This is a genomic window from Marivirga sericea (assembly GCF_900177665.1).
GTDB classification, from domain to species: Bacteria; Bacteroidota; Bacteroidia; order Cytophagales; family Cyclobacteriaceae; genus Marivirga; species Marivirga sericea.
Genome location: NZ_FXAW01000004.1, coordinates 230,687 through 346,029, shown reverse-complemented (window position 1 = coordinate 346,029; position 115,343 = coordinate 230,687). Strand labels below are relative to the sequence as shown.

The window sequence follows — 115,343 nt, the reverse complement described above, 5'->3', positions numbered from 1 at the left end:
TCTTTTGTTAAGTCAAACTGTTTTTATAAGTTATTCGTTATGCAATTATCACCTTAAAATTTAAATAAAATGAGTGCCACAAGTAAATCAATTTTTTCATTTTTAGCTGGAGCAGCTACTATTGTTGCTGCTGGAGCTTTATTGAAGAGCAATAATGGTAAAAAAATTACAAGAACTGTAGCGGATCGATTAAGAAATATCAAAAGACACACTGAAGACAGTTTCGATTCAGAGTGGCTAAATGATTTTAGTGATTCAGCAATACATGGTGCAAAGTCTTTTCGTAAAAAAATGAAGTTATAATAGTTCATTTAAAGCGTGTTCTATAAGTTCTTCTTCAACTTGAATATCATAGACAGCTTCACCAATGCCATTGAGTAAGCTCATGCTTATTTGTCCATTACTATTCTTTTTATCTTGTTTACAAAGCCTTATTATCTCAGGATAAGAGGCTTTTTCTATTTTTGAACTTTGGTAAATCTTTTGTAATTCTTGCGTTATAGTACTGTACTGTTCCGAATTTAGTAAGCCTTTGGATTTACTGATGAATGCTTCTGCTATCATTCCCAATCCGATGGCCTCGCCATGTAGTAATGCTTTTTCAGTATTTAACAGATGAGTCTCAATCGCATGCCCTATAGTATGTCCAAAATTTAAAATCTTACGAATTCCCTTTTCCGTAGGATCTGCATCTACAACTTTCTCTTTTATCTTTACTGAATGTTGAATCAGTTCGTTACTAAAATTTTCGAATCCGTTATTTAAACAATCTTGCCAGTGCTTCCTATCTGCAATTAAGCCATGTTTCAACATTTCAGCATAACCCGAAACCAGTTGGTTTCGTGGAAGCGTTTCATGAAACTTCGGATTTACCAAAACTGCTTCAGCTTCACAAAACAATCCGATGTGATTCTTGTAGCCATTAAAATCAATACCAGTTTTAGCTCCAACACTAGCATCCACTTGAGATAATAAAGTAGTGGGGATATTGATAAATCGAATCCCCCTTTTGTAGGTACCTGCACAGAAACCACCCATATCAGTAATTACCCCTCCGCCTAAATTAAGCAGTAATGCTTGCCGATCTGCTGTAGCGTTGGTCAAAGCGTTCCAAATCATGCTACAGCTGTCAAGAGTTTTATGTCTTTCACCCGAAACGATTTCAATTATTTGATGATCTGACAAATACTCTCCAATGAGTGGATAGCAATTTTCTTTACTGTTTTCGTCTACCAGAACAAATAACTGTGAGTACTTTAGTGAAGCTAGAAGTGCTTTTAAAAAACTTAATTCTTGAAAATATACTTTGCTCATATAATTGTTAAAGGTTCAACATCCTTATTGGCAATTTGCTTTTCTTGTCTTTTTATGGATTCATCATGGATAGCTATCAACATGCTTTTCATAAATTTCTCACTCATGTCTTTTTCAGTTCCCAGCTTTATTCTGCTATCCAATACATCCTTCCATCTTCCGCCTTGATAAACTGATAATTCGTGAGCTTTTTTATAAGCACCAACTTTGTCAATCAAATGAAAGCGATCAGAGAGTAAATCTATTAGTTTTTGATCAATATGATCGATTGAATCTCGCATTTCTTTCAAATTTTCAGGAATTTGATTTTCAAAGTCTATGCGCTCTCGGAAAGAAATTTCTTTCAATAAAGTTAATAATTGTTCGGGGTTAAGCTGTTGGCGGGCATCAGACCAGGCTTCTTTCGGATTAGGATGTGTTTCTATCATTAATCCGTCCATACCGAAATTCAAGGCTCTTTGAGCAACGGCTTGTACCATTTCTGATTTTCCCGAAATATGGCTCGGATCATTAATAATTTCAATTTCAGGTAATTCCAGCTTTAATTGCATAGCTAAATTCCAGTTCGGCTTATTTCTGTAAATTTTATCGTAAGGATCTGCAAAACCTCTATGAATAGCGGCTAGTTTATTAATACCTACATCGTACATTCTTTCTAATGCTCCAACCCAAAGAGCCAAATCAGGATTAATAGGATTTTTAACCATAACAGGTATATCAACACCTCTTAAAGAATCTGCAATTTCTTGAACTGAGAAAGGATTTACTGTGGTTCTCGCACCGATCCAAAGAACATCAATATCGTGCTTTAGTGCAGACTCTACATGGTTGGCATTGGCTACTTCTACGCAAACAGGAATATGTAAGCGGCTTTTCACTTTTTGAAGCCAAGGTAATGCTTCTTCGCCCAGTCCTTCGAAGTTGCCCGGGCGTGTTCTAGGTTTCCATACGCCACCTCTGAACATGCCTATTTGTGGCTCACGTTCAAAGCTGTTGCACAGATCATCGATTTGCTTTTCTGTTTCTACTGAGCAAGGTCCTGCGATTACTACATGCTTACCGAGCCCTAGCCCCCAATCTTTCATTTTCAAAGTATTCATAATATTATTGTTTATATTCTAATTCAATTGATATTTATTCTCCTTCAACTATGTCTTTTCTACCATCCGAAGCTCAATAGGGCGAATGAGGGTAAAAAAAAAGCCCGACTCTTTCGAATCGGGCTTGTAGTATGATTTAGTTTAGTAATTACATAGCATAACAAGGACCGACTCGCCTAAGCGGGCTAAAATAAAAGTAAAAATAAAATCGTCCTTGTGCGTGTATCATATTCCAAATGTAGACGGAGGATTTTGTAAAACAAAATAAAATTCTAAAATATTTTTAAAAAATTGTAAAAATTGGTTTATCTAACGTTCGTTAGCTTTTATTATTTGGTTTTACTACGTTCGGCAGAATATAATGCATAAATGTACTTTAGGTGAGTAGAAAACTGCTTTTTAAGCTTTTAAGGTCTTTGCTTCACTCATTTTTCGACAATAATACTCTTCGATTTATTCAACTGTTCAAGTAAAATGCTTATTTTAGATGATACTTTTTAAGCTATTGAACTATGAAACTTTTAAAAATCATTGGATTCGCTCTTTTAGGAATCATTGCCTTGGCCTTAATAGTGGCCGCATTTACCGAAAGAAAGTATTCCGCAGAACGAACGATAGTAATAGAAAAGTCCAGAACTGAGGTCTTTGAATATGTTAAGTATTTAAAGAATCAAGATAATTTCAGTAAATGGAGTTCAATGGATCCTTACATGAAGAAAGAATACATAGGGGTAGATGCCACTGTTGGATTTATTTCTACTTGGGCCAGTGATAGTAGTGAAGTGGGAGTGGGAGAACAAGAAATATTAAATATTGAAGAAGGCAAAAGGATTGATTATGCTTTGAGGTTTTTCGAACCCTTCGAATCTTCTGAAAAAGCTTATATAGAACTTGAATCTGTTGGCGAGAGTAAGACAAAAGTGATATGGGGCTTTAAAGGCGAAATGGATTACCCGATGAATCTAATGTTACTAGCGATGGATTTCGATGCCATGTTAGGAGCCGATTTTGAATATGGGTTGCTGAAATTGAAGAAGATTTTGGAGTCTTGATTATGAATTTACACTCACTTTTATACTAAAACAAACGCTAAACGAGACTTAAATTTTAAAGCATGGCAACAAATACAAGGAACCCCTTCACCTGGGTAGAGATTTACGTGGAAGATATGAGCAGAGCTCAAAAATTCTACGAAGAAGTATTACAAATTGAAATGATACCGATGCAAACACCGGGAGGTTTTGGTGATTTAGAAATGCTTAGCTTTCCCTGGGCGGAAGATGGTGGTAATATTAGCGGAGCACTATGTAAAACTAAGGAGATGAAAGCGGGAGCCGGCGGTACATTAGTCTATTTTACTAGTGAAGATTGTGGAATAGAAGTATCAAGAACGGAAAGTGCTGGTGGTAAAGTGATTCAACAAAAAGAGCCAATTGGTGAACACGGTTTTTGTAGTATATGTATGGACACAGAGGGAAATAGGATTGCTTTTCATTCGAATAAGTAGGTAATGTCATATTATTTAGGAAGTCATTATTATTACTTTGATTTAGGTTGTAATTTTATTTTATAACAATTAAACTTTACATTTCATTGTTATACTCAAAATTCGTCTAATATTGATCTTAAATAATATGGAACAAGATATCAGATGGGAGCAGCGATTTTCAAATTATGTGAAAGCGTTAAAAAAGCTTACGAAAGCCATCCAATATATCAAACAAAATGTTTTGGATAAAGAAGAATCGCTTGATGAAAATGATTTGAATGATGTTTTGGATGAAATGATAAAAGAAGGCTTAATTCAACGTTTTGAATATACCCATGAATTAGCTTGGAATGTAATGAAGGATTATGCCAAATATCAAGGGAACTTTGAAGTTGGTGGGAGTAGAGATGCTACTAGAGAGGCATTTCAGTTGAATCTTGTTTCAGATGGTAAAATTTGGATGGATATGATTGGTAGCCGAAATAAAACTTCACATACCTATGATGAAGATATTGCCGATGAAATTTATCAAAGGATATTAAATGATTATTATCCAGCATTTTTGGAATTCCAAAAAAATATGGAATCTAAAAGAAGTGGGGAACAAGGAAAAATGTTTTAAATGGAAAATTCAGGTTTAACAAAAGATGATATTTTTAACATAAGGTCTGTTTTTTCAAATTACCCTCAAATTGAAGAAGCACTGATTTATGGCTCAAGAGCTATGGGTAATTATAGACCAGCCTCAGACATCGATATTTCTTTAATTGGTGATGATATTGACTTAAGTCTATTAAATCAAATTGAGTTCGATTTAGATGATATAATGCTTCCATACAAATTTGATGTATCAATATATCATAAAATTCATAATCCAGAACTTCTTGACCATATAAATAGAGTAGGTAAAAATTTATATCAAAGAAGGATGAATACAGATTTTATTTCAAATTAGTCTCTAATGTATTCATAATCAATTTTTTAACCCGCAAACAACCCAAAACTAGTCTCATTTTTGCGCTTATTTGGGATGTTAGCAATGATTTCCAGTCCATAAAATTTAGCAGTTTCTGCATGGCAAATAGCCCCTGAATTTTTATTGTTTTCATTCGCTACTTGCTGTGCGGCATGTGAGGTACTTGGGCATTTGATTAATTCGGCTTTTGCTAATTTTTCAGTTATAAATCGCTTGCTTTCCCCTAATGCTTTTTCGTGCGAATAGAGCTTTGTTATAGCTTTCAAGTTTGTCTGAGGAGCAGCACAAATACATAATTTCACCTCATAATCCATTTCATCCAACAAAGTAAAGTTCTTATTGATCTCATTTTCATGATTTTCAACTATCCCTGCTAAACTATTATATAAGGCTATCCAACCCAAATGACCAGCTCTTACGGCTTCAAAGATTCCGCCAAAGCTTTCGCAGAATTCTATTTCGTTTTGTCCACCTAAGTATTCAACGCATGACAAGTGGTGGAAAGATCCCCTGGGGCCAAGTGTATAAATTTTCTTTTTATTGTTCATTATAAATATCTGTTTGAATCCGAATAGATTCATCATGAATACTCTGATAAATGGTTTTTACAAAATCAGTGTTTAAATTAAGCTTATTTCCCCATAAAGGACGGTTTTCTATTATTTTATTCCAACGCTCCAGCTGAAATATCGCAACATTTTTATCTCTTTTATAGTGACCTACTTTTTTCACTAATTCTAATCTTCTTGATAATACTTCCAATAGTTCTTTATCAGTTTCATCAATCTGATCCCTTATTCCTTCTAATTCATTCTTAAAATCTCTATTTGGGAAGCTTTTTTCCCTGATCTTAATTCGGCTCAGCATTTCCTGCAAGGCATCGGGAGTCAACTGCTGTGCCGCATCACTCCAGGCTTCGTCAGGATTACGATGAGATTCAATAATTAATCCGTCATATTGTAAATCCATTGCTTTTTGAGCGATCTCAAAAAGGAGATTTCTTTTACCAGCGATATGGCTTGGGTCGTTAATCAAAAGTAACTCAGGATAACGCGATTTTAATTCAATTGGAATCTGCCATAATGGAATATTTCTATAAATACTTTCTTGATAAGTAGAAAATCCTCTATGGATGGCCCCGATTTTATCGATTCCTACTGCATCAAATCTCTCCAATGCTCCAATCCACAGTGCCAAATCAGGATTGATAGGGTTTTTCACTAAAACTGGTGTATTCTTTAACCCTCTAACAGCTTCAGCTATTTCTTGAACATTAAAGGGGTTTACTGTGGTTCTAGCACCCACCCATAAAATATCGATATCATTTTTCAATGCTAATTCCACATGCTCCGCTGAAGCGACTTCAATTGCAAATTGAATAGTTGGATGAAGGGCTTTAGCTTTTTTAATCCATGGAAATGCAATTTTCCCTACTCCTTCAAAGCTGTTAGGACGGGTTCTTGGCTTCCAAACTCCTGCTCTAATCGTGGTTATACCTGTTTTAACCAATCCATCAACGGTTGCTAGCAACTGTTCTTCCGTTTCTGCACTGCAAGGACCGGCTATGATCCAAGGTTTACCGTCTGAATACCAATTTTTAATCTTCATGAAAATTTTTGTAAAAAGATGCAATTTAATGAATTTAACAAAATGCACGTGACATCGTTTTCCTTATATTTACGGACTTAAAATAATTTTATGGAAGTAACAACAAACCCAATATTTGATGATGTATCCATTGCATTTACCAGTAAGTCGGATCGACAATTAAGAAAAGCGTATTGGCTCTTCACTTTAATGGGAAAGGGATGGTTAGTAGCGATTGGTAAATTTTTTGTGAAGTTAGGATTTGCTTTACATCTACCAATAAGCAAGATAATTTACTGGACGGTTTACGACCAGTTTTGCGGTGGCGTAACTATCAAAGACAGCCAAGGAACAATTGATGAATTAGCTTCGCATGGGATTGGAAGTATTTTAGATTATTCTGTTGAAGGAGCAAAAACTGAGAAAGGGTTTGATAAAACGATGAATGAAATCTTAAGAACCATTGATCGTGCGGCAGATGATGATAATATACCTTTTTGTGTATTTAAGCCCTCAGGAATTGCTCTTGGGAAAATCTTTACAAAAATCCAAGCAGGACAGAAATTGACTGAAAAAGAAGAGGCTATTCATAAAAGGAATACTGAAAGATTTGAGAAAATATGTAAAGCAGCTTATGATAAAAATGTTCGGATTTTAATCGATGCCGAAGAGAGCTGGTTACAAGATCCGATTGATGAAGTCGTTTACCAAATGATGGAAAAATACAACAAAAAAACCGCTATCATTTACAATACTTACCAGATGTATCGTGCAGATATGTTTGAAAACCTTAAAAAGGCGCATAAAAGAGCCAAGGAAAAGGGATATTTTATTGGGGCAAAACTAGTGAGGGGTGCATATATGGAGAAAGAGGCAGATAGAGCAGAGGAAATGGGTTATCCTAACCCAATACAAAGTTCTAAGGAGAGAACGGATATAGATTATAATTCTGCTTTGGAGTACTGTGTGGAAAACCTAGAGGATTTTTATGTTTTCAACGGTACGCATAATCAGTATAGCAACTATTTTTTATCGTATATGATGGATAAACATGGTATAAAGCCAGAAGACGAAAGAGTTTCCTTTGCGCAATTGTACGGAATGAGCGATAATATATCTTTTAACTTAGCGCACAAAGGCTATAATGTTGCTAAATATGTGCCTTACGGTCCTGTGAAAGCAGTAATGCCGTATCTATTCAGAAGAGCTGAAGAAAATACTGCAGTAGCTGGACAAAGTAGTAGAGAGTTTTCTCTAATAAAAGAGGAACTGCAAAGGAGAAAAGAGGAGAGGAGAAAAAGTTAAAGTAGGAAGATGTATTTAGGGTAATAACAACTAAGCCAGTACCGAAGCTAAGAGCATAATTGATTAGAATGCCCTTAATGGGCAGTTTTTGGTATAAATAGACTACTTGTTCTAATATATTGTTAGATTAGAATTTTTGTCTAGCATCTAGGCTCTAGAATCTAGCATCTCTACATAAAAATTATCATACTTTCCCTTATCTTTGCAGATTAAAATAGTAGATACGCGATTCCAAAATATATTGAGTTAATACCATGATGCATTTAAGCGAACAAGAAATAGAAAGAAGAAAAGGTAGGGAAGAATTAACGAAACTGGGGATTAATCCTTATCCCGCAGAAACCTTTGATGTGAATGCAAATGCAGCTGATATCAAAAAGAATTATGAGCTAGATAAGCTTAATTATAAGAATATCAGCATAGCTGGTCGCTTGATGAGCAAAAGGATAATGGGAAAAGCTTCTTTTGCTGAAATTCAAGATAGTACAGGTAGGATTCAACTTTATCTCAACAGGGATGAAATATGCCCTGAGGAAGATAAAACGCTTTACAATACTGTTTTTAAGAAGTTACTAGATATCGGTGATATTGTAGGGATTAAAGGATATGTTTTTACCACACAAGTAGGAGAGATTTCTATTCATGTAAAAGAACTAATTGTATTGACGAAATCTCTGAGGCCACTACCTATCACAAAAGAAACTACCGATGAACAAGGGAATGTGAAAAAGCATGATGCTTTTACTGATTCTGAGCAACGTTACAGGCAGCGCTATGTGGATATGATTGTAAATCCTGAAGTGCGTGAGACTTTCAGGAAAAGATCGCAATTGGTAAATTCTATGCGTTTATTCTTAGGTGACAAGGGTTATTTGGAGGTAGAGACACCAATTTTACAACCACTCTATGGAGGAGCGGCAGCTCGTCCGTTCAAAACGCATCATAATACTTTAGATATGACCTTATATCTAAGAATTGCGAATGAGTTATACTTGAAGAGGTTAATTGTAGGTGGTTACGATGGTGTTTTTGAGTTTGCTAAAGATTTTAGAAATGAAGGAATGTCAAGATTCCACAATCCTGAATTTACCCAGGTAGAGCTCTATGTAGCTTATAAAGACTATGAATGGATGATGAATTTGGTGGAGGAGATGGTGGAAAAAGTTGCCATGGACATTCACGGTACCACGGAAGTAAAAGTGGGGGAAAATATTATTAATTTCCAAAGACCTTGGAAACGCTATACCATGTATGAAGCTATTGAGCATTTTACAAGTATTGATATTTCTGAAATGAATGAGGAGGAGCTCAGGAAGACTGCTGAGAAATTGCATGTGCCTGTAGATGAATCCATGGGTAAAGGAAAGTTGATCGATGAGATATTTGGTGAGAAATGTGAGGCACAATTGATTCAGCCAACTTTTATAACTGATTATCCGATTGAAATGTCCCCACTTGCTAAAAAGCACGCTACCAAAGAAGGTTTAGTAGAGCGTTTTGAGGCAATTTGTAACGGAAAAGAAATTTGTAATGCTTTCTCTGAGCTGAATGACCCTATTGACCAACGTCAACGATTTGAAGAGCAATTGGAGTTGGGTAAAAGAGGGGATGATGAGGCGATGATGTTGGATGAAGATTTCTTACGGGCCTTGGAATATGGAATGCCACCCACAGCAGGTCTTGGAATCGGAATTGACCGCTTGAGTATGATCATGACGAATAGCAATTCCATTCAAGATGTTTTATTCTTTCCACAAATGAAACCTGAGAAAAAAGCTAAAGTAGCAACAGAGGCTGATTTTGTTAAAGCAGGAGTTCCTAAAGAATGGGCTCCAGTTGTAATGGAAGCAGGAATCATGACAGTAGAAGAATTGAAAGAAACTAAGCATACTAAATTGCATCACCAGATTTCAGGTTTGAAAAAGAAAATGAAACTGGATATTCCTAGCGTAACTCCTGATGATGTGAAGGAGTGGGTTAGGTAAAGTGTTAGATGAGGGGTGATGGATGTATGATATATATGGTCAGTACCGAAGGTCAGACCGTAATTAGCTACTGGAAGAAAAGTAGGAAATAGAGAGTTGACAAAAGAGCCGGTTTAGCCGGCTTTTTTTATTGATTAAAAAACACTTATCAAGCCCTAATCAGTTCTCATCCTTTCTCAATCTCTTATGTTCTAATGCCAGTTTTATAAGTATTATAAATATAATTATTTGCTTTTTAGTTTACACATACGGTTTAAAGATGATTAAAAGTATTATTATTCTGTTTTTATATGTTTTAACATTGAACTAAATACTAAATATTTGATGTAATTTATTTTGTCTTTACATTTTTTCCTTTTTTTCTTTGCAGCATCAATTCAAAAATACTATTGAAAAATGGTATGGATGAAAAGTTGTTAGTGCTAGCGAAAGCAGCTTTTAACCAAACCTACAAAGTGAAATTATTGACTTGAACTCACCTAAGTGTTTTCATCTCGAATCAATTTTCATTTCAAGTTTTTAGTGGTGTTGGAAAGTTGATTTAAATTAAATTTTCAACTTTAAATATGTAAAAATGAAAAAAATTACGTTACATAACTATGTTTTATTATTGTTAGTGATAGTTTTTGCTTCATGTAACAATGAAGAAAATGTTATGCCGAAAACTGAAGCCGAAAACTCAAATTTTGAAAAGATTGTAATAGAAGAAGGTATTGTTGCTTTTGAATCTATGGACGATTTTAGTGAATTTTTGAAAAATGCGAACACTAAAGACGAATTCTTAGTAGAATTCGAAAAACAGTTTTCTGAATTTAAATCAAATTTTGATGCTTATGAGGCTATTAATGAATCACAAGTGGAAGAGATGCTTTCTAATCCAGAAAAGTATTCAGCCTTTGCCAAAATAGTGGAGGATAATGGTGAAAAATATTTAGAGCCAATTGTTGATGATGTAAATATTCGATCTGTTGTGAATGAATCAGGGATTGTTAAAATTGGTAAGAAGTATTACAAATTTACCTATGAGCGAGTTTTTATATCTGAAAAACTGTCAGATTTAGAAAATAATACAACAGGTCGATTGAGTAATGTTGAAACTATAGAGGTTATTAGAGGTAGTGGCGAATCTTTAAGAATGCCTAATGAAGATTGTAGACAGGACTACACAAAAAGAGTTAAGATTTCAAATTGGCCTCGTATTTATCGTAACATTAATTGCAGGTTTAGAGGTCGACTTTGGACAGTAAATATTGGATCAATATATAGTGGGATTGGAGCAAATTCAACACATTATGTCAAAACAGCAGGGGTTTGGTTTAGAGATAAGGCACCAATGCTAAGATTAGAATATGATGTTGATTATATTCAATATTTTCCAACTGCTGGAAATATTTATTTAACTGATTCCTTTGATTCTGGTGAGAAGAGTAATGTTAGAAGAATTGATGAAACATTTCAATTTTGTGTCAATGCAAGTTGTAATTTCAGTTTTGATAGTGCTGATTCTTACCATTCTGGAAGAGGGGATGCGGGTAATAGTTGGGGTTGTAATTTGAATATATAATGCTTAAGAAGTTATATATGTTTAGTTGGAGCAAGCATATCATCTTGCTCCTTCTTTTTACAGTTAGTTTTAGTTTACTAAAAGCCCAAGAAATACAAATTTCGGGTTATATATCAGAAGAAGAATCAAGTCAGCCAGTTCAGGCTGCGCTATATACAAACCATCAAGATGAAGGACTAAAAAGCAATAGTGCTGGTTTTTTCACTTTTAGTTGGAAAGCCAATCAGAATTTACGTTTGGAAGTATCTTCTTCGAGCCATGAAAAGAAAGTAATTACATTTAATCCAAAATCAGACACCTTACTTTACGTTGATTTAAAAGCGATCACTTTGCAAGAAGTATTAGCCAAAGCCTCTAAAACTCAAGTAGGAAGAAGTTCCGTCAGTATGGATATTGAAAAGCTTAAATCTATCCCCCCTGTGATGGGAGAAGCTGATATTCTGAAAACATTCACGCTTTTTCCCGGTATTGCAGTCGGAAATGAGGGAACTACCGGCTTGTTTGTTAGGGGAGGAACACCTGATCAAAATTTGTTATTGCTCGATGAAGCAGTGATTTTTAATCCTTCTCACTTATTAGGTTTTATATCTGTTTTCAATCAGAATGCTATTGAGAGTGCAACTGTTTATAAAGGAAATTTCCCTTCCAAATATGGCGGAAGATTATCGTCCATAGTAGATGTTGAAATGAAAGACGGAAGCGAAAGTGAGGAGCGAAAGGGGAGCTTAAGCATAGGTTTGTTAAGTTCCAATATTATTCTTTCAGGGAATGGAGAAAAATTCAGTTATATGTTAAGTGGGCGAAGCACTTACCTTACCCTCGCCTTAATTCCTAATAATATAAGATACACCTATAGACAGACCGATAATACATTTAATTACTGGATGGAAGATGTAAATGCAAAAGTTAATTTTCAACCGAGCGAAGATCATAAACTGACTTTTTCAGTCTATCAGACAGGAGATTATTTTACTTCGAAGGAACGAGATACACCCTTAACCAATGAGCTTCATATCGATTGGGGCAATCAATTAGCGAGCTTACAGCATACTGGCTTGCTTAAAAATGACTTCATTATCGAAAATTCTTTAACGTATTCCCGATATAAATATCAGTTAGAAGCGCTGCAATCCAATGAGCAGAATACAGCAGTTGATACTGCTTTTGCTAATAGTTCTGCCACGCATAATGTTTCATTAAAGTCTCAATTGAATAAAGAAATTAATAAGAAACTATCATTGGATATCGGGCTTCAGCAACAATACTATTTCTTCAATCCTCGCTTTTATAATCAAACATCAGATAATACTGATTTCGGTGCTCAGAGTTTGTGGGAAACGGGTTTGTTTCTGGATTTAAAATATGATGTTTCCGATTATTTGAAGATTAATGGGGGATATCGGCACTCTTTTTATCTCTCCCGCTCAGAGTTTTATGCCATTCCTGAGCCTCGAATTTCTTTAGATTACCAATGGAGCAGTAATTTGAGTTTTAATTTAGGTTTCACCAAAATGGCACAGCCCATCCATTTATTAAACAGCAGTTCCGGTTTGCCCAATGACAATTGGGTTCCGGCAGGTGAAAATATTCGTCCTGCAATTGCTTATCAAATCAATGGCGGGTTTTCAAGAGCTTTACCTTCCGTAAATGGTGAATTATCCATAGAAGGATATGCTAAAATAATGAACGATTTAATTGATTATCCTTATGGCTATAGTTTTTATAGTATTGCAGCAGGTCCTTTAGACGAAATTGTAGAAAAGGAAGGGGTCGGAAGAACATATGGAATTGAGACCTACTATGAAATGCAATGGGAGCAATTTTCCTCTTGGCTATCTTATACGTATTCTGTGAATACCCGACAGTTTGATGGTATAAATCAAGGCGAAGTATTTTTAGCCAATTTTGACAGAAGACATGATATGAGTTTATCCTTAAATTATCAGGCGAGTAAAAAATGGAACTTCAACGCCGTTTTTAATTTGCAGTCCGGAAGGCCTTTTACGGCTCCTCGTGCAATTATTCAAAATCCCGGAGGTCTGGAACAAGTGGTGTACGGACCAAGGAACAATAGTCGCCTACCAATATATCACCGCTTGGATTTGGGGGCCGAATATAGTTTTACCAAGAAAGGTCGAGATAGGAAATGGTCTTTTGGGGTAATTAATGCTTATAATAGAGTGAATCCTTTTTATTATCATCTTACCCCAAAAATGACAGGGAGTAATACTAGTGGGACAGTTGATTTCTTTGAAAATCAGTACTCGGGTAAGGGCTTTCTTCCTTTTTTGCCTTATGTTTCTTATCAGATTAATTTGTTTAAAAACAGAAAATGAGAATAAGTAGATTCAGTTTTTTATTAACGCTTGTGATAATGGCATGTGATACCAATGTAGATTTTGATGGTGTTGAATACCCTATAGAACCTGTAGTTTATGCTCATTTGAATGCAGATTCTACAGTAGAGGCAAGAATAAGCCACTCTGCCCCGGTACGGGGAGAGTTTTCATCTGACAGAACCATTGATGATGCAAGAGTGGTTTTGATTGAAAATGGAGAAGATAGCACGCTTCTGGAATTGACCTCAGAAGGTCAATATAAAGCAAATTATATCCCCAATATGGCCTCTCAATATAGCTTATGGGTGGAAACTTCTTATGGAAATATGCTTTCTACTTCTGTTAAAATACCCTCGAAACCTAAGGTAGGTTCATCTTATTTAGAACCCTATCAGAAGGGATACTTTAACTATACAGATTTATTAAGGTCAGCATGGAAAGTTGAGGGAGCATTGCCGCAATTTTTGAGTTTGCAAGTAGGATACAATGAAGCGAATCGATTTCAACCCATAATGATAACCTCTGTTGAGGAAGCTGTTATTTCCGCTTGTGGAGGAGGATCAGCCTCAAATAGAGCCAATTTATATAATGTTGTCGATTTTAAAGATGAATGTCTTGAATCCGATTCTTTAAAAATTGCAGTGGCCTTCAATAGAGAGGTTTTACCTGAAGCAAACAGAAGGTTAATAGTGAAATTTGCTGCTACTTCTCAAGAATATCATGACTTTGAAGCTAACTTGATTGACTATAGGGCTTTGGACTTATTTTTTGAGGAGCCACTACCCCCTTATAGCAATTTTGATTTTGGTTATGGGTATTTTGCTGGTTTTAATGAATTGGAAGTTATTTTGAATTTGTAGGTTTCTCAAAATGTATACTATAAAGCGATGTGAATTCTATTTTTGTTTTTAACATCACGACTATCTCTCATGGCTTTTGTTAAGTGTTTTTATAAGGCTAGCCAAAATCGCTTGGTCCCTTTTAAAAGTTTCCATCCAAAGGAAATGGGAATAAGGTTGTTCGAGGCAGTATACAGGTTGATTGCCAAAAGAATTTATTTCATTATTTTCAGCAAATGAATGCCTTCAGAAATCATCTTTACAAACAGACCTAATCTTAAGAATAAAAGCAGACCAAGGAATAATTATGAACCCAAATGTTCAACGCAAACATTTTTCAAATGTAGTATCATCGAGCGAAACGATTTTACATTAATCATTACAAGTGGAATTCGAGTGCCAGACGACTTGGAAAAAGGATATGGTTGAGCCAACAGGAATTAAGTTCGCAGGATTTTTATAATCAAAAGCATTTTTACCATTTCCGATGAGAAATCGTATATTTAAAGTAGAGAAGTGTTGTAAAATTGTAATCCTGAATGTTATGAAAAACATATTGGTTTCCCTAGATTTTAACGAGCAGGAAAAATTGCTGCTTGACAAAGCATATGAACTTGGTGCTGCCTTCAAAGCAAAAATTTGGATTGTCCATATCGCTGCCCCTGAACCTGACTTTTTAGGTTATGGAGTAGGACCTCAATATATAAGAGCTATGCGAGCTTCTGAATTGCGAGATGAACATAAGCTTTTGCAAAAATATACAGAAAAGCTACTTAGCAAAGGAGTAGAGGCAGAGGCTTTATTAGTGCAGGGGGCAACAGTAGAAATGGTGATCAAAGAAGCTCAAAAGCTGAAAGCAGATCTGATTATTGCAGGGCATCACGACCATAATTTTTTGTACAAAGCATTTATGGAGAGCGTATCGGCTGGAATAATTAAAAATTCTAAAATCCCGCTCTTGTTAGTCCCACTAGACTAAATATATGAACCAAATATTAAGGTTTTAGGTATCAAATATTTAAAATCTAACCTTAGAATTTATTTTGCTCTAAGAAGTATTACCTATTAGAGTATATTTTTTATTACATTTAAAGTTTTTCGACACTAAATTTTAAAGATGATATCTAAGGGCTTAGGATTCAGTTTATTATTAATACTTCTATTTTCTCTATCTTTTTCTACGCAAGGTCAATCACGATACACCGTATTTTTAAAATCAGGAACCCAAGTTGAGGCTTCTCGATTAAGTTTCAGGAGTTCAAGCATTCTGGGTGATGCTAATTTGAAAATTAAAGAGCCCAACAAACAAAGATATGAAGCAAGTGAGGTAGATTCAGTTCGGGTTTATGAAGATAACGGATTTACCCTAAAAGTACCTGTTCAGCATTTGTCCCGGTCTTACTGGGGAGATGAAATTTTAAATAGAAATGGGGTGAAAGTATATGAGATTAGTATAATGTACACTAATAATACGGGAGGTTTTGGACCTAATAGTACCCCTATGTATACCACCAACCAGAAAGATATTCAATATTATGGTATTGACCAGAGCACACTTAAACCAGTAAATAGATCAAATTTGAAAGAGGATTTACAGGACTATCCAAGTGCACTGAAGCTCATAAATAAAAGCAAGGGTGTAACAGTAGCCAAAGTATTAATGTATAGTCTCGGAGGTGTTCTGGTCTTGACGGGTATTTTGAGCAATGTCAATGATGATAGTCTATCTCAACCAGAAGAGAGCGGGCCACCACCAAGTGTTTTCATTGGAGCAGGTTTAATTGCTGGTGCGAGTTTGTTGAATTTGGTTAAGTCTAATGATTTTTACGAAGCTTTGGAAGAGTATGCAAGGGTGAGATAAACAGGAGGGAGTATTCCTTTTAGGCAGCTTAGCAAAGTCAAAAGTTATAGTTCAATATTATTACATAGTTAGTTGTACGTGGAGCTGTATGCTGTGTAGATGTGTTTTTTCCTTTATTTTTTCAGCCCCACTAGAAGTGATAAGGTATGTACTATCAAGTGTTGAATTACAACAGTCTAAACGAATTCACGTTTTTAGAGTCTTACATAATATATTATCTCTAAATCATATAAAATGAAAATCTTACTGATTATACTAGGCGTACTCTTGCTGGTTTTTATAGCAATTCAAGTGTTCGGTATTATGAGTCAAAGAAATATAGAAACCTATTCATACGAGCTAATTAAGAAGTACGAAGGCTTTGAAGTTCGTATGTATGAAGAAAGCCTATTTACGTCTGTAAAATTGCCTAAAAGCGAGTATAAAGAAATGTCGAGTAAAGGGTTTTCTATTTTGGCAGGCTATATTTTTGGAGGGAATGAAAGTAATGAAAAAATAGCAATGACCTCACCTGTTAGCATGTCTCTAGAAGATTCAATGACGATGATGTTTTTGGTGCCTAAGAAATACGATAAGGAAGATTTACCAAAGCCGGATCAAGCAAAAATTGAATTTTATAAAGAACCTGCCAAAAAAGTTGCCGCTATTTCTTTTGGAGGGTGGGCAAATGATGAAAAAATAGAGAAGTATAAAAATAAGTTGATTTCTGCTTTAGATAAAGAAGGTTTGCCGTACGCTAATAAATTCTATTTCTTTGGATATAATGCACCTTATGAAGTTTTTAATCGCAAGAATGAAATAATTGTTGATTTGGAAGAAAGATGAGAGGGTAAGATTGGTTCTCGATTTCCAAAAACTAGAAAACTAATTAATTTTGTTTTGAACCCGTTATATGAAGCTATTCAATGAACCTTTTGATCCTAATAAAAATCTACTGCCCTACGATGGAAAGGTAAACTACTATGGCCAAATATTCAGTGATAATGAGTCTTCCCAATTGTACAATGAACTTATGGATGAAATATTGTGGGAACATGATAAAGCCATTATTTTCGGCAAAGAAATCATTACAAAGCGCAAAGTAGCATGGTATGCAGAAAAGCCATTTTCCTACACCTATTCTAAGGTTACTAAATACGCCAAACCTTGGACCGAAGCGCTAAAACAAATAAAGCAAAAAGTAGAAAGACAGTCTGGGGAATCTTATAATTCATGTTTATTGAATTTATATCATTCAGGTGAGGAGGGGATGGCCTGGCACAGTGATGGAGAAAAAGACTTGAAGAAAAATGGAGCTATTGCCTCAGTAAGCTTTGGAGCAGAGCGCAAATTTGCGTTTAAACATAAAGATTTAAAGGAGAAAGTAGAAGTTTGGCTTGAAAATGGAAGCTTGTTGGTGATGAAGGATGAAACGCAATCTCACTGGCTCCATCGATTGCCTCCTACAAAGAAGATTTTTTCACCTAGAGTAAATCTTACTTTTCGAACGATTGTGAATGAATAATTTCATTGAAGTACATTAGAATTTTTTATCTTGAATGAAATTTATTACACCTAATACGAAAATGCATAAGAAATACCCTTCAAAAGTATCCTACGGATTGTTAGTATTTATATTCGTGATCTTTTTTGCTCCTTTTATATTTGACCTTCTTAATAATGGATTGGGTCAATTGGTTTCACTTGTATTGGTCGTCTTACTCTTTTTGTATGGTTTCATTTTACATATGTTTTTTCAGACGGGGTACAGCGTTGAAAATGGGCAGTTGAAAATCAAGATGGGCTTCTTTTCGTTTAGGTCTATTAATATAAATGAAATAAAGAAGATTTCTAAAACTAGCAGTATCCTTTCTGCCCCTGCACCTTCTTTTGATAGGATTGAAATCAGGCATGGTGACTTTGGAAGTATAATCATTTCGCCAAAAGACAAAATTTCTTTTGCAAAGGATTTAAGTGAACTAAACCCAGAAATCAATAATAACTTAATTTAGAGATTATTATAAATTAAAATGATTGATGATGGGGTTTAATCACCCATTACTGTAATCGTAATTTTTCTGCCACCACCATTATTTCGATGTTCACATAGATACACTCCCTGCCAAGTTCCCGTTAGTAGCTTTCCATTTTGAATAGGAACACTCACCGAACTGCCTAGCAGAGAAGCTTTAATATGTGCAGGCATATCATCTGAACCTTCCGTAGTATGTTGGTAGTAATCCATGTTTTCGGGCACCATTTTGTTGAAATGACGTTCAAAATCTCCCCTAACAGTAGGGTCCGCATTTTCATTTAAGGTAAGCCCAGCCGAAGTGTGATGAATAAAGATATGAGCGATACCTGCTTTAATATCTTTCAACTGCGGCATATTTTCCTCGATCTCTTGTTCTATTAAATGGAAACCTCTAGGATAGGGGCGAAGCTGGAAGGATTGTTGTAATGTTGGCATTTTTGCAATTTTCTCAAATTTATAAAAATGTAAAGGCATAAAAAAAGCCAGTAGAAAAATCTACTGGCTTGTCGGGGTGGCAGGATTGCAACTCCAACTATTTAAGCCCTTATTGCCAGTTAGTTATATTTAAACAAATTTTGGTGTTCACCGAATTGTTCACCACTAATATGATTCTATTTGTTTTGCTTTGTGTCAGTATTTCAGGTATTATAGTATCAAAGACCTTTTCTTTGATATACTAAATATACACAAAAAAGGGCAAATTTTATGAATAAAAGGTGGGAAATTTCTGGATTAGAACCTAAATATTTGGCTTAATCTGTGAGGTATTCATGGACTGTTTCAGCATCTATTCCAGTGTAATCTGCGAACTCGGAAACTGTTATGAGCTGGTGTTTTTCTTTCCCTCTTCTTTCTCGAATCTTCTCTAATAACCTTCTTCCAGTGCGCTCGCTTTTACCTGTAATGCGCTGTATGTCCTTTGGATAGATAACGGTTCTTTTCAATATCATAATCTTATACTTTATCTATACTTTATCCATAAGGATGCTGTACACTAATATAGCCAATTTCTTGAAAGCTATAACGACAATAATTACCAATTAAGACAACACGACCTTTAACGGAAGTCAGTTTTTGACAAACGCTCATTTGAGAAATACTTTGGTGGCTCATCAAATATATTTTTCAATTATGGCAAGACAAAAAGGAATTATCAAACTGAAAGGCAAAATCGGAGATTTGTCTTTCTACAAAACGAAAGATGGCTACTTGGCCAGGGAAAAAGGAGGCATCGACAAAGAGCGTATGAAGAATGATCCTGCCTTTCAAAGGACTAGGGAAAATGGCGCTGAGTTTGGGAGAGCTGGAAAAGCTGGAAGGCTCTTGAGAACTTCTGTCCGTCCTTTGCTTTTGAAGGCAGCTGATGGCCGAGTGGCAAGCCGAATGACCCGAGAAATGGTGAAGGTCGTGAAAAGCGATACATCCAACGATAGAGGCGAACGAAAGGCTAGTGAAGGTGATATTGAATTGCTGAAGGGCTTCGAGTTCAATCAAAGCGGGAAACTGAATGCGACCATGTATGCGCCTTTTTCGGCTGCTATTGATCGAGCAACTGGCGAAGCCACGGTGGAGATTCCTAGCTTTATTCCTCAGAATACTTTTGCTGCTCCTGGAGGGGCTACCCATATGCGATTGATATCTGCAGCAAGTAAGGTTGATTTCGATGCGGAGTCTTTTGATTTGGATACTGCAGAAAGTAATGACATTGCTATTGGACCACAGTCTGAGGCAGCTATTAGTTTGACTGCCACTGTACCTACAGCTGGTGATCAGCCCATCTTTTTGCTCTTTGGAGTAGAGTTCTTGCAGGAAGTAAATGGAACGATGTATCCGCTTAAAAATGGTGCTTTCAATGCTTTGGCATTGGTGGAGGTTGATAACGTCTAATTTTTTTAGCAATGAGTTTTGAACTTATTCGAAATTACAGGACGAGCGGAACGAATGGGATTCTAAGGTATGGCAGTGAAAAAATCTGCCATACCATTGAACTTCCGTGGAAGGAAAATCAGCCTTTTATCAGTTGCATTCCTGAAGGGAGATACCTGATGGAAAAGAGGATTACCCATGAAAGGGGATTTCATCTGATATTGAAAAGCGTTCCTGGAAGGAGTTGGATTTTAATCCATCCTGCGAATGATGCGAGAACAGAACTGGAAGGCTGCATTGCACCTGTAGCGGAGCTAACAGGGATAGGAAAAGGAGTCCGATCGAGGGAAGCCATGGACAAGCTTTTGGAAGTCTTTGAAGAGGCTCAAAAGCATCATAATCATATTTACATCACTATTAAAGAGAAATCAGCTATGAATATTTTAGAAAGGGTAAAAAGGCCCACTCCAAAATTGTTTAAAAAATTGCGGACAGTCGGGTTGGTATTGGCTGCTGCAGGAGGGGCTATTTTAGGAGCGCCTATTACGCTTCCAGCTGGCTTGGTCACCGTTGCAGGATATCTGACCGTTGGCGCCAGTGTCCTTACTGCAGTCAGTCAGGTGACGGTGGATGATGAGGTAAAAATTCCTCCACTACCTGAGGTAAAAAACAAGGGAGATGCAAGTCCACGGTAAGGCGGGCACAGCTGGTGGAACAATCCTGACAGTGCTAGTCAATTTGCAAAGTGCTGATATTATAAAGACTTGCATTTTGGCAGCTGTGGGAGCATTAGTTAGTTTTTGTATGTCCTTGGCCATGAAATGGGTGGTCAAGAAAATCAGGAAGAAAGGCCGTAGTTCATAGCTACGGTTTTTTTATGTCCAGTTCACAGAGAAATGATCAAAAAAATAAAAACCTGGCAGGCAAAACCCACCAGGCAATAAAACTAAAACGGCAATGGCGAGAAATTAATCTCAAACCACAAAAACCGAAGGAAATAATAACCTTCAGACTGAACACGAAACCGCGTTAAACTAAACGCTGGACGAAGACGAACGTACGCCACCAGCCACTTGCTGGCGATGCGCACTCTAAAAATTAATTTAAACATAGTGCGCATCCACACAGGAACGGTGAGATAGATGCAAGAGCGGCACATAAAAAATACGAGCATGAAGGGTTTGGAAGTCGGGAAGGATGCTGGAGATTTTTTTTGTAGCCGGCAACGCGAACTCTTGTCATCTTTCTCATCCGCATGCCTGTAAATTTCACTATGTTTGGATTGATTTTTCTACTGTCCTGACGCAGGAAAGCTGGTAAAGAGTTTTTGGGATAGCTAGCAATCTTGTAGGAAATCAGCTATGAAAATCTTCCGATTGACACCAACTTATCCTTTAAGCTTAGTACTAAGTTTTTCAGTCGAACTCAATATAAATCTCCTCATTGACTAAAATATGGGAAGCTTTAGCGGGAAATCACAGGTGAGTACTTAACTCTAAGAAAAAGTTATTGTCAGATCAGAATCAATGTTAGATTTAAAAGTTCCTTTTTATTTAATTAAAATACACATTAAGCAGGATTTGGGCCGTGCTTTGTCCACACTTAGACTTATATTAGTTTTGTCAGTTTTCAAAAAATCTACTGACCAGAATTTTATTCAGAGATATTGTTAAAATATTCCTGCAAGTTAGAGTGTTATTCTAAACATTAAATTGGGAGTAAGTCCCAATCCTTTTTCTTTTACTTTTTGAATTTCCTCCGATTTATTGATAATGTAGTACTGGTTAACAACATTTGTTTGATCAGTGAAATTCCATAGGGCAAAACCGACTTGCGTCCGAATCTTATCACCCATCATGAAATGATATTTAGCTGATAAGTCAGGACGTAGATAATGTCCTAATCTACTGCTATTTGGTGTTTGATAGTTAATACTTCCATCGCTGATAGGAGATAAATTTTCTGGTTCAGTTATAGGTCTGCCACTTTGATAATTTAGTCCAAATGAAAAGTCTAATTTGTTCATGCTATAACTGACACCTAAAGTTGAAGCATGTCTAATATCAAGATTGTTCGGAAATTGGCTAGGTCGTAATGATTTAAAGTCATATATATTTTTTGAATAGGAATAACTGATCCAATAATTAAGACCTTCTATCCTATGGTTAAGTAATATATCAATACCTCTAGAAATGTAACTCCCTGAACTTCTTACAAATTCCAACTGATTTTGAAAACCCTGGCTAGAGGTAATTATTCCGTCCACTTGCTTTAAATAGCCTTCAACACTAAGCAATATGTTATTTTTCTTGTAATGAGCCCCCAGTGAAACTTGTCCACTGGTTACTATAGGTATGTCATCCTCATTGACCAAAACCCAACGTCTTTTCTCCACACCTAAGAAATCTGTTTGAAAATCTATAATTTGGGTGGTTACCTGACTCTTAGCTTCTCCTAATAATTCGATTGTAATATGATCCGTAATGAGTTGATTAAGAGCGAAACGAGGCTCAAAGCGAAACTTATTAAATTTTTCAAAATAGTTAACTCTCAATCCAAATCGACTCAATGTCTGACCACTACTTGAGTTATAGGCGATTTCTGTAAATTGTCCATGAATGTTAAGCACTTCCTTTGTGAACTTTCGGAAATTTGGATTATTCAAATCATCTAGATTACTGACCCCTATTTCATTAAATTGATAACCAGTTTGCAATTTGAAATGATCAGATAATCTCATATCTAATGAGGATTTTACACTGACATCCAATACTTGGTTTTCTTGAAGAAAACGCTGGTTATTTGGGATATCGAAGTTTGTGGAAACTAAATTATAGGAAGAAACAGCCAGAGAAGAGGAGCTTGTCACAAAGTCACTCCATACACGTTCATATTTGACAGTTGCGCCTCGATTTGACTGTTGGAGTTCACTGTTTTTTGATTCTTGCCTGACAGATGATGATTCACTTTCCTCGTATCCAATCTGATTGAAAATATTGATGTAACTTATTCTTAACTTATCTCGCCTAGAGATATCGTACAGTAATTTGCCACTGTAGTCGTAGAAATAGAAATTTTTGTTTGTGGCAAGTGTATCCGTTCCACTCACGAATTTCGATACCTCACTATCTCTGAAGGCACGCTCAAAATAATTACTAAAAGTCGGAGAGTTAACCACTTCGGCAAATGATCTCCTAGCAGAAAAATGTAATCCTATCTTGTCACTTATAGGTATTTTTAGGTATGCATCTGCATTTAACATATTGATTCCTGCCCCGGCCTCAAACTCTTTATCTACCTTATCAAAGGTCTTCAGATCTATTATGCTGGAGATGCCTTCACTATATTTTGCAGAACTTCCGTTTTTTATTAGGCGAACTTTTTGGATTAAATAGGGATTAAAAGCCGAAATCAAACCGAAAAAGTGACCTGTCTTATACATTTTAATACTCTCCCATAATATCAAATTCTGATCGTTTGTACCACCTCTTACGTTAATATCCGACACTTTTTCATTTATACTATGGATACCTGGCAACTTTTGCACAGTATGTAGAATATCGGGCTCAGTTAGGCCAGGGAGGATCTCCGTTTCTTGGAGATCAATACTTAGCGAACCGTCTGCTTTTTTGTCAATTCCTTTTATTAAGAAGTTCTGAACAGTAACTTCTTTAAGCATAGTAATGAGAGGTGTAAGACCTATTTTGGCACAGTCTCCCGTCTGAAGTTGCTGTACTGCTATCTTTTTCGATTGGTATCCCAGGTATTGAACTACTATACTGTCACCAAATCCAGCATCTTTAATTAAAAACTTTCCGTACTCGTCAGATATGGCAATTCCACCTTTAATCATCACTGTAGCTCCTTCCAACATCTGTTTAGTCTCCGCATCAAATAGGATACCACAGAACGTTTGCAGATTTGAATCAATTTTAAGGATGGTTATGAATCTTTCATTCAGAATTTCAAATTTGAGATCAAAATTTTGTTCGATCTCTGTTATACAAATTTCTAATTTTTCACAAGAAGGATATTTCTCGAGGTATAAGTCTCCTATATGGTCATCAACATAACTAAATTTCACATCAAATGCCTGTTCAAGAGAATCCAGCACTCTATTCAAGGGTATGGGTTTATGAATTTGATCAGCAACCTGTCCTAAGCATTCATTAAAACTGAAGATGATGCTTAAACTAGATAGTATTACATATATTTTTAAGCTAATTTTCACTAGTTAAGATTATCTCTTTACCGTTAATCTTGTATGTGAGATTCAAAGGAGCTGTAAGTGCTTTTAATGCCAGTTCAAGGTCATTATGCTGAAAACTGCCCGTAAATAAGACCGTGGTATCAATTCCTCTTGTGGTCACTTCTACATCATACTGCCTTTCTAATTCAGCTATAATGTAAGAGTAAGGCAAGCTGTTAAAACTGCTTTCATTTAAGAGCCATGAAGGACGATTTTCTAGCCTAACATTTGACACTACAGCTGCCCCATTGAGAGCACTAAACATCTTACCAGCAGTGAGAATTTCTTTTTTACTTTCATATTCTACTTGAACTTTTCCTTCAAAGCAAACTATTTCAAAATATTTATCCCTTATTTTTACATTAAATTTTGTTCCTAAAACGCTTACTGTACCCAGTGAAGTTTCGACATCAAATTTTGAACCTTTCGTCACCTCAAAAAAGGCTTCCCCCCGCAATTCAAGACTTCGATTATTTTGCCAACTAAAAGAGTTGTAGTTTAGATCGCTTTGAGCATTCATTAAAACTCTTGATGAGTCAGGAAGGTAAAATTCCGATTGATTTGCCAGCTCCGTTTGTAAATGAACTGTTGACACAGAGTAGAAAACTCCATACCCAATCACTGCTATTAATAGTACCGCAGCAACTTTAAGCAAGGGTTTAACCCAATCAAAGGAGACAATTTTAGCCCCTTTCGACAATTTAGACTTTACTTCCGCATATTCCTCTTCTGAGTTATAGTCAGGTGCCTTAAAATATTTAAGGTGGTTATCAATTTTCTGAAGGTCAGTATAATCTTGCGTTTTTTCAAACGCTTGGCGCTCTTCTTCAGAGAGTGTTCCTTCTAACCATTTTTGTATGTAATCTTGCTGTGTCATAGTTTCTCATATATATAACAGATGAGTTTTAGAATCTCCTACCCAAATTCTTCACTTTATATACCGTCCACTTTTTCTCTTATCAAACTGAGTGCTTTATAGATCCTTTTTTCTACTGCTTTACGTGAAATCCCCAACATATCAGCAATTTCCTGATGCTTTTTACCATCGATACGGTTGAGTAAGAAAGTTGCCCTTAAGTCTTCACTTAGGGAATTGATAGCATTTTGTAAAGCTTGCATATACTCATCTTCTTCCAATAAAAATTCCGGAGATTCTACTGTGTAGCTTTTAGGCTTAATGTTTCTGAATTTCGTAGCTGTTTTATTCTTTGCAATATCATTGAGCATATGATTATTAGCCACTGTAAAAAGAAAAGACTTTGCTTTCTTGTAAGTTACATTTGCACAATTATTCCATAATTTAACAAATGCTTCCTGAGCTACGTCTTTAGGATTGAGTGCTTCACCAAATTTGTAATAGAGAAAATTATGTAAGTCTTTTGAGTATTTAGCAAATAGCTCACTGAAAACGGATTCCTTGCATACATCAAGATTTTCTTCTGGCAGTTGGTTTGTTAGCATTCTTATCCAAAGAAGTTAAATTATTTTAAAAGTGTAAATATAAGTGAAGATTCATTTTTTTGTAGGGAAATCCTAATTTGGAAGCATTTGTAGTGTAATAATGATGTAGCTTTAGAGACTAAAAAAGAATAGGGATAATTTTATTTTTTGGTAGGAATTTATCATGTTCATCTGTTCTATTAGTATAGGCCAAAAAACTATGCCATCATGAAATATTTAGGTCGATTATTTTCTATATTAATTTTGAGTCTCATTTCCGGCCTTTATGGTTGTCAAGAAGAAGCGCAGGAAATAGTTACTCCTGTTCCTACGGAAATAATTTCACTAGAATCAAAAAGCGGAGAGTTTCTTTTCCGAATTAGTCAGCAGCAGGGATCTGGTGATAATATAATTGATGGTAGCAGTTGCACTTCAATTGTATTTCCATTTACAGTTATTATCAATGGAGCTTCAGTTGAAATTACCTCAGAAGAAGATTTTGACCTTATTGAAGATATCATTGATGAGCTAGAAGATGATTCGGATAATATTGAAATTCAATTCCCCATCGAGGTTTCTCTACCTGATAATACCGTGGTGACTATTGCAACTATGGATGAGCTAGAAGACCTACTTGATGAATGCGATGATGACGATGATATTGAGTGTTTGGATATTGTTTATCCAATTACATTTTCCATTTATAATCAAATACGAGAACAAGCTACTACAACCACCATAGAAAACGACAGAGAACTTTATCAATTTCTTGATCAGATAGAAGATAGTGAAATTGTAAGCCTTATTTATCCAATTGATTTGGTCTTATTTGATAATGACATGATCAGCATTAACAGCAATCAAGAACTAGAAGCAGCCGTTGAATTATATGAAGATAGTTGTGAGGAGGAGGAGGATGATAATTATATAGATGTTACTGAACTAAACAATATTTTAAAAGAAAGCATTTGGATGGTGGCGAAGTATGATTCTGCTGCTGTCGATAAATCCGATTTTTTTATGGGTATCGATATCAGTTTTCTAGAAGACAATATATTACTTGCAAAAACAGACTCAGAAGAAATTGATGGCGAATGGGAAACTAGCGGTGATGACGGATTTTTGCAACTTTCCACTGAATTTGATTCGGACGGTAACTTAAATTTACTTAACAGAGACTGGAGAATTGAAAATTTTAATAATGACTCTATAAAGATTACGGCATTGGATACTGATGAAGTAATTAATGTTATAATGACTGTTAAGTGAAAGATCATTGAAGCTAAGAATGAAGCTATGGGTAAGGTTGAATATTCCTGAAAATGATCTGCAGATATTGAATTGTGGTACTAAAAAGCAATATTTTTAAACTGAAGTAAATGGAGACCAGAAGCCACTTTAATAAACGGGGCTAGGCCGAAAAGTCTAATAAGTAGAAAACCAAAAAAATAACACAATGAAAGCAATTAAATTTTTATCGCTAGCAGTATTAATTTCAGGATTAACGGCATTGTCTTCTTGTAAAGAGTACTCAGAATTTGACAACAAGGAAGTAATTGAAAACACTTATTCAGGAAATATTGAGTTAACAGGAAATGTAGAAGCTCTCGGAGATTTTACGGGAGATGGAGACTCCGGAACCTTTTCTTTTGTGTGGGAAAATAAAGAAAAAAAGGCTTCAGTTAATTTTGATGTGACGACTGCGCCTGGTGGTTCTTGCCAGATAATTTTGAATGATGCCAAGGGTAATGAGGTTTTCAACAAAACAAGACCTGAAGGAGAAAATGATACCTTTAGTGGTGAAACTAAAGAAGGAAAAGAGGGGAAATGGTTGGTCACTATTAAATTGACAAATTTAGATGGAGACGGCACTTATGATATAAGACCAGCAAACTAACTGGGCAGAAATCACTGATTAAACGGAAAATATGTAAGGTAAAGCCGATCAATTGAATGAAGTTATATTGTATATAAAGTAAAAGATCCAGTATCACTCAATTTGGAATTACATAGATTTTCTAGGGGTAGCCGAACTTCACAAGCCTTCACTTCAAAAATAGATCAAGCCTAAGCTACTGGCGCACATGAGGGAGAAGATACTAAGGGCTACTAACAGCACATAGAGTAAATCAACGGATAGGGAGATCAGAACTGATCTCCCTATTTTTTTTAGGTGTAAGACTAATTGACACAAAAAAAATAAAATAATTTTAGGTAGGAGTTTGATAAGCTTATCTGTTTTATAATTAGTGAATGCAGTATAAATAGTTCAAAATCATTACAAGAGCATTTTAGCAATTCACCATTTAATAAAAAACAATTTTTAACTAAACAAATAATAAGATGAAGACTAGTTTTATGAATTTAATAATGAGGAGTTCTATGTTTGCATTAGCATTGGCTATTGGCTTATTTCTCCAAAGCTGCAGCCAGGAAAATGTGGACGTTGCGGATGCACAGGTGGAGCTACAAATGAAAGCACAAACTAATCAATCGGTGGTTAATGCTAGAAGCATTAATACAGGATATGTATTCACTGAAATACTGCTTGGTGTTACAGAGTTAGAGTTTGAAACTCTGGAAGAAGCTGAAACGGAAGATGAAGAAGGTGAAGATGAGCAGGAAGAAGTAGAATTTGAGGGAGAGTTTATTGTAGACCTCATTAGAGGAACAAGTACCCCTGATTTTGGTATGGCTGAGATTGCACCGGGCATCTACGAAGAAATTGAAATCGAAATGGAACCAATCCTTGAGGGAGGGTATTCAATTTTTGTTGGGTTTGAATTTACTAACTCGAATAATGAAGTTGTTTCTGTGGAATACGGTAATAGCGATGAGCTTGAGTTTGAAGTGGAAAACGAGACCGGATTTGTCTTGGATGCCGGTGCTGCAAACCAAATGCTAATTTTACTAAATTTAGATGTTCTATTTACAGGAGTTGATTTAAATACAGCAACAGCTGATAACGATGGTGTTATTAGAATCAATGAATCTTCGAATGTGGATATATTAGAAACAATTGCCTCAAACTTAGACCATATCTTAGATGCTGGTGAGGATGATGACGAGGATGGAGATATTGACGAGGATGAGGAGGATGAAGATACAGAGGACTAAGAAAAGCAATTAAAGTAGATCAACAAATAGGGAGATCAGTTTTGGTCTCCCTATTTTTTATTCAGGCACAAGGCTCCTCTCTAATTTTTTAAAAAAAGCAAAATAATTTCAAAATTGAGGTAGGAGTTTTTAGAGCTCAGCTGTTTTATAGATAGTGAAGGGAGTAGGTATTCTAAAAACTAATTAACGAAGCCTTTCAGAACTTCTAAACCAATTTTAAACAAACAAAATTTAATCCTTATGAAAAATTATTTTAAGTCAATCCCAGCATATTTCGTAGCTTCAATGCTCATTTTTAGTGCATGTAGTGAAGATGCAGAAACAACTCAGCCAACGGTGCAAATGCAATTTAATACAGTTAATACTGCCACATCTGTCCCTTCTAATTCACGTGTAGCAGCAAACTCGCTTGAATTTACTTCTGGTTCTATTACCTTAACAGAAATTGAATTTGAAGCAGAAACGGACGAAGGTGATTCTGTTGAAGTAAATATTCAACAAAACGTAGTGATAGATTTTGCTACGGGAGCAACAAGCCCGGATCTTAGTAGTCTCGTTTTCCCAGCCGGAACCTATGCTGAGGCACGAGTAGAATTAGAATTGTTAGATGAGAATGAAATACCTTCAGTTTTATTAGAAGGGACATTTATAGATAGCAATAATGAGTCACATCCAGTTAGATTTGAATTTAACTCAGGTGAAACATTTGAGGTTGAGAAGGAAGGTAGTATTACTTTTTCTGCGGGAGCAAATGTGGTTGCAGAGGTGACCTTCGACCCTACTGTTTGGTTTGCCGGAGTAACAAGCGGCATGCTAGAAAGAGCTACAAAAATAGAAGGCGTGATCGTTATCAGTGAAACTAGCAATGAAGAGATTTTTGATATTGCTGCAGATGGCCTAGACCTAGCTGCCGAAGTGGAAATTAAATTTTGAAAAATTTGAATGTGACGTCCTAATATAGCGTTACAGTTTTACAATAAAAGAACCTTGGTTAACTGAGGTTCTTTTATTTTTTTATTTATCACCATCTCTATTTCATAAATGGCTAATCAGCCAAAACCATGTAAATTTGAATTGAGAAATTGACTTTGCCTTCGTATTCCTAGACAAACTTTATTCAAACTCCACAATTGACTGTGCATGCAACAAGTGTCCAGTGAGATTTTTCATTTAAAGCAGGTGCTAATATTTTCAAGTGGTTTATGAATCCGCGAGCAGGTCAGTTTGATCGCAGTAAATACAATAAAATAGTTTCAAATCTGTCTACGAGAATTCTACTTCCTATTAGCCTGCACCTCCACATAATATATTTTTAAAAGAGAAAAGAAAAAACGAAAAAAAAGAAAAGAGAAAGCCTTTTTTTTTCGGGCTGAATCGCTTAGGGGGCAAGCCTTTTTTGGGAAATACAAGCCGCCACAGGCGGTATGGAGATTTCTCAAAAAAACCAAAGGGCTTGGGCTTGCGGCCTAAAAGCGAAAGCAGCCCGATATTGCTTTCCTCTTTTATTTATTTTTTTATTGATGATGAATCTGCATAAATGGTAAAAAGAACTTCCAAATCAAATTCCTGGGGTAAACTCAATGCGGCCTAAAGCCGCACCTTAAACGGGTGGTGGGGAATTTGGGAATGGATGTGGAATGCCGTCCTATCGTATTGGCACTACAGTTTGATCAAGGCACCATGCGGGAAGATGTGGGAAGGTGAACGCAGGAAGAGCGGTTGCAAAAAATGGAGTTTACGGAATGGTTTGCAATCCGCTGTGTGTCGAGCCGTCTGCGAGTGCGACCCCGGGTGGTAGACCGAGAGTGACCGCAGGAAACGGGGGCTAGCCACGAGCGGAGAGTAACGGAGCGAACAAGGCTTGGCGTGGTTTTTAGTTAAAAAAAGCTGTAGCCGTTTTAATCATAAACACTAACAGCTTTTTTTAAAAACCATGACAAGCCGCAGCCCGGGGGCGCCCGCAGGCGAGCCTAACTCGGGCAACCGGGGGCTGTTGCTTTTAACAGTAGCGAAGCGGAGGTTTAAAGGAACAGACCAGGTAGGTTGCCGTGATGCACTTGGGCTAAGCTGCAAGGGGCATGACAGCACTTGCCCCGAAGGGGTTGGCTTTTGGCTTTAAATACCTTATAAATCAATACTTATTTAAAGCCTGAAGCCAATGCTGGCGAGACCCTTTGCCGCAGCCCAAGTGCAGCACACCATAGTGCCTGGCCGTGCGGCTGGTATATCAAATAACAACTTTTTGGCTTGGGAGCCAAAAAGACCGTTTCCTTTTGCTTTTTTACTTCTTTATCTGCTTAACAGAAAAAAAAGCAAAAGCTATGAGGGAAGGATTGGGCGGGTAAGTGCGGCAGGTTAGCCGAGGGTCTTTGATTTACCCTTTAGGGAAATTAAAGGCTTTCGGCTGGGGGAGCCATGGGCTTTGGCTAAATTTTTGGATTGTGAAAGGGATGTAGGGAAATTGGGCAAGGCGCATGGTCTTTGCCTAATAATTCATTTAGAGAGAGCTTTAAATGGGAATAAGGAAAAGCGAACGTATTATGTTTATTGATACGTTCGTTTTTTGGAGCTTTTTTAACAGCAGCTTTTGTTTTGTTGGATCGGTGGACATGCTACTGTTCCGTAACTACAATAGACACAGCAATCACCAGTTTGTGGTTTTAAAACTGTGTTACAATTTTCACACTCATAGAAGAATTGACAAGCATCTGTTGGCATTTCTTCTGTTTTTTCGTGCCCGCAGTTGGGACATTTTATTGTCGATTTTAGTATTACTTCCATTCGAATTCTATTTTTATGATTTTAATATTTAGACCATGTACACTATATCCGAACTTGCTGAGGGATAGGTAAGGATCATGGTTTTTATGTCTTTTGAAGTCAGGCCTCCTTTAATGGCCATGGCAAAAAGATTAATCACTTCTTCTGCATGGGATCCTGTAAGGTGTGCACCCAAAATTTTACCACTATCTTTTTCGATAAGCGTTTTAAAGGCATATGTTTTTTCATTGAGCCTTTTGGCTGTAAACCAATTAGGAACACTATTCTTTTTAACAATGAAATCCAATCCCATTTGGTTGGCTTCCTCTTCAGATAGTCCTACTGATGCCATTGCTGGTGAGGTAAAGACCACAGTTGGTATAGCACTGTAATCAGGCTTTTTGCTATTTTCTTTTAAAATGTTGGACGCCACAATATGACCCTCCATCACGGCCACAGGAGTAAGAGGCTTGCCATCAGTAGCAGCGGCATCTCCGGCAACATATACATTTGGGTTTGATGTACTTTGCAGATATTCGTTTGCGACTATTCCTTTTTGAGTGAACTTCACATTGCCTTTATCTAAATCAAGGTCAAAAATAGCAGGCAGCCTTCCTGCTGAATTAATTACCACTTCAGCTTCCCAGTTCTTTTCATTACCATCAGGATTTGCAGCAATCTTATATCCAGCTTTTGATTTTTCGATTTTGCTGACCTCTGTGTTAAGTATTAACTCTATATCTAATTCTTCCGTGGTTTTAGTAATTTGGTCCACAATAAAAGGATCAAAATTTTCCAGAGGTTTTTCTCCTCTGTGAATAATAGTCACCTTACTGCCATAGCGAGCAGCCATGTGGGCGAATTCAAAAGCTATATAGCCGCCACCTATAAATATTAGAGATTTAGGAAGGTTTTCGAAGTTTAAAAAGTCGGTACTAGTGAGTGCCAGGTCTCCACCGGGAAAATTAAGCTGACGGGCTTTCGCTCCTGTGGCAATCACAATTTTATCTGCTTCAATGATTTCTTTCCCTATCTGAAGGTGGTTTTCTTTGATGAAGCGAGCAGAAGAGTGAAAGGTGTCAACCCCGTTCTTCTCATAGCCTTCTTCCAATTTAGCAGGCATGATTTCCACAAATTCCTGTTTGCTTTTCATGGCGTCTTTCCAAGAAATTTCAGGAATACCAGATATATCTTTATCCGCCAGATTAGTGGCAAGATGCTTTAATTCCGTAGCTGCCAGCATAATTTTCTTCGGATCGCAACCGCGCAAAGCGCAAGTACCACCATAAGGTAATTCATCCGTTATGCCTACTTTCAATCCTTTAGAGGCACAGCGATTGGCGATATTCATCCCTGCCATGCCAGAGCCAATTACAAATAAATCGTATTTCTTCATAATTATTTCTGACTGATTACTTTATAGCCTGTGCCGTTTATGGCTGCCTTAATTTCTTCACTAGTTACTTTTGATTGATCATATTTTACCATAGCATCAGCATCTTCGTAACTCGCATCTACTTCCACTATACCGTTTAGTTTATTAACATCATTCTCTACATGCGAAGCACAGCCATTACAGGTCATCCCCTTGATTTCGAAAGTGGTAGTTTGCAGATTATCAGTTTCTACCACAATAGTCTGTTTTTGATCTTGTGAAGGATAAAACATATCAGCATACAGAGGAAAAGCCATCATCACCACCGCAAAAACCGTTACAATTCCCAGAAACTTCTTGCTTTGCCAAAAATTGGGTTTTTCGTCCTCTTCACAAGCACAAGCTATTTCCTCTTCCGTTCTGGGTTTCAATTTTTGATACCAGGCAAAAGCTAAAACCAGTATGGTCAGTGCTATTAGATATGGTCTCAAAGGATCTAACCACGAAAATGTGGAAGCAATCCCAGATGCACCTGAAACCAGGGCTAAAACCGGGGTGATACAGCATATTGATGCTGCAATTGCAGATACTAATCCTGCCCCTAAAAGTTTTTTGTTATTATTGGATTCAATACTTGAGTTTTCCTGCGTAGTCATATCATTTCTTTTTTGTCACCAACTGTGATTTCCTGAAACAAGGGTTTTAGAAGCTCTAAATGTTCTTCATTAATTGCATAAAAAATGGTTTGACCGCTTCGTTTTCCTGTGATGATATTCCGGTCTTTCATTTTTCGGATGTGCTGAGATATTGCAGGAATACTCATTCCCAAAATATCGGAAAGATCACAGGGGCATAATTGGCCTTCTTGTTCTAAAAGGTAAAGTATTTTCAGTCTGACCTCATTACCGGCTAAATTCAGGATGCTACTCAGCTTACCGAATGATTCTTTGTTTTCTTCGAGATTTTCTTTGCATTGCTGAATTTGTACTTCATCAGCCAATACCCTTATACATGATTGATTTTTATCCATAGTAACATTAATTGTTCTTCCATAACGCATGCAAGTTAATGAAGTTCATTATTTAAGCAAATACTTAAATACAGTATTTTGATATAAGGCATATTGTAGCTATTCAATATTATTGACCGAATTAAGGTAGTTTGGGCACAATCACCACGCTTGCCAAGGGAGGGAATTGAGTTGATTTCTGCATCAATTTAATGATAGAACGCTTTAGTGATTTTATGCAAAAAGTATTGAAAAGCGATAATGAATGCATAAAAATACTATTTAAAATTGATGGTGTTCCATTGTTAGTTCTATCTCAAAAAGCCCCTTCCTTAATCCTTCCCCAAAAGGTAAGGAGATTGAAAGGCTGGTGCGTTTGATTTAATTTTTTACCACCCTGGGTAATTTACAGGTTTTTGAAATGATGGGCACAAGCGGACAAGGTTGCCTTCTTGACTAAACTGTGCTTAACGGTAAACGTGGAATTTAGATTATACTATTTTGAATAGGTAACCGGTACTAGTTGGGAGCTTCAGTTTGTTTTTTACTTTGAACTTGATAAATCATAAGTTCTCACTGCCTTTTGATAATAAGTATTTAAAATCTTCATTTGGTAAGATTTTAGAAACTATGAAAGAAGCTGTTTCCTTATTGATGATTTCTGATAAGGTGAGATCAAATATTTTTCCTTTCACCAATTGCTTCCAATTTTTCTGGTTTAAGGTCTTACTTAGTGCATTGAGTTCTTCTAATTCATTAAATAGTATTTCTTGACCAAGGCCCAGTATTTTGAGTTCTTTTATTACTTCATCAATGGAATTTTTACTTTGCTTAACTTTTTTTCTTTCTCTGGATCGTTGCCATCTACCTAGTTGCAATTCTCCTTTAATGGTAATTTGGTATGATTTATAATCGTTTGTTATGAAAGAAGACTTTAAAAGCTCTTGAATAATTTCTTTTAATTCATCATCACCTCTAGGGAGAGTAATTCCATTTCCTGCTAAAATCCACTGGACAGAATTTAGATTATTTCCTTTTAGATTATTTAATTTGAAAAGTATCAGATAAAGAATATCTTCAATATTAGGGTTTTCAATGTCAATTAAAGGCTCTCTTTTCAGAATGACATCTAAGTGAGGAAGTATCGATGAGAATTGATCTAAAAATTCTATCCTGTTATTTAAGGTTCTATTGATGTTATTACATTTATCTTGAAAAGTATCTTCTTTGCCTATATAGTGCCACCCTATAAATTTGTCAATGCCATAAGATTCATAATTATTCCATAACCAACTATCCTGATCAGAAAATGATTTGGTAAAAATAGTCTGCAATTGTTCATCTAAAGTATTTCTTTTCTCGATAGCATTTCTTAATCCCCGGTCACTTCTAATTTCCTTTTTGTATAACTCCTTTAAATGGTCAATCACAGGTGCTATTGATTCATTGAAATCTTGAAGGGATGATTTGATTCGAATATTTTGCATTTCCTCAGGTGTTTTACATGCTATTTATTCCGTTTTTTGGTGATGCGTTTTACCTCTTTATCGAAGTCAGATTCGAAATTTTTATCTTGGTCTACTCTGAATTTCTGGTATTCTTTTTCTGCTAGTTGTTTGGCTATCTGTGCTGAGATTTTACCGGCATCCTTTAAAACTTTGTAATCATTAAATTGTAAAAAGCCATCCAGTTTGCTTATCCAATCGCTCATTTTCATAGGGTTTTGTCTTTCTGCCTGAAGCTCAGCAAAATCTAAATACATGGTGACTATACGGTTGAGGTCTTTGAGTTCTTTTTCTTCTAAGTAATTCTTGGCTACTACTATATCGGTTTTAAGTACTTTTCCTTTTGGTGCGCTTTTCCAGGTGGTTAAGCCCATATGCGGTTTTTTAGCATCCGCTCTTTCTTTAATAATTTCAGCTGCGGTATGACCCGTAATAGCCCAATGGAGTTTGTTTTGCACTGTTTTGAAGAATGTCTGCGAGATTTCTGCTTTAGGATCGTAATCAATGCTACATTGAGCATAGATATCGGTGATTTTTTGGTAGAATCTTCTTTCACTTGCTCGAATCTCCCGAATTCGTTCTAGCAGCTCATCGAAGTAATCTTTACCAAATTGGGCAGAACCTTGTTTTAAACGTTCGTCATCCATAGCAAAGCCTTTGATAATGAATTCACGTAAAACTTTGGTTGCCCAAATACGGAATTGTGTACCACGCTGTGACTTTACTCGGTAACCCACAGAAATGATGACATCCAAGTTATAATACCTTACGGTGTTTTCTTGTGTTTTCCCTTTGATAGCGCCATGCGGACTGGTAGTTCGGAAATCCCGAACTACCACTTTCTCATCCAGTTCACCTTCTTCAAATACATTACTAATATGCTCCGATATTGTAGATTTGGCTTTTTCGAATAGCTCTTGCATACCTTTTTGGGTAAGCCAAACGGTTTCATCTTGTAATAAGACATCTACCTTTACTTCTCCCGCCTGAGAAACGTAGAGGAGGAATTCACTTTGGTTTGGGTTAAGGTTGTTGCTCATTTTTAATTTAATTCAAGGTCTTTCGTTTGGTCGTTAATCCAAGCTGAGGCTGCATTTTCATCTTGTTCTATTGCCATTTCTACTGCTTTTTTAGCTACTTCTAAAAGGTGTTCGAATTGCTTTTTGAGTTTGAAGCTTTCATTGATTTTATCTCTTATTTTCAATTGAGTGTTGGCATTTAAAATTAATTGATATGACTAAATCCTGAAATTACTCATTTCAAATATATGAATTTTATATGAAGGCTAAACCTTTAGGTTTAGTCTTAATGTTGATAATTGTATAAGTTTGTATAATTCAATAAAGTATTAAAACTAACTCGATTCATTTTCGAAAATCAAGAGAGCAAATCAGCACAATATGACTTTGGTTCAGCACTGAATGATAAACTCTATGAGAATTTAAAGAGAGGTCCAGGCTTTATGGAAAGGATAAAACCTTTGATTGCCCAAGGAGCTGATATTAATGCCCGGAATGCAGATAAGGAAACTATTTTTCAGGCTACTGCGAGCTACTATAGTAAATTGGATCATGATGTAATACGCTATTTAGTGAATGAAGCGGGAGCGGATATTAATACCCATGATGATGAGTATGTTATCAGTTTGTATTCCCTGGCATTAAGTGAAGATCCTGAGCGGTTAAAACTATTCCTGGAATTTGGTGCCAATCCTAATACCATAACACCTAACACTTTCCAGACTGTTGTAGATGATATTGAATCACTTCATTATTCAGCCTATGAAGTTTTTGAGAATAAGGAAGAATCTTTACTGGAGGCAATTGAAATCTTAAAATCTTATGGAGCAAAAAGCGCTCATGAATTATTTACCACTGAGCCAAAGGAATATCTTGCTGTGAATATGTTTTATCCTACATTTTTGGTCTCTAAATATGGGCAAATGCATGTGGAGGATTTGACTAGTGATCCTACTGTTTTAAAAGCGTTTGAGGAGTTAGAAAGGCTCAAAAAACAGTATGAAAATATTGGTGATAATAAAGAGCAATTAGCGTTTTATAAAGGGATTGTAGGGAATCATGTTCGGAAGATTAACGGGTTATTGGAGGGGTTGGATGTTTTGAAGGAGGTGGAGGTTGTAAAATGAGGGATTATGAATTTGATTTAGGTACTTAAATATCCTATTAAAGCAAATCAAATGGAGTCTGCTTAATTATTATTTTTACTCAGTTGGTCAATATATTTCAAAATCATTTTTACTTGCTTGTCTTCTGATTTCAAAGGAATTATTTTCCCGATAATTTCATTTCTTTCTTCTTCTGGCATTTTTTTAAATGCTGTCAATACACCTGAATCTTTGAAAGTTTCTAAAACTTCCTTTTCGGTAATTTGCTCGCTGGAAGTTTGTAAATAGAGGGTTACTTTTACTGTGTCGCCACCGCTTTTATTGATTGCTTTTCTAATGGTGCTATTTATAGAAATGAGTTTATCCTGATCTCCTATTTTTGCTAAGTTATGACTCTCTATTTTATAGTCGTCAATTGTCCCTGAAACCTTCATAGAGCCCCACTTCCCCACTATGTGTTTTGTGTTCGGAATTTGAATATGGTAAGTCCAAGCGCCTTTTCCTGGTTGATATTTTAATTCAAGTTTTTCGTCTTTAACTAATTGCTCCATTTTGTTGCGATTTATTTTGTAGGCTACTAAGCAAAAGCTAGGTAATTTAAGGTGTTATCAGAAAATCACAGGTAATCAACCTTAAATCAGACATCATTGTTTTTGCACGCCATTTATTCGTTAGAATTGAAGAATGTTCAAGTTAATGGTACCGATTGAGATGGATTTCGGCTATTGGACTAGCTCGCATCTAATGGCTGGAAATCTATACTTAATCTTTCTCCCGAGGAGGAGACTGAGTAAGGGGTGTGAGTTTATCCCCACTTTAAGGGATATTTTGAGAATTGATTATATAGAAGTTAGACAGCTTGTTCCAGAGGAGATTAAAAGTTCAGTTTAAAATTTACCAATGCGTTTTGTTTCGCAGGAAGCTCGATTAGGAGAAGTTAAATTTTTAATATGTTAAGAGTGATTTATCATAAACGGCTTTGATTTCGGTTTACAAATATTTTTGATTTGCCTAGTTGCATAAATGCAATAGCCTTGCATGGATTTAATCTCTACCTTTGCTTTCGTGAAAGTTTTATGCTACATATTGAGTATTTATTTGATTGCGCTTTGCGGGATACCCTGCTCTGATGCTAAATCAATAAATAATGATCAAGAAATCACTTCTTATCGTGATTTGGCAAATGAAAATCAAAGCCACGAGCATAATCAAGAAGAGGATGCTTGTTCACCGCTCTGTGTATGTCATTGCTGCCATCTCCATTTCTTTCCTATAACAGAAATTCCATTTTCACATCCTGATCTATTATCAGGTTCTTATTCTCTCTATTATCAGGATTTCAGGACTATTGAAATTTTTGACTTCCTAAAACCTCCTCGTCTATAAAGCTTTATTCAACAGGACAGGTGCGCCCTTTTGGCAATGATTGGTATTTAGAAATTGCTAAGGAGTACTACTATACTGATTGAATGAGCAATTCCAAGAAGCCTTAACAGCTGGAAGATTCTTTTATTCTTTCAGCCTGAGGAAAATCTAAATGATTCATTAAAAATTGAAGGAAATAAACACCTCATCAAGCTTTAAGTAGGTATTGATGATGTCTATTGAGTTGGTCTCTAAGATGACCATTCAAATTAGATTGTGTCCATTTTCCTCTTTTTAAATAACTAATTAAAAGTCTTATGATTAATAAAATCATTTCTTTTTCTATAAAGAATAAATTTATTGTGGGTCTGCTCACTATGGCACTCATAGGAGTTGGAACATACTCCATGTACACGGTCAATTTGGGTTCTGTACCCGATATTACCAATAATCAGGTGCAAGTGATGACCGTTTCGCCTAATCTAGCCACGGAGGATATAGAACAGTTTGTGACTTACCCTGTGGAATTGGCTATGGGTAACTTGCCGGGAGTCAATGAAATTAGGTCAGTTTCACGGTTTGGCCTCTCGGTTGTAACCATCGTATTTGAGGATGATATGGGTACTTATTTGCCCAGGCAATTAGTACAAGAAAAGCTCAACGACTTACAGGAAACCATCCCTGATAAATTTGGAAGCCCAAGTATGGGGCCGATAACAACAGGCTTGGGTCAAATTTACGAATATACTATTCAGCCTGAGGAGGGCTATGACTCGGTATATTCCCCAATGGAGCTTCGAAGTATACAAGATTGGATCGTAAAAAGGCAATTGACCTTACTGAAGGGAGTAGTTGATATTAATTCTTTTGGCGGGTATATCAAGCAATATGAAGTAGCCATTAATCCTGAAAAGCTTAATGCCATGAACGTAAGTATTTCTCAAGTTTATGAGGCACTGGCTAGAAATAATGTTAATACGGGAGGCGCCTACATAGAGAAAAACCACATGTCTAACTTCATACGAGGAGAAGGTTTAATTAGATCATTAGATGATATCCGTAAGATATCGGTGAAGACAGAAAACGGTATTCCTATCACTATTGCGGATATAGCGGAAAAAGTGCATTTCGGAAATCAAGTGCGCTATGGAGCTTTTACCCAGGATGGAAAAGAAGCAGTTGGTGGCATTATCATGATGCTCAAAGGAGCTAACCCAAATAAGGTCATACAGGATGTGAAAGACCGTATGGAAGAAGTGGAAAAATCGCTTCCTGAAGGTTTAAGCATTAATACGATTATCGACAGAAGTGATTTGATTTCAAGAACCACTGATACGGTTAAAACCAATTTGATTGAGGGAGCTTTAATTGTGATTTTTGCCTTGGTATTGCTTTTAGGTAGTTTACGAGGTGGTATTATCACCGCTACTACTATTCCGCTTTCGCTTCTATTTGCTTTTATACTAATGAAGCAATTTGGTGTTTGGGCTAATCTTATGAGTTTAGGAGCCATTGATTTTGGGATTATCATTGATGGAGCTGTCATCATTATTGAAGGAACTGTTTATCAAGTACAAAAGCGGATTAGGTCTGGTAAAGCAAAATTTAATCAGGGCATGATGGATGATTTGGCTTATGATGCAGGTAGCACTATGATGGGTTCCGCATTTTTTGGTCAAATCATTATATTGATTGTTTTTGCTCCTATTTTATTTCTCACAGGAGTAGAAGGTAAAATGTTTCAGCCCATGGCTTACACCTTTGGCTTCGCCATGATAGGGGCTATTCTACTATGCTTGACTTATGTTCCGATGATGTCGGCCTTACTGATGAAGCCCATTCAGAATAAAAAGAATTGGTTTGGCAGATTTGAGCGAGGCTTAGAAAAGGTGAGCGATAAAATCATAAGCGCCATTCATAATGCTTACCTCCCTTTATTGAATGGAGCTTTACGCTTCAAAATGCTGGTTATCATCTTTGCCATTGCTTTACTGGGGGTGGCAGGTTATACATTTTCCAAAATGGGAGGCGAATTTGTACCTCAGTTGGATGAAGGGGATATTGCCATGCAGGCATTAGTTCGCCCTGGGAGTTCGCTTAGTGAATCGAAGAAGGTTTCGGTTAAAATAGAGGAACTCTTGCTCGAAAATTTCCCTGAGATTAAAACCGTTACTGCTCGAATTGGAGTGGCAGATATACCAACAGACCCCATGCCAATGGACATAGCCGATATGTATTTAATATTGGAAAAAGATAAAGATCAATGGGTTTCCGCTAAGACAAAAAATGAATTGATAGCGAAAATCAAGGAAAAGCTCGAAACGCATCTTACAGGTGTGAATTTTGTTTTTACACAGCCGGTAGAGCTGCGATTCAACGAATTACTAGAGGGGGTACGGGAAGATATTGCCGTTAAATTATATGGTGATGATTTAGATATTCTTGCTAAGAAGGTACAGGAAATGGCTGAAATTATTGAGACTGTGCCGGGTGCCGGAGATGTTAATCCTGAGCGGACATCAGGCTTACCTCAAATGACAGTGCGCTATAATCGCGATAAGATTGCGCAATATGGATTGGACATTCAAAAGCTGAATGAATATGTAAGCTCAGCCTTTGCTGGAGGAGTAGCGGGGGTGATTTTTGAAGGAGAAAAGCGTTTCGATTTAGTCATTCGATTTGATGAAGCCTACAGGCAAGGTATAGAGGATTTACAGACCCTGTATATAGATTTGCCAGACGGTACGCAAGTACCCATTAAAGAGGTAGCAGACATTAGTTATGTGCCAGGACCCATGCAGATTTCACGCGATGACACTTATAGGAGAACTTATGTGGGCGTCAATACAAGAGGCAGAGATGTTGAATCTGTAGTGAAAGACATTCAAGCTAAGCTGGATGCCGAGCTTGACTTACCTCCCGGGTATTATATAAGCTATGGCGGTGAATTTGAAAATCTGGAGCGGGCAAAAAGTCGTTTGATGATTGTTGTACCCATAGCACTCTTCTTAATATTTGTACTGTTATACTTTGCTTTAAAATCTTTCTCGCAATCCATTATGATTTATATCGCTATTCCACTAGCTGCAATTGGGGGTGTTTTTGCTCTTTGGCTGCGAGATATGCCCTTCAGTATTTCAGCAGGGGTAGGCTTTATCGTACTATTTGGGGTAGCCGTTTTGAATGGGTTGGTATTAATCAATCGGTTCAATTCATTGAAAGAAGAAGGTGTTACAAGTATTAGAGAACGAATTTTAACAGGAACCAAAGAACGAATCAGACCAATTATGCTTACTGCAACAACCGATATTTTTGGATTTTTACCGATGGCATTTTCTGCCTCCGCAGGAGCTGAAGTACAGCGGCCTTTGGCCACAGTAGTCATTGGAGGGATGCTTACTGCCACGATGCTTACGCTGGTAGTATTGCCAGTGCTTTACACTTTTGTTGAAGGAAGAATTGACAGGAGAAAAGGACTAAGATCACCAAGTGTCAATGTTATTATTATACTGATCATTTGTGGAGGATTATTTGGTTTGTCAAGCTCAGGCCATGCACAAGGTGTTCAGCAAGATTCGTTTGCTGAAATCACTTTAGATGAGGCTAAGAAAAAGGCGGTCGAGAATTATCCTAGAATCAAATCGGCAAAACTGGAAATTGAAAAGCAACAAGTACTAAAGAAAACAGCTTGGGATTTGGGGAATACTCAGATTTTCACAGGAAGAGAAGAAGCGGGCAATGGTTCTAATGGAGTGTACACAAGCATTGGCTTTCAACAGCAAAATATTGATGTTTTTGGTGTCGCCTCTAAGCGAAACCTTCAAAAGGAACAGGTGGTATTAGCAGAAAAAGCACTTGGGCTATCCATTATTGAGCTGGAGCGCGAAGTAAGTACTGCCTGGGGAATGCTTTATGTAGCAAAAAATAAGTTTGAAGTTTACGATAAACTTGATTCTGTTTTTAGGGATATAGAGAGAGCAGCTAAAATCAGATTGGAAACAGAAGCTACTTCTAAGTTAGAATTTTTAGCAACAGCCAATCAGGCCAACAAAGTACATATTGAAAGAGAGCAAGCCTACAGAGACTACCTAAGTGCCCTGCAACGACTGAATCTGTGGTTTGCTAATGACAGCTTATTCACCGTAGCAGATATTCCATCAGAACAATTAGAAGATCCCCTAAATTTTGTGGCAGATTCTCTAAGAAGTCATCCATTATTGGATATTTCGGCACAAGAAGTTGAAGTGGCAGATGCCATCATAAGGGAGAGGCGGTCACAGTTTCTGCCGAAGTTGCAAGGGCAATATGGCAGACAGGAAATTGCAGGCCAGTCTGGGTTTTATACCTATCAGGTAGGTATTAAAATTCCTTTATTTTTTGCACCTGAACTAGGTAGGTCGCAGTCTGCTAAAATTCAAAAGGATATTGCTAAGCAAAATTATAAAGAGACTCAATTGAAATTGAACAATGAATACAATCGTGTTAGAGCGCAGTATCTGAAATGGTACGATTCCTGGAAATATTACCGTGAAGAGGCCTTGCCACTTGCTATCGAACAGCGGAAAGGTGCTATTGCAGCCTACAGAGAAGGAGCTATTGACTATGTTTCTTTTCTACAAAATGTAAAAGATGCTATCAGTGTAGAAGTGGATTCTTGGAATGCCTTTGGCCAGTACTTAGAAAGTCGCTATCAATTAGAATATTATTTAAAAACATCAAAATAAGTCATAAAATCATCAGATTTATAAAACATAAAGCAATGAAAAATCAAATTATATATATTCTGGTATTCTTCTTTTTTGGAACAGTAATTACAGCTTGTGGCAGTAAATCAACTGGAATAGAAAATAATACGAAGGATAAATCAGCAGAAGAGGCTGGACATAAAGAAGCAGGAATGTCTGTTTTACATCTTTCCAATCTTAAGTTTGAAAGCCTAGGGATAAAGGTGGATTCCCTGCCTAGCCGCAACCTATCTGGAATTGTGGAGGCAAATGGACATTTAGAAGTTCCTCCACAGCATGAAGCTACCGTTACTGGCATATTAGGAGCCAATGTAACAAGTATAAAAGTGATTGAAGGAGATAAGGTTAAAAAAGGTGAAGTATTGGCTTTTTTGTCACACCCTAATCTCAGCAATCTTCAAAGTAACTATATACAAGCTTATAGTCAATTCCAGTATCTTGAGAAAGAGATGCAAAGACAAAAGCGCCTTTATGAGGAGGAAGTAGGCTCAGGAAAGGATTACCAGGAGACCTTAGCAAATTACCAAGCAAAACAAGGAGAAATGAAGGGTTATGAAGCTCAATTGAAACAATTAAGTTTAAACATAAGAAGAATTCAGGCTGGTGAAATTTATCAGTATGTACCTGTTGTCAGTCCTATAAATGGGTACATAGAAAAAGTCAAAGTTCAGATCGGCCAATATGTTGAGCCTCAAACTGAAATGTTCATGATTGTGAATACAGAACATGTTCATGCGGATTTGATGGTGTTTGAAAAGGATGTTCATAAAGTGGAGGTAGGCCAACAAATGAAATTCTCGGTTGCTTCAGTGCCAGGTGCAAATTTGACTGCTAAAATTTATTCTGTGGGAAAGAAATTTGAGCAGAACCCAAAAGCGGTACATGTTCATGCAGAAATTGAGCAGAAGGAAAATTTTTTAATCCCCGGTATGTATATTAATGCTAGAATTGAAACTAGTATTAAGCAAGCCATAGCATTACCAGAGGAAGCCATTATTGAAGAAGATGGAAAGCCTTATATTTTCCTTGCAGAAGAGCTTCAAAAAGACGGTGAAACGGAATGGACTTTTCAAGCTGTGGAAATACGAACTGGGTTGAAGGCAGATGGATGGGTTGAGATAAAACTTCTGGAGCCACTTCCAGCAGGGGCGCTAGTCGCATGGAGTGATGCTTACTATTTGATTTCAGAGATGAATAAAAGTAAGGCTTCTCATGGACATTAGATTGAATTTCAAAATTTTCAGAACATGCGGTTTTGTATCAGTTAATATTTAACAAAATATGAATAAGAGCACTTTTAAAATACATAAAATGGATTGCGCCTCTGAGGAACAGATGATTCGAATGAAACTAGAAAGTTTAGAAGAGGTTAAGCAGCTTGAATTTGATATTCCCCATCGACAATTGCAGGTATATCATAGTGCTGAAATTGATGGCATTCAAAACGCCCTAGCCGAACTTCAACTGAATGAAAAATTAGTAAACACCCAAGAAGCAGACTTGCCAGGAATTGTTGATCATCGGCAGCAGAGAAAAGTACTTTGGTGGGTGTTAGGAATAAATTTAGTCTTTTTTGTAATTGAGATGACTACAGGCTGGATTTCAAGCTCTATGGGCTTAGTTGCTGATTCCTTGGACATGCTAGCAGACTCTATTGTTTATGGGCTTAGTTTATTGGCAGTTGGTGCTGCTGTTGCTAGGAAAAAGAAAGTGGCAAAAATAAGTGGCTATTTTCAAATGGGCTTGGCTCTTTTAGGTTTTTTGGAGGTATTGAGAAGATTTTTTACTGAAAGTGGAACACCTTTGTTTCACTGGATGATTATAATTTCAATCCTAGCCCTAGCAGGAAATTTAGTGACACTCTGGCTAATCAATAAAGCAAAAAGTAATGAGGCTCACATGCAAGCGAGTAGCATTTTCACCTCTAATGATATAATTGTGAATGGCGGTGTGATTTTGGCGGGTGTACTGGTGTATTTATTAGAGAGTAAATGGCCAGATTTAGTAATTGGTGGAATAGTTTTCGCCTTTGTGATTCGAGGCGCAATAAGAATCTTAAATCTTTCAAAATAATTATGGGAAATAATCACGAACATTCACACGATCATTCTGAAGGCAATGTAAAATTAGCCTTCTTCCTCAACCTCGCATTTACGATAATTGAAATTATTGGTGGGCTGTACACCAATAGTTTGGCTATTTTATCTGATGCCTTACATGATTTGGGAGATAGCTTGAGCTTGGGCCTATCCTGGTATTTTCAAAAATTGTCCAAAAAAGGCAGAACAAAGACCTTTTCGTTTGGATATAAACGATTTTCCCTATTAGGTGCTATCATAAATTCCATAGTATTAGTGGCAGGCTCTATATTTATCTTAACTAAGGCAATTCCCGGTCTTTTCAATCCTGAAGAAACCAATGTAGAAGGAATGCTGTACCTTTCTATACTGGGCATTATCGTGAATGGAGCAGCTGTCTTTAAACTGAGAAAGGGTGAATCTCTGAATGAAAAAGTAGTCTCATTGCACCTACTGGAGGATGTATTAGGATGGGTTGCCGTGTTTATAGGAAGTATTATCATGATGTATTTTGATGCTCCATTTATTGACCCATTACTTTCTGTATTAATATCCTTATTCGTGCTATACAATGTCTATAAGAATCTAAAAAAGAGTTTGCTCGTTGTAATGCAAGGAATTCCTTCTGATGTATCAATTGATAAAATACGGAAGAAATTGGAAGTGATTGATGAGATTAAAGATGTGCACGATTGCCATGTGTGGTCTTTGGACGGAAATTATCATATTATGAGTATTCACATAAGATTGAAAGAAGATTTTAGATTATCGGAGCTTTCAGAGATCAAGAAAAAAGCTCGTAATGAATTAAAGGATGAATCTGTTAATCATATTACGATTGAAACTGAAAGCATGGAGGAAAATTGTGAGTTAGATGATTGTTAAAGATCAAGAAATGAAAATAAGGGAACTGGAAAAGAATTTACAGGAAAAGAATATTAGACCAACGGCTATGCGTCTGTTGGTCTTAGAAGCCTTGCTAGATCAAGAAATTGCCATTAGTTTGACTGATTTGGAAAAGGAGGTGGAAAAATCTGATAGAGTGACCTTATTTCGCACGCTTAAAACATTTCAGGAAAATGGGCTAGTCCATAGCATTGATGACGGTACAGGTGCACCCAAATATGCATTATGTGAAGATGGTTGCAAATGTGAATTAGAGCGAGACTTGCATGTCCATTTTCATTGCAAGGAATGTAATGAGACCATTTGCCTACCTAAATATAAAATCCCAGAGATTAGTTTACCACAAAAATTCATATCAGAAGAGGCGAATTTGGTAGTAAAGGGTATTTGCGGGAAATGCGCTAGTTGAGTTGTAAATGGATTGTTAATAGTGGGTAAGCTTGAAAAATTTCAAACTTTAATTATACTTTTGGCCGTATGCCTAGACTTGTTCATAGAGCAATTTGAAGAAATAATATAAAGCATTTTTACTTTCTAATAATTGCAATTCTACTGCATTGAATTATCCTGTATTTTCGTTCAAAAAATATTTTGATATGAATTTCAATACATTAATGCCTGAAAGACTCAAAATTTATTACTGCAAAGAATTGGAATTATATAGGGAATACTTAAATAAAAAAGAATTGCCAAAAGCCTGGCAACAGTTAGAACGGGCTCATGTCTTAGGCCAGCCCTATCCTTTTCAACATTCCGAAGTTCATTGGTTGATGTTAAAATTTGGCATAAGAATAAAAAGCACTAAAGAAATTATTGGGCAGATACCTAGATTACTTGTAGGGGGTGTGAAATCTTTTGTGGGAAGGATTCCTGTGGGGAATACGGGTGGTGCAAATGTGCCGCCATTGAAATCAATGCCAATCGAAAAAGAGCTTCTTGATATTATTGAAAAATCAAAAATAGAAAGTAAGGCTTCCTAATAATGTCATTGGATTAAATTGATGCTTTAAGGGAGTAGAGATATGTACATTGTTCAATGCTATATTCTTTTGTCTTTTGAATTAAACGAGATGAGATTAAACATTTCTCTCATTCGTGACCTTACTCTGTTTCCATAGAGATTCTCCAATTCATCAGGATTTAAGTTGGTTGTAGCATGTGTAATCATTCCTCTGGAGGTGAAAAGGCTATAGCGATTAAGAAGTATTTCAGCTATAGTGTTGGTCTCGTTGCCGAAATGCTTGATTGTGGATTCCAAGCCGAGGTCATCGAGGCACAGGGTTCGTGGCACCATTTGGTCTTGGTAGCGTTGGAAGTGGGCTTTTGAGTATTTGTTGATGATGGAAAAACCATGGTCGAGAAATTCGTAAGAAATTTCTCTTGTTGATTTAACTGGGTATTTATGGACTGAGTGGAGGAAGTGGCGGAATAGCATCATTAGCGTTGTTTTGCCGCAGCCTACTGGTCCGGTAAGTAAGAGTCCTTTTCTTGTTGAGATTTTGTAGTTTTTGCAGATCTCTTCGTCTTCATAGAAATAGGCTAGTATTTTGAAGATGGTTTCATGGTCTTTTTCAAGAATTTTGAAGTGGTTTCCGAATTCTGATTGACCTGCTTTGTGGAGGAATACCAGGCATTTTTCGAATTGGAATTTTGAGGAGGAGTAGTTCTGAGGTTGTTTAATATCATTCATTGCAATTAACTTCTGGATTTGCTATTAGTTGAATTTCGTTGTTTCATACTTTTTCTAGCCAAAAAGTATTCAAAAGGCATGGTGAAAAGATGCTACTACGCACTAGGCCTGCTCCGGCCCGCCTTTTCACCAGACCAACCCGCTCTGGGACCGTGCGTATTTGCTAAGCGAGTGCCTTTGTTTTTAGTCCTATTAATTAATTTTCACAACGGCACATCATAGCTTTTATCTTCATTGTTGTGGAGTTTGCCGGCTTCGTTTTTTCCTTCTTGGATGTTGTTGAATTTTTTGAAATTCAAGAGCCAGTTTCGGACGGCTGCTTTCCAATCTTGCATGGGGGATTTTGAACCCACTTTCCAGCCTTTGGCGGAATAGTAATTGAAAAATTTTTCAGCCTCCACGGGAGCGAAGCGAACCGGTATTGAATATTCTTCGGTTTGCTGCTTAAAGAAATCTTTCAGCTCTTTTTTTGATGGTGGTGAGAAATGCGAATCTTTTGGTGATGCGTTTTCGCCAGAATCCGAGACTGGAGCTGAAGTTCTTGAATTTGTGCTGCTTTTAGCTTGTCCTTTTTTTTCCTTTTCTGAATTTTTATTTTTTTCATATATATATTGTTTATTGTTTATATAGTTTGTATTGTTTATGTAAGGGTGCAGTACTTGTTCACTGCTTGTACCACTTTTGCCCCTAAGCTGGTGCACTACTTGTTCACTACTTGTACCACTATTGCCCCCAGCTAGTGCAGTACTTGTCCCGATATTGCCCCTAAGGTTGTTCAGTACTTGTTCAGTACTTGTACCGAAAATGAACATCTCTATTAGGCTACCTTTCATGGGATTGTGAGATGGAAAATATTTCAGAAAGCCCATTTTGTGGAGGTCTTTTAAGCACTTGTGATAAGTGTGCTTTGAGCCTATTCTTGAAACCGTCATGACCTCTTTTCTACTGATGGAAATAGGGTTTTTAAAATGGCTATAATTCCAAATAGTAAACAAGCCAATGTAGAGACTAACATGAGACGGATTCATTTCAGGAGTTTCAGAAATTTTATCCATTGCTGATAGGAACTGGTGAATGAAATTCACCGGTTCCTTTACTGAGTTTTCTTGAGTATTCATCAGCTTATTTTGTTTTGTTCCAAAATGCTGTGAATGTCCTGAGAATCGTAGTATAAAACCCCGCCCATTTTAGTGAAAGGCAAAGTGCCGTTTACCCTGAGATTTTGAAGTGTTCCTGGACTAATGCCCAGGAGTTTTCTAACCTCATCTGATTTCAGCCATTTTTTGGTTGAAACTCCTTTTTGCTCCGAAAGGAGCTTTTTGAATTCGTCCACGAGTTCGAGTTTGAATTCGCGTAAGTCGTCTGTTGTGATAACTTCTGCTGCCATAAATTTTAGTTGTTTTTGTTGTCATGGCAAAGCTGCAAAAAGGAGGAATGCGAAAACAGTTGCAAAGGGGTTGTGCAACCCCCTGCAACCCCCTTCAATTTGCTTGAAATAGCGATTTTGGTCGAAAAAAATTTAAATTAATTTAAAGATTTATCTTTTTCGGCTTTTTCTACCAGGGTTTCCATTATTTCCTGAACATTTTCAATGGTGGTATTTTCAGGAGAATAGATTTTGTTTCTTAAGCTTTTGAGTGAGATATCTTTTTGACTACTAGTAGAGAAATTATTAGAAATGAACTCTACTAACTTCGAGGTATTTTCAGGAGCAATAATGTTTGAGTTTGCTAATAATTTCATTAAATAAGCTAATTGACCTACGGATAATTTGCTATAAATCTTGGTGTTTGATACTGGCCTGTTGATCAATGTGTGGTGATGGTTAAATTTAATTGCCAATTGCTTCCTTTCTTTGAAAAAGAATATCTCTTCATTGACCCAATTTATTAGGCTTGCTTTTAGACTTTCTACACCCTGGTTGAATTCGAAATCAGGTTTCACTTGTGATTGATTGATGAGCTTTTTGAACAGCTGCAGAAGCAATAATTGCTCTCTATAAGTAGATTTAGATTGATAGTTTTTCTTTATCCTGAGGCTGATATAGTTGTAAATTGCAAATACATTAAAATTCAAGTAGAGTAAGTTTGAAATAAATTGCTTCTCAAGCCGAATGCCTTTTAAATCTCTTGAAAGAATCGTTTCAATTTCCTCGAGGAAGGTTTTGCAATAAATGAGTTTTCTGTAGGAAGCATTTTTTGGATTGTCAATAAATGTATTGATATGATGATTGATAATCTTAAGGAGCGAGGAATCAATTTTCTTTAGCTTACCTAATTCTTTAACTCTTACTAGTTGATTCCTCAATTGATTCTGCGAATTGATAAAATAGGATGTAGGAATTTGACTATCCTGGCTAAAGTATTTGGTAAAGTGTTTTTCAATGAAAGTCAATAATGCTGTGATACAATCAATAAGTATTAAACCCAGTTGAGAAAGGTAATCTCCATCTTTTAACTGAAGCTCATATTCGATCGATAGGTAACCGACTTGCTGTGAGATATGATTGGAAATTAGGATTAGCTTTTGTTGATAAAGCTGTATTTGACGCTCGATGATCTTATCTTCAATTTCACTGAAGGCTAACATCATAAAGGATTGTTTAATCCTCTCTTCTTCTCTCTCAAGGTCTTCGGCCCATATTCTAAATTCTTCTTCTTTTAGAGGCGGTCTATTGTTTTTTGAATTAAAATATTCATTTACGATATAGTCAAATAACTGTAATTCATACTTCACTTTTCACTAAGGTTTGAGTTTGTAATAATTTTGGTTCAAAAGTGGGGAGCATTGGTTCTATTTTGACTGAAATATTGGTTCGTTTATAATTGTTTATTACTATATCAATATTCATAAATATACTACAGTAGTTAAACAACAATAAAACAAACTAATTAATATTATATTTATTGTGCCCTTAAAGCAAAAAAAGGCAGATCAATCTGCCTTTTTTACTAATTCATTGTTGCTAAGCTTTTGCTTAAGTGCTGCCATGTCAGTGCCGATTTTATTCTCAACTACTTTTGCATAGATTTGAGTGGTGGCCAGTTTGGTATGACCAAGCATCTTGCTTACTGTTTCAATTGGAACTCCATTGGTAAGTGTGACCGTGGTTGCGAACGTATGACGAGCTATATGGAATGTTAGCTTTTTCTTGATTTCGCAGAGGTCGGCAATTTCCTTTAAATAGGCGTTTGTTTTTTGGTTAGAAGCTGCTGGAAGTAGAACACCTCTATGTTGAGCTTGAGGATTGTCTTTATACTTCTCCAATATTACTTCCGCTTGAGGGAGTAATGGAAGAAATACTTTGTTAAAAGTTTTCTGTCTGTGGGTTGAGATCCATTTTTCACCATCCATTCCAATTATGATATTTTCCTCGGATAAGTTGGCCACATCTATAAAGGATAATCCTGTATAACAGCTGAACACAAAAATATCTCTGACTTGCTCTAACCTTCTGCCAAAATCCTTTTCTTTAATTTTGGTTAATTCTGCTTCGGTTAAGAATTCTCTTTCAACTCTGTCGAATTTTGGAGTGAAATTTCTAAATGGATTCTTTTCAATCCACTCAATTTTCATTGCGAGATTGATTAGTTTCTTAAAGCGCTCCATATGCTTCATTACTCCATTATTAGAAAGTGGATTGTGATGATCAATGGGCTTGGATGTTCTCAAGTAATATTCGAAATCAAAGACGAATTTACTAGTTATTTCTTTTAATTTGATATCATCCGTTTTATGCTTGGCTGCTAAAAATCGTTTCAGATAATTTTCTGTTGCACCATAGTTTTTCATTGTACCAGAAGCCAAAGTATTTTTCATTTTTTCTTTGTGGTAAGTGAGAATATCTGAAAGATAGTTATCCTCCGAGGGTCCATTTCCTAAAAACAGGTTTTTAATATCCTTTGAAGACATTGAAGGATTTTGAATAATATGCTCACGATAGATTTCAGACAGATTAAATTTTATTCTGTCGAGGTGATTACATATTCTTTTGAGTTCGATTGTGTTGCTTTTTGGAAAGCATTTTTTTGAATCCCAATGTTTCTCATGGATGGACTGCTGAGAGGAAAACTCAGCTCTTTTTCCATTTACATTAATACGAACATAGATGGTTCTGTTTTCTTTAGAACCTCTTGCTTTTCTGATTAGAAACGAGATGTTAAATGTACTTTGCATGTCAGTAATTTTAGGTTAAACATTACCTATTGCTCAAAATGGGCACTGACACAAAAGCAACTAAATAATATATTCAGCAGACAACAACAGTAAACTTAAAATAAAAGTGTTCACCAGCCAAATTTTGGTGTTCACCGATTTGTTCACCAGTGAAATGCTTTTATTTGGTATTATTTGAAAACAAATAAAATAAAAAACCCCTTAAAACTGAATTTAAGGGGTTTTTGTGAGTGTTTAAACTCTAATAGTCGGGGTGGCAGGATTCGAACCTACGACCTCCTCGTCCCAAACGAGGCGCGATACCGGGCTACGCTACACCCCGAGATTTTTTTGTTAATCTCCTAATTCTTAATAAGAACACTTGCGGAGAGAGGGGGATTCGAACCCCCGGTACGCTTTAACACGTACGCATGTTTAGCAAACATGTGGTTTCAGCCACTCACCCACCTCTCCGGGTTTTTAACTCAAATCCCCTTCTCGTTTCCGAAAAGTGATGCAAATATAAAGGAAGTTTTTCGTCTCTACCAAATAGGAATCAAAATAAATCTAACTTTTTTTAGAGATAGTTTTCATCCTGCTGTATGCCAGCAAATTAATGCCATAATATTTTTTAATATAATTATCTGTATAAGTTCAATTTTTAGTAAGAAAACCTTATTCAGTTGTTGTGATCTAAAGATTAATAAAGGGTTGAATCTTAGCTATTTTAAAAAATGATATGAGTTTAACGGCAAGACTTGATTCTTACAAGTTAGGATGGATAGATCAACAAAATATATAACAACCCAATCTTTCTACCGTTTTTATTTACCTTAGCTGTAATTCAACGTTGCCCTTTACGTTTGCTTTTATATTTTTGTAAAAATTAAAATCTATGACTTGGATTCACTCCCTCGGGGCGGAAGAGATTATTTTTATTATTATTTTTTTGGTGCTCTATCTGGCTTATACCTATAGGGTTTTTACGGTTGCCAAAAGGGTAGGGCAAGCTTATTCTAACATCTTACCCAAATTCTTATTACGAAGCTCTATTTTTGCATTACTCATCGTTTCGCTTTTAGGTCCTTCTTTTGGTGATGACAAGAAAGAAATCAAAGCAGTGGGTAAGGATATTATGATTGCAGTAGATTTATCTGCTTCAATGGACGCCAATGATGTAGCTCCTACAAGACTTGAAAAAATAAAGTACGAATTAAAAAATGTAGTAGATGCTTTCAGTTCCGATAGAATTGGTTTGTTGATTTTTTCATCTGAAGCCTTTGTGCAATGTCCGCTAACGTATGATCAGAATGCATTAAATCTATTTATTGAGACTTTAAATACAGGATTGGTACCTGGCAGCAGTACCGATTTTGGTGGTGCGTTAAACATGGCCCATGAAAAATTAACATCGGAAGATGCTCCTTCTAGTCAGCAAAAATCTAAGATCATCATTTTGATTAGTGATGGAGAAGATTTTGGTGACGATACAGAAGGTGCTATATCCAAAATCAATGATTCAGGCATTCGCTTGTTCTCATTAGGAGTGGGTACTGAAGAGGGAAGTAAAATTAGAACTCGCAGGGGATTTAGAAAAGATAAAAGCGGAAATGACATTATAACTAAACTGGATTCTCGATCCTTAGAAGATTTGGCTGATCAAACAGACGGAGAATATTTTGAAATCAATAAGAATGGAAATGAAGTTGGGAGATTAATTTCCACTATCAATAATATTGAAGGGGAATTAAAAGACGCTAAAACTGTTGATGTATCAGCTAACAAGTATTTTTATTTCTTAATGGCAGCTATTATCTTGTTGCTATTAGATTTGGTAACTACACTTAAAATTATCAAAATATGAAGAGCATAACATTCATATTAATTGGACTATTTATATCTTATCATCTGTCGGCTATTGATCCGGTTGGTAAAATTGCTAAAGCTAATGCCGCCAAAGAAAGAGCAGCAGAAGCTTTGAAAAATGGCAATTATGAAAAGGTAGTCGAACATTATACGTATTTGCTTGATTCTTTAAGCTACGAAAGCCCAGAAGCGGAACTCAATAGGGCACATGCTTATTTTCAATTAAAAGATACAGTAAACGCTTTTGATGCTTACAGGAAGGTTTCAGATGCTCCAAATTCTCAGTTGAAATCAAAAGCGATGCTACAAATGGGGAATCTGTCGGAAATGCAAAAGGAATATGAAAGTGCACTTTCTTTTTTCAAAGAAGCTTTAAAAGCGGATCCTAGTAATCAAAAAGCACGCTACAATTATGAGCTGTTGAAAAAGAAAATGCAGGAGCAAGAAAAGCAAGATCAAAATAAAGATCAAGAGAATCAAGATCAGGATCAGCAGGATCAACAGGATAAAGATCAAGAAAGCAAGGACCAGCAGAATAAGGAAAATAAAGATTCTGAAAATCAGAAGAAAGACAAAAATCAAGAAGAAAGCCAAGAGGATAAAACTGCTGAAGAGCAGCAACAACAAGAGGATGCTGAACAGCAAGATGGGGAACAGAATGAGCAAGAGAAAGGAAAAGAGCAAGAGCAAAAAGAACAGCAACAAAAAGAAGGGGAAGAGAAAAAAGAAGGGGAAGAGCAGCAAATGAACCCTAGTACCAAACAAAAGTTGGAAGAGATGAATATTTCTGAAGAAAAAGCCCAAATGATATTGGAAGCTTTGCGAAATAAAGAATCTCAATATTTCCAGCAACTGAGGAAAAAAGCAACTAAAAGGCAAGATTCAGGAAAGCCAGACTGGTAATCTGGAATCAAGTTTTATCTCAAGCTTATTTTAATTAATTTTACATTGAAACGACTAAAATAAAATAATAATGCAAGAAGTATATATCGTGTCTGCTGTAAGGACACCAATCGGCAGTTTTGGAGGAAGTTTAGCTAGTTTGAGCGCAGTTCAGCTTGGTTCTGCTGCTATTAAAGGGGCTTTATCTAAAGCTAATGTAGATGCCAAAGAGGTGAATGAAGTATTCATGGGAAATGTAGTTTCTGCCAACCTTGGTCAAGCTCCTGCAAGACAAGCGGCTATAGGTGCTGGAATCGGCTTTAATGTCCCTTGTACAACAGTAAACAAAGTTTGCTCATCAGGAATGAAATCTGTTATGTTTGGTGCGCAAAGCATTATGTTAGGTCATGCAGATACCATAGTTGCTGGTGGGATGGAGAGCATGTCCAATATTCCTTATTATATTCCGAAAGCTCGTTACGGTTACAAGTATGGTAATGGTGAATTAGTGGATGGTCTTTTGAATGATGGGCTTTGGGAAGTTTATAATAAATTCCCTATGGGAAACTGTGCTGACAATACTGCAAAGGAAATGAAAATCACTCGCGAAATGCAAGATGATTATGCTATAAAGTCTTATCAGAGAGTAGCGAAAGCAACGGAAGATGGAAGCTTCAAAGAAGAGATTGTTCCCGTTGAAGTAGCACAAAGAAAAGGAGATCCCTTGGTGATCACAGAAGACGAGGAATTCAAAAATGTAAGATTTGAAAAAATACCTTCTTTAAGACCAGTGTTTTCAAAAGAGGGAACAGTGACTGCAGCCAATGCGTCTACTATCAATGACGGTGCATCAGCATTAGTATTGATGAGCAAAGAAAAAGCGGATGCATTAGGGATTAAACCAATTGCCAAAATTAGAGGATTTGGAGATGCAGCTCAAGACCCACTTTGGTTTACTACTGCTCCGTCTTTAGCAATTCCTATCGCAATGAAAAGAGCTGGAGTAAGCAAAGAAGAAGTAGATTTTTATGAAATAAATGAGGCGTTCTCAGCTGTTGCCATTGCTAATAATATGGAATTGGATTTAGATCCTGAGAAAGTGAACGTATTCGGTGGTGCTGTCGCTTTAGGTCACCCGCTTGGTGCTTCCGGTGCTAGAATCATGACTACTTTGTATTCAGTATTGAACCAAAAGAATGGTAAAATCGGAGTAGCAGGTATTTGTAATGGTGGGGGCGGTGCTTCTGCTATTGTTATTGAAAAAATGTAAAACACGTAAATCTGAAAAGTGAAATCATCTTAAATTGGATGAACTAAATTTACTTTTTAGTTATTCTATAATATTTCAACAGCTTGTAAGTTATGTTTACAAGCTGTTTTTTGTTAACTCTATTTAAAGTTTCCATGCGAGCATATATTCTATTCCTTTCTTTCTTTTTAATCTCTTCACAAGCCCTGATAGCACAGGAACTGCAAAAGGTTTCCAATTACTATGATAGTGCTGAAAGTAAAACCAAAGAGGTTTATTTTATCGCTAATGGTGATAGCAGCCAGATTGTCGGGCAATATAAAAAGTACTACGAAGGGGGAGAACTTATGGCAAGTGGTTTGTTTGAGCTGGGCCAGGCGGAAGGCATTTTTGAGATGTATTACCCGAATGGTAAACTGATGAGAACCACTGAGTTTGAAGATGGTAATCGCACTGGAGAAACAGTGGTATATGGTGAAGAAGGTAACGTCTTGCAAATAGCACATTTCAAGAATGATACATTGAATGGGAAGTTGAAGTTGTTTTATCCTGATGGCCAATTGAAAAGTGAAAGTGACTTTAAAGATGCAAAGCCAGATGGAGAAGTTTTGGAATACTTCAATGATGGCACTTTAGCACAGCGCATTACCTATAGCAAAGGTGAGCCAAATGGCATAACGGAACGATATTACTCTAATGGGAATATGAAAACGGAGGAGCATTATGTAGATGGAAAATTAAGCGGTGAATTTAAAACATTTTTTGAAAATGGACAGCTGGAGACCATTTTTGAAAACCAAAAGGGGGTGAAATCTGGAGAGTTTAGAACCTACGATAAAGAAGGTAATTTGCTACTAATAGGTTATTATAAAAATGGTGAGCTAGAAGGGGAAAATATTTCATATTATCCTAGTGGAACAGTGAAGGTTGAACGAAACTATAAAGATGGATTTCTTTTTGGTGAAGTATTAGAATATAGGAAAGATCAAAGCTTGATTACCAAAACGATCTATTCTAATGAAGGTAGGGACAAGGAGTTAGAAGAATTCTGGGAAACAGGAGAGCTGAAATTTCAAAAGTATTTTAAAGGTGATGAGCCCTTTGGAACCTGGAATTATTACGATAAGACAGGAGAGCTTATTAAAAATGAGAATTACAGCAATGGACAATTGCATGGTGCTTACACAGAATATTTTTCAAGTGGGGAATCGAAATATGAAGTAAATTATCAAGCTGGTAAAAAATCGGGCTTAGAAATTTCTTATTTTGAAGATGGACAAGAAAAAGAAACTACTATCTATAAATTTGGAAAAGCTCATGGAGAGCATTTCAAGTATTACGAAGATGGCCAGATTGCATTAAAGGCGAAATATGCAGGAAATAAAAAAGTGGAAGAATGGAAGTATTTTAATAGTCAGGGAGAATGGCTAAAGACTGAAATCTACTTCAATGATAAGCTGCAAGAAACAAAATTTCCAGAGCAACAGAATTAATCATTTTCTAAACCCTGTAAGAAAATGATGTATTCAGTTTTTACTTTTTTGCTGATTAAATGATAAAAAAGTGTACCTCCAATTCCATACATTAAAATATCTATCCAGTCTGCAGTATATAATTCGAGATTTATGAGTGGGAGTATAGCCTCGAATAAAATAGTGAAAAATAGTGTGGTAGTTATTACTACGTTTTTATCCAAATAATAGAAGTCTTTGATAGGGTGTATCCATTGAATTATTTGTGTTCCGATGCCTAACACAATGGGTATACAAAGCAGGTCATCAAGATAAGCATGAAGTATAGGAACTGAATAGTTAAATACTTTTTCGATTATTTGATGAGCTAGAAAAAGTAGAATACTACCAAAGATTAACGGGTGTTTTAAAGTCTTAAGGTTCATCCTTATAGTGGTAATACTGCAGCAAGCCAAGCGAAAAAACCAACTATAGACATAATTACAATGTACGTTATATTTCCAGTCTTTTTTGCGAACTTAACCAAAGCGTTATCTTGCTCTTTGATAGTGAACATCCATTTGTCAAGTTGTTCTTCCTTATATTTTTTGATCTTATCTAATCTTTCCTTAGTAGGATCTTGGATTATTTCGCCACAATTGGCACATTTTTGTTTAGTCGACCCTTCAATTGAGTTCCATTCTCCACAATTTTTACATTTTACTGAATTAGCCATACACAACTATACGGCAGGAGCTTTAGGCAGTTTTATAAATACCAATAGCTAAAAGAACCCAGGCAGCAATTAAAAAAAGTCCTCCAATAGGAGTAATAGCTCCTAATTTAGAAATTCCAGTTGCACAAAGTAAATACAGGCTACCTGAGAAAATGATCGTTCCTATGATAAAGGAATAAGAAGCATAGCTTAAATATTTATGTTGGAAATGTATCATTAAAATTCCTAATAGAATTAGTGCTAAGCTATGGTACATTTGATATTTAACTGCTGTTTCATAGGTGTCTAACCTTCCTGATGCAGTCAAACTATCTTTTAAAGCATGCGCTCCAAAGGCACCCAAAATCACTGATATTGCCCCAGATATACTTCCTATTATAATGATTAACTTGTGTGGCATCGTTTTTTATTAAATGTATTTTTACTTAAAACTTATGTCTACTTTGAATTTGATCTAGAAATTTATCAAACTACCATCCCCCTCCAGGTCGTTCTCCAAAAATTTTGCTTCCAATTCTGACCATCGTGCTGCCTTCTTCAATGGCTATTTTGTAATCTCCACTCATGCCCATTGATAATTCTTTAAGATTCAGTTTTTCGTCATTGTATTGCTGAGCAGTTTTATCAAATAGCTTTTTAAGCCCCTTGAATTCCCTTCTAACCTTATCTTTGTCATCAGTAAAGGTCGCCATTCCCATTAGGCCTTGTACATCAACATGGTCCATTTCCTTAAAGGCTTCTGAAGATAATAATTCATGCAATTCCTGCTCGTCTAGACCGTATTTATTTTCTTCTTCTGCAATATGGATTTGTAATAGTACAGGCACAATTCTGTCTATTTTTTTACCTTGTTTGTTAATCTCTTTCAGCAAGCGAACACTATCCACAGAATGAATTAGGTGCACAAAAGGAGCAATGTATTTCACTTTGTTGCGCTGCAAATGGCCAATCATATGCCATTCAATGTCTTTTGGTAATGCTTCTGCCTTATCGCTTAATTCTTGTACTTTGTTTTCACCCAAGGCTCGTTGCCCGGCTTCATAGGCTTCCATCAAATCCTCATTGGGTTTGGTTTTGCTAACTGCAACTAAATGGCAAGTTCCTAAAGAATCTTTAACTTCTGTTATATTTTCCGCTATGCTCATTAAAACTGGTTTACGATGTTAAATCAATAAAATAAATTGTTCGTGACTTTATGTTAAAGTTATTTTTATATATTTTGAATGTTATATATTTGTCTATTGGACTACTTTCTAATAATTAATTTCAAAGGTAAAAGTTTATGTTTTTACTTTGATTAAATTTTCAACTTTTGATTATCAACCATAAAATACATGACACTTTTAGGTAATCTTATTAAACAAGGGATACGGATTCGAGAGAGTTTAGATCAGGATTATACCCCTCCTTTTGAATTACAGAAAACAGAATTTCGTAAATTAATCATTGGATCCCGTAATACGCAGTTTGGTAAAGCATATAGATTTTCAGAGATTTTGCAATCTTTAAAAAAACAGGACAATAAGCGGTTTTACGAAGATTTTAAAACACAGGTGCCTGTTCACGACTATAATAAAATGTATCAGGATTGGTGGCATAAATGTCTTGATGGTGAGAAAGATGTAACCTGGCACGGAGCGATCAAATATTTTGCGCTAAGCTCGGGTACTTCAGGTGCCTCGTCTAAGCATATTCCAGTTTCTTTGGAAATGGTCAAGGCTATTCAGAAGACTAGTGTGCGTCAGATATTATCACTCTCCCGATACGAAGGCTTACCCTCTTCAGTTTTTGAAGGAGGAACATTAATGGTAGGTGGAAGTACAGATTTACAAGATAATGGTAATTATGCTGAAGGTGATTTAAGTGGAATAACAACTTCCAGAATACCCTTTTGGTTTCAACGATTCTATAAGCCCGGTAAAGCTATTTCAAGAAAGAAGGATTGGGAAGATAAGCTTGAGCAAATGACACTCAAAGCAAAAGATTGGAATATCACCATTATTGCAGGAGTGCCTGCTTGGATTACTATTTTGATTGAAAAAATCATAAAGCATTACAAGCTAGAGAATATCCATGAGATTTGGCCTAATTTTGAGATTTATGTGCATGGAGGGGTAGCGTTTGAGCCCTATAAGAAAGGATTTCAAAAATTGTTAGGTCGAGATATCAATTATATTGAGACTTATTTAGCTTCCGAAGGATTTATAGCATTTCAAGCTAATCAGGGAGTTGATAGCATGCGGCTGGTACTAAATAATGGGATTTTTTATGAATTTATTCCTTTCACTGAAGATAATTTTGATGAGGAGGGTAATATGTTGAAAAATCCTCGAACTCTTATGATTGATGAAGTAGAAGAAAATGTTGAGTATGCCTTGTTAATTTCCACCTGCTCCGGTGCCTGGCGCTATTTGATTGGAGATACAATTAAATTTGTGTCCAAAGCAGACTCAGAAATCGTAATTACTGGCAGAACGAAACATTTTTTAAGTCTTTGTGGAGAGCACCTTTCAGTAGATAATATGAATCATGCATTATCCGATGTTGCTAATGAAATGGGCTTTGATTTAAAGGAATTTACAGTTTTAGGTGTCAAACATGGTTCCTTATTTGGTCATGAATGGTATGTGGGAACTGATAAGTCTGAAGTTGATGAGACTGTACTAAAGGATAAATTGGATGCTCGCTTAAAGGACTTAAATGACGATTATAGAGTGGAGAGAATTGCAGCATTAAAGGATATAACTGTAAAGGTTCTGCCTAACAAAGCTTTTATCCAATTTATGGAGCAAATAGGCAAAGTAGGTGGCCAAAATAAATTCCCCCGTGTTTTGAAAGGTGATAAACAAAAGGCCTGGTTAGATTACTTGGTTGAAAAAGATATTAAATAGCGTATGATTGCAGTTGTTACCAATGGTGTATTGTTTGGTTTACTATTGGCCGTTATGTTGGGGCCTGTTTTTTTTGCACTCATTCAAAATAGTATCATCAAAGGTTTTAAAGCCGGGATTTATATGGCTCTAGGTATTGCTGTTGCAGATACGGCTTATATTTTCTTAATGTATTTTAGCGTCAGGCTTTTTGAGAATAATGACATTGTCTCAGTTTGGATGGGAGCTGTAGGCGGCCTGATTATATTGATTACTGGAATTATAAGTCTAAGAAAAAAGAGCGTCAAGCTAGAAGAGCAAAAAGTTAATACACAAAAGTCAAATTTTTTCAAGCAATTTTTCAAGGGATTTATTTTAAATGGAATTAATCCCTTTGTCTTATTATATTGGTTGGGAGTGATGACTTTGGTTACTAAGAGTTATGAATATGATGAGAATGAGGTCGTCATTTTTTTCTCAAGTATCATTGGGACATTAATCATTACAGACTTTTCAAAAGTAGCTTTATCACATAGACTAAGAGCATGGGTAACTCCCAAACGATTGAATATAATGAACAAAGTAGTAGGTATAGCGCTTATACTATTTTCATTTAGGTTATTTTATCATGCTATTGAACATTACAACTAAAAATCAATACTCTACCGCTTAATCAATAGCTTAGTTGTAGAAGTATTAGTGCAGCTAAAATAACTGGAAAACAGAGTAATTGAAATCATTATGAAGAAGCATATTATTACACTCCTATTAACTTTTACTCTTATGAGTTTCGATGCCCTTGCGCAGCGTATTTCTGTTACAGAATCTCACCAAAAGGATGTAAAGATAAGGAAAACTGGAATGGCTATTCTCGGCACTTGGGCAGTAGGAAATATGATAACGGGTGCAATCGGAAGAAGCCAAACTACTGGACAAACAGCCTATTTTCATGAAATGAATTTGATTTGGAATGTTGTGAATTTAGGCATTGCGGGAGCAGGATATTATTTCACTGCAACTGGTGAAATGCCTGAAAACGCCTCTGCATTACTAGATGATCAAGTAAGTTTCCAAAAGACATTACTTTTCAATGCAGGCCTTGATCTGGCCTATATTGCTGGAGGTTTTTATTTGATGGAAAGAGCCAAAAATACGACCAGAAGGCCGGAACGGTTGAAAGGTTATGGCAAGTCTGTAATTTTACAAGGTAGTTTTCTTTTCGTATTTGATATTATTTTACATACTGTCCACAGTAAGCAAAGCACTCAGATTTCTGATTTTTTATCACATGTACATTTAAGCCCTAACCAAGTTGGTTTTACATTAGGATTATAAATTTAGAATACTAAGGCTATAAAACGCCTGTTACCAACTAGGCGTTTCCTTATTTAAAAAGGCTGCAATTCCTTTTTTACAATCTTCTGAAGCACGTGCTTTTGCATTCTGTTCAGCTGCATATTGCAATCCTTCTTCCAATCCCTTTTCCTGGACTTCAGCTATCATTTGCTTGGTGAACGCCATGGACTGTCCTGAATTATTGTGGATCAATTGCTGAGCAAATTCGTAAACAGTTTCTGATAGTTTTTCGGCTTCTACCACTTCATTGACCAACCCCATCTTTTGAGCGTCAGTGGCTTCGTATAATTTTCCGGATAGAAGTAATTCTTTGGATTTTCCTTCCCCAATTTTCCTTAATAAGAACACTTTTACAATAGCTGGAATAAAGCCTATTTTCACTTCTGTATAACCAAATTTAGCATGGGGGACAGTATAGGAGAAATCACATACAGTGGCTAACCCGCAACCCCCAGCCAAAGCATGACCTTGAATTTCGGCTATCACCACTTTAGGATAAGTATAAATTTCAAAGAAAAGCTCCTTCAAGTGGTTGGAATCTTCTAGATTTTCTTCATAAGTATTGCCTTGCAAACCTTGTATATAAGCCAAATCAGCACCCGCACAGAAAGCTTTTCCCTCCGCTCTCAAGACAATTACCTTTGCACTATCATCTTTTTTCAATTGAGCGAAAGCTTCTTTCAGCTCACCCACAAATTCGTAGCTTAAGGCATTTCTTTTTTCAGGTCGGTTTAAAGTAATATACCCAATTCTGTCTTTAATTTCAATTTTCGTTAATTCCATAGTTTATAATTTCCATTCAAAAGCACCTTTTTCCGGCACTATGTAATAATCTAAATTTTCCTCCTCAAATTTAGCTTTAAAGTTTTGAATGTTATAGTAAGAATTGGAAGCATCTAGAACAATTTTTTGGGCATTGAAATAATCATGAAGTTTGGAAGGCTTCCTTAAAGCATTATTACTTATGATTATTAAATCTACCTCCAAGGGATGCTCAAAGATCAAATCTTCATCTATTTCCTTATGCAAGTGGATAATTCTCTTATTATTCCAAACAGAGAATTTGAGTCCTTTGAAATCTTTGAACAACTCTTGTTGGTTTTTAGGTTCGAAACGATCAGGGTGAAAATCGGCTATCCCTGCCTCTAATTGACTGGGGTACACATGAAATCGAAGTTTGTTTTTATCTTGAGCTAATCCTTCTTCTACTTGTAGGTATTGAGAGAACCCATTTCTGATTGCCAAAGCATGATGTTGACCTGTATCATAGACTATCAATTGCTTTTCTTGAAAGTTTTGATATTGCCTCCAGCAAATACTGATACTCATCAAAAACAAGCTTAAAACAGTTAATTTGAAGTAATTCAATTTTTTTTCTGCAATGAATAGTGCAACAAAGAATACAGCCAGATAAATCAGCCAGCTTTCTAAGGTATTTATAAAAACCCCATCAATAGTGCTATTAGGTAAATAATCCAGACTAAAAACCAAGAAATTAATTACTTGAATAAAGTGATCAATAAGGTAACCTATCCACTCAGCTGCCCATTCCCAAAATGAACTAATTAGTAAAATTAGACTACTGTTAAGAATTACAAATGCTGCGGGGATGACCACTAAATTGGATAGGAAGAAATAAGTAGGGAATTGATGAAAGTAAAGTAAGCCTAAAGGAGCAGTTGCCAATTGAGCTGCAATTGAAACACAGGTAATAGCCCAAATTTTATCCAAAAAAGTAAATTTGAATTGTAATAGTCCATAGAGTTTTGGCTGAAAAAAGACTATCCCCAAAACTGCTAAATAAGACAACTGAAAGCCAACTGAAAACAATAAAAAGGGGTTTATACTCAACAATACAAAAGCAGAGGCTGCCAAAGTATTATAAATATTGGTTCGCCTACGCATGGCTTGAGCTAAAATGATAAAACTGAACATCATGGCTGCTCTTTGCACCGAAGGAGATAAACCCGTAATAAAAGCATAAGCCCACAGCACTGAAATATTAATGATCGCAAAAAAGACTCTCCCTTTTTTATGGTTTCTCCATCTACTGAGAATGGTCGAAATAATGAGAAAAATGATCCCAACATGTAATCCGCTTACTGCCAATACATGCATAGCACCTGCACTTGCATAAGCACTTCGTAACTCATTGTCGAGTTCATCTTTGATCCCTAGAGTTAACGCTTTGGCTATGGCCAATGAGCGCTCATCTTTGATATGCTCATTCATAATAGCCTCCAAATATTGCCCAGTTTTGATGGAGGAAGCCATAATGAAACCGCCTTTACTTTCGGCTAATTTTCTCCATTTTCCACTTCTAACATATTGTTGATGATAGATTTGGTCAAAACCTAAAAAACGCTTATAATTAAATTCCAAAGGGTTTTTGGGAGGTGCTAATTCGTTCAAGCTCGATTTTATTAATAATTGATTTCCATATTCTAACCTCTTTGAGAGACTGTCTTTTTGAAAGTAAATCATGGCATTACCACTGTAATTTTGCCATTTTTCATTTATTAAAACTCGTTGCACTTCTACTTTAAATCCGTGCGTCTTTTCGGTGTTTTTTCCTGCATTTACCAAAATGGCCTCAAAAGCTTCTATTTCCCCAACATTTGCATGGAGCAAATGAGTTTGATCATGCTTTTCGGATTGCCAATAGGCGTTGAGATAACCAAATGAAAAACAAATCAGGAATGCTAAAACAGCAAATGAAATAGATTGAAAAGCAGGAAATTGGTAGCCTCTAAAAAATTGGGCAGTTAAATATAGAACAGAAATCACCGAAAATAAAAAGAATATAAATTCGTAGATATCAGGAAGGAATGTACCAGTGACTATGCCAAGTGCCATAAAGAGCACAAAACGAATAAAGGCGTATCGGTTCCAGGCTTGATGCATGGAGTTAAAAGTAAAAAAATATCGATAAAGAAAAAAGGAGTTAAGAGCAGCGATATATTGTCTAACTAAAATAGTGCATAATGTTAATTGAACTCATAGTACTTTTTAACTCCTTGTAATTTCTTTATGCATGTGGTTGAATTGAAATTTATTCCACCTGGAACTGTACCAACCTACTGTGGACCTGAACGATTTTTACACCTGTAAGTGAGTTTTGAAAATGGAATAAAGATGAGATGAGTAAGATAATTATATTTTAGATATGGCTGAAGTAGCAAGGCTCAACTAAGGAAGTTGGTAATGTATTTAACGAGTGGGTATGAGGATTAACTATAAATCTATTTATGATATTGAATATAGAATGGGATAGCTTTTTTGGAATCAGAGAAGCTGGCTAAACACTAACCTAATGTTCATTTTCTGTGAAAAAATTGACTTTATTTGTAAGAATAGATGTGGCGACATACGTTTTGATTTTTGGAAGAAAGATTTATGGCTATCTGTTATATTAATAATCCAATTTTTTATACATTAGGCGATGATTTAATGCTTCTAACCTTATGAATTTTATAAAATTTATTTTCCCCTTTCTTATTGCATTGGCTCTGGTTGTGGGCTTAAATAATAAATGGGGACAGGTGCCCCCTCTAGGAAAATTTTTAGATCCTTACAATGGTTTTTGGGCCAATTCAGAAAATCAAACTATTCCCTTTGAAGAAAAACCTGCGATAGCTGGTTTAAATGAAGTTGTTAAAGTTTACTATGATTCCATTTTAGTACCGCATGTATATGCCAATAATGACCACGATCTGTATATGGCACAAGGCTACATTACAGCCCAAAATCGACTATGGCAAATGGAGTTTCAAACGCACGCCTCAGCAGGAAGAGTTTCTGAAATCATAGGGAAAGATGCTTTGGATTTTGACCGCTACCAGCGGAGAAATGGCCTGTTGTATGGAGCTGAAAAAGCAGAGAAGCTAATGGCTGAAGACCCAACTATTGGCCCAATACTAGATGCTTACACCGAAGGTATAAATCAATATATTGCATCATTAGACTATAAAGACCTACCTATTGAATATAAATTACTCGACTATAAACCTGAAAAATGGAGTAATTTAAAATCTGGGCTACTATTAAAATATATGGCAAACGATTTGTCGGGTGGTGACAGTGATGCAGAGAATACGCAATTATTAAAAATGTTAGGTAAAGAAAGGTTTGATTTCTTATTTCCTGACAGCTACGATGACTTTGACCCTGTCATTCCCAAAGCCAAAGAATGGGATTTTGAACCTCAAACCGTGGAACGACCAGATTCTGTTTCCTTCCCACTTGTATTTCCTGACGATAAGGCGACTGAGCCTGACCCTCAAAATGGCAGTAACAACTGGACAGTTCACGGAAGTAAAACTGCTTCGGGAAAACCAATTTTGGCCAATGATCCGCATCTAAGTTTAAATCTACCATCCATTTGGTACGTTATGCATTTAAATTCTCCTTCTGTCAATGTATTTGGGTCTACTCTACCAGGAGCATTGGGGGTAATTATCGGTTTTAATGATAAGGTGTCATGGGGTGTAACCAATGCTACTAGAGATGTCAGAGACTGGTATCATATCGATTTCAAAAATGCTGAGAAAAAAGAGTATAGGTACAATGGAAAATGGCTCAAGACGCAAAAAGTGATTCAAGAATTTAAAATTCGCGGAGATGAAAATTTCCATGATACGATATATTACACGCATCATGGGCCTATTGTGTATGATGAAAGCTTCAGGCCAGGCAATAGTAAAACTAATTTTGCACTGAGATGGACAGCTCACGATCCATCTAATGAACAAATGACCTTCCATTTACTTAATAGAGCCAATGATTATGATGACTATGAGAAAGCATTAACGCATTATGATTGTCCTGCCCAGAATTTTGCTTATGCAGATGTTCATGGTGATATAGCCTTATGGATCAATGGTAAATTTCCCCTTAGATGGGAAGAACAAGGTAAATTTATTATGGACGGTTCCCGAGCAGATATGGATTGGGCTGGTTTTATTCCAAGAGCACATAATGCTTATATGAAGAATCCTGAACAAGGGTATTTAAGTTCTGCTAATCAGATCCCAGTGGACAGCACTTATCCTTATTATCATTATGATAGAGGGTATGAGCATTATAGGAATAGAAGATTAAATCGCAAATTGGAAACCTTAGAAAATATCACGATTGAGGATATGATGCGTCTACAAAATGATAACTATTGGCTAATGGCTTCAGAAATTCTACCTGGTGTTCTGGATAGCCTTAACCGAAATAATATGACTGAAGAGCAGAAAACTGCTTTTGATGCCTTGGCCACTTGGAATTACATGGCTGATCAAGATATGGCAGCTCCAGCCTATTTTGAGATTTTTTGGGATGATTTATACCGAAATTTATGGGACGAATTCTACGGTTTGAAAAATTCAGTAAGAAGACCTGAATTACCTGTCACTCTTCAAATTCTAAAAGAGTATCCCAATGATCCATACATTGACCATCAAGAAACAGATACAAAAGAAAGTATTACCGATTTGTATCAAATGAGTTTTCAATCTGCAGTCGATTCAGTGGAGAATTGGAAATCAGCTAATGAAAAAGAATTGACTTGGAGTAATTTTAAAAACACTAGGGTTCAGCATTTAGCTCGTTTAGCTCCATTTAGCACAGACAATATTCAAATTGGCGGAAATAAACATATTTTAAATGCAACTTCAGGTAGGCATGGCCCTTCATGGAGAATGATAGTTTCAATGGAGGATCCGATTAAGGCTTACGGAGTTTACCCTGGAGGTCAATCTGGAAACCCAGGTAGTTACTATTATGATAATTTAATTGATAGCTGGAGCAAGGGAGAATATTATGAATTGGAGAATAAGGCCAATGCTTCCGACCTAAATAATATAATTTTCACTCAAACTTTAACTTCCGGAGCAAAATGAAATTTATTATCAGAACTATAATCATTGTAGTAGCAGCTCATTTTTCATTGCTTTATTTCCCTTGGTGGTCAATGGCCATTTGTGCGTTTTTTGCCGGAGCTATAGTTGCTGGTAAAAATCTAAGTACATTTTTTAGTGGCTTTATTGCACTTGGGTTTTTATGGTTAATTCAGGCTTTTATTATTCACAATGATTCAAGCGGAATGCTGTCTAATAAAATTGCAGAGTTATTTAGCTTAAGTGATGGGATTTATATGGTGATAATTTCCGGCACAGTGGCTGGTTTGGTAGGTGGCTTCAGTACGCTTAGCGGCTTCAGGTTTCGTAGATTATTTAGTAGAGATAAGAGTAGGGGGTTATACCGATAAATTTGAAAACTTATATTTTGAATTAATAAAGCAGTCAAATTTTAAATTTGACTGCTTTAGTTAGGATGCAATATTACTCAAACACCCAAAAAGCTTCATAATTTTACTCCTGAAGCCACAAACTTATAATCCATTCTAGGTTCAGTAATTTGAGCAATTTCTTCTGCAGATTTTCCTCCATCCTCAGCAAAATGTTTTAAGGTTTCGACATCCGTCTCTTCAATTTTAGCTGTTCCGTACATTTTCACGGATTTCCCAGCTAAATCTTTAGGCATAAAGAAGCCATAATCTTTGAAAGTTACACGCATTGACTCTCCGTTTGGTAAATCAACTTTCATCCAGCAACCCTTCGCTTGACAAACTTCTGTCACTTTTACTTCTACTACAGCCATAACAGAATCATTTGAATTCATGTCGCTTATCAAAAGATCCAATGGAGTTTCATTTTCAACTTCAAAAGATTCCCCTAAAAAATCGGACTCTTTTTCAATTTCAACTTCTTCTTTTTCTTCAAGCTCGGAAGTCTGCTCTGAACTTTCTTTTTGACTACATGAATTAAGCAGCGCTGCAAATACTAGAATCGATAAAAATATTTTTTTCATAAGTTTTTAAGATTTTGGATACGAAGGTAATTTTTATCTCGTTAAGAAAAAAGAAAAAAATGAATGCAACTTTTTGGGGTTTGGCATAATCATTGTAAAAGAAGTTTATAAATAGGATAAAGATGCAAAAGAGTAAAAATTTGAGTCGAAATATTTTCCTTGCGATTGGAGTAGTGGTCGGTATTTTGATTTTTCTTTTAGGTTCTCAGCTTAATGCTAATTTAGGACATGCTCAAAAGCAAGAGTTTAAAAACGAACACCTAAAGGAATCGAATCCTATTTTAAAGAAATTTTTTAGTTAGTTTTAGTTTAGTGATTAGTTGGTTAATGATTAAAGGTGCTTTCGGGCACCTTTTTTTATCCCGTTTTTTGAAAAGATTGCATTATTCTATTCCTTCCCAAGTCAAAAGCCTTAATTTTGCACTTTAAATAAAATTGGAATCTACAATAGATTAATATATACCGTATTATGTCAGAATATCAGTTCAGAGAAACCGAAAAGAAGTGGCAAGCCTACTGGGAAGAAAACCAGGTTTTCAAAGCTAAAGATGATTTTAATCAACCAAAGTACTATACATTGGATATGTTTCCTTACCCTTCTGGAGCAGGTCTGCATGTAGGGCACCCCTTAGGTTATATTGCTTCAGATATTGTAGCAAGGTATAAAAAGCAACAAGGGTTTAATGTGCTTCACCCAATGGGATTTGATTCTTTTGGACTTCCCGCTGAGCAGTATGCCATTCAAACTGGTCAGCATCCGGCTATTACTACTGAGCAAAACATTAACCGATATATAGAGCAATTAAAAAATATTGGCTTTGCATATGATTGGGAGAGAGAGGTGCGTACAAGCGATCCTTCTTTTTATAAGTGGACGCAATGGATTTTCTCATTGTTATTCAACAGTTGGTATGACCTAGTGGACAATAGAGCTCGTCATATTTTAGTGCTAGAAGAGCATTTCGAAAAAACAGGCAATCAATTGGTTAAAGCTGCTAGTGATGAAGAGATAGAACATTTCAGTGCCGAAGATTGGTTCAACTATTCTGAAGAAGAAAAACAAGAAATTTTATTAAAATATAGAATTGCCTATTTGTCGGAGGCAGTAGTAAACTGGTGTCCGGCTTTGGGGACTGTTTTGTCGAATGATGAAGTAAAAGATGGTTATAGTGAAAGAGGGGGGCATCCTGTTGAGCGCAAAAAAATGATGCAGTGGAGTATGAGAATCTCTGCTTTTGCTGACCGTTTGCTAAGAGGTCTAGAGGATCTTGACTGGCCCGAGCCGGTTAAAGAGATGCAGAGAAACTGGATTGGAAAATCAGTTGGAGCTCAGTTGGCATTTCAATTAGTAGATCAAGAAGAGAAAATAGAAGTTTTCACGACTAGAATTGATACTATTTATGGTGTGACCTTTATGGTGTTGGCTCCAGAACATGAGCTTGTTGAAAAAATCACTACTACTGAGCAGAAGCAAGAAGTTGAAGCCTATGTAAGCATTGCTAAAAATCGTTCAGAACGCGAAAGGATGACGGAAGTCAAAAGAGTATCAGGTGCATTTACTGGGGCTTATGCGATTCATCCGTTTACGAATGAAAAAATACCGGTTTGGATTGGCGATTATGTATTGGCAGGGTATGGAACAGGTGCTGTAATGGCAGTGCCATCTGATGACGATCGGGACAAAGCATTTGCCGAGCATTTCAATTTAGCTATAGTAGAGGTCGTTAATGAGCATGAAAAAATCATCAATTCTGATTTCTTGACTGGTTTAAGCATAAAAGATGCTCAAATGAAGGCGATTGATTTCATGAAAGATAAAGAAATCGGTTACGCTAAAATCAATTATAGAATGCGTGATGCGATATTCAGTCGTCAGCGCTATTGGGGTGAACCAGTTCCTGTTTATTTCAAAAATGATATTCCTTATTTATTAGAAGAAGACCAATTACCATTAGAATTACCTGAAGTAGATAAATATTTACCTACAGAAGATGGTGAGCCCCCTTTGGCAAGAGCTTCAAACTGGAAAACAAATGAAGGATACGAGTTGGAAAAAAGTACCATGCCAGGCTGGGCAGGTTCTAGTTGGTATATGTTCCGTTACATGGATGCACATAATAATGATGCTTTTGTAGATGAAGAAAAACAACAGTATTGGCAAAATGTAGATTTATATATTGGGGGTTCTGAGCATGCTACAGGACATCTATTGTATTCTAGATTCTGGACTAAATTCCTATATGATTTAGGCTATGTCAGTGTAGATGAGCCATTCCAAAAGATGATTAATCAAGGAATGATTCAAGGTATTTCAGAAAAATTATTACGTACTAAATCAAGAACTAACAATATTGGAGTTGCTGGATCGAAAGGAGTTCAACTATTGGACAAAGAAGAGTTTGAGTTTGCAAGTCTTGACATTTTTTCTAAAGAGGATTTAAATGGAGAAACACCTCAATTAGAAAATTACACATATGTTTATGCAAATATTAATTTTGTAAAAAATGGGGTTCTTGATGTTCCAAATTTCATAAAGGAATTTCCAGAATATCAGAACGCTATATTTCATACCAAAGGTGGATATTGGCAAAATGGTGAATATATTAAAACTGTTTCTGATGAGAAAGATTTCAAAACTAAATCAGAAGTAGAGAAAATGTCCAAATCCAAGTACAATGTGGTCAATCCGGATGACGTGATTGAAAAATATGGCGCTGACACTTTAAGGCTCTATGAAATGTTCTTAGGACCATTGGAACAGTTTAAACCATGGAATACTAATGGAATTGATGGTACTGCCAAATTCTTGAAAAAACTATGGAGACTTTTCCATGATACGGACGGTAACTTTAAAGTGGTTGATGCTGAGCCTGATAAGAAAGCTCTAAAAGCTTTACATCAAGCAATCCAAAAAGCAGAGTATGATATAGAAAACTTCTCTTTTAATACCTCGGTTTCTACATTTATGATCTGTGTCAATACCCTGACAGAACTGAAATGTAACAATAAGACTGTTTTAAGCGATCTAATCAGAATTATTGCACCTTATGCACCCCATATCTGTGAAGAATTGTGGTCATTGCTTGGTAATGAAGGTAGTGTATCAGAAGGTGGATGGCCAACATTTAATCCTGATTTTATACAAGAAGAGGAGCATACTTATCCTGTTTCTGTAAATGGAAAACACAGAGATAATATGACTTTTGCATTGGATGCACCAAAAGAAGAAATTGAGAAGGCTGTTTTAGCAAATCCTAAAGTGCAAAAATGGATCGAAGATAGGCCGATTAAGAAAATGATTATCGTACCAAAGAAAATAGTGAATATTGTGGTGTAAGTGGTCCTTGTGAAAGGCTTGAAGTGGCTGACGGTTTTTATATATACATGGCTGGGGCAGCGGTTTTGAGTTTACCAATCCCAAACCATAACCTTTCTATTTTTAGACTAATTGAATGAATTCTATGAAAAGCAGTGCAGTAGTTCACGAGTATTACAAAAGAGTTTTTGATGACTATATCGTTTTAGTTCAGGTGAACCCAATGGATTTCAGTGGCTTAGAGTTGATTGTCCATCCTGATAAGAAATTGGAGAAAACTAAAATGCATTTTGATGAAAATATTAAGGAAGATTTGGAGGTAGATGAATTTAAAGCGATTACATCTTTAGAGTTTAATCTATATTTGAAAGGCTTAGTGTAGTTTCAAAACTGAAAAATAGCAAAACTTCTTTCTTCCAAGTTTTTAGAGATGAGCAATTAATTCTGTTAGCAGTTTTTGTTTTTAAAGCTAATCATTAATATTAAAGTCATATTAGAGTTGTAAATATTGCTAAGCCAGAAATGCAGAACTTAAAAGCCATTGATGTCCTCCAAAAATACTGGGGCTATGAAGCCTTTAGAAGTATGCAGGAGGATATTATCGATTCTATAGTTTCTGCTAAAGACACTTTGGCTTTGCTTCCCACTGGCGGTGGAAAATCCATTTGTTTTCAAGTTCCTGCTTTAATGACAGAAGGGATGTGTTTAGTTATTTCTCCTCTAATTGCTTTGATGAAAGATCAAGTTGAGCAATTGAAAAGGAGGAAAATTCCTGCTGCGGCTGTTTATTCTGGCATGACCTATCGAGAAATTGATATTCTTTTAGATAATGCTGCTCATGGCGCCTATAAATTTCTTTACGTTTCCCCTGAGCGTCTCAAAACAGATTTATTTCTCGAAAGGGCCAAGAAAATGAATCTTAACCTTTTAGCAATTGATGAAGCACATTGTATTTCTCAGTGGGGTTATGATTTTCGTCCGCCATATTTACAGATAGCTGACTTTAGAGAATTATTTCCTGACTTGCCCTGTATAGCTTTAACGGCTACTGCCACTGAGGATGTTAAAATTGATATTCAGGACAAGCTCAATTTCAAGAGAGCAAATGTTTTTCAGAAGAGTTTCGCTCGGGATAATTTATCGTATTCCGTCAGGAAAGTCGAAAATAAGGAAGCGAAGCTATTTGAAATTTTACGTAAGATCAATGGTACCTCTGTTGTTTATGCACGAAACCGTAGGCGCACAAAGGACATAGCCGAATTACTCAAAAAAAATGGATTCTTTGCTGATTTTTACCATGCTGGACTTTCACAAGCAGACCGAAACGCCAAGCAAGACGCTTGGTTAACGAATAAGACTAGAATTATTGTTGCTACCAATGCCTTCGGAATGGGTATTGATAAACCTGATGTCCGTACTGTCATACATTGGGAATTACCTGATAATTTAGAATCGTATTATCAGGAAGCGGGAAGAGCAGGGCGTGATGAAAAGCCAGCTTTTGCGGTGGCACTATATCATCCTCAGGATTTCAAAGAAATGAAGGAACGACATGAATTAGCACATCCTGATTTTGATTTCCTCAAAAGATTATATCAGTCATTGGCTAATTACTTTAAAATTGCCATTGGTTCTGGTGAAATGCAAAGTTTTGACTTTGAAATACAGGATTTTTGTCAACATAATAAATATGAAGTGTATCCTGTCTTTCACGCACTCAAGGTACTAGAGGAGGAAGGATTTATACAATTGAATGAACAGTTTTTTCGCCCGTCAGGATTGCATATCAATCTAGATTTTAAAAACCTATATGCTTACGAAATTGCTAATGCCAAGTTTGAAAAGGTTATAAAGACAGTTTTGCGGATTTACGGAGGGGACCTCTATCAACAAGTTATTTTCATCAATGAATTACAGATTGCCAAAATAGCCGAAATGAGCCCGCAGGAGGTAGTAAAGCAATTAAAATTTCTCGATAAAGAAAATGTGATAGACTATTCGCCTAAGTCTGATTCACCACAATTGACTTTTCTGGAGGCTCGTCATGACGCTAATAAACTACCGCTTAATAAAAAAAGACTGGAAGAACGTAAAAAGCGTAAGCACGATAAACTTCTTGCTGTAAAAGATTATGTAGAAAATGATTTAGTATGCCGTACGCTAAAGTTATTGCAGTATTTTGGGGAGTATAAAGAAGAAGTTTGCGGAGTTTGTGATGTATGTCTTAATGAAAAAAAATCAGCGAGTTATGAGAAGAATTTAGAGCAAAAGATTTTAGAAATTTTAAACGATTCTCATTTAAATATAGAGCGACTTGCAGAAAACATAGAAGGCTATGCCAAAGAAAAAGTTATATCGATGGTCAGAAAACTCGATGATGAAGGTAAATTAAGAATAGACAAAATGGGGATGTTGAGTTTAGTAAATTAACTGTTTCATTTTGCATCATTCTAAGAGCGGGATAGATTTTGATTCCTTAATTATTCTTTTATTTCAACCTTGCCAATAAAAACCCTAAATTCGACCCAAATTCTAACTCAATTATTTCTTATGATTACCATCGCCAAATCAGAAATTGCACGTGCCATTGCTATTGAATTATTAGATGTGGGAGCTATCCAAATCAGACCTGCGAAACCCTTCACTTGGGCGTCTGGATGGAAATCACCCATTTATTGCGATAACAGGTTGGCATTATCTTTTCCTGAAACGCGTAGCATTATTAAGCACTATTTGTCTGACGTAATCAGGTCGAAATTACCTGAAGCAGAGGCTATTGCTGGAGTTGCGACTGCTGGCATTCCACAAGGTGTTTTGGTTGCAGAATCATTGGATTTGCCGTTTATGTACGTAAGATCGAAGCCTAAAGGTCACGGTATGGAAAATTTGGTCGAAGGTAAATTAGTGAAAGGTCAAAAAGTAGTGCTGGTTGAAGATTTAGTTTCAACAGGTGGAAGTTCTATAAAGGCAGCGGAGGCATTGCAAGCTCAAGGTGCGGACGTTTTAGGGATGGCGGCTATTTTTACATATGGTTTCGATGTTGCGGTTGAGAATTTCAAAAATGCAGGAATTAATTTAGTTTGTTTAAGTGATTATCCCCATCTTCTGGAAGAAGCATTAGCAAAGAAATTAATTAAAACTGATGAATTAGCCACTTTGAAAGAGTGGAGAGATAATCCTTCAGAGTGGAGTCCAGCCAAATAGCCCAGCCCCTCGCCCCCAAAGGGGGAAAACGCACGGAATTAATTTTGTATTTTAATTAATGTTTTAATACTTGAATTGCTTTAATAATCGAATGATATTAAATTGTGACAAAGTTGATATATTATTTTGTGGAATCAATTCCCCCTTTTGGGGTTAGGGGGCGTTTTATATTTGAAATTACAATTGCCAAAAGTATTGTAGCAACTCCCACCCATTGTAATCCTGTAACTTCTTCTGCTAAAAGCCAACTTGAAAAGAAGACGGCAACAGGTAGTTCCGCTGAACTTAAAATGCTACTGAGGCCTACTCCCGTTTGCGGGATTCCATACGCGTAAAATAGAGGCGGTATTACAGTTCCAAATAAGGCGAAAATCAAGCCCCATAACCATAAACCAGCTGTCAAACTACCATTCCATAAAAATTCAGGTGGAAATATGGCAAAAATGAAAAGACAAGCGCCTGTAATCATCATAGCACTTTTTTGCACGGGTATCAAAGCATTTCCAACTCTTCCATTTGCCCAGATAAAAACGGCATAGAAAAAGCCAGCCAAGAATCCGAACCCGATTCCTTCCAAGCTAAAAGGTATATTATCTAGACTGTAAACATTTCCCGCTAAATATGTACCGAAGAGAATGAAGACTACCGAAACCCACTGCATTCGTGTCGGGAATTTTCTATGAATAATTATTTCTAATAACATGCTGATCCAAGTGAATTGCATTAATAAGAGAATTCCAATGGAAGCTGGTAATTCTTGGATGGATTTATAATAGCATAAACTTACCAAGCCGGTGCTGATTCCAGTTAACAAAACCTTCCAGCTGTTTTTCCATGTGAATTTGAATTTAATGGCCCCAAATAAAGCTCTCCCTGCTAAAATCAACCATAGAATCACAGCTCCAAAAAATACTTGTGCACCTGTAACTTCTGCTAAGGTGAATCCTTCTTCGTATGAAATTTTTACTAGAGTGGTCAAAACTCCAAAACTACAAGCACCTAAAAAAACTAATATTGCTCCTCTTATCATTCCTTTTATTTTTTGGACTGCAAAAATGAGGAAATTTTAGATATTTGAATTAGGATTGTGGAAATATAAAATGATTCTCTAGGTTGGGCTTTTTCTATGATTGGTTTTTATCCGTTTTTATGAAGCCATTCAATTTAAATACAAGATGATTTTAACCATCAAAAGACAGAATAGCTCGATTAAAAATCTAAGCTTTTTGATCAACTTTTCCTTCAATCACTAGTCTTTACTAATATCGGGTTGGCTATTTACATCAAATCCAAATACATCGTTTCTGGCGTAATGACCAATCACATCAAAATCCATTTTTGCTCTGATGATTTCGTCATGATCGATTTCAGCGGTCAATAATCCTTCTTCATTGTACAAAGGACCAGCTAATACTTCCCCTAAGGGAGATATAATAACACTTCCACCTCTTGATAATACTTCTGGACGATCTTCTGCTAATTCTTTTTGCAGATGTTCAGGATAGTCGCTTTTCCTGATAAATTGATTAGATCCAATCACGTAGCACCTACCTTCACAAGCAATATGGATCAAGCTACTATTCCAGCTGTCTCGTGAATCAGCAGTAGGAGCCACATAAATTTCAATACCTTTTTGATACATAGCCATTCTTGCTAAAGGCATATAGTTTTCCCAACAGATCAGGCCGCCAATCTTACCTAGAGAAGTGTCAAAAGTAGATAGGCTTGTTCCATCGCCTTCTCCCCATACTAATCTTTCCGCTGCAGTAGGCTTTAATTTGCGATGTTTCCCCATCAATGATCCTTTATCAGAAAAATAAAGTAGTGTGCAATACAAAGTTTTACTTATCGTATCTTTCTCCGTAATGCCGATAGTGATATACATTTCATATTCTTTAGCCCATTTGGCAATCTTTTGAGTTTCGTCAGCGCCAACTTCTACGCTGTTCTCCCAATATTCTCTAAATTGGTCACGCCCTGCTTCTGTTCGACTACCAACTACAGTACCAAAACCCAATCCAGCTGGATAAGCAGGAATAAAGCTTTCAGGAAAAACCAATAATTGGACATCCTGTTTCGAGGCTTTTTGAATCCAATTTAATACAATATCCATAGTTTTGGATTTATTGAATAGGGCAGGAGTAGCTTGAACACAGCCTACTTTAAATTTCTTCATGCTAATAGTTTTTTAGTTCGTTTTTTCAAAAATATTTAATTGCTTTGGCAATAGTTGAAAAGATTTTCTATGATATTCAGTTATACCGAATTTCTGAATGCCTTCTCGGTGTTGGCGAGTTGGGTATCCCACATTCCGTTCCCAACCGTAATGAGGATGAATAGTAGCTAAATCTCTCATGAAATTGTCTCGATATTCTTTTGCTAAGATGGAAGCTGCGGCAATGCTGAAATATTTACTATCTCCTTTTATGATACATTCATGAGATAATCCAGCATAGGGTGTAAATCGATTCCCGTCAATCAATAAGAAATCAGGTTTTCGTGTTAACTGGTCTAATGCTTTGTGCATGGCCCAAAAAGATGCTTTTAAGATATTGACTTCATCAATTTCTTCAGGACTGCACTCAGCTATGGCCCAGGCAATGCTTTGCTCTTTAATGACATCTACCAATTCTGCTCGTTTCTTTCCACTCAATTTTTTGGAATCAGTAAGATAAGGATGCTTGAAACTCTTGGGTAAAATCACTGCTGAAGCCACTACTGGTCCGGCTAAACAGCCCCTTCCCACCTCATCACAACCAGCTTCAAAATTATTTTTTTTATCAAAGTAAGCTTTTAGACTCATTTTTTAACTTTAAATAAATAACCTAAACCAAATGCGATAAAGCTTTGCTGATATTCCACCAAACTATTGGTTTGTTGAACCATATCAAAACCTGCATGGACATCCAATTGAAGTTTTGGATTAATTAAGTAAATAAGTCCCCCATCAAAGTAATTTAAGGGGGTTCTTGATTCTGATAAGAAACCATATATTTCCGCATAAATCGATAATTTTTGATTCAAACTATACCCACTGTTGACGGTGTATCTCAGTCGGCCAAAATCATTAAATCGCTTATCATATCCTAAATTCCCCATGAGATACCATTCAGGGTTTAGTTGATATTTGGAAGTTAATTGGATTCTGTAAAAATTATTTCTTTCAAAGGTTTCAGGACTGAATGTATTAAAGCCATATTCTGCAACTATTGCTGTTTGAGGTTTTAGTCCAGATTCCTGCAGTAAATCAATTTTCGTCCCCACTACAACCGGTCCAGAGAAACTTTGCCAAATAAATTGAGGGCTTTGCCCACCTTCCAACAATCTTTCACTTTGATAAGATTGACTTAAACGCAATTCTAAGCCCTCTAGTAGTCCGTATTTCAACAATGTGTTATTCCAATTAATGAGTTGAAGTCTATCGGTTGGATTCACCGTTTCACTTTCAAAGGAAAAGCCTGCTTCAATTTGAAAATATCCTGACGGAATAGTTTTAGGATATTCTGAGAACCCTGGCCGGTCAGTGGCAATTTGAATACTGTCTTCCTGTGCGTTTGCAAAGAATGAAATACTGATTAAGATAACTAAATAGAAATATCTCATGGATTGGTTATTAAGAAATGCAAGTTAATAAAAATCCATTGTTCATAGAATATTGTTTTTTTTGACAAACCTTTTTCTAGAAATTTAGTAATCTAATTATATATTTTATATTTGCATTAATAATAATTTAGATTAATCTAAAAATAATTCATGTTAAGATCTTTACTGTTCATAATCAGCTTTATAACTGCAGCCAGTACTTCAATAGCTCAGGAAGTCAGACTACTCATAGAAGATGAAAATGGAGCTCCATTACCTTTTGCCACAGCTTATGATAATGATCTTGGATATGGAGCGACAGCTGATGAAAATGGTGTCATTTCGCTAAAAGTAGAGAAGGGAAGTACATTAATCTGGATTTCCTATGTCGGCTATCAGAAACGCGAAATTGAGGTAGAGAAAATGGACCTCAGTAAATCACATACTATTCGACTCTTACCTGATAAGTTAGGTTTAAATGAAGTGGTCGTCAGTGGGCAAATGCAAGCAAGAAGCTTGAGGAATTCGCCTGTAAAAGTTGAAGTTTTTAAAGCAGATTTTCTAAATGATTTTTCACAAGGATCAGGAAATTTGATGGAAAATATTTCGATGGTCAATGGGATTCAAGAAAATGTCGCTTGTGGTGTTTGTTATACCAACGAAATCAGCATCAATGGCCTACAGGGTGCTTATACCTCTCTCTTGATTAATGGAATTCCAATTTATGGGAATTTAGCAACCGTTTATGGACTCAATAGTATTCCCACAGATATGATGGAAAAAGTGGAAGTGGTGCGTGGTCCTGGTTCTACGCTTTATGGATCTGAAGCTATGGCAGGGGTAATTAATATTATAACTCCACATGCGGAAAGAAACAGTATAAAGCTTAATTCAAGCTATTCGCAGTTTGGAGAGTGGAAAGGAAATATCATTGCGCAGCATGGAAAAGATGAATGGAAACATTTTTCAGGAGTGCATTGGGATATGGCCAATCGTTTCGTAGATCAAAATGGAGATTTGTTTTCAGACATAGCACTGAGAGATCGATTTTCTGCTTTCAATTTTTCAGAAAATAAAAAGAAGCAATTCTCTTTAGGGGGCAAATATTACTTTGAAGACAGAAGAAATGGGGTTTTGGAATATGTCAGGGACAGGAACTATAAACAATTAAGAGGTAGTGACCAGGTGTATGGCGAGAGTATTTTTACTAACCGCTGGGAATTATTCGGTGATAAAAAATATGGAGACAGCCCTTTTAGATTACAATTTTCTGCTAGTCAGCATTGGCAAGATAGTTATTATGGAGATACTTTTTATGAAGCCCAACAGCATCAAGCATTTGCCAATTTCATTTATGAAAATGAGCTAGGAAACCATAATCTTTTATCAGGTTTTAGCCAAAGAATAACGTACTATGATGACAACTCTCCAGCTACAGAAAATGAGGGTAGTAATCAACCGGATTTACAAATTGTTCCTGGTATTTTCGTGCAGGACGAATGGACAATTAATGAGAATTGGAAAGCATTATCTGGTGCTAGAGTAGACTACTATAATCGACATGGATTTATTTTTTCTCCTAGGCTCAATGTTCAATACCAGCTAAGCGAGTGGACAAATTTCCGTTTCAATAGTGGGACCGGTTTTAGAATAGTAAATTTGTTCACTGAAGACCATGCTTTTGTTTCTGGACAAAGAGAATTATTGATAACGGAAGATTTAGATCCAGAAAGGTCCTTTAACGTTGGACTTGGATTCCAACATGTTTATACTTTTGGTAATCAACAGGGAAGTATTGAGTTGGATGGTTTTTATACTTACTTCACCAATAAGATCATCCCTAATTATGAAACGCCTGGTTTTATTATTTACGCCAATTCGGAGGCATATGCCTACACTCGCGGCTTGAGTGCCAATATAAACCATCAACTTGGCGCAAGGCTTTATCTAAATGTAGGTGCTCAATGGCAGAATGCTCGGCAGGCAGTACTTAGTGAAAATGATATTCTGGAAGAAAGACCAATTATGTACTCGCGAGATTGGTCAGGAGTGGGATCATTAGAATATAGTTTTCCATTCGATATAAAATTAAATTATAGCTTCAACTGGAATGGGCCCACCGCCATGCCAGAAGTGTTTGATGTTAATGTCAATGGGGAAATTGAAAGAAGGAGAGCTGTTTTATCTCCTGCTTTTGCAATACATAATCTTAAAATTAGAAAAGAATTTAAGCGAATTGAAGTATTTGCTGGTGTTCGGAATATATTCGATAATGTTCAGGAAATATCGCCTCTGAGCGGGACGAAAGATGAAACAACCCCATTGGGCTTCGGGGAGTTTTTTGACACCGCTTATAATTACGGAAGTGTGATGGGACGGAATTTTTTTGTAGGATTTGATTGGAGTTTAAATTGATAGAATACTTAAAAAATTACATCCTTTTATTTTTTAAGTATATTTCTAAAGTCAGGTCAAGACAAGCTTTGATGATGTCTCTCTACTATTTGTATTGAGGTTAAGCGGTTATTTCCTATAACTTTAATCTTATAATAATCATATCATTAACTTTATTAAGATGTTGTTATTTAGGACTTTAGAAAAAAATCTAAAGTTCCAGAATTAATGTCTAACCGCAAAAAATCTAGTTTGGTCGTTTTTTTCATAAATCTTGACGATTAAAGGCAACTTATGTGCCTAAAATTACTTTTATTTGATATTTGGATAGTATATTTGCAGTTAGCTTACATGAAAATGAGAACCATTATGAATAGATTCTACTTTCTACTTACAATTATTTCGGCTGGGCTTTTGTCCTCCCTAAGTGTAAATGGCCAGACAGGACCAGCTGGAATTGGTAATGCAACTGGGGCATCAGGGCAAGCTGAAAACTTTTTATGGTTGGATGCATCAACTATAGGTGTTGCGGATGGAGCAGACGTAGCCAACTGGAGTGATATTTCAGGAAATGGAACAGTTTTTTCTGCTTCTTCTTCAGGTAATTTGCCAGACTATCAATTAAGTGCCATCAATGGACTTCCGGTAGTAGACTTTGATGATACAAATTCAGAAAGATTGGTAGTCAATCCTTTCAATAATATGGCATCAGATGAAATTTCAACTATTATCGTGTTTGCAACTGCAAATAATAATGAAGCGGTTTTATCTTATGCTATTCCATCGTCAAATAATGAATATTTGCTTTTTAATCCAGGTAATATTGGAACCTATGTAACTGGACCGAATAATGCAGGTGGAGACTTTAGTGATGGGGTTTCTACTTTTAATATTTTTACCTCTGTTTGGAATTCCAGTGGAGGTACGCTAGAGCATTTTAAAAATGGCTCCAGTGTGAATACCGGATCAATTGCTAATGGAAACTCGATAACCAATGGAGGCTCACTTGTTATCGGTGGTGAGCAAGATGCAGTTGACGGAGGGTACGATGCAGGCCAGGATTTCAGTGGCAAAATCGCTGAAATAATTGCATATAAAAAATCCTTAAACGAAGCGGAAAGATTAATAATTGAAAATTATTTGTCAGAAAAGTATAGTATCACAATCGGAGTGGATCTATTTTCGTTGCGAGATGGTGCTTACACTACTGACCTTAGAGGTATAGGCACGGCAGATGGATCGGAGAAATTTTCTGAATCAGGTTTTTCTGATGCTCTTAAAATTGATGAAGCTAATAATTCCTTAAATGGAATAGACGAGTACGCATTATTTGCACATGATAATACGACACATGCCGAAAATGTATTGACTGAATTAGGGGAACCTGAAATTGATGATCGTTGGGCTAGAAGTTGGTTTATCGAGAATTCTGGAACGGTTAGTGCAGAATTAATTTTCGATTTTGGTAATGCTGGATTAACTATTGGAAGCGCAACTGATTACGTACTATTATACAGGCCAGATTTAGTAAGCGATTTTAGTCGCCTGAGTGTCAATAGTTATGCCGTACAAAATTCCGATCAATTAATAATCGATGCAGGAAATACTAATTTAAATACGGGCTATTACACCATCGGAAGAGGGGAGCAGTTGATTCCAGGAAATATCTATTCTTTTCAAAGTGGTGACTGGAATGACCCACTGACATGGACAAGAGATCCGTCTGGCGCTTTAAGGACACCCTTAGGTGGTGTTTTACCTACAAATGAAGATAATATTACTATTTTAGCAGGGGATGTCGTGACAATGGATTCAGATGATAATGATGCTTTAAATCTTACTGTTAATGAAAGATTGGTAATAGGAAATACATCTGGTCACGACTTTACTAACATAGCAGGGGGCGGGACAATTAGCATTGCAGGTGATGCCTCCAATAATGATAATTTTCCATCAGGATCGACCGGTCTTTTTGCTGATTCAATAGTTGGTGGTACTGTAGAAATTATTGGCTCTGCAATTAATCTTAATCAAGATAGGATTTACAATAATGTTGTCCTCAATCTTGATAATTCTTCAGATGTTGCAGTTCTTACATCAGACTACACGTTGTTTGGAGATTTAACATTACAAACCGGTGAGTTTTCCATTAATAACAACTTAGCTACCAATAGTCTAGAGATAAGTACGTATGGAGATGTACTGGTTGAAGCAGGAGCCTCTTTTACCACTGGATCAGGAAACGCTAGACATGAGTTTAATTTTTATGGTGATTTATCTGTTTCGGGTACTTTAGCTTTTACAAATAGGATTGCTCCAAATTATGGCGTAGAAGCGAATGACGGAATAGTGGATGCTAACTTTATCAACGACACTAAGAATCAGGCGGTTGATTGTGATGGTGTTAGTAATTTCTACCGAATAGAGGTTGATAAAGGAGATGATCAAACTTATATTTTAGACATTAATGCTAGTTCGGCTACCAACTTTAATCTATTCGGACCGGCTGATTACGGCCATGGTTCGGTAGCTCAATTAACAACAAACGATAATGCATTAGGATTGTTAAGAGGTACTGTCCGACTAAATAACAATGTTGATGTTCCTGTATTAAATAACGGGGGCAATTATAATATTTCGGAAGCAGCACGACTGTGGATCAACGGTGGCTCGGCAGCAAAACCAAATGGAACAGCTATAGTGCCTTACGGTACTATTCAATTATCGGGTGGTACAATGGATGCACCGATCAATAGTGGAATTACTACTCGGGCCAATGGAAACATCGTTGTTTCTGGTGGTGTGATGACAGTTAATCAAATCAGAACGTCAGTTAATGGACCTGAAAATATAGGCGGGTATACGCAATCAGGAGGTACAGTTAATGTAACGGGTAATAATATCTCGACTAGCTATTACGCTTTCAGTTTAACTTATCCTGGTAATACCTTTAATATGTCTGGTGGGACGCTCAACGTCTCAGGTGCAAGAACCGGTGCAAATACAGGTGGAATCTTCATTGCAAGCACAGCAGGTAATCAAAACGTTTCCGGTGGTACTATCATCATGGAAATTAGCCGAAATGATAATTTTAAATTAGCTTCAAGAGCGCCATTTTGGGACGTTATCATGCGTAAAACGGCTGGATCAGGTACTGAGGTAGACCTTATTACCGGAGCGTCTGGTACCGGCGGTAATGTTACGAATATTGTAAATCCTGACTTGCTAGTCTTGAATGATCTTACGATAGAAGATGGTGTGACTTTTGACCACAATGGAAATGATGTAACAATAGGTAGTAATTTTACTATAGAAAACGCAGCTGATTATGTTTATGATATCAGTAAACCCAATACAACCTCATTTGTAGGTACAGACAATGCTATTTTAACCTTTCTTAACAAGACCGGCGGTCCAGAAGATGAGCAACTATTCTGGAATGTTTTAGTTGATAGACCTTCCGGAAAAAAGATCTCATTTGAATCAGGCAAAACCAATAGGAGCGATAATGAAAACAACCTTTTTAGAATTGAAGGTGATTTTTTCAAAGTTTTAAGTGGTACAGTCGATCAAGGGTCACACAGTATTAGAATGTATGCAGATACTTTAGTCAATTATGATGAAATTACTGTCTTTAACCCTGATTTACCTGATGTTTCAGAAGAATTCTATGAAAACGATATCTTAAAATTAAGGGATGATGGCGGGTCAACTGTTTTTATTACAGCTGATACAAGTAGATTTGGAGCTGTAAAACTGAATAGTGGCGCAGAAATAATTGACCTAATAAGTGATTTAAAAATTGACTATTTACAATATAAACACGGTAGGATTAATTTAGATATCCATAATCTGACCATTGACGTTCTAGCGGTTGATTTAACTAATGAAGCAAATGGACCAAATGGAAGTGGGGAATTTAGCGTAGAAGATATGTTTATCACCGCTGGAAATGCGTCTGATGGAGGATTATCCTTAAAGGTAAATGCAGATGGTACAAATCCAGGTTTTATAAACAATGATGAAGGGAATACCAATGGAAATCCTCGGGTTTTTTCTTTTCCAGTTGGAACTGGAACAACAGGCGATAATGCAACCTCTGAATTTACTCCAGGAAATATTAGGCTTTTATCTGCTACAGATGAGGGATATATGACAGTAATTCCAGTAACCAAAAAGTTAGCAACAGCTGGGCCCTATCCTTTAGGGAATGATATTTCAGACAGGTACTGGATAGTTGATTATCGGGATTTCACTACAGTACCGGTTGTCGAAAGACTTCGATTCAGATCTGTAGAAAGGGATGACCCCACTGGCGGTAATCCTAATTCTTTCCCGAATAATTACGTGCCTGGGTATGTATTAGAAAGTGATCCATTTACAAGAACTGCAGAAGCAGAAGCTGGTGCACCGGGTTCGTCCGGTATTGATAATGTTGATGCAACAAATATCAGGATTTTCTTCTGGGGAAATGAAGGCGGAGGTAATCCAGCTGGTGGGTTTGATTTGATCAATGCGGCATATACGGCAGGCGATGCAAGCAAATTTGTAGGTGCACCAGAGATTTTTTATACCAGACTTAGCAATGGTTCAAGTTGGTACAATAGGTTTTGGAACGATAACAATAACTGGTCATTTGTAGCCCACGATGGCGCTGGGAATAATGCAGCAAGACCGTCCGCTGGAGATTTTCCCCAAGCAGGTGATATAGCTGTTATAGGATATGGTGGATACGATGGTTCAGGAAATATCAGACATTCTATCAATGTACAGAATGGTACTACAGTGGATGTTGCGAGAATCGTATACGAAAATCCTTTTAATAATAGTAATAGACTCGTCTTGCGTGATAATGCAAATATTAATTTTGACATTATAACTGGTACAGGTGGTACATTTATGCAGAGATATGACGTTGGGAATACACAAATAATCACGGGTGATTTTGGATCTTTTTATAACAATGAAAATTTTGTATATGCTTATTATTTGGATAATAATGGAACCTTTAATATTACTCCACCTACTAACACTTTCCCTAATTTACGTGTAGAAGGTGGTAATAGTAATAGGATTGCTATTTTCCAAAGTGATATAGTCGTTAATAACGATTTCATTGTGGACGGAAATACTACCGTCCGCACTAATAACGATGCAGAGGGTGATATCACCGTCATAGAAGATTTGAGAATTGGTGGATATCTTGGTGGGAATTTTATTTTCAATGATGGTCAAGAAAGAACAGTGGAGGTCGGTAGACTAAGATTTATTGGTTCAGCAGGATCTTCAAATTTGACAGTTGATAATACGACTAATAATGGTTTAAGACATAGGCTGATAGTAAACGATGATATCATTCAAGAAAGACCTGGAAATTTTGACTTAAGTAGTGGGTCTGGAGTAAATGATAACAATGTTATCATAGAGTTTTCTGGTGAAGGGAATCATAGTTATTCAAAAACTAACGGAAATGTTGCTGATTTTTATAAAATAGTAATGAACAAACAGGGTGGACTTGGAAGCTCTTTTACTATTCAAGAAGACTTTAATCTGTTGACAGCTTCGAATACTTTTTCACCATTAGAAATAAATGAAGGTATTTTAGTTTTAAATAATATCGGTATAGATATTACTGTTTTAAATGGTGATTTGGATTTATCAATACCAGCTCGTTCAGGTTTCAATATTGCACAAGGTATTGTGAGAATAAATGGAGATGATTCAGGAATATTGCTTAATGGATCTTTGCTAATAGAAGGAGGTACCCTCGACATGGATGATGCCGGAGGCAATGGAAATAATTTTATAGAGTATTCAGCTTCAGGTAATGCCATTTTAGAAATTTCAGATGGTGTCTTAAATGTTGGATCACAAATTAGGCCAATCACCACAGCAAATACCGGGATTTTAAAATATAGACAGACTGGAGGAGATGTTCGCATTGGAACTCAGGCGGGGCCAGAAGGAACCAGAGGAATGCTCCAAATCTACAATGTAGGGAGTGAATTTACCTTTACAGGCGGAACACTCGCAATAGAAAGACATCAGACAACACCTACTATAGCTGCTCTATTCTTAGACCCAGATGTTTCGGAAATCACAGAAACTATAAATGTGTTTGGTGTTAGCACTCCAGTGGGTCAAACTGATTTTGGAATCAATTCAACGGTTGCATTAGCAGGTTTAAATATAAATGGAACAAATAATCCTATTGCTTTTATTGCTATTAATCCTTTAACTATAGATGGTAACATCTTCATTGAATCTGGAGCAAGCTTTAACGGTAATGGGATTACCTTAACGCTTAATGGCGATTACGAAAATGATGGTGCATTTGATGCCCAGAACAACGAGGTTATTTTTTCAACTGAAAGCAATCAGGAATTACTGGGAACGGGGACAAATAATTTCTTTAGGTTTACGAAGACAGGAGCGGGTAGCTTAAATGTCAATAATAATATTGAGATTAATGATTTGTTTACTATTTCAGATGGTAATTTGAATGATGGAGGAAATGAAATTACCTTAAGAGCAGATGCTGTTATTGACGGGGAGCATAGCAGCTCTGGTGGCAACGGATTGGTTTTTGCCGGGTCATCAAATCAAGAACTACGTAGGTCTATTTCGGGTACAGGAGTCTTAGGAGTAGTTTCAATTAGTAACTCAAATGGAGTGACTATTCCTGATGGGAATGGTTATAATTTTAATATTAATGGTGGTTTAAGACTAAATGGCGGTGTTTTCGAAGTAGGTGGATCAAATATATTATTGGGACAGTCAGCCGATATAGTTGCAGTACAGCCATTTTCTGTTTCTAATATGATCAAAACTAATAGTTCATTTGCAGATAAAGGAGTCGGCAAAACTTTTCCAGCAGGAACGACCTCTGATTTTACATTTCCATTGGGGCAGACGTATTATACGCCTGTTGTTTTGGATTTAAGTACAGGCGCAAATAGCTCTGGAACAACTGTTGGGACTATATTTGTCAATCCTGCCAACGAATATCATCCAACAGTTGATGATGGTGATGATAATTTAGGTTCTGATATAGATAATGTGCTACAATATTATTGGACATTGACTGCACAAGGCATCAATAATTTTTCTTCAGATGTAACATTTCAATATAATGATGCACTTGTGCTTGCTGCGGAAGGAGGATTGGATGAAACAGATTACATTGCCGCAAGAATTCTTGCATTTGACAATGCGATGAATGAAATCAATAAATTTGGTACAGTAGAAGTAGATGAAATTGGTAATAGGATAGCTTTTAATTTCAACGGAGATAATTCAAATGGAATTAGTGGTGATTACTTTGCAGGCATTGATCAAGCAATTCCTGATAATGTAGTTACGTATGTAGTTCAAAATTCAACCACTGGGGATATTAAATTTAGCAGTACCTATACAACTGCTTTACCCCAAAATGGAATTCCTCCATCCGGTGCTGTAATTGAAATACCTGCAGGGAGTACGCTTCAACTACCAGATAGTAATATTCGATTGTATAAAACTATCTTAAATGATGGTGCTACTCTCGAGGTTATTAATTCAACTAACCATAGATTAGGAATTCTCGAAGGTACGGGAACATTGAAAATTATAAGTGATGGTATCAATGCTACTCTACCTGCCTTTTCAGGAGACTTTTTATCTTGCTCTGGTGGTGGTCTAGAATATGCTGGTACAGGAAGCTATTCTGTGCTAGGCGGAATTTCTACTTTAAGAACTTTAACCTTAAGTGGCTCAGGTGATAGAAATTTTCCTAGTAATGATGTTACAATTTGTGAGGACTTGGTTGTTGATGGTCCTGTTTTTAATGCTTCCACTAATAGAAGAGTTGTTGTAAATGGTTCTTCGACTATCACCTCTGGAACTATAAATTTGGCAGGAAATGGAGTTTTTAATACACTTGGGGACTTTATGTTTAATGGAGGCGTCTTGAATGGAAATAATTCGAGAAGGGTAAATATTTTGGGTGATATGATCATTGATGGGGGAACTGTTAATTTAGGTAGTTCTGCACTAGAATTCAGGGTGTTTAGAGGTCTGACTTACAATAGTGGTTCTTTCAATGCTGCTGGTTCTGGTAATGCTACTTTTATATTTATTTCCAACTCAGGAGGAAACTTTGAAAATACAATTAGTGGAGACTTTACTGGTTCCAATGCCTTTCGTAATTTGGCAATAGAGAAAAATGGGGAAGGAGAAAATGTAGTTTTAAATTCTGATATTGAAGTGCTTGGTGCATTGACTCTAAGTGATGGTTTAGTAATAGCAAACGGAAATGAAGTTATCCTAGGCGCAGCAGCTACAGTTTCACCTTCTAGAGGTAAAAGCAATTCTTACATCACAGGCAAGGTATCTAAGCCTCTATCTGCTGGTCAGAACTTTGCTTTTCCGATTGGTAGTGCGAATAGATGGAGGCCAGCAACTCTTAATGGTGTAAATGGAGGGTTTACTTGGGAAGCGCAGTTCTTCGAAGGTGATGTCGTGACGGATGTGGCAGTAGTTGATGATATGAGTTCTTCAGATCCTGATATTGAGACCTTGCAACAAGGTGAATATTATGTGATCTCTGACAATGCAACTGGAGGTACAGCTTCAAGTGTTGATTTATCGTGGGGCTCTGAAACGGATGTGGCATCCGGTTCTTCCGATAGGGGTCAGTTGACTGTAATGGTTTACAATACTGCTACGAGCGAGTGGGATAATCTAGGAGGAACTTTTCCATCGGGTCTCGGTACACAAAACCAAGGGATTGTGAGATCTGCCTCTCCTCAGTCTTTTAGTGAGAAGATTTTTATTATGGGCTCAACAGATCCTGCTAATCCTTTACCAGTAGAACTGACTTATTTCGCTGCTGAAAATAATGGAAGCAGAGTTGATCTAAAATGGCAAACAGCCTCTGAGAAAAGCAATGATTTCTTTGAGGTGCAGCGTTCTTTTGATGGTAAAGTGTTTGAAGTTTTAGGTATAGTAGAAGGAGCTGGTGATTCCAAGGAAACTATTGATTATGATTTTAAAGACTACTCTCCTTTAGCTGGAGATTCTTACTACCGTCTCAGACAGGTCGATTATGATGGTATGTTTGAGTATTCGGAAGTAGTAAGAGTGAATAGGGAACAAAAATCTGACTTAATTGCAGTTCCGAATCCAACCCAATCTCAGAATATCAAATTGAGATTATCAGGTTTCCATGGAGAGCAAAAAATTCAGGTTTCAATCTTTGATATGCAAGGACGAAGACATTATGAAGCAATTCATAATCCTGCAGATTTCAGTAAACCGCTTCCAATTGACAAGCAGTTAAATTCTGGTATTTACATAGTGGATGTAAAACAAGGTAATATTAGGAAAAAAGTGAGATTGATGGTGAAATAAATCCTTTTCCCATCCTTACAGTAGAATAAAAGAAATGCACTTTTCGATTTAGAGAAGTGCATTTTTTATATTCCTTTTTTGAATAATGAAGCTAATAAAAATTGAAAAGCCCACCATTTTTGATGGTAGCGTATTTGCCCATCCACTATTGTCGCAACTTTTTTTCCAGAAATTACTACATTGATTTTCTGGCAAATGTTTTTGCTGAATTTTACGTAGCTTTTAAATTTTAGGTAACTACGTAGTGGGAAAATAACAGCTGATGAAGATGATATTGTGATATTTATAACATTATCATCGCTTTTGACGGTGATTTTTTCAGCTTCACTATCAAGTTCTAAATCAGCTGTTACTTTGACTCTCTTCATTTCGATTCTGTAGTGATACTCAGCTTTCCATTCATCGTCCACTCAGTTTTTTCTTCAGAGCCCGCTGCTTTTGGTACTCCGATTTTGAAATCACTAAAATCATAATTAATTTTCGCGTTTCTGCCAGTTAGCTTGTCGTATAGTCCAATGGCTAAGTCTGGCCAGCTTTGTGTGTCTTCTGTTTTACTCATAGTTTTTATATTTAATTTACTATTGTAACAGATCATAACAAATATTGTTTAATATTTATATCAAAAGATTAAACAAATATAATCAGAGGTAAGAACAAAGCTTTAAATATTCTTTCAACTAATCGGTCAAAGGATTTTATTCTGTCAAAATCCCACTTAATTTTACAATATGCTTTCTATTAATAATTTAGACTACTACATAGGCGACAGGCCTTTATTTGATAATGCATCTTTACATATCAAACCCAAAGATAAAATAGGGTTAATTGGTTTGAACGGACAGGGAAAATCGACTTTATTAAAAATTATCAACGGTGATATTACTCCTGATAAAGGGGAGGTACAGATGAGTAAAGACTGCACCATTGGTTTCCTAAACCAAGATTTACTGTCTTTTCAATCTGAAGATAGTATTTTACATGTAGCCATGCAGGCTTTTAAAGAAGCATTGAAATTGCAGGATAAAATTGATACCATTCTAAAGAAAATGGAAGAAGATTATTCTGATGATTTAGTGGATAAATTAACCAAGGCCCAAGAGCAGTTTGAAATGATGGAAGGCTACAGTTTGCAGGCAAAGGCGGAGGAAATCTTGGAGGGTATTGGCTTTAGAACTGAAGATCTTAGTCGTCCCCTTAAAACTTTTTCTGGGGGCTGGAGAATGAGAGTGATGCTAGCAAAGCTACTTTTAGAAAAGCCTTCGCTATTGATGCTGGATGAGCCCACAAACCACTTAGATTTACCTTCTATCCAATGGATAGAAAACTATCTAAAGTCTTATGAAGGGGCCTATATTATAGTTTCTCACGACAGAGAGTTTCTAAATAGAACCATCGAACTGACAGTTGAAGTAGATCAACAGCAATTGAATTTGTATTCTGGTAACTGGAGTTTTTATAATGAAGAGAAAGCACTAAGAGCTGAATTGCAACAAAATGCTTATGAAAATCAGCAGCAGAAAATTAAGCAAACGGAGCAATTTATTAGCCGTTTCCGCTCAAAAGCAACCAAAGCAAAGCAAGTGCAGTCAAGAGTAAAATCTCTCGATAGAATGGATAAAGTGGAAGCAGTGGTGGATAATAATGCAACCATTAATTTTAGCTTTAAAATCAATAATAAATCAGGACGCCATATAGTTAAGTTAAATGAAGTTTCTAAGTCATATGGGGACATTAAGATTTTAGAAAATACAGATGCTCATATCGAGAGAGGCGATAAGATTGCTTTAATTGGTGCCAATGGTAAAGGTAAATCTACTTTGCTGAGGATAATTGCAGGACAAGAGATGATAGAAGGGAAAAGAGAAGAAGGATACAATGTAGAGTTTGGATTTTTTGCTCAGCACCAATTAGAGTCATTGAATGTTCAGAATGAGATTTTAGATGAATTAAAGCAAGCTGGAAGTGATCGAACTGAAATGGAGCTTAGGAATTTGTTGGGTTGTTTCCTTTTCCGAGATGAAGAGGTTTTTAAAAAAATTAAGGTATTGTCAGGAGGGGAGAAGTCGCGTGTTGCTTTATCTAAAACGATGATCTCAAATGCTAATTTCTTGCTGCTGGATGAGCCAACGAACCACTTGGATATGCAGTCAGAAAATATCTTAATTCAAGCCTTACAGCAATATGAAGGTTCTTTCATCACGGTATCTCACAATAGATATTTCGTTTCCAATGTCGCGAATAAAATCTGGTGGATTGAGGACTATCAAGTAAAGGAATATCCTGGGACTTATGATGAGTTTCAGGATTGGTTTGCCAAGAGAGAAGCTGCAAAGGCAGAAGATAAAGCTTTTGAACAGGAGTTGAAAAAAGAACAAAAAAAGGAAAAACAAGCTAAGCCAAGACATAATCTGGAAGATGCTGAATTGAAAGCCAAACAAAAGGAGCTTGCAAAAGTAGAAACACAAATTGAGAAGTTGGAAGCAGAGAAGAAAGTCTTAGAGGAAGAGCTTGCAAAGCCTAGTGTTTATGGCAATCCTGATAAGCTTTTTGAAGTCAATCAAAAGTTTGATAAAACCAATACTGAGCTAGAGGGATTAACAGAGCAATGGGAGGCTTTGGCTATGGAGTTGTAGTCTCCTTGGCCCCAAAAGTATAGCACCCAACCATTCAGCTGGCGGGAAAACCGCACAGACTTACTTCCGAGGAAACAATAGATTTTGTTACTAACTATTCTAATTACAAATTAAATTAAAGGAAACTCGATTAAATTAAAAGCATTATGTTTTTCGGAAGTAATTTCCCTTTTTGGGATCAGAGTGCTTGTCCGGGTGCTGTGCTAGGCAAATAGATCATAAAAGTGGTACCTTTGCCAATCTCACTTTCGATTTCCATCTTACCTTGGTTCATATCTACAAATTCTTTAACCAACTGCAGTCCTAAGCCTATTCCTTTTTCTCCTTCGGTTCCTTGGCTTCTTTCGAAATGATCTTCGGCTAATAGTAAATCAATCTTCGATTGGGGCATTCCAAGTCCACTGTCTTTGATTTTAATTACCGCATACGGACTCGCTTTTTCGGCTACTAATTGGATTTCGCCATTTTCCTCAGTGAATTTCAGAGCGTTGCTTACTAGGTTTCTTAAGATGGTTTTAACACTATTCATATCCGCCCATAATGTAATTGTTTCGGGAATATCTGTCCTCAGACGAATGCTTTTTGATTCTGCTATATTGAAAAATAAATCAATCAATTCATCAATTAAATTTTTCAGTTGTATTTTTTCAGGCTGATAAGGAATATTGCCACGCTGCGTTACAGACCAATCCAATAGATTGCTTAAAAGTGACGAAAGATTATTAACGGACTTGTCAAAAACAGTATGAATGTCATGTAAATCTTTCAAGTCTTGATTCAGAATACTCATCCCCATTATAGTGGATAAGCCTTTAAATGAGTTGACAGGGCCCATTAAATCATGAGCAATAATGGAGAGGAATTTCTCTCTTGTTACATTAATGGCTTCTAATTGATCTCTTTGCGCTTCAACCTCTTCTTTTCTTTCTTTTAATATTAAATTGAGTGTTTGTTTTCTTCTACTGTTGCGGTAGTAAAGGAAACTAGCAAGGCCTAACAGAAGTATAATTATAGCCATAGAGACAAATACGATATACTGATTTCTTTGCTTGGTTTTCAATAAGGCAATTTCAGTTTCTCGTTGCGATACTTCATATTCAGTCCTTAAATCCGCTATTTCCCTTATTTTTTCCTCATTATTAATACTGTCGCGGTACACCAAGTACTGACTTTGATGGAAGTAAGCTTTCTGGTAGTCATTTTGAGCATCATATAATTCAGATAATTTAAGATTGGCATCTCGAATTTGCCCTTTTAAAGAGTGTTCTTTCGATATATTAAGGCTATGTTTCGCATAGGCAATAGCACGTTCTAGATCACTGTTCTGTTTGTAAATGTCGGCTATATATAGATCGTAAGTGGCTATGGGATAAAAATCACCCATGTCTTTAAGGATAGTAGAGGCTAAATCCATTTTGTTTTTGGCAATTTGATGTTCGCCCTTCAAGGCATGTACCATCCCCATATTACCCAAGTTATAGGCAGTACCGATTAAATATTCTACTTTTTGGAATATTTCCCCTGATTCTTCGAAATAGAGGAGAGCTGAATCTAATTTATTTGCATTTCGGTACTCATCTCCAGCATTTAGCAAAACTGTTGCCAGAGTAACAGAGTCTTGCTCCTGGCGCAAAACCTTTATCGCTTTTTTGTAAAAAAAAGATGCGTTTTTATGATTATCATTCACTGAATAAAGATCGGCTAGCGCAGCATATGAACCACCTACCCCTGCTTGATAATTGGCTTTTTCAGCTGCTTTAGCTGCTTTGAATAGGGAATTTATAGCCGCTGAAAAATCTCCTTTTTCTCTTAAAATTTGACCTTTTTGTAGGTGACCTCTATAAAGATAGACAGGATTTTGAAGTGATTCAGAAAGTTGGATTAAGCTTTCGGAGTATTCAATTGCCTTATTAAGATCTCTTTCATTTGCAGCAATATTACGTAATAGCTCTAACCTAATTGTATCCTTTTTTGGATGCTGTTTAAGAACGGAGGATAGGCTATCGGCAATTTCTTGATTTTGACTAAAAGATGATGTAAAAGCAGTAAAAATCAGCCCGATAATTAAGGCTGATTTTATAATAATTTTAAAGAATAGGGGTTGCATTAATTATTTATTCTCAATTTTGGATCATCTACCAAAGCTTGATCTCCAATTTTATACGCAATAGTATAAGACTCTGAGCCTGTCGCATCTTTGCCTATAGTACCTGTCCAATCCGTTTTAGGGTCTTTTATATCTACTGGTGCAGGACCTTCCGAAAAAAGATTTTGACTTCCGGGCTTTGCAGTAATTCCAGTAATTTGATCTATTCCTCCATTAGGGTCTAATTTCCAAGTAACCGTATCCCCGTTCTTCACAGTGGTGGTGATAGTATCCTTACCAGCGTGACCTTCGTTATCAGTCAGGTAAAGATGATCGTTTCCTTCTTGTTTCTTAATGTTAATGATTTCAGTTGACATGTATATTTTGATTAAGTTTAAGTTTTTTCATTCGTAATATACATTCTTTAAGAATTAGTTAGAAAATAATTCGATAGAAAGTAATGAAACTTGTATGTATATACATAAATAATGGATTAGTGGCTCAGCGTTATCAGAATTTTGCTTAAGGTTTCTTTAGAGAATAAGATAACATTTTATTACTTATTCAAACTCTTACAAAGTTGATTTTGCATTGATGCCAGAAAACTGTAGGATTGTTTTGTAGAGCCACTAAGCATGATAAACTTTAAGTAAATTCCTTTCTATCTATATTCAGGATTTGGATGATCTTTATGCGAAGATGCATCCCATTCGGTTCTTTGATTACCGTATGCAGGAACTCCATTATGCGCTTTCAATATTTTAGCCATATGCATCAAATTCCAAGTCATAAAAGTAGTGTTTCGATTAGTGAATTCATTTTCTGGACCACCACTACCTTTATCCATATACGACTTACCCGGACCGGCTTCGCCTATCCATCCAGCATCGGCTTGCGGAGGAATAACATAACCTAAATGCTGCAAGCTGTACAAAACGTTCATGCTTACATGTTTGATACCGTCTTCATTGCCCGTCACTAAGCAACCACCTACACGACCATAGTAGGCATATTGACCATGTTCATTTGTTTCTCCTGAAAAGCCATATAATCTTTCAATCACTTGAGTAGCAATTGAAGATTTCTCCCCTAACCAAATCGGTGTTCCAATAACTAAAATATCAGCCTCCATTATCTTTTTTTGAATGGCCGGCCAATCGTCTTTCTCCCAGCCATATTCTGTCATGTCAGGGTAAACCCCGAAAGCAATTTTATGGTCAACGGCTCTGATGATATCCACATGAACTCCATTTTCCTCCATGATTTCAGCTGACATACTTATCAGCCCGGAAGTATGAGATTTTTCTGGTGATTTTTTTAATGTGCAATTGATGAAAACGGCTTTTAAGTCGCTAAAATCTGTCTTGTTTTCTTTATTCAGTTTTTCCTGATAGCTGCTGAGTTTCATAGTTTGTAATTTAGGATTTCTAAATAAGTAAATCTTCTCTTTAAAAAATGTTAGAGAGATGACAGTTGTATTGATTTAACTCTAACAAGCAGTTTAAAGTTATTGATTGACAGAAAGGTTTTTGTTAGTGGATCAGCTGATTTTATAATATCAGAAAACAACTATACTCCTACAGTATATGTTCAAGCTTATGGAAAAAAAAGAACCACTTTTTTTGCAATTGGAATAATTATAGAACATCCTTAGCTGCAAGAGATTGTTCATATAGGATCACAGTAACAATGAATGGACAAAACTATAGTCATAGTGAAAGTTTTCCTGATCAAGAGACTACCTCAGAGGCATTAGATATTGTGATAGATGAAGGAGCATTAACAGATAACCTAATATATTGGCAAGATGGTGCTGTACCAACAATTGAATTTACTATAGTAAACTTGGAAGCTACATCAAGAGGTGTAGGAGATAACTGGGTAGAGTTAGATTGCCCATAATAATACAATAATATTTTATCCAGGCGGTTTTAGTTAAAACCATCTGGCTATAAAAAATCTATGAAACTTATACTATTTATTACATTTTATCTATGTTCTATGTGTTTTATCTATTCTCAAAGTCATAGTGAGCAGAATAAGACTTATAACTTCAGTGCCAATGTAGGAGTAGGGATAACCAAATTTGCTGTGACAGGATTTGAAACAGAAGATTATCCGGCAATGGCAACTCGCATAGGATTTAGTGTTTCAAGGAATGTGATAGGCAATAGAGTTCAACTACAGTCTGGAATCAACCTATATTTCAGGGCTAAAAGTAAATCACCACTGGTAGATGAAATATATTGGTACGGGAAAGGATCACTATTTCCAACTTTAGATGACACAGCAACGCAAAGGCATTTTGCCTTTTAAGTTCCTATTATAATTAAGTATTTATTAACTGGAAACAGGTCTATAAATACTGGTATAATAGTTAGAAAATGGCAACCAAAAGACCAAGACCCAGTATCGCTACTGGCCTCTCAAACTGACTTGGGTTGTGTTTTAGGAATAAGCCAGCAAATAATAAAAGATTTTAGTATTAGTTGTGATGTTTTTATTGGTTTTAAAGATTTCTACCCAGGCCTTGTTATTGGCTCTTCAGGAGGTATTATGGTAAAAAATAGATCAGCTCTTTTTTCAATTGCATATTCCTTTTAAGCCTCTTTCTTTTTTTCAATAGAGATGAGCTTAACGCAGCTGTAAATCTTGAATCTAGGTTCTTGATTCTGAAATCTATTCTCTACTCCTCAAACTGAAAATTCGTATAAGCATTCTGCAATTCCCTTAGCGCATGATGTTCTCCATTTTTTTGAGCAAGTGCAATTCCTTTTTGGTAAATTTCCTCAGCTATATCTCTGTCAAAGAATTCAGCATACAAAGCGGCCGCATGATAATAAGTTCCGATATAGCTTTCATGCTTTTCTAGCAATTCATCGAAAAGTTTCTTGGCTTTTTGGGGTATTTCTTCTTTGTATTCAGTAGCCAAAGCATAGAGTAAAAAGGGATCATTGGGAGATTCTTCTAGAAATTTTTCAAGTTGTGCTATTCTATCTTCATTCATTAGTCGGATTCAATTTTTATTTTTTTCAATTATACTTAACTTCGGGCTTTAATATCAGTTATACTTTATAAATCTTCAAATTGTCTTTAACAAAAAGTGTTTTAGGCAATGAACTATAAACTCAATATATTTTATGAAAATATTAGTTTGCATTACGCACGTGCCGGATACAACGGCAAAGATTTCCTTTACGGACGATAATACAAAATTTAATTCAGACGGAGTGCAGTACATCATTGGCCCATATGATGATTATGCCTTGGCAAGAGCTGTTGAATTAAAAGAAGCTTCAGGTGGTACTGTTACAGTTCTAAATGTAGGAACTTCTGAAACAGAACCTACTATAAGAAAAGCATTGGCAATTGGAGCTGATGATGCGATCAGAATTGATGCGGAGCCAACAGACTCATATTTTGTAGCGGAGCAAATTGCTAACCACGCTAAAGATGCCGGTTATGATTTAATCATGATGGGAAGAGAATCAATAGATTTTAATGGCGGAATGGTACACGGAATGGTAGGTGAATTATTAGGTTTGCCAGCAATCTCTCCAGTAATGAAATTAGATATCGAAGGTCAAACAGCTAAGTTAGCCCGCGAAATTGAAGGTGGTAAGGAGTATTTAGAATTGGATTTACCCTTTATTGCAGGTTGTCAAGAGCCAATTGCAGAATGGAAAATTCCTAACATGAGAGGAATTATGTCAGCGAGAAGTAAAAAGTTGGAGGTGCTTGCACCATCAGATGCTTCGGAAGCAGTTAAATTACAGCAATACGAGTTGCCACCTGCCAAAGGTGATGTAAAAATGATTGATGCCGACAATGTAGGAGAGTTGGTGAAATTGTTGAAAAATGAGGCTAAAGTTATTTAAGATTAACTGATTTGCCTATTAATCATTGTTGAACGAAATTATACAAAAGATATGTCAATATTAGTATTTATAGAACACGCAGAAGGCGAAATTAAAAAATCATCTCTTGAAGCAGTATCTTATGCTGCGGCAATGGGAGAGGATGTAACCGCCATAGCAATTGGTCCAGTGGAAGAATCAGTTTTGAAGGCAGCTGGATCAGCTGGAGCTTCTAAAGTTTTACATGCTGCAGATTCCAAGTTAGAAAAAGGACTCATCCAGCCTTATGCAAAAGTAATTGCTCAGGCAATGGAAAAGGAGGGAGCAAAAACGTTAGTGCTTGCTAAATCTTCATTAGGAGATCCTGTAGCAGCAAGAGTGGCTGCCAAAATGAAAGCTGCTTTCGTTTCTAATGTAGCTGATTTACCTGATACGTCAAGTGGATTTTCAGTGAAAAGAAGTATTTATACAGGTAAGGCTTTTGCCAATGTAGAAATGACCACAGAAACTAAAATTATTGGGATTAAGAAAAATGCGGTAGAATTAAAAGAAGATGGTGGAGAAGCTTCAGTTGAGGCATTTGAACCGTCATTAGATGATGCAGATTTCGCAGTAAAAATTACTTCTCAAGATAAGCAAGAAGGTGAGATATTATTACCGGAAGCAGAATTAGTAGTTTCAGGTGGTAGAGGAATGAAAGGCCCGGAAAACTGGGGAATGATTGAGGATTTAGCTAAAACATTAGGGGCAGCTACTGGATGTTCTAAGCCTGTTTCAGATATTGGATGGAGACCTCACCACGAACACGTTGGTCAAACAGGGGTAAAAGTGTCCCCACAATTATATATTGCAATCGGTATATCTGGAGCTATCCAGCATTTAGCAGGGGTGAATTCTTCAAAATATATTTTAGTGATTAACAAAGATGAAGAAGCACCGTTCTTCTCAGCAGCAGATTACGGAATTGTAGGAGATGCATTTGATGTAGTTCCTAAATTAACGGAAGCATTAAAAGCAGCACAAAACTAAAATTCACTTGTGGATAAAATCAAATTAGAAATATTAGGTTTATCGTCTAGTCAGTCGCAATCAGGATCGTTTGCCTTGGTGTTGGGTGAGACGCCCGGCAGTAGAAGACTTCCTATCATTATTGGAATGTTTGAAGCACAGGCCATTGCAATTGAAATAGAAAAAATTGTACCCAATAGGCCAATGACACACGATCTGTTTAAATCTTTTGCGCATAGTTTCAATTATTCAGTTAAAGAGATTGTGATATCAGATTTGAAGGAAGGTGTGTTTTTTGCCAAGATTGTTTGCGATAATGGTATGGAAACGGTAGAAATAGACAGTAGACCTTCTGATGCAATAGCTATTGGGATACGTTTTGACGCTCCTATTTACACATATGAAAAAATCATGTCAGAAGCAGGTATTGTATTATCTGATGAAAAAGACGAAGACGATATTTCTGAATTGAAAAAGCCCGTGGAAAAATCATCTTCACCGGGATCTGGATCTTCAACGCCCCCTTCTAAATCCGATTTCGACAAATTGAAAAATATGCCGATGGATAAATTGAATGATTTACTGGACAAGATGATCCAGAGTGAGGATTATGAAAAAGCGGCCAAAATCCGTGATGAGATAAATAGAAGGAATTAAATATGATCTTACTTTTTTAAGTCAAATAGCCTTTCCTTAATTGGAGAGGCTATTTTTTTTGATCCGGAATAAGTTTTCTTTAAGCTAGATAAGTCAAAAGGCAAATTTCTATTAAAATCAAGCTTACAATTTTGTGATATCGGAAATGTTTGCACTAAATTCGTCCATTAAATAATAAGACGATAAAAAATGACTTTAAAAGATATAGCATCAGTTACAGGAAAAGGTGGTTTGTTTCAGGTAGTGAAACCATCAAGAACAGGCGTTATTTTAGAATCTTTAGATGAGAAGAAGCAGAAACTTGTAGCCCATGCACATGATAGAGTGTCCATCTTGGATGAGATTTCAATATACACTACTGATGCAGAAGGGAATGTACCCTTGCAAAAGATTTTTAATACCATGCATGAAGAATTCGGTGATGATCTGGGAATTGATAATAAATCATCTAAAGAAGAGATCATGTCCTTTTTGAAACATGTATTGCCAAACTACGATGAGAATCAAGTTTATCCTTCCGATGTGAAAAAACTAGTAAATTGGTACAACACCTTATTAAAAGAAGCGCCTGAAGTTTTAACTGCTAAAGGAGAAGAAAAAGAAAATTAATTTTCTCTATTTTTTGAAGTAAGGATCTCAAACCTTCTGGATTATTGCTATCTAGGAGGTTTTTTTAGGTAAAAATCTTCGCATTCAAATTTCGGATTTCTGTCCAATCTAGTGTTTCTCCACTTGAAAGTGGTTTATAATGTTCTCTAAAATAGTTTAAACAAATATTTTGAAAATCCTCCGGTGAAATACTTGATGAGTGGATAAGTCGAAAACAAGGACTTTGGTATCGCTCTTTTTTACTTAATTTCTCCCCTGTTAGACGAAGTATTGGTGCAGTATCAGTGAAATGTTCTGCTTCCCATTTTTTTTCAGTTTCTTCAATGGCATTCAATTGATTACAAAGCTTTTTCATGCTAATTCTAGGAAAATGCTTCCTAGTCGTGTTGATCCATGTTGTGTATTTAAATTCAAGCTCATATCGATTACCAGGGTAAATGCTCATAACAATATCGGCTTGTTGGCTTTTGCTGTATAGTGCGTAATAGTGGAGCGGTTGTTCAGCTTGAACAATATTTATTCTAATATCTTGAACTGTTTCCTGCTGATTGATTTTATCTAAGTGATTCAAAACCAGAAGAAACTCTTCTGTTGAAGGAATTTCTTTAATCGATAAATCTATAAGCGCATTAAATGCATCTAGAAAATGCGCATACTTGGGAACGCATGCCTCCATTTCCTTTTCTGCTATTTCCGGTGCTCCAAAAGGAGGGTAAAATATTTCAGCTTCTGCTTCATTAAGCCAGCACACTAATTTTAATGCTTTTCTCCATTCAGAGTATTGAAAGTTTATCTCTCTAAAATCTCCTATTTGTGCCATTTCAACTAGAAGGTCATAATGTCGTAAGGCTTTCTCTGGGTTGAAAATGGCCCAGACACCCAAAAAGCCATCAATATCATAGTGATTGTTGGTTACATAAGTTTTTCCCAGTTCAGGAAGTTGGTTTTGAATTGCCTTTAAAACAATCTCTGTACTAGTATCAGCTTCGCACTGTTCGGGAACTGCTGCTCCTCTCCAATGGGATAAATCAAAACCTTGCGGATGGTGAGCATCTACTACTAGCACTTCATTAGGATATTTTTTTATATCATAAAATGGGATGATTGTTTTGTTTTTCATAAGAAAGATTTAAAAAGTAAACCCAGTTAGGAAAAGTGAATTCCTAAGTGGGTTTATTTAGTTAAAATTTTGCAATAAAGGTAGCATAGAAATGGGCTGGTGCTTGTACAAAGTACCCCATTTCGTTTCCAACAGGACCGCCATCTGTATAGTACTGCTCACTTAAAATATTATTGATATCCAATTCAACTCTGTAATGCTGACCAATATTTGAGAACAACTGCACATTTGTTACTGAATAGCTAGGTAATACAAAATTTTCATCGTTGGTTAATGTTGTATAGCTTTTCCCAACAAATCGCGTATGAATACTGGCTCCAAAGTTTTCAAAAGCTTGATATTGTAAAGTAATATTAGCAAAGTACTCAGGGCTATAAGGTGTTTTAATGTCTTTAAATACCTCATTACTTCCCTCAGGACTATATTCGCTAATGATACTTTGCATATAAGTAGCATTACCTCTGATTTGTAATTTCTCAACAAGTGCTAATTGCCAATCTAGCTCAATTCCTCGTCTAAAAGACGCCTCTTGGTTCTCATAAAGCTGTATAAAATATTGGGGGATGAACTCACCTATGGGAGCGATCTCATTCTCAAAATCCATATAGAAAGCATTAAAGTTGACTTTGGCTTTTTTTGTATTGAATCTTACTCCCGTTTCGAAATCATTTACATATTCCGGTTGTACGAGGTTTTGGTTTTGCAAACTGTCAATATTTCCTAGGTTGATCTGTGTATCTCCTAAATAATTACTTCTTGTGGGCTCTCTACCAGAACGTCCATAAGAGGCATAAGCGTTAAGCGAAGGAGTAATCTCATAGGTTACTCCAATTTTTGGATTTATAAAGGTCCAGTCGTATGTTGGAATTGAACGGTCTGCACCTAAGAAGTCTGTGTCCGGAATCATATCAAGCGTTACAAATCTAGCTTGTATATCTCCTAAAATGCTGAAATCACCAATCCTGTAGGTAGCTTTTGCAAATCCACTGATTTCATCTTTTATTGACTGATCTTGATAATAAGGATTGTCGAAGTTCGGCACCATTTGTTCAATGTTTTCTCTATTAAAGCGATAAGCATGTACTCCAGTAGTCCATTCTATATCAGTGTACTTTTGGTTAAAGTAGCTCATTACACCGTAGTGATCATTAAACAGGGGGTAATTTATACTAGCTAAAGTTACGCTATCAACATTATAAGTAAACGGGAAGTCTCCACCTGCAGCACCGTAATAAGCTGATGAAGTTAAAGTCGAATTCTCATTGAAAAAGTGAGTGTGCTCTAATTGTAATAATGACTGCCCGAAATCATCGATATCGTTAGGATTGTTGACATTGGTCCTTGGATCTTCTTCTATCAAGGATTCTGGAACTGGTGAATAGGCTAAATCATTTTTAGTTCTTCCGTTAAATCCGTTGATTTTGATGATGTCCTTTTCTCCAAACCATCCTCCGCTAAAAAAGAAAGAGTAGGCATCAGAACCTGAATGATCTCTGTAGCCATCGCTATAAGTTCTGCTTAATCGAGTATAAAAAGCAGTATTATTTTCCATCATTCCAGTTTTTACCTCAGCGGTGCCTTGCCAGGTATTAAATGATCCACCTAATAAAGTTACGGTAGCTTCAGGATTTTCTGTATTGATATCTTCTGATTCATATCCGATTGATCCCGCATAGGAAGCAGTTCCATTTGTGCTCGTTCCAACTCCTCTCTGAACTTGCACACTTTCCATACTTCGTGTAATATCCGTAAAATTTGAAAAGAACACACCCTGATCGATCATGTCATTTAGGGGAACTCCATTTAATGTTATATTAATTCTTCCCTGATCGATGCCCCTTAAGCGCATACTTCCATAATTAGTAAATCGCGTTCCAGCATCTGAATTCACTTGAATAGAAGGGGTTAATTGCTCCAATACAAATGCCCCATCTTGCCCATTGAATACGGATTTAATTTCTTGGTCAGTCAAGGTCGTCTGTGTAATGGGAGCAAGTTTATCTGCTCGAATGGCGCTGACCACCACTTCTTCTCCAATTAGCTTATCTTTCTCCAGAAAAAAGAAAAATGACCGATCTTCAGTCAAGGTTATGGAGCGTTCTTCAGTTTTAAAACCTACATAGCTTACCTTGATTTGATATTCACCATTTGGGATGTTATCAAGAGTGAATTGACCGCTAACATTTGTGGTACTTCCTTTTGAAAGGGGCAATAATACTACATTTGCACCTACTAAGGCTTCATCATCATACTTGGATTTAACAATTCCGTTAATCGAATTCTGAGCATAAGTAGTAAATGATAAAAGCACTGTCGCTAATATGATTAGCGATCTTTGTAAAATGTGTAACATTTAAAATATATAAATTTGTTTGTGAAACTTGTGGAGGTGGGGTAATTACCTCCTTCATTTTCCTTAACCAAAATCCCTGCGATCGCATTACCGGTATCAGGTTCATTGGGTATGATCTCAGCCCGTTGTATTAAGGCACCCCTACTCAAAAGAGTAATATTTTTATAAGAACTTATTGGTATACAATGATTTGTGATCCGATAAAGTTTCTTTATTTAGTAAGTTTTCAGATTTTAACCAATTAGTAAAAGTCTCCCATCTTTGATCTTCCATTAAGCCCCATTTACCATTTTCTGAAGTGTAGTAATGGTTTATTGATTCCTGACTTTCTAGCAAAAACTTCTCATCTTTTAATTCTTCTTGCGTGCCCGAGGCAGCCAGTATTTTTATTGCATCTTCGGGATGGTCCTTAGCAAACAAGAATCCTTTGGCAGATGCTTTTAGGAATTTGGAAATAGCATCACCTTTGCTTTCTAAAACTTCAGGATGAGCTAGAAGAATAGGAGAATATCCATACGGAATGGAGTAGTCATTTAATCGAAAATCATTTAATATGATTCCAGCTCTTTTTGCTAAGATTCCTTCCCATGGCATAAAAACCCATGTAGCATCAGCTTTGCCTTCCAGCAAGGTGTCCCAAATTCCTAATTTATCCGGATTGCTTTTAGTAAATTCTCCATTTCCTCCACCTTTCTTGATCATTGCTTCTACAATATGGTCTTCAAAGCGTGCATTGTAAGATGCATAAATTTTTCCGTCCAAGTCTTTAATGCTTTGAATCTTTCCATTTGCTAAGCTGACAATTGCACTGGCATCTTTTTGTAAGATAGCTGCTACTGCGGTTAAATTCGGCTTACTGTCTAATGTTTGATAAGTGATAACTGATTCTGATGGAGCAATCCCTAATTCAACCCACTTTTCCTCAACTAATTTAGCTGGAGTTTTTTCGTAATTGTCTACTTCTGGTGATCTGATTTCTACTTTTACACCTAGTTTATCATAAAATCCTTTTGCTTGAGCTACAAAAAAGCCAGTATGATTGGTATTCGGAGTCCAATCCAATGCTAGTTTAACTAATTCCATTTTGTATTAATTTATATTCAAAATTCCTACGCTCGAATTACCGAGATCAGGTCAAGGGTATACTCTCAGCCCGTTATATTAAGGCACCCCTCATTGACGCTGCAAGTATAAGTTGGAAATATGGGGAATGCAAATATTTTCCCGAAACTAAATTTTTTCAAGCACTTCTATTGCCTTTTGTAGTCTGTCGTTTGTCCCCGAAATTACACTGTAAGCACATTGGTAATCAATTAATTCATTTTGATAGTGTTCAAAAAGTTCTACTCGTGTAGTTGGATTTTCTCTCAATGGATCTGCTTCCCATGGTAAGTCGGGTGCACATAGCAAATGAAAATCGTAAGGATTAGACCTTAATTGACCTAATACCCATGGATGACAAGTCCCATATTTCACCTCATACCAAACTTTCATCATGATTAGATCGGTGTCACAAAACAAAAATCGATTCGCATTTTTTGCTTGTGTTTGCTCTATTTCAAGCATTCCTTTACTGATATTTAACAAATCAGATTCAACATAAAAACTACCATTTTCTTCCAGATAAGTTCGACCATATTCTGCTACGAAAGGTTCATTAAAGTAATGAGCTAAATCCTTTGTCAATGTACTTTTCCCTGTACTTTCAGGCCCTATAACAGCAATTTTCTTCATGCATATTTGGTTTGGTAAAGTTTACGCCAATTAAAATAGCCAATTGCGGATATAATGACATAAGCAGCCATTAGGAGGGAAGTTAAATATAATTCTCTTTGAAAATATATATAGACTGCCACTGCATCTATAATGATCCAGTAAAGCCAATTTTCCAGAACCTTACGGGTGACCAATAGCGTTGTTAAAATACTGAAAACTGTAGTAAAGGAATCCAGATAAGGTAGTTGAGCATCAGTTTTTTCAATAAGAAAATAACCTAATCCCAAGGTGAAAAGTATTCCAGCAAGAATAAATATTCCATGTTCTTGCGGTTTCATTTTAGAAATTGCTAATTCTTTTTCTTTTCTATTAGGGTTTCGCCAATGCCACCAGCCGTAAACAGTAGTTCCTAAATAGTACACATTTAAACCCATTTCTGCGTAGAGCTGTACTTGGTAGCAGATTATAAGATATATACTCACACTGACCAAGCTTGCATACCAGCACCAAATCATCTCTTTGGCAGCAAAATAGATGTACAAGATTCCGAAAAATACACCTAGCCCTTCGAGCCAACCCATGTTGAGAAGGCCTTCATACAATTCATTTAAAATGTCCATTTGCGATATTATTAATTCCTACGCCTGCATTATCAGGATCAGGTCCAGGGTATGTTCTCAGCCCGTTTTTATGAGGCACCCCTTAATTGATTTCGCTAAGGTAATAGTTGAATTGCAATATGCAAAATTTGCACTATTTGGTAAACTGTACCCCTCTTTCCATTTGTTTGCTAGTCTCACAGCTACTTATTTGCATCTTTTATAGCATTGAAAACTATCAGGGAAATTAATAGAGCCTGCTAATATATACTGATGATTTCCAGAGTCAGTAAGCGTAATCCGTAAAGCTTTAATAGAGATAAAGGTGAAATTTCATCAAGAGAGTATATATATTGAAAATCACTGATTTTTTTCTCTGACTTTTGTTATTGTCACTTTTGTGATGGCAAGAAGTTGACTATTAAAATTATTTTTTTGTTTACTGTTCAGTTAGAACATCCTCAAAAAAAACCTTCTAGTAGGATAATTATGACAAATAAGTAGCCTCTTTGATGCGAACTTGATTACTTCAACTGTTCTTGGCCAATTGGGATTTTTACTTCGAATGTGCTACCGATGTTGATTTCACTTTTGACTAAAACCTCTCCCTTCAGACGTTCTATCGCTCTTTTTAAAATGAATAATCCTAAGCCTGTTCCGCTGCCATTGGCGCTCGCTCGATAAAACATTTCAAATATTTTACTTTGATGCTCTTGCTCTATTCCTTCACCGTTATCGATTACCTGAATATGAATCTTGTCTTTCGACTTGAAAATCTTGATTTTCACTTCAGCTTCTTCCTTCGCTTCATCAACATATTTAATGCTATTCTCGATTAGGTTTTGCAATATTGTATTAATGATATACCATTCTGATTTAAAGTATAAGTTACTTTCAATATCGACTGTGAAATTAATTTTATGATAATTGGGTAGATAAGCATAGGCTGATATACAGTTATCCACTATTTCATAAAAATTGATGGGAGTAAGCTTTATATCTCTATAATTTAATTCTGTGATATTGATGAGTTCCATCACTATCATATTCAGGCGTCTAATCTGATGATCGTACATTTTAAAAAAATGGCGAGCATCAGGATCCTTGATATCTTTATCTACTAAGTCGCTTAAACCCAATAGTGAAGCAATTGGACCTTTTAAGTCATGTGAAACTCTGTAAAAAAAGGAGTCTAATTCAGTATTCTTTTTTTCAATTATGGATGCTCTTTCCTGCTCAATTTCTGCATCTTTTTCAAGATCTTCCATTTGAGAAATGACTTCATATCCGTCCACCAGATTTTGAATGTACTTATTACTTTCCTCTTCTTTCAACTTCACGTATTCTTCCAGATGGTAAAGAGCCTTTGATGTATTGACTGGTTTAAGACATTTGAAAAGAAGATGATGGGATTTAAATAGGCTGTTTTTAAAATGACTTTTTTCTGCTAATTGAGCAGCTTCCTCTAGCAAATCTATGGCTTCTTTGATTTTGTTTTCTTCGTAAAAAACGCCTCCCAATTTCACCATACTTTCCACCATGCCCGATTGCAAGTTGTATTGCGTAAATAAAGACAAAGCCGCTTTAAAGCTTGCCTCTGCCTTATCAAGTTTTCCGGCTTTAGCTTTTATTTTTCCTTCTAAGTAATAAGCGCTGGCAAGTTTTTCTTGTTGCTCAGTGTCAATTTTTATTTTAATGCACTTCTCTATTAATTGAGATGCTTTCCCAACCTTTTCTGATTTTAGGTTTATGCCGGCAAGGCTCAGATATATATCACTTATTAAGTTTTTATTTTCTTGCTCTTCAGCTTCCGTCAATGCCTCTTCGTATGCCAAATATGCATTTTTGAAATCATGGAATTCTTCATAGATGTTACCTAATAGACACAAAGTCTTTGCGTGGAACCCATAATCTTTAATTTTAGCATAGAAGTGAACTGCATCAATTAAATAGGGCAGGGCTTCACTGTATTTTTCTTGTGCTTTATATATAGTTCCTAAATTATAACATGCGTCACCCTTTCCTCTCTCATAATTGATTTTATTTGCTATCGACTGAGCTCTTTCTGCTAAAGACTTTGCAGTAGCAAACTCTTTATTCTTTCTTTGAAGAAGGGAAAGCTGATTGAGTGCATCTGCATGAATAGCATTTTTATCCTTTATTTTTTGAGATTTAAATAGTGCTTTTTCCGTTAGGCTGATAGCATTTGGAACACTTTCTAATGAGATTTGATGAGCCTCAGCAAGTACATCCTCTATCTCCTCAATTAGATTGTCAGCAATTTTCAAATTTATATATTATTCAAAGGTTCTATTTCAAATATACAATTATATATTAAAATCTTCATCATTATCAGATGATTCTTCAAAATTTAACATGCTGCTTAACAGATCTTTAAAACTATGACCTTTTGCTAATGCGTGTTTGCTGATCAAGCTGTATTCAGCCATGCCGTGAAGCGCGAATTCCATCATAAAATAGCTCTCTTTTTCGTTCAATTTTTTATGATGATCTTTCACAAGTTCTTTGAGCCCTGGAATATTTTCTAGTTTTTTTCTGTATTCTTTCTCACTATCATCATGAAAAAGATCAATCATTTTTCCATCGTTGAACCATTTGCTGATTGGTCTATATGGATTCTTCTTCTCTCTGTCTTTTCTTAATTCTTCTGGGTTCGGAAAATATTGATCAAATTGAGTACGTATAGCTTTCCCTACCAAGGTTTGTGCAACAATGCCAGGCCCTTCCTGTTCTCCTTCATACACTAATTCTACTTTCCCGGTTATTGCTGGGACCACTCCAGTAAAATCAGACATACGAACATAAACTTTTTGCTCTTTATTAAGTAGAGATCTTCTTTCCGCAGCACTGATTAGACTCTCGTAGGCTGAGATCGTCAAACGTGCTGAAACGCCACTCTTTTCATCTATGTATTCGCTATTTCGCGCTTCTACCGCTATTTGCTCAATTAAGTCCTTTGAAAGGTCATTAACTTCAACAGCTTCGAGCTGTTCTTTTTTAATAGCTGCTTCCTGAAGGGTGATTTTACGACCAATTTCAATGCTTTCAGGATAATGAGTAATTATTTGGGCATCGATTCTATCTTTTAAAGGAGTAATGATGCTTCCTCTATTAGTGTAGTCTTCAGGGTTGGCAGTAAATACAAATTGTAAATCTAAGGGCAATCTTAGTTTGAATCCTCTTATTTGTATATCACCTTCCTGCAATATATTGAATAGTGCAACTTGAATTCTTGCTTGCAAATCGGGCAATTCATTGATGACAAAGATTCCTCTATGTGAACGTGGGATAAGGCCATAATGAATCACTCTTTCGTCTGAATATGGTAGTTTTAAAGTGGCTGCTTTTATAGGGTCAACGTCTCCAATTAGGTCAGCTACAGACACATCGGGTGTAGCTAATTTTTCAGTGTAGCGTTCGTCTCTATGCATCCATACTACAGGAGCATCATTACCTTTTTCTTCTAGAATGTCTTGCGCTTGACGAGACAAAGGTTGCATCGGATCGTCATTCAATTCAGTACCTTGCAAGACGGGAATATACTCGTCCAGAAGTAAGGTCATCATTCGGGCTATCCTTGTTTTAGCCTGACCTCGTAAACCTAACAAATTAATGTTATGACGAGAAAGAATCGCTCTTTGAATATCTGGAATGACAGTGTCTTCATAGCCCCAAATACCTTCAAAAACATTTTCTCCAGCTTGCATTTTTTTGATGAGGTTTTGCCTAAGTTCCTCCTTAACCGCTTTCGGTTGATATCCGCTTTCCATCAATCCTTTAAGCGTAGTAATTTTTAATTTATCTTTCGTAGTGAGTTTCTCGTAGCTCATAAAGTTCTATTCAGTATCTTTTTTTTCTATTTCTTTTGTAATCTTCAAAAACTAAATTGCCAAGTCCTTGCAAACTGCTGTAGTAAGCATTCCCATTATTTACAGTCGTGAATTCTTTGACAAATTCCTGTAGATATGGATCAGAGGCAATCATGAAAGTAGTAATTGGAATTTTTAACCTTCGGCATTGAGCGCCAAGATTAAGTGTTTTATTTAATATTTTAGGGTCTAGCCCAAAGCTGTTTTTGTAATACTTGATTCCTTGTTTCATACATGTTGGTTTCCCATCTGTAATCATAAAGATCTGCTTATTTTTATTCTTTCGTCTTCTCAGTAAATCCATCGCTAACTCTAGGCCAGCTATGGTATTTGTGTGATAGGGTCCAACTTGGAGATAGGGTAAATCTTTTATTTGTATTTGCCATGCATCATTACCAAATACAATGATATCTAATGTGTCTTTCTTGTATTTTTTGGTAATAAGTTCGGCTAGGGCCATAGCTACCTTTTTCGCAGGCGTTATTCTGTCTTCTCCATAAAGAATCATGGAATGTGAAATATCAATCATCAGGACGGTTGAAGTTTGCGTCTTATATTCACTTTCCACTACCTCCAAATCATCCTGCGTTAGCATAAAGTCACCTAAACCGTGATTAATTTGTGCATTTCGTAAAGAATCGGTCATAGAGATTTGGTGCAATAAATCGCCAAATTCATAATTTCGCCTATCCGTTCCAGTTTCTTCACCTAAGCCTGTGAAATTGGTTTTATGTTCTCCTTTTCCTGATTTTTTAAGTTTACCAAAGATTTCTTCTAAGGCATTTTTTCTAATGTTTTGCTCTGTTTTAGAAGTAATTTCGAAAGAACCATCAGGTGTTTTATCCGAAATAAAACCCTTATTTTTCAAATCCTCTATAAAATCTCCCATGCCATATTGACCATCAGTGATGTTATACTGCTTGTCAATATTAGTTAGCCAGCTTAAAGCTTCACTAACATCACCACCTGTTATAATCAATAATTCATTGAATACATTGAATAATTGATCAAAAGTAGTGTCTGATAAATCTTTGTGAGCTAAATATTTTGTAAATCTATAACCTAACATATCTCTGCTTAACTAGTTTGGGAAGGTGAATGTTACCGTAATCTGATTAAATTTGAGGGGAATATATTGGCAGGTACCCAAATGTTTAGGGTACATTACAAATAAACAGAAGTGATTGTTACTTGAGTTCTATAAAATATGATGCGAAAACTCTTGGTTCACATGTTGGGATAAGCTAATCTGTTGACTACTATTTTGAAGTAAGTTGCTGTGCGTCATGTTAATAATGCCCTTCAAGGAAGAAATATTTGTGATACTTACGGTTTTTACAATGCCTCTGTCCATCACCATGTCATTCTTTAAATCACCAGAGCCTGCATTTCTATGGAATTCCATTATAGACTCAATAGAATAATCGGAATGCTTTTTCAACCATTTTTCGAACCACTGCTGCCTATCTTGGATAGATTTTTTGGTGTAAAGTTGTGCAGATGCCCATAAATGCGGTTTTCTAGGATCTTTCTCCTCTAAAAATGTATTTTCTCCATCCCATTTGAATTCTAATATTTTTAAGACAGGGTCATGGAAGAGCACAACCATCGTAAAAGGTTCAATGCCTGTGAAATCATAATTCTTGAAAAATTCATCGGGCTTAATGCATTCGATAGCCTCCATTACAACTAATCCTCTACTTATTCTATACGGAGGTTTCAATTCATGTGGCTCATTTGCACCATTTAATAAGCATACACTGATTCCATTATCTGAAGTCGCCACCCAAGTACCTCCCGCTTTTGGATCCTGAGGGAATATTATATTTTTTCCTTCTACATGATGATAAGATGGAAATCCAGATTGACCTCTGTCCGGGCTTTCATCCCTGTTGGTAGTTAAGAGGTATTGTTCTTCGGAAAGTGGTAAATATGTTAGCGTGCACATAACTTTTGGTAAAACTTCCGAATGATAGTAAATAATAGAATGTTTAAAAAGTCATTTCTTTAATTAGTATAAAAAAAATCAATCGGGTCAGGGTAAATGAATGAATAATCTAAAATATGTTCAATTTTGGAGCTTTCGATTATTCTGTTGGTAAGTCTTTGTTTTGTATTTGCAAAGTTTGGGGGAGGAAAATTAAAATCTTTGGCATTTTTGGAAAAAACTTGTTTCTTGTTCGGATGTTTTGGGGCTATTCCGTTTAAAATATGGCCCCAACGTTTTTGCTGTATTATTGCTTCAATTATTCCTACAGCATCATCTCTATGAATGTAATTGACCTTTTGCTCATGTTGGTCTAAGGTTTTCCCTGCATAGTATTTGCCTGGAATTCTATCGTAACCCAGTAATCCACCAAATCTAATCACTGTTAAATTACTGTGAAAAGTATTTAGTAGTAATTGCTCTGTTTGAATGAGGGCTTGAGCTCTTTCCGACTGCTGGTCCAATTCATGCTCTTCCTTTATGGGATAGTCAACTTTTGGATATACAGAAGTGGCGCTGATATAAATGATCTTCTGAGGAGGCTTTATGTGATGGATAATAGATTTTATACCATCAAAATGATGATTGACACCCTTGTTCGATGTTTTTGGTGGAATATTTATCACTACATACTCAGATTTGAAGAAATCTTTATTTATGTTTTTCGCAGGTAAATTAATATGATATGCTTCAATTCCACACGCTTCTAGTTCTTGTATCTTAGAGCTAGTGGTGGTGCTTCCTTTTACTGTATAGCCTTTTTCTAGTAACTTCTTTACAAGTGGAAACCCCAACCAACCACACCCTAATACACTAACTGAAGCCATTAATTTTTCTTTTTAGGAACAGTGTTGAAAACAAAATCCCAGATTGGAGATGACACCCCGAAATATTTATCTGGATGTTTGTAGTGGTG

At 36.2% G+C, this 115,343-nt stretch carries 103 protein-coding genes, 2 tRNA genes and 3 riboswitches (1 of these 108 cut by a window edge); of the genes, 53 read left to right on the top strand and 52 right to left on the bottom strand.

What is annotated here, in order from left to right; genetic code table 11:
- The first annotated feature begins 69 nt into the window (after nucleotides 1–69).
- On the top strand, nucleotides 70–303 hold the full coding sequence (locus B9Y84_RS11380; protein ID WP_085517312.1) for a hypothetical protein: 234 nt from the start codon (nucleotides 70–72) through the stop codon (nucleotides 301–303).
- Here the strand turns inward: B9Y84_RS11380 and aroB are convergent.
- Complete coding sequence (aroB, locus tag B9Y84_RS11375; protein WP_085517310.1) at nucleotides 298–1,314, bottom strand: 3-dehydroquinate synthase; 1,017 nt, start codon at nucleotides 1,312–1,314, stop codon at nucleotides 298–300. The two genes, B9Y84_RS11380 and aroB, sit on opposite strands and share 6 nt — an antisense overlap.
- Nucleotides 1,311–2,414, bottom strand: a complete 1,104-nt coding sequence (locus B9Y84_RS11370) for a chorismate mutase (RefSeq protein ID WP_176223778.1) — start codon at nucleotides 2,412–2,414, stop codon at nucleotides 1,311–1,313. The genes aroB and B9Y84_RS11370 overlap by 4 nt, the downstream gene beginning before the upstream one ends.
- 512 nt (nucleotides 2,415–2,926) lie before the next feature.
- Between B9Y84_RS11370 and B9Y84_RS11365 the strand changes: the two genes are divergently transcribed.
- The 4 genes from B9Y84_RS11365 to B9Y84_RS11350 all read left to right on the top strand — a co-directional run bounded on the left by B9Y84_RS11365 (nucleotide 2,927) and on the right by B9Y84_RS11350 (nucleotide 4,858).
- Nucleotides 2,927–3,466, top strand: a complete 540-nt coding sequence (locus tag B9Y84_RS11365) for an SRPBCC family protein (RefSeq protein WP_085517306.1) — start codon at nucleotides 2,927–2,929, stop codon at nucleotides 3,464–3,466.
- 62 nt (nucleotides 3,467–3,528) lie between these two features.
- On the top strand, nucleotides 3,529–3,921 hold the full coding sequence (locus B9Y84_RS11360) for a VOC family protein (protein ID WP_085517304.1): 393 nt from the start codon (nucleotides 3,529–3,531) through the stop codon (nucleotides 3,919–3,921).
- A 127-nt stretch (nucleotides 3,922–4,048) separates the two neighbouring features.
- Nucleotides 4,049–4,525, top strand: coding sequence for a nucleotidyltransferase substrate binding protein (locus tag B9Y84_RS11355; RefSeq protein WP_085517301.1), 477 nt, complete (start codon nucleotides 4,049–4,051; stop codon nucleotides 4,523–4,525).
- Complete coding sequence (locus tag B9Y84_RS11350; RefSeq protein WP_085517299.1) at nucleotides 4,526–4,858, top strand: nucleotidyltransferase domain-containing protein; 333 nt, start codon at nucleotides 4,526–4,528, stop codon at nucleotides 4,856–4,858.
- 26 nt (nucleotides 4,859–4,884) lie between these two features.
- Here the strand turns inward: B9Y84_RS11350 and B9Y84_RS11345 are convergent, their stop codons facing one another.
- Complete coding sequence (locus tag B9Y84_RS11345) at nucleotides 4,885–5,427, bottom strand: prephenate dehydratase (protein WP_176223777.1); 543 nt, start codon at nucleotides 5,425–5,427, stop codon at nucleotides 4,885–4,887.
- Entirely contained in the window at nucleotides 5,417–6,487 is a 1,071-nt protein-coding gene (locus B9Y84_RS11340; protein WP_085517294.1) for a bifunctional 3-deoxy-7-phosphoheptulonate synthase/chorismate mutase type II, read from the bottom strand. The genes B9Y84_RS11345 and B9Y84_RS11340 overlap by 11 nt, the downstream gene beginning before the upstream one ends.
- Before the next feature lie 90 nt (nucleotides 6,488–6,577).
- On the opposite strand from B9Y84_RS11340, the gene B9Y84_RS11335 reads away from it, so the two are divergent.
- From B9Y84_RS11335 to B9Y84_RS11285, 10 genes are all read left to right on the top strand, one after another.
- Nucleotides 6,578–7,771, top strand: coding sequence for a proline dehydrogenase family protein (locus B9Y84_RS11335; RefSeq protein ID WP_085517292.1), 1,194 nt, complete (start codon nucleotides 6,578–6,580; stop codon nucleotides 7,769–7,771).
- Between the two features lie 257 nt (nucleotides 7,772–8,028).
- Nucleotides 8,029–9,756, top strand: a complete 1,728-nt coding sequence (gene lysS, locus B9Y84_RS11330) for a lysine--tRNA ligase (RefSeq protein ID WP_176223787.1) — start codon at nucleotides 8,029–8,031, stop codon at nucleotides 9,754–9,756.
- A 574-nt stretch (nucleotides 9,757–10,330) separates the two neighbouring features.
- On the top strand, nucleotides 10,331–11,320 hold the full coding sequence (locus tag B9Y84_RS11325) for a hypothetical protein (protein WP_085517288.1): 990 nt from the start codon (nucleotides 10,331–10,333) through the stop codon (nucleotides 11,318–11,320).
- Complete coding sequence (locus tag B9Y84_RS11320; RefSeq protein ID WP_085517286.1) at nucleotides 11,320–13,656, top strand: TonB-dependent receptor plug domain-containing protein; 2,337 nt, start codon at nucleotides 11,320–11,322, stop codon at nucleotides 13,654–13,656. The genes B9Y84_RS11325 and B9Y84_RS11320 overlap by 1 nt, the downstream gene beginning before the upstream one ends.
- The gene (locus B9Y84_RS11315; protein WP_085517284.1) at nucleotides 13,653–14,519 is read left to right on the top strand and encodes a DUF4249 family protein; all 867 of its coding nucleotides are present in this window, start codon (nucleotides 13,653–13,655) and stop codon (nucleotides 14,517–14,519) included. Before B9Y84_RS11320 ends, B9Y84_RS11315 begins: the two co-directional genes overlap by 4 nt.
- 523 nt (nucleotides 14,520–15,042) lie before the next feature.
- Nucleotides 15,043–15,477 (top strand): universal stress protein, encoded by a 435-nt coding sequence (locus B9Y84_RS11305; RefSeq protein ID WP_085517280.1) that lies wholly within the window; start codon nucleotides 15,043–15,045, stop codon nucleotides 15,475–15,477.
- A gap of 138 nt (nucleotides 15,478–15,615) precedes the next feature.
- Nucleotides 15,616–16,359, top strand: coding sequence for a hypothetical protein (locus tag B9Y84_RS11300; protein WP_085517278.1), 744 nt, complete (start codon nucleotides 15,616–15,618; stop codon nucleotides 16,357–16,359).
- A 234-nt stretch (nucleotides 16,360–16,593) separates the two neighbouring features.
- A complete protein-coding gene (locus tag B9Y84_RS11295; protein WP_085517276.1) occupies nucleotides 16,594–17,184 on the top strand; it encodes an SOUL family heme-binding protein in 591 nt (196 codons plus the stop codon).
- Nucleotides 17,185–17,251: 67 nt separating this feature from the next.
- The gene (locus tag B9Y84_RS11290; RefSeq protein WP_085517274.1) at nucleotides 17,252–17,863 is read left to right on the top strand and encodes an alpha-ketoglutarate-dependent dioxygenase AlkB family protein; all 612 of its coding nucleotides are present in this window, start codon (nucleotides 17,252–17,254) and stop codon (nucleotides 17,861–17,863) included.
- Nucleotides 17,864–17,897: 34 nt separating this feature from the next.
- Nucleotides 17,898–18,350, top strand: coding sequence for a PH domain-containing protein (locus B9Y84_RS11285; RefSeq protein WP_085517272.1), 453 nt, complete (start codon nucleotides 17,898–17,900; stop codon nucleotides 18,348–18,350).
- Between the two features lie 35 nt (nucleotides 18,351–18,385).
- Here the strand turns inward: B9Y84_RS11285 and B9Y84_RS11280 are convergent, their stop codons facing one another.
- Nucleotides 18,386–18,808: a secondary thiamine-phosphate synthase enzyme YjbQ gene (locus tag B9Y84_RS11280; protein WP_085517518.1), complete on the bottom strand. Its 423-nt coding sequence runs from the start codon at nucleotides 18,806–18,808 to the stop codon at nucleotides 18,386–18,388.
- 317 nt (nucleotides 18,809–19,125) lie between these two features.
- On the bottom strand, nucleotides 19,126–19,323 hold the full coding sequence (locus B9Y84_RS11275; RefSeq protein ID WP_085517270.1) for a hypothetical protein: 198 nt from the start codon (nucleotides 19,321–19,323) through the stop codon (nucleotides 19,126–19,128).
- A gap of 181 nt (nucleotides 19,324–19,504) precedes the next feature.
- On the opposite strand from B9Y84_RS11275, the gene B9Y84_RS11270 reads away from it, so the two are divergent.
- From B9Y84_RS11270 to B9Y84_RS11260, 3 genes are read left to right on the top strand one after another with little or no spacing between them, the layout of a single operon-like run.
- On the top strand, nucleotides 19,505–20,260 hold the full coding sequence (locus tag B9Y84_RS11270) for a hypothetical protein (RefSeq protein WP_085517268.1): 756 nt from the start codon (nucleotides 19,505–19,507) through the stop codon (nucleotides 20,258–20,260).
- 11 nt (nucleotides 20,261–20,271) lie between these two features.
- Nucleotides 20,272–20,934: a DUF5675 family protein gene (locus tag B9Y84_RS20980; protein ID WP_085517266.1), complete on the top strand. Its 663-nt coding sequence runs from the start codon at nucleotides 20,272–20,274 to the stop codon at nucleotides 20,932–20,934.
- On the top strand, nucleotides 20,918–21,103 hold the full coding sequence (locus tag B9Y84_RS11260) for a hypothetical protein (RefSeq protein WP_085517264.1): 186 nt from the start codon (nucleotides 20,918–20,920) through the stop codon (nucleotides 21,101–21,103). The genes B9Y84_RS20980 and B9Y84_RS11260 overlap by 17 nt, the downstream gene beginning before the upstream one ends.
- A gap of 823 nt (nucleotides 21,104–21,926) precedes the next feature.
- Here the strand turns inward: B9Y84_RS11260 and B9Y84_RS11255 are convergent.
- The 3 genes from B9Y84_RS11255 to B9Y84_RS11245 are packed head-to-tail and all read right to left on the bottom strand — an operon-like array spanning nucleotide 21,927 to nucleotide 25,949.
- Entirely contained in the window at nucleotides 21,927–24,470 is a 2,544-nt protein-coding gene (locus B9Y84_RS11255) for a TonB-dependent receptor (protein ID WP_085517262.1), read from the bottom strand.
- Nucleotides 24,460–25,365 (bottom strand): FecR family protein, encoded by a 906-nt coding sequence (locus B9Y84_RS11250; RefSeq protein WP_085517260.1) that lies wholly within the window; start codon nucleotides 25,363–25,365, stop codon nucleotides 24,460–24,462. Before B9Y84_RS11250 ends, B9Y84_RS11255 begins: the two co-directional genes overlap by 11 nt.
- Nucleotides 25,366–25,421: 56 nt before the next feature.
- Nucleotides 25,422–25,949: an RNA polymerase sigma factor gene (locus B9Y84_RS11245; protein ID WP_085517258.1), complete on the bottom strand. Its 528-nt coding sequence runs from the start codon at nucleotides 25,947–25,949 to the stop codon at nucleotides 25,422–25,424.
- Between the two features lie 207 nt (nucleotides 25,950–26,156).
- Between B9Y84_RS11245 and B9Y84_RS11240 the strand changes: the two genes are divergently transcribed.
- From B9Y84_RS11240 to B9Y84_RS11225, 4 genes are all read left to right on the top strand, one after another.
- Nucleotides 26,157–27,197 (top strand): hypothetical protein, encoded by a 1,041-nt coding sequence (locus B9Y84_RS11240; protein ID WP_085517256.1) that lies wholly within the window; start codon nucleotides 26,157–26,159, stop codon nucleotides 27,195–27,197.
- 187 nt (nucleotides 27,198–27,384) lie between these two features.
- Complete coding sequence (locus B9Y84_RS11235; protein WP_085517254.1) at nucleotides 27,385–27,825, top strand: hypothetical protein; 441 nt, start codon at nucleotides 27,385–27,387, stop codon at nucleotides 27,823–27,825.
- A 446-nt stretch (nucleotides 27,826–28,271) separates the two neighbouring features.
- Nucleotides 28,272–29,045, top strand: a complete 774-nt coding sequence (locus tag B9Y84_RS11230) for a hypothetical protein (protein ID WP_139828012.1) — start codon at nucleotides 28,272–28,274, stop codon at nucleotides 29,043–29,045.
- 240 nt (nucleotides 29,046–29,285) lie between these two features.
- Complete coding sequence (locus B9Y84_RS11225; RefSeq protein WP_085517251.1) at nucleotides 29,286–29,978, top strand: hypothetical protein; 693 nt, start codon at nucleotides 29,286–29,288, stop codon at nucleotides 29,976–29,978.
- Between the two features lie 1,641 nt (nucleotides 29,979–31,619).
- Here B9Y84_RS11225 and B9Y84_RS20865 read toward each other — a convergent pair.
- The 7 genes from B9Y84_RS20865 to B9Y84_RS20620 all read right to left on the bottom strand — a co-directional run bounded on the left by B9Y84_RS20865 (nucleotide 31,620) and on the right by B9Y84_RS20620 (nucleotide 36,898).
- Nucleotides 31,620–31,826 carry a GDCCVxC domain-containing (seleno)protein gene (locus B9Y84_RS20865; protein ID WP_085517247.1) on the bottom strand — a complete coding sequence of 69 codons (207 nt, stop codon included), beginning with the start codon at nucleotides 31,824–31,826 and terminating at the stop codon, nucleotides 31,620–31,622.
- A gap of 28 nt (nucleotides 31,827–31,854) precedes the next feature.
- On the bottom strand, nucleotides 31,855–33,201 hold the full coding sequence (locus B9Y84_RS11210) for a dihydrolipoyl dehydrogenase family protein (protein WP_085517245.1): 1,347 nt from the start codon (nucleotides 33,199–33,201) through the stop codon (nucleotides 31,855–31,857).
- A 2-nt stretch (nucleotides 33,202–33,203) separates the two neighbouring features.
- A complete protein-coding gene (gene merTP, locus B9Y84_RS11205; RefSeq protein ID WP_085517243.1) occupies nucleotides 33,204–33,836 on the bottom strand; it encodes a mercuric transport protein MerTP in 633 nt (210 codons plus the stop codon).
- Entirely contained in the window at nucleotides 33,833–34,210 is a 378-nt protein-coding gene (locus B9Y84_RS11200; RefSeq protein WP_041650451.1) for an ArsR/SmtB family transcription factor, read from the bottom strand. Before B9Y84_RS11200 ends, merTP begins: the two co-directional genes overlap by 4 nt.
- A gap of 542 nt (nucleotides 34,211–34,752) precedes the next feature.
- Complete coding sequence (locus B9Y84_RS11195; protein ID WP_085517242.1) at nucleotides 34,753–35,676, bottom strand: hypothetical protein; 924 nt, start codon at nucleotides 35,674–35,676, stop codon at nucleotides 34,753–34,755.
- Between the two features lie 20 nt (nucleotides 35,677–35,696).
- Complete coding sequence (locus B9Y84_RS11190) at nucleotides 35,697–36,734, bottom strand: virulence RhuM family protein (RefSeq protein ID WP_013453363.1); 1,038 nt, start codon at nucleotides 36,732–36,734, stop codon at nucleotides 35,697–35,699.
- 2 nt (nucleotides 36,735–36,736) lie between these two features.
- Nucleotides 36,737–36,898 carry a hypothetical protein gene (locus B9Y84_RS20620; RefSeq protein WP_176223776.1) on the bottom strand — a complete coding sequence of 54 codons (162 nt, stop codon included), beginning with the start codon at nucleotides 36,896–36,898 and terminating at the stop codon, nucleotides 36,737–36,739.
- Nucleotides 36,899–37,156: 258 nt separating this feature from the next.
- Here B9Y84_RS20620 and B9Y84_RS11185 point away from each other — a divergent pair, with 258 nt between their 5' ends.
- Nucleotides 37,157–37,840, top strand: coding sequence for an ankyrin repeat domain-containing protein (locus tag B9Y84_RS11185; protein ID WP_085517240.1), 684 nt, complete (start codon nucleotides 37,157–37,159; stop codon nucleotides 37,838–37,840).
- A gap of 62 nt (nucleotides 37,841–37,902) precedes the next feature.
- Here the strand turns inward: B9Y84_RS11185 and B9Y84_RS11180 are convergent, their stop codons facing one another.
- Nucleotides 37,903–38,370 carry a DUF1905 domain-containing protein gene (locus tag B9Y84_RS11180; RefSeq protein ID WP_085517238.1) on the bottom strand — a complete coding sequence of 156 codons (468 nt, stop codon included), beginning with the start codon at nucleotides 38,368–38,370 and terminating at the stop codon, nucleotides 37,903–37,905.
- 487 nt (nucleotides 38,371–38,857) lie between these two features.
- Here B9Y84_RS11180 and B9Y84_RS11170 point away from each other — a divergent pair, with 487 nt between their 5' ends.
- The 7 genes from B9Y84_RS11170 (at nucleotide 38,858) to B9Y84_RS11140 (ending at nucleotide 47,893) form a co-directional block, all read left to right on the top strand.
- Nucleotides 38,858–39,205 carry a DUF6660 family protein gene (locus tag B9Y84_RS11170; RefSeq protein WP_085517234.1) on the top strand — a complete coding sequence of 116 codons (348 nt, stop codon included), beginning with the start codon at nucleotides 38,858–38,860 and terminating at the stop codon, nucleotides 39,203–39,205.
- A gap of 296 nt (nucleotides 39,206–39,501) precedes the next feature.
- The gene (locus B9Y84_RS11165) at nucleotides 39,502–43,908 is read left to right on the top strand and encodes a CusA/CzcA family heavy metal efflux RND transporter (protein WP_085517231.1); all 4,407 of its coding nucleotides are present in this window, start codon (nucleotides 39,502–39,504) and stop codon (nucleotides 43,906–43,908) included.
- A 35-nt stretch (nucleotides 43,909–43,943) separates the two neighbouring features.
- Nucleotides 43,944–45,152, top strand: a complete 1,209-nt coding sequence (locus B9Y84_RS11160) for an efflux RND transporter periplasmic adaptor subunit (protein WP_085517230.1) — start codon at nucleotides 43,944–43,946, stop codon at nucleotides 45,150–45,152.
- Nucleotides 45,153–45,210: 58 nt separating this feature from the next.
- Complete coding sequence (locus B9Y84_RS11155; RefSeq protein WP_085517228.1) at nucleotides 45,211–46,002, top strand: cation efflux transmembrane domain-containing protein; 792 nt, start codon at nucleotides 45,211–45,213, stop codon at nucleotides 46,000–46,002.
- 2 nt (nucleotides 46,003–46,004) lie between these two features.
- Nucleotides 46,005–46,892: a cation diffusion facilitator family transporter gene (locus B9Y84_RS11150; protein WP_085517225.1), complete on the top strand. Its 888-nt coding sequence runs from the start codon at nucleotides 46,005–46,007 to the stop codon at nucleotides 46,890–46,892.
- Complete coding sequence (locus B9Y84_RS11145) at nucleotides 46,882–47,322, top strand: Fur family transcriptional regulator (RefSeq protein ID WP_013453354.1); 441 nt, start codon at nucleotides 46,882–46,884, stop codon at nucleotides 47,320–47,322. The genes B9Y84_RS11150 and B9Y84_RS11145 overlap by 11 nt, the downstream gene beginning before the upstream one ends.
- A 187-nt stretch (nucleotides 47,323–47,509) precedes the next feature.
- Nucleotides 47,510–47,893: a DUF3703 domain-containing protein gene (locus B9Y84_RS11140; protein WP_085517224.1), complete on the top strand. Its 384-nt coding sequence runs from the start codon at nucleotides 47,510–47,512 to the stop codon at nucleotides 47,891–47,893.
- 59 nt (nucleotides 47,894–47,952) lie between these two features.
- Here B9Y84_RS11140 and B9Y84_RS11135 read toward each other — a convergent pair whose 3' ends face one another.
- The 7 genes from B9Y84_RS11135 to B9Y84_RS11105 form a co-directional block, all read right to left on the bottom strand.
- Nucleotides 47,953–48,603 carry an AAA family ATPase gene (locus tag B9Y84_RS11135; RefSeq protein WP_085517222.1) on the bottom strand — a complete coding sequence of 217 codons (651 nt, stop codon included), beginning with the start codon at nucleotides 48,601–48,603 and terminating at the stop codon, nucleotides 47,953–47,955.
- A 203-nt stretch (nucleotides 48,604–48,806) separates the two neighbouring features.
- Nucleotides 48,807–49,721, bottom strand: a complete 915-nt coding sequence (locus tag B9Y84_RS11130) for a hypothetical protein (protein WP_221406424.1) — start codon at nucleotides 49,719–49,721, stop codon at nucleotides 48,807–48,809.
- The gene (locus B9Y84_RS11125; RefSeq protein ID WP_085517220.1) at nucleotides 49,721–49,990 is read right to left on the bottom strand and encodes a helix-turn-helix domain-containing protein; all 270 of its coding nucleotides are present in this window, start codon (nucleotides 49,988–49,990) and stop codon (nucleotides 49,721–49,723) included. Before B9Y84_RS11125 ends, B9Y84_RS11130 begins: the two co-directional genes overlap by 1 nt.
- Before the next feature lie 137 nt (nucleotides 49,991–50,127).
- Entirely contained in the window at nucleotides 50,128–51,339 is a 1,212-nt protein-coding gene (locus B9Y84_RS11120) for a hypothetical protein (protein WP_085517218.1), read from the bottom strand.
- A gap of 198 nt (nucleotides 51,340–51,537) precedes the next feature.
- Nucleotides 51,538–52,779, bottom strand: coding sequence for a site-specific integrase (locus tag B9Y84_RS11115; protein ID WP_085517216.1), 1,242 nt, complete (start codon nucleotides 52,777–52,779; stop codon nucleotides 51,538–51,540).
- Between the two features lie 248 nt (nucleotides 52,780–53,027).
- A tRNA-Pro gene (locus B9Y84_RS11110) sits at nucleotides 53,028–53,101 on the bottom strand.
- A gap of 42 nt (nucleotides 53,102–53,143) precedes the next feature.
- Nucleotides 53,144–53,232 (bottom strand) — tRNA-Ser (locus B9Y84_RS11105).
- 421 nt (nucleotides 53,233–53,653) lie between these two features.
- Here B9Y84_RS11105 and B9Y84_RS11095 point away from each other — a divergent pair.
- The 4 genes from B9Y84_RS11095 to B9Y84_RS11080 all read left to right on the top strand — a co-directional run bounded on the left by B9Y84_RS11095 (nucleotide 53,654) and on the right by B9Y84_RS11080 (nucleotide 58,248).
- Entirely contained in the window at nucleotides 53,654–54,622 is a 969-nt protein-coding gene (locus B9Y84_RS11095; RefSeq protein ID WP_085517212.1) for a vWA domain-containing protein, read from the top strand.
- Entirely contained in the window at nucleotides 54,619–55,527 is a 909-nt protein-coding gene (locus tag B9Y84_RS11090; protein WP_085517209.1) for a tetratricopeptide repeat protein, read from the top strand. The genes B9Y84_RS11095 and B9Y84_RS11090 overlap by 4 nt, the downstream gene beginning before the upstream one ends.
- A gap of 70 nt (nucleotides 55,528–55,597) precedes the next feature.
- Nucleotides 55,598–56,776, top strand: coding sequence for an acetyl-CoA C-acyltransferase (locus tag B9Y84_RS11085; RefSeq protein ID WP_085517207.1), 1,179 nt, complete (start codon nucleotides 55,598–55,600; stop codon nucleotides 56,774–56,776).
- 134 nt (nucleotides 56,777–56,910) lie between these two features.
- Nucleotides 56,911–58,248: a toxin-antitoxin system YwqK family antitoxin gene (locus tag B9Y84_RS11080; RefSeq protein WP_176223775.1), complete on the top strand. Its 1,338-nt coding sequence runs from the start codon at nucleotides 56,911–56,913 to the stop codon at nucleotides 58,246–58,248.
- Here the strand turns inward: B9Y84_RS11080 and B9Y84_RS11075 are convergent.
- From B9Y84_RS11075 to B9Y84_RS11060, 4 genes are all read right to left on the bottom strand, one after another.
- The gene (locus tag B9Y84_RS11075; protein ID WP_085517203.1) at nucleotides 58,245–58,652 is read right to left on the bottom strand and encodes a hypothetical protein; all 408 of its coding nucleotides are present in this window, start codon (nucleotides 58,650–58,652) and stop codon (nucleotides 58,245–58,247) included. The two genes, B9Y84_RS11080 and B9Y84_RS11075, sit on opposite strands and share 4 nt — an antisense overlap.
- Before the next feature lie 2 nt (nucleotides 58,653–58,654).
- Nucleotides 58,655–58,942 carry a hypothetical protein gene (locus B9Y84_RS11070; protein ID WP_085517201.1) on the bottom strand — a complete coding sequence of 96 codons (288 nt, stop codon included), beginning with the start codon at nucleotides 58,940–58,942 and terminating at the stop codon, nucleotides 58,655–58,657.
- A gap of 22 nt (nucleotides 58,943–58,964) precedes the next feature.
- Nucleotides 58,965–59,342, bottom strand: a complete 378-nt coding sequence (locus tag B9Y84_RS11065) for a DUF423 domain-containing protein (protein WP_085517199.1) — start codon at nucleotides 59,340–59,342, stop codon at nucleotides 58,965–58,967.
- 70 nt (nucleotides 59,343–59,412) lie between these two features.
- Entirely contained in the window at nucleotides 59,413–60,087 is a 675-nt protein-coding gene (locus tag B9Y84_RS11060; protein ID WP_085517197.1) for a YggS family pyridoxal phosphate-dependent enzyme, read from the bottom strand.
- 189 nt (nucleotides 60,088–60,276) lie between these two features.
- Here B9Y84_RS11060 and B9Y84_RS11055 point away from each other — a divergent pair, with 189 nt between their 5' ends.
- The 3 genes from B9Y84_RS11055 to B9Y84_RS11045 all read left to right on the top strand — a co-directional run bounded on the left by B9Y84_RS11055 (nucleotide 60,277) and on the right by B9Y84_RS11045 (nucleotide 63,147).
- The gene (locus B9Y84_RS11055; protein WP_085517195.1) at nucleotides 60,277–61,833 is read left to right on the top strand and encodes a GH3 family acyl-acid amido synthetase; all 1,557 of its coding nucleotides are present in this window, start codon (nucleotides 60,277–60,279) and stop codon (nucleotides 61,831–61,833) included.
- 3 nt (nucleotides 61,834–61,836) lie between these two features.
- The gene (locus B9Y84_RS11050) at nucleotides 61,837–62,463 is read left to right on the top strand and encodes a LysE family translocator (protein WP_085517193.1); all 627 of its coding nucleotides are present in this window, start codon (nucleotides 61,837–61,839) and stop codon (nucleotides 62,461–62,463) included.
- 90 nt (nucleotides 62,464–62,553) lie between these two features.
- Nucleotides 62,554–63,147, top strand: a complete 594-nt coding sequence (locus B9Y84_RS11045) for a DUF6992 family protein (protein ID WP_139828011.1) — start codon at nucleotides 62,554–62,556, stop codon at nucleotides 63,145–63,147.
- 30 nt (nucleotides 63,148–63,177) lie between these two features.
- Here B9Y84_RS11045 and B9Y84_RS11040 read toward each other — a convergent pair whose 3' ends face one another.
- Nucleotides 63,178–63,951, bottom strand: coding sequence for an enoyl-CoA hydratase/isomerase family protein (locus tag B9Y84_RS11040; RefSeq protein ID WP_085517190.1), 774 nt, complete (start codon nucleotides 63,949–63,951; stop codon nucleotides 63,178–63,180).
- Nucleotides 63,952–63,954: 3 nt separating this feature from the next.
- A complete protein-coding gene (locus B9Y84_RS11035) occupies nucleotides 63,955–66,072 on the bottom strand; it encodes a ComEC/Rec2 family competence protein (protein ID WP_085517188.1) in 2,118 nt (705 codons plus the stop codon).
- 560 nt (nucleotides 66,073–66,632) lie between these two features.
- Between B9Y84_RS11035 and B9Y84_RS11030 the strand changes: the two genes are divergently transcribed.
- Nucleotides 66,633–69,056 carry a penicillin acylase family protein gene (locus B9Y84_RS11030; RefSeq protein ID WP_085517186.1) on the top strand — a complete coding sequence of 808 codons (2,424 nt, stop codon included), beginning with the start codon at nucleotides 66,633–66,635 and terminating at the stop codon, nucleotides 69,054–69,056.
- Nucleotides 69,053–69,424 (top strand): hypothetical protein, encoded by a 372-nt coding sequence (locus B9Y84_RS11025; protein ID WP_085517185.1) that lies wholly within the window; start codon nucleotides 69,053–69,055, stop codon nucleotides 69,422–69,424. The genes B9Y84_RS11030 and B9Y84_RS11025 overlap by 4 nt, the downstream gene beginning before the upstream one ends.
- A gap of 95 nt (nucleotides 69,425–69,519) precedes the next feature.
- On the opposite strand, the gene B9Y84_RS20860 is transcribed toward B9Y84_RS11025, so the two are convergent.
- Nucleotides 69,520–70,026, bottom strand: a complete 507-nt coding sequence (locus B9Y84_RS20860; protein WP_085517183.1) for a DUF4920 domain-containing protein — start codon at nucleotides 70,024–70,026, stop codon at nucleotides 69,520–69,522.
- A 122-nt stretch (nucleotides 70,027–70,148) separates the two neighbouring features.
- Between B9Y84_RS20860 and B9Y84_RS11015 the strand changes: the two genes are divergently transcribed.
- The 5 genes from B9Y84_RS11015 to pyrE all read left to right on the top strand — a co-directional run bounded on the left by B9Y84_RS11015 (nucleotide 70,149) and on the right by pyrE (nucleotide 76,546).
- Nucleotides 70,149–70,328, top strand: coding sequence for a hypothetical protein (locus B9Y84_RS11015; RefSeq protein WP_085517181.1), 180 nt, complete (start codon nucleotides 70,149–70,151; stop codon nucleotides 70,326–70,328).
- 167 nt (nucleotides 70,329–70,495) lie between these two features.
- Nucleotides 70,496–73,363, top strand: a complete 2,868-nt coding sequence (locus B9Y84_RS11010; RefSeq protein ID WP_085517179.1) for a leucine--tRNA ligase — start codon at nucleotides 70,496–70,498, stop codon at nucleotides 73,361–73,363.
- Between the two features lie 124 nt (nucleotides 73,364–73,487).
- Complete coding sequence (locus B9Y84_RS11005; protein ID WP_085517513.1) at nucleotides 73,488–73,724, top strand: hypothetical protein; 237 nt, start codon at nucleotides 73,488–73,490, stop codon at nucleotides 73,722–73,724.
- 140 nt (nucleotides 73,725–73,864) lie between these two features.
- The gene (locus B9Y84_RS11000; RefSeq protein WP_085517177.1) at nucleotides 73,865–75,772 is read left to right on the top strand and encodes a RecQ family ATP-dependent DNA helicase; all 1,908 of its coding nucleotides are present in this window, start codon (nucleotides 73,865–73,867) and stop codon (nucleotides 75,770–75,772) included.
- Between the two features lie 120 nt (nucleotides 75,773–75,892).
- A complete protein-coding gene (pyrE, locus tag B9Y84_RS10995; protein WP_085517175.1) occupies nucleotides 75,893–76,546 on the top strand; it encodes an orotate phosphoribosyltransferase in 654 nt (217 codons plus the stop codon).
- A 121-nt stretch (nucleotides 76,547–76,667) separates the two neighbouring features.
- On the opposite strand, the gene B9Y84_RS10990 is transcribed toward pyrE, so the two are convergent.
- The 4 genes from B9Y84_RS10990 to B9Y84_RS10975 all read right to left on the bottom strand — a co-directional run bounded on the left by B9Y84_RS10990 (nucleotide 76,668) and on the right by B9Y84_RS10975 (nucleotide 80,149).
- Nucleotides 76,668–77,576 (bottom strand): EamA family transporter, encoded by a 909-nt coding sequence (locus B9Y84_RS10990; RefSeq protein ID WP_085517172.1) that lies wholly within the window; start codon nucleotides 77,574–77,576, stop codon nucleotides 76,668–76,670.
- A 219-nt stretch (nucleotides 77,577–77,795) separates the two neighbouring features.
- The gene (locus B9Y84_RS10985) at nucleotides 77,796–78,722 is read right to left on the bottom strand and encodes a carbon-nitrogen hydrolase family protein (protein ID WP_085517171.1); all 927 of its coding nucleotides are present in this window, start codon (nucleotides 78,720–78,722) and stop codon (nucleotides 77,796–77,798) included.
- 12 nt (nucleotides 78,723–78,734) lie between these two features.
- Nucleotides 78,735–79,349, bottom strand: coding sequence for a ribonuclease HII (locus B9Y84_RS10980; protein WP_085517168.1), 615 nt, complete (start codon nucleotides 79,347–79,349; stop codon nucleotides 78,735–78,737).
- Nucleotides 79,346–80,149 carry a transporter gene (locus B9Y84_RS10975; protein ID WP_085517166.1) on the bottom strand — a complete coding sequence of 268 codons (804 nt, stop codon included), beginning with the start codon at nucleotides 80,147–80,149 and terminating at the stop codon, nucleotides 79,346–79,348. Before B9Y84_RS10975 ends, B9Y84_RS10980 begins: the two co-directional genes overlap by 4 nt.
- Before the next feature lie 150 nt (nucleotides 80,150–80,299).
- Between B9Y84_RS10975 and B9Y84_RS10970 the strand changes: the two genes are divergently transcribed.
- Both B9Y84_RS10970 and B9Y84_RS10965 read left to right on the top strand, forming a co-directional pair.
- On the top strand, nucleotides 80,300–82,543 hold the full coding sequence (locus B9Y84_RS10970; RefSeq protein WP_085517164.1) for a TonB-dependent receptor: 2,244 nt from the start codon (nucleotides 80,300–80,302) through the stop codon (nucleotides 82,541–82,543).
- A gap of 348 nt (nucleotides 82,544–82,891) precedes the next feature.
- Nucleotides 82,892–91,912 (top strand): T9SS type A sorting domain-containing protein, encoded by a 9,021-nt coding sequence (locus tag B9Y84_RS10965; RefSeq protein ID WP_176223774.1) that lies wholly within the window; start codon nucleotides 82,892–82,894, stop codon nucleotides 91,910–91,912.
- A gap of 65 nt (nucleotides 91,913–91,977) precedes the next feature.
- Here the strand turns inward: B9Y84_RS10965 and B9Y84_RS10960 are convergent, their stop codons facing one another.
- Nucleotides 91,978–92,280, bottom strand: a complete 303-nt coding sequence (locus tag B9Y84_RS10960) for a hypothetical protein (protein WP_085517160.1) — start codon at nucleotides 92,278–92,280, stop codon at nucleotides 91,978–91,980.
- Nucleotides 92,277–92,471 (bottom strand): hypothetical protein, encoded by a 195-nt coding sequence (locus B9Y84_RS10955; RefSeq protein ID WP_085517510.1) that lies wholly within the window; start codon nucleotides 92,469–92,471, stop codon nucleotides 92,277–92,279. The genes B9Y84_RS10960 and B9Y84_RS10955 overlap by 4 nt, the downstream gene beginning before the upstream one ends.
- 169 nt (nucleotides 92,472–92,640) lie before the next feature.
- Between B9Y84_RS10955 and B9Y84_RS10950 the strand changes: the two genes are divergently transcribed.
- Nucleotides 92,641–94,545, top strand: a complete 1,905-nt coding sequence (locus tag B9Y84_RS10950; protein WP_085517158.1) for an ABC-F family ATP-binding cassette domain-containing protein — start codon at nucleotides 92,641–92,643, stop codon at nucleotides 94,543–94,545.
- A gap of 178 nt (nucleotides 94,546–94,723) precedes the next feature.
- Here the strand turns inward: B9Y84_RS10950 and B9Y84_RS10945 are convergent, their stop codons facing one another.
- The 3 genes from B9Y84_RS10945 to B9Y84_RS10935 all read right to left on the bottom strand — a co-directional run bounded on the left by B9Y84_RS10945 (nucleotide 94,724) and on the right by B9Y84_RS10935 (nucleotide 98,039).
- The gene (locus B9Y84_RS10945) at nucleotides 94,724–96,652 is read right to left on the bottom strand and encodes a tetratricopeptide repeat-containing sensor histidine kinase (RefSeq protein ID WP_085517157.1); all 1,929 of its coding nucleotides are present in this window, start codon (nucleotides 96,650–96,652) and stop codon (nucleotides 94,724–94,726) included.
- Complete coding sequence (locus B9Y84_RS10940; RefSeq protein ID WP_085517155.1) at nucleotides 96,652–97,008, bottom strand: hypothetical protein; 357 nt, start codon at nucleotides 97,006–97,008, stop codon at nucleotides 96,652–96,654. The genes B9Y84_RS10945 and B9Y84_RS10940 overlap by 1 nt, the downstream gene beginning before the upstream one ends.
- 284 nt (nucleotides 97,009–97,292) lie before the next feature.
- Nucleotides 97,293–98,039, bottom strand: a complete 747-nt coding sequence (locus B9Y84_RS10935) for a flavodoxin family protein (protein WP_085517153.1) — start codon at nucleotides 98,037–98,039, stop codon at nucleotides 97,293–97,295.
- A 281-nt stretch (nucleotides 98,040–98,320) separates the two neighbouring features.
- Between B9Y84_RS10935 and B9Y84_RS10930 the strand changes: the two genes are divergently transcribed.
- Both B9Y84_RS10930 and B9Y84_RS10925 read left to right on the top strand, forming a co-directional pair.
- Nucleotides 98,321–98,533 carry a hypothetical protein gene (locus tag B9Y84_RS10930; protein ID WP_085517151.1) on the top strand — a complete coding sequence of 71 codons (213 nt, stop codon included), beginning with the start codon at nucleotides 98,321–98,323 and terminating at the stop codon, nucleotides 98,531–98,533.
- Nucleotides 98,534–98,593: 60 nt separating this feature from the next.
- Complete coding sequence (locus tag B9Y84_RS10925; protein WP_139828010.1) at nucleotides 98,594–98,947, top strand: hypothetical protein; 354 nt, start codon at nucleotides 98,594–98,596, stop codon at nucleotides 98,945–98,947.
- Nucleotides 98,948–99,317: 370 nt separating this feature from the next.
- Here B9Y84_RS10925 and B9Y84_RS10920 read toward each other — a convergent pair whose 3' ends face one another.
- Nucleotides 99,318–99,638: an enzyme of heme biosynthesis gene (locus B9Y84_RS10920; RefSeq protein ID WP_085517147.1), complete on the bottom strand. Its 321-nt coding sequence runs from the start codon at nucleotides 99,636–99,638 to the stop codon at nucleotides 99,318–99,320.
- Nucleotides 99,639–99,771: 133 nt separating this feature from the next.
- Here B9Y84_RS10920 and B9Y84_RS10915 point away from each other — a divergent pair, with 133 nt between their 5' ends.
- The 4 genes from B9Y84_RS10915 (at nucleotide 99,772) to B9Y84_RS10900 (ending at nucleotide 102,762) form a co-directional block, all read left to right on the top strand.
- Nucleotides 99,772–100,509 carry an electron transfer flavoprotein subunit beta/FixA family protein gene (locus B9Y84_RS10915; RefSeq protein WP_085517145.1) on the top strand — a complete coding sequence of 246 codons (738 nt, stop codon included), beginning with the start codon at nucleotides 99,772–99,774 and terminating at the stop codon, nucleotides 100,507–100,509.
- Between the two features lie 51 nt (nucleotides 100,510–100,560).
- Nucleotides 100,561–101,517, top strand: coding sequence for an electron transfer flavoprotein subunit alpha/FixB family protein (locus B9Y84_RS10910; RefSeq protein ID WP_085517144.1), 957 nt, complete (start codon nucleotides 100,561–100,563; stop codon nucleotides 101,515–101,517).
- 9 nt (nucleotides 101,518–101,526) lie between these two features.
- Nucleotides 101,527–102,153, top strand: a complete 627-nt coding sequence (locus B9Y84_RS10905) for a bifunctional nuclease family protein (RefSeq protein WP_085517142.1) — start codon at nucleotides 101,527–101,529, stop codon at nucleotides 102,151–102,153.
- Between the two features lie 189 nt (nucleotides 102,154–102,342).
- Nucleotides 102,343–102,762, top strand: coding sequence for a DUF5606 family protein (locus tag B9Y84_RS10900; RefSeq protein ID WP_085517140.1), 420 nt, complete (start codon nucleotides 102,343–102,345; stop codon nucleotides 102,760–102,762).
- 64 nt (nucleotides 102,763–102,826) lie between these two features.
- Here the strand turns inward: B9Y84_RS10900 and B9Y84_RS10895 are convergent, their stop codons facing one another.
- The 11 genes from B9Y84_RS10895 to B9Y84_RS10845 form a co-directional block, all read right to left on the bottom strand.
- Nucleotides 102,827–103,882, bottom strand: coding sequence for a DUF6687 family protein (locus B9Y84_RS10895; protein WP_085517138.1), 1,056 nt, complete (start codon nucleotides 103,880–103,882; stop codon nucleotides 102,827–102,829).
- 61 nt (nucleotides 103,883–103,943) lie between these two features.
- Complete coding sequence (locus B9Y84_RS10890; RefSeq protein WP_085517136.1) at nucleotides 103,944–106,235, bottom strand: TonB-dependent receptor; 2,292 nt, start codon at nucleotides 106,233–106,235, stop codon at nucleotides 103,944–103,946.
- 56 nt (nucleotides 106,236–106,291) lie between these two features.
- Nucleotides 106,292–106,388: riboswitch (TPP riboswitch) on the bottom strand.
- A 9-nt stretch (nucleotides 106,389–106,397) separates the two neighbouring features.
- Nucleotides 106,398–107,318 (bottom strand): ABC transporter substrate-binding protein, encoded by a 921-nt coding sequence (locus B9Y84_RS10885; protein WP_085517134.1) that lies wholly within the window; start codon nucleotides 107,316–107,318, stop codon nucleotides 106,398–106,400.
- Between the two features lie 6 nt (nucleotides 107,319–107,324).
- Nucleotides 107,325–107,419, bottom strand: a riboswitch (TPP riboswitch).
- 46 nt (nucleotides 107,420–107,465) lie between these two features.
- Complete coding sequence (locus B9Y84_RS10880) at nucleotides 107,466–107,969, bottom strand: AAA family ATPase (RefSeq protein WP_085517133.1); 504 nt, start codon at nucleotides 107,967–107,969, stop codon at nucleotides 107,466–107,468.
- Nucleotides 107,966–108,571: a nicotinamide riboside transporter PnuC gene (gene pnuC / locus B9Y84_RS10875; protein WP_085517131.1), complete on the bottom strand. Its 606-nt coding sequence runs from the start codon at nucleotides 108,569–108,571 to the stop codon at nucleotides 107,966–107,968. Before pnuC ends, B9Y84_RS10880 begins: the two co-directional genes overlap by 4 nt.
- Nucleotides 108,569–108,664, bottom strand: a riboswitch (TPP riboswitch). It overlaps the preceding gene by 3 nt.
- Before the next feature lie 410 nt (nucleotides 108,665–109,074).
- Nucleotides 109,075–110,838, bottom strand: coding sequence for a tetratricopeptide repeat-containing sensor histidine kinase (locus B9Y84_RS10870; RefSeq protein WP_085517129.1), 1,764 nt, complete (start codon nucleotides 110,836–110,838; stop codon nucleotides 109,075–109,077).
- Between the two features lie 39 nt (nucleotides 110,839–110,877).
- On the bottom strand, nucleotides 110,878–112,401 hold the full coding sequence (locus B9Y84_RS10865; protein ID WP_085517128.1) for a magnesium chelatase ATPase subunit I: 1,524 nt from the start codon (nucleotides 112,399–112,401) through the stop codon (nucleotides 110,878–110,880).
- Between the two features lie 10 nt (nucleotides 112,402–112,411).
- A complete protein-coding gene (locus B9Y84_RS10860) occupies nucleotides 112,412–113,509 on the bottom strand; it encodes a vWA domain-containing protein (RefSeq protein WP_085517126.1) in 1,098 nt (365 codons plus the stop codon).
- Between the two features lie 129 nt (nucleotides 113,510–113,638).
- Nucleotides 113,639–114,388, bottom strand: a complete 750-nt coding sequence (locus B9Y84_RS10855; protein ID WP_085517125.1) for an NRDE family protein — start codon at nucleotides 114,386–114,388, stop codon at nucleotides 113,639–113,641.
- A 59-nt stretch (nucleotides 114,389–114,447) separates the two neighbouring features.
- Entirely contained in the window at nucleotides 114,448–115,254 is an 807-nt protein-coding gene (locus B9Y84_RS10850) for an NAD(P)-binding domain-containing protein (protein WP_085517124.1), read from the bottom strand.
- Nucleotides 115,254–115,343: the end of a sterol desaturase family protein gene (locus tag B9Y84_RS10845; RefSeq protein WP_085517123.1), read on the bottom strand. Its footprint extends 537 nt past the window's final position; the window shows 90 of its 627 coding nt (coding positions 538–627); the start codon falls outside the window, past its right edge — the gene reads right to left on this strand; the stop codon is at nucleotides 115,254–115,256. The genes B9Y84_RS10850 and B9Y84_RS10845 overlap by 1 nt, the downstream gene beginning before the upstream one ends.

Bases quoted from the DNA above. Each gene is read 5' to 3' on its own strand.
- B9Y84_RS10925 (WP_139828010.1), top strand. From the start codon at position 98,594: ATGAAACTTATACTATTTATTACATTTTATCTATGTTCTATGTGTTTT.
- B9Y84_RS10945 (WP_085517157.1), bottom strand. From the start codon at position 96,652: ATGCAACCCCTATTCTTTAAAATTATTATAAAATCAGCCTTAATTATC.
- B9Y84_RS11320 (WP_085517286.1), top strand. From the start codon at position 11,320: ATGCTTAAGAAGTTATATATGTTTAGTTGGAGCAAGCATATCATCTTG.
- B9Y84_RS10910 (WP_085517144.1), top strand. From the start codon at position 100,561: ATGTCAATATTAGTATTTATAGAACACGCAGAAGGCGAAATTAAAAAA.
- B9Y84_RS10885 (WP_085517134.1), bottom strand. From the start codon at position 107,318: ATGGAATTAGTTAAACTAGCATTGGATTGGACTCCGAATACCAATCAT.
- B9Y84_RS10895 (WP_085517138.1), bottom strand. From the start codon at position 103,882: ATGAAAAACAAAACAATCATCCCATTTTATGATATAAAAAAATATCCT.
- B9Y84_RS11345 (WP_176223777.1), bottom strand. From the start codon at position 5,427: ATGAACAATAAAAAGAAAATTTATACACTTGGCCCCAGGGGATCTTTC.
- B9Y84_RS11190 (WP_013453363.1), bottom strand. From the start codon at position 36,734: ATGAGCAACAACCTTAACCCAAACCAAAGTGAATTCCTCCTCTACGTT.
- B9Y84_RS10890 (WP_085517136.1), bottom strand. From the start codon at position 106,235: ATGTTACACATTTTACAAAGATCGCTAATCATATTAGCGACAGTGCTT.
- B9Y84_RS11370 (WP_176223778.1), bottom strand. From the start codon at position 2,414: ATGAATACTTTGAAAATGAAAGATTGGGGGCTAGGGCTCGGTAAGCAT.
- B9Y84_RS11035 (WP_085517188.1), bottom strand. From the start codon at position 66,072: ATGCATCAAGCCTGGAACCGATACGCCTTTATTCGTTTTGTGCTCTTT.
- B9Y84_RS11125 (WP_085517220.1), bottom strand. From the start codon at position 49,990: ATGGCAGCAGAAGTTATCACAACAGACGACTTACGCGAATTCAAACTC.
- B9Y84_RS11075 (WP_085517203.1), bottom strand. From the start codon at position 58,652: ATGAACCTTAAGACTTTAAAACACCCGTTAATCTTTGGTAGTATTCTA.
- B9Y84_RS11280 (WP_085517518.1), bottom strand. From the start codon at position 18,808: ATGCCAACATTACAACAATCCTTCCAGCTTCGCCCCTATCCTAGAGGT.
- B9Y84_RS11360 (WP_085517304.1), top strand. From the start codon at position 3,529: ATGGCAACAAATACAAGGAACCCCTTCACCTGGGTAGAGATTTACGTG.
- B9Y84_RS11055 (WP_085517195.1), top strand. From the start codon at position 60,277: ATGACACTTTTAGGTAATCTTATTAAACAAGGGATACGGATTCGAGAG.
- B9Y84_RS10970 (WP_085517164.1), top strand. From the start codon at position 80,300: ATGTTAAGATCTTTACTGTTCATAATCAGCTTTATAACTGCAGCCAGT.
- B9Y84_RS11200 (WP_041650451.1), bottom strand. From the start codon at position 34,210: ATGGATAAAAATCAATCATGTATAAGGGTATTGGCTGATGAAGTACAA.
- B9Y84_RS11160 (WP_085517230.1), top strand. From the start codon at position 43,944: ATGAAAAATCAAATTATATATATTCTGGTATTCTTCTTTTTTGGAACA.
- B9Y84_RS11085 (WP_085517207.1), top strand. From the start codon at position 55,598: ATGCAAGAAGTATATATCGTGTCTGCTGTAAGGACACCAATCGGCAGT.
- B9Y84_RS10985 (WP_085517171.1), bottom strand. From the start codon at position 78,722: ATGAAGAAATTTAAAGTAGGCTGTGTTCAAGCTACTCCTGCCCTATTC.
- B9Y84_RS11060 (WP_085517197.1), bottom strand. From the start codon at position 60,087: ATGAGCATAGCGGAAAATATAACAGAAGTTAAAGATTCTTTAGGAACT.
- B9Y84_RS11275 (WP_085517270.1), bottom strand. From the start codon at position 19,323: ATGATATTGAAAAGAACCGTTATCTATCCAAAGGACATACAGCGCATT.
- B9Y84_RS11235 (WP_085517254.1), top strand. From the start codon at position 27,385: ATGAAAGCAATTAAATTTTTATCGCTAGCAGTATTAATTTCAGGATTA.
- B9Y84_RS11295 (WP_085517276.1), top strand. From the start codon at position 16,594: ATGAAAATCTTACTGATTATACTAGGCGTACTCTTGCTGGTTTTTATA.
- B9Y84_RS20865 (WP_085517247.1), bottom strand. From the start codon at position 31,826: ATGGAAGTAATACTAAAATCGACAATAAAATGTCCCAACTGCGGGCAC.
- B9Y84_RS11170 (WP_085517234.1), top strand. From the start codon at position 38,858: ATGGATTTAATCTCTACCTTTGCTTTCGTGAAAGTTTTATGCTACATA.
- B9Y84_RS11000 (WP_085517177.1), top strand. From the start codon at position 73,865: ATGCAGAACTTAAAAGCCATTGATGTCCTCCAAAAATACTGGGGCTAT.
- B9Y84_RS11070 (WP_085517201.1), bottom strand. From the start codon at position 58,942: ATGGCTAATTCAGTAAAATGTAAAAATTGTGGAGAATGGAACTCAATT.
- B9Y84_RS11290 (WP_085517274.1), top strand. From the start codon at position 17,252: ATGAAGCTATTCAATGAACCTTTTGATCCTAATAAAAATCTACTGCCC.
- B9Y84_RS11165 (WP_085517231.1), top strand. From the start codon at position 39,502: ATGATTAATAAAATCATTTCTTTTTCTATAAAGAATAAATTTATTGTG.
- B9Y84_RS10935 (WP_085517153.1), bottom strand. From the start codon at position 98,039: ATGAAACTCAGCAGCTATCAGGAAAAACTGAATAAAGAAAACAAGACA.
- B9Y84_RS11355 (WP_085517301.1), top strand. From the start codon at position 4,049: ATGGAACAAGATATCAGATGGGAGCAGCGATTTTCAAATTATGTGAAA.
- B9Y84_RS10940 (WP_085517155.1), bottom strand. From the start codon at position 97,008: ATGTCAACTGAAATCATTAACATTAAGAAACAAGAAGGAAACGATCAT.
- B9Y84_RS11380 (WP_085517312.1), top strand. From the start codon at position 70: ATGAGTGCCACAAGTAAATCAATTTTTTCATTTTTAGCTGGAGCAGCT.
- B9Y84_RS11365 (WP_085517306.1), top strand. From the start codon at position 2,927: ATGAAACTTTTAAAAATCATTGGATTCGCTCTTTTAGGAATCATTGCC.
- B9Y84_RS11090 (WP_085517209.1), top strand. From the start codon at position 54,619: ATGAAGAGCATAACATTCATATTAATTGGACTATTTATATCTTATCAT.
- B9Y84_RS11195 (WP_085517242.1), bottom strand. From the start codon at position 35,676: ATGCAAAATATTCGAATCAAATCATCCCTTCAAGATTTCAATGAATCA.
- B9Y84_RS11250 (WP_085517260.1), bottom strand. From the start codon at position 25,365: ATGACACAGCAAGATTACATACAAAAATGGTTAGAAGGAACACTCTCT.
- B9Y84_RS11335 (WP_085517292.1), top strand. From the start codon at position 6,578: ATGGAAGTAACAACAAACCCAATATTTGATGATGTATCCATTGCATTT.
- B9Y84_RS11065 (WP_085517199.1), bottom strand. From the start codon at position 59,342: ATGCCACACAAGTTAATCATTATAATAGGAAGTATATCTGGGGCAATA.
- B9Y84_RS11155 (WP_085517228.1), top strand. From the start codon at position 45,211: ATGAATAAGAGCACTTTTAAAATACATAAAATGGATTGCGCCTCTGAG.
- merTP (WP_085517243.1), bottom strand. From the start codon at position 33,836: ATGACTACGCAGGAAAACTCAAGTATTGAATCCAATAATAACAAAAAA.
- B9Y84_RS10915 (WP_085517145.1), top strand. From the start codon at position 99,772: ATGAAAATATTAGTTTGCATTACGCACGTGCCGGATACAACGGCAAAG.
- B9Y84_RS11040 (WP_085517190.1), bottom strand. From the start codon at position 63,951: ATGGAATTAACGAAAATTGAAATTAAAGACAGAATTGGGTATATTACT.
- pnuC (WP_085517131.1), bottom strand. From the start codon at position 108,571: ATGGACATTTTAAATGAATTGTATGAAGGCCTTCTCAACATGGGTTGG.
- B9Y84_RS11030 (WP_085517186.1), top strand. From the start codon at position 66,633: ATGAATTTTATAAAATTTATTTTCCCCTTTCTTATTGCATTGGCTCTG.
- B9Y84_RS11185 (WP_085517240.1), top strand. From the start codon at position 37,157: ATGGAAAGGATAAAACCTTTGATTGCCCAAGGAGCTGATATTAATGCC.
- B9Y84_RS11270 (WP_085517268.1), top strand. From the start codon at position 19,505: ATGGCAAGACAAAAAGGAATTATCAAACTGAAAGGCAAAATCGGAGAT.
- B9Y84_RS10990 (WP_085517172.1), bottom strand. From the start codon at position 77,576: ATGATAAGAGGAGCAATATTAGTTTTTTTAGGTGCTTGTAGTTTTGGA.
- B9Y84_RS10855 (WP_085517125.1), bottom strand. From the start codon at position 114,388: ATGTGCACGCTAACATATTTACCACTTTCCGAAGAACAATACCTCTTA.
- B9Y84_RS11005 (WP_085517513.1), top strand. From the start codon at position 73,488: ATGAAAAGCAGTGCAGTAGTTCACGAGTATTACAAAAGAGTTTTTGAT.
- B9Y84_RS10955 (WP_085517510.1), bottom strand. From the start codon at position 92,471: ATGAGTAAAACAGAAGACACACAAAGCTGGCCAGACTTAGCCATTGGA.
- B9Y84_RS11135 (WP_085517222.1), bottom strand. From the start codon at position 48,603: ATGAATGATATTAAACAACCTCAGAACTACTCCTCCTCAAAATTCCAA.
- B9Y84_RS10880 (WP_085517133.1), bottom strand. From the start codon at position 107,969: ATGAAGAAAATTGCTGTTATAGGGCCTGAAAGTACAGGGAAAAGTACA.
- B9Y84_RS11315 (WP_085517284.1), top strand. From the start codon at position 13,653: ATGAGAATAAGTAGATTCAGTTTTTTATTAACGCTTGTGATAATGGCA.
- B9Y84_RS11115 (WP_085517216.1), bottom strand. From the start codon at position 52,779: ATGCAAAGTACATTTAACATCTCGTTTCTAATCAGAAAAGCAAGAGGT.
- B9Y84_RS11180 (WP_085517238.1), bottom strand. From the start codon at position 38,370: ATGGAGCAATTAGTTAAAGACGAAAAACTTGAATTAAAATATCAACCA.
- B9Y84_RS11325 (WP_085517288.1), top strand. From the start codon at position 10,331: ATGAAAAAAATTACGTTACATAACTATGTTTTATTATTGTTAGTGATA.
- B9Y84_RS11285 (WP_085517272.1), top strand. From the start codon at position 17,898: ATGAAATTTATTACACCTAATACGAAAATGCATAAGAAATACCCTTCA.
- B9Y84_RS11130 (WP_221406424.1), bottom strand. From the start codon at position 49,721: ATGAATACTCAAGAAAACTCAGTAAAGGAACCGGTGAATTTCATTCAC.
- B9Y84_RS11245 (WP_085517258.1), bottom strand. From the start codon at position 25,949: ATGCTAACAAACCAACTGCCAGAAGAAAATCTTGATGTATGCAAGGAA.
- B9Y84_RS10965 (WP_176223774.1), top strand. From the start codon at position 82,892: ATGAATAGATTCTACTTTCTACTTACAATTATTTCGGCTGGGCTTTTG.
- B9Y84_RS11045 (WP_139828011.1), top strand. From the start codon at position 62,554: ATGAAGAAGCATATTATTACACTCCTATTAACTTTTACTCTTATGAGT.
- B9Y84_RS10865 (WP_085517128.1), bottom strand. From the start codon at position 112,401: ATGAGCTACGAGAAACTCACTACGAAAGATAAATTAAAAATTACTACG.
- lysS (WP_176223787.1), top strand. From the start codon at position 8,029: ATGCATTTAAGCGAACAAGAAATAGAAAGAAGAAAAGGTAGGGAAGAA.
- B9Y84_RS11225 (WP_085517251.1), top strand. From the start codon at position 29,286: ATGAAAAATTATTTTAAGTCAATCCCAGCATATTTCGTAGCTTCAATG.
- B9Y84_RS11305 (WP_085517280.1), top strand. From the start codon at position 15,043: ATGAAAAACATATTGGTTTCCCTAGATTTTAACGAGCAGGAAAAATTG.
- B9Y84_RS10900 (WP_085517140.1), top strand. From the start codon at position 102,343: ATGACTTTAAAAGATATAGCATCAGTTACAGGAAAAGGTGGTTTGTTT.
- B9Y84_RS10860 (WP_085517126.1), bottom strand. From the start codon at position 113,509: ATGTTAGGTTATAGATTTACAAAATATTTAGCTCACAAAGATTTATCA.
- B9Y84_RS10920 (WP_085517147.1), bottom strand. From the start codon at position 99,638: ATGAATGAAGATAGAATAGCACAACTTGAAAAATTTCTAGAAGAATCT.
- B9Y84_RS11150 (WP_085517225.1), top strand. From the start codon at position 46,005: ATGGGAAATAATCACGAACATTCACACGATCATTCTGAAGGCAATGTA.
- B9Y84_RS11145 (WP_013453354.1), top strand. From the start codon at position 46,882: ATGATTGTTAAAGATCAAGAAATGAAAATAAGGGAACTGGAAAAGAAT.
- B9Y84_RS11230 (WP_139828012.1), top strand. From the start codon at position 28,272: ATGAAGACTAGTTTTATGAATTTAATAATGAGGAGTTCTATGTTTGCA.
- B9Y84_RS11050 (WP_085517193.1), top strand. From the start codon at position 61,837: ATGATTGCAGTTGTTACCAATGGTGTATTGTTTGGTTTACTATTGGCC.
- B9Y84_RS10975 (WP_085517166.1), bottom strand. From the start codon at position 80,149: ATGAGATATTTCTATTTAGTTATCTTAATCAGTATTTCATTCTTTGCA.
- B9Y84_RS11210 (WP_085517245.1), bottom strand. From the start codon at position 33,201: ATGAAGAAATACGATTTATTTGTAATTGGCTCTGGCATGGCAGGGATG.
- B9Y84_RS20860 (WP_085517183.1), bottom strand. From the start codon at position 70,026: ATGAAAAAAATATTTTTATCGATTCTAGTATTTGCAGCGCTGCTTAAT.
- B9Y84_RS11140 (WP_085517224.1), top strand. From the start codon at position 47,510: ATGAATTTCAATACATTAATGCCTGAAAGACTCAAAATTTATTACTGC.
- B9Y84_RS11080 (WP_176223775.1), top strand. From the start codon at position 56,911: ATGCGAGCATATATTCTATTCCTTTCTTTCTTTTTAATCTCTTCACAA.
- B9Y84_RS10850 (WP_085517124.1), bottom strand. From the start codon at position 115,254: ATGGCTTCAGTTAGTGTATTAGGGTGTGGTTGGTTGGGGTTTCCACTT.
- B9Y84_RS11340 (WP_085517294.1), bottom strand. From the start codon at position 6,487: ATGAAGATTAAAAATTGGTATTCAGACGGTAAACCTTGGATCATAGCC.
- pyrE (WP_085517175.1), top strand. From the start codon at position 75,893: ATGATTACCATCGCCAAATCAGAAATTGCACGTGCCATTGCTATTGAA.
- B9Y84_RS11240 (WP_085517256.1), top strand. From the start codon at position 26,157: ATGAAATATTTAGGTCGATTATTTTCTATATTAATTTTGAGTCTCATT.
- B9Y84_RS10960 (WP_085517160.1), bottom strand. From the start codon at position 92,280: ATGAAGAGAGTCAAAGTAACAGCTGATTTAGAACTTGATAGTGAAGCT.
- B9Y84_RS10980 (WP_085517168.1), bottom strand. From the start codon at position 79,349: ATGAGTCTAAAAGCTTACTTTGATAAAAAAAATAATTTTGAAGCTGGT.
- B9Y84_RS11260 (WP_085517264.1), top strand. From the start codon at position 20,918: ATGCAAGTCCACGGTAAGGCGGGCACAGCTGGTGGAACAATCCTGACA.
- B9Y84_RS11350 (WP_085517299.1), top strand. From the start codon at position 4,526: ATGGAAAATTCAGGTTTAACAAAAGATGATATTTTTAACATAAGGTCT.
- B9Y84_RS11010 (WP_085517179.1), top strand. From the start codon at position 70,496: ATGTCAGAATATCAGTTCAGAGAAACCGAAAAGAAGTGGCAAGCCTAC.
- B9Y84_RS20980 (WP_085517266.1), top strand. From the start codon at position 20,272: ATGAGTTTTGAACTTATTCGAAATTACAGGACGAGCGGAACGAATGGG.
- B9Y84_RS10950 (WP_085517158.1), top strand. From the start codon at position 92,641: ATGCTTTCTATTAATAATTTAGACTACTACATAGGCGACAGGCCTTTA.
- B9Y84_RS11015 (WP_085517181.1), top strand. From the start codon at position 70,149: ATGCAAAAGAGTAAAAATTTGAGTCGAAATATTTTCCTTGCGATTGGA.
- B9Y84_RS11300 (WP_085517278.1), top strand. From the start codon at position 15,616: ATGATATCTAAGGGCTTAGGATTCAGTTTATTATTAATACTTCTATTT.
- aroB (WP_085517310.1), bottom strand. From the start codon at position 1,314: ATGAGCAAAGTATATTTTCAAGAATTAAGTTTTTTAAAAGCACTTCTA.
- B9Y84_RS11095 (WP_085517212.1), top strand. From the start codon at position 53,654: ATGACTTGGATTCACTCCCTCGGGGCGGAAGAGATTATTTTTATTATT.
- B9Y84_RS11025 (WP_085517185.1), top strand. From the start codon at position 69,053: ATGAAATTTATTATCAGAACTATAATCATTGTAGTAGCAGCTCATTTT.
- B9Y84_RS10930 (WP_085517151.1), top strand. From the start codon at position 98,321: ATGAATGGACAAAACTATAGTCATAGTGAAAGTTTTCCTGATCAAGAG.